The organism is Natranaerofaba carboxydovora, from assembly GCF_022539405.1.
Classification (GTDB): Bacteria; Bacillota; Natranaerobiia; order Natranaerobiales; family Natranaerofabaceae; genus Natranaerofaba; species Natranaerofaba carboxydovora.
Window position 1 is genome coordinate 3,070,172 of the sequence record NZ_CP054394.1, and the last position, 115,343, is coordinate 3,185,514.

The 115,343-nt window shown below is 36.6% G+C and carries 112 protein-coding genes, 4 tRNA genes, 1 riboswitch and 1 other annotated feature (2 of these 118 running past the window's edge); of the genes, 102 read left to right on the forward strand and 14 right to left on the reverse strand.

What is annotated here, in order from left to right; translation table 11 throughout:
* The 20 genes from spoIIE to rd all read left to right on the forward strand — a co-directional run.
* Positions 1-2,440, forward strand: partial view of a stage II sporulation protein E gene (gene spoIIE, locus ACONDI_RS14565; RefSeq protein WP_241079258.1) — the 3' portion only. Its footprint begins 23 nt before the window's first position; 2,440 of the gene's 2,463 nt are visible here — the last part of the coding sequence; the start codon falls outside the window, past its left edge; its stop codon occupies positions 2,438-2,440.
* Between the two features lie 130 nt (positions 2,441-2,570).
* A complete protein-coding gene (gene tilS / locus ACONDI_RS14570) occupies positions 2,571-4,025 on the forward strand; it encodes a tRNA lysidine(34) synthetase TilS (RefSeq protein WP_241079259.1) in 1,455 nt (484 codons plus the stop codon).
* Complete coding sequence (gene hpt / locus ACONDI_RS14575; RefSeq protein WP_241079260.1) at positions 4,025-4,561, forward strand: hypoxanthine phosphoribosyltransferase; 537 nt, start codon at positions 4,025-4,027, stop codon at positions 4,559-4,561. The genes tilS and hpt overlap by 1 nt, the downstream gene beginning before the upstream one ends.
* Positions 4,562-4,656: 95 nt before the next feature.
* On the forward strand, positions 4,657-6,666 hold the full coding sequence (gene ftsH / locus ACONDI_RS14580) for an ATP-dependent zinc metalloprotease FtsH (RefSeq protein WP_241079261.1): 2,010 nt from the start codon (positions 4,657-4,659) through the stop codon (positions 6,664-6,666).
* Positions 6,667-6,701: 35 nt separating this feature from the next.
* On the forward strand, positions 6,702-7,652 hold the full coding sequence (locus ACONDI_RS14585) for a P1 family peptidase (RefSeq protein ID WP_277397861.1): 951 nt from the start codon (positions 6,702-6,704) through the stop codon (positions 7,650-7,652).
* A gap of 217 nt (positions 7,653-7,869) precedes the next feature.
* Positions 7,870-9,540, forward strand: coding sequence for a formate--tetrahydrofolate ligase (locus ACONDI_RS14590; RefSeq protein ID WP_241079262.1), 1,671 nt, complete (start codon positions 7,870-7,872; stop codon positions 9,538-9,540).
* Positions 9,541-9,827: 287 nt separating this feature from the next.
* Positions 9,828-10,754: a biotin--[acetyl-CoA-carboxylase] ligase gene (locus ACONDI_RS14595; protein WP_241079263.1), complete on the forward strand. Its 927-nt coding sequence runs from the start codon at positions 9,828-9,830 to the stop codon at positions 10,752-10,754.
* A 14-nt stretch (positions 10,755-10,768) separates the two neighbouring features.
* On the forward strand, positions 10,769-11,536 hold the full coding sequence (locus ACONDI_RS14600; protein WP_241079264.1) for a type III pantothenate kinase: 768 nt from the start codon (positions 10,769-10,771) through the stop codon (positions 11,534-11,536).
* 45 nt (positions 11,537-11,581) lie between these two features.
* Entirely contained in the window at positions 11,582-11,938 is a 357-nt protein-coding gene (locus ACONDI_RS14605; RefSeq protein WP_241079265.1) for a hypothetical protein, read from the forward strand.
* Between the two features lie 19 nt (positions 11,939-11,957).
* Positions 11,958-12,398: an ATP-binding protein gene (locus tag ACONDI_RS14610; RefSeq protein ID WP_241079266.1), complete on the forward strand. Its 441-nt coding sequence runs from the start codon at positions 11,958-11,960 to the stop codon at positions 12,396-12,398.
* 26 nt (positions 12,399-12,424) lie between these two features.
* The gene (locus ACONDI_RS14615) at positions 12,425-12,805 is read left to right on the forward strand and encodes a 4Fe-4S dicluster domain-containing protein (RefSeq protein WP_241079267.1); all 381 of its coding nucleotides are present in this window, start codon (positions 12,425-12,427) and stop codon (positions 12,803-12,805) included.
* Complete coding sequence (locus ACONDI_RS14620; protein ID WP_277397862.1) at positions 12,799-13,782, forward strand: [Fe-Fe] hydrogenase large subunit C-terminal domain-containing protein; 984 nt, start codon at positions 12,799-12,801, stop codon at positions 13,780-13,782. The genes ACONDI_RS14615 and ACONDI_RS14620 overlap by 7 nt, the downstream gene beginning before the upstream one ends.
* Positions 13,783-14,057: 275 nt before the next feature.
* Positions 14,058-14,408 (forward strand): DRTGG domain-containing protein, encoded by a 351-nt coding sequence (locus ACONDI_RS14625; protein WP_241079269.1) that lies wholly within the window; start codon positions 14,058-14,060, stop codon positions 14,406-14,408.
* The gene (locus ACONDI_RS14630) at positions 14,401-15,186 is read left to right on the forward strand and encodes a PHP domain-containing protein (protein WP_241079270.1); all 786 of its coding nucleotides are present in this window, start codon (positions 14,401-14,403) and stop codon (positions 15,184-15,186) included. Before ACONDI_RS14625 ends, ACONDI_RS14630 begins: the two co-directional genes overlap by 8 nt.
* Positions 15,187-15,201: 15 nt before the next feature.
* Positions 15,202-15,690 carry an NADH-quinone oxidoreductase subunit NuoE gene (nuoE, locus tag ACONDI_RS14635; protein WP_241079271.1) on the forward strand — a complete coding sequence of 163 codons (489 nt, stop codon included), beginning with the start codon at positions 15,202-15,204 and terminating at the stop codon, positions 15,688-15,690.
* Between the two features lie 5 nt (positions 15,691-15,695).
* Positions 15,696-16,256 (forward strand): ATP-binding protein, encoded by a 561-nt coding sequence (locus ACONDI_RS14640; RefSeq protein ID WP_241079272.1) that lies wholly within the window; start codon positions 15,696-15,698, stop codon positions 16,254-16,256.
* Positions 16,249-16,623 (forward strand): (2Fe-2S) ferredoxin domain-containing protein, encoded by a 375-nt coding sequence (locus ACONDI_RS14645; protein ID WP_241079273.1) that lies wholly within the window; start codon positions 16,249-16,251, stop codon positions 16,621-16,623. Before ACONDI_RS14640 ends, ACONDI_RS14645 begins: the two co-directional genes overlap by 8 nt.
* A 51-nt stretch (positions 16,624-16,674) precedes the next feature.
* Positions 16,675-18,462 carry an NADH-quinone oxidoreductase subunit NuoF gene (gene nuoF / locus ACONDI_RS14650; protein WP_241080976.1) on the forward strand — a complete coding sequence of 596 codons (1,788 nt, stop codon included), beginning with the start codon at positions 16,675-16,677 and terminating at the stop codon, positions 18,460-18,462.
* Between the two features lie 55 nt (positions 18,463-18,517).
* Positions 18,518-21,199, forward strand: coding sequence for a formate dehydrogenase subunit alpha (gene fdhF / locus ACONDI_RS14655; protein ID WP_241080977.1), 2,682 nt, complete (start codon positions 18,518-18,520; stop codon positions 21,197-21,199).
* Between the two features lie 74 nt (positions 21,200-21,273).
* Positions 21,274-21,432 carry a rubredoxin gene (gene rd, locus ACONDI_RS14660; RefSeq protein WP_241079274.1) on the forward strand — a complete coding sequence of 53 codons (159 nt, stop codon included), beginning with the start codon at positions 21,274-21,276 and terminating at the stop codon, positions 21,430-21,432.
* Between the two features lie 41 nt (positions 21,433-21,473).
* Here the strand turns inward: rd and ACONDI_RS14665 are convergent, their stop codons facing one another.
* Positions 21,474-21,692 carry a YgaP family membrane protein gene (locus ACONDI_RS14665; RefSeq protein WP_241079275.1) on the reverse strand — a complete coding sequence of 73 codons (219 nt, stop codon included), beginning with the start codon at positions 21,690-21,692 and terminating at the stop codon, positions 21,474-21,476.
* Positions 21,693-21,858: 166 nt separating this feature from the next.
* On the opposite strand from ACONDI_RS14665, the gene ACONDI_RS14670 reads away from it, so the two are divergent.
* Positions 21,859-22,365, forward strand: coding sequence for a phosphatidylglycerophosphatase A family protein (locus tag ACONDI_RS14670; protein WP_241079276.1), 507 nt, complete (start codon positions 21,859-21,861; stop codon positions 22,363-22,365).
* 19 nt (positions 22,366-22,384) lie between these two features.
* The gene (locus ACONDI_RS14675; RefSeq protein ID WP_241079277.1) at positions 22,385-23,785 is read left to right on the forward strand and encodes an aspartate aminotransferase family protein; all 1,401 of its coding nucleotides are present in this window, start codon (positions 22,385-22,387) and stop codon (positions 23,783-23,785) included.
* A gap of 11 nt (positions 23,786-23,796) precedes the next feature.
* Here ACONDI_RS14675 and panD read toward each other — a convergent pair whose 3' ends face one another.
* Positions 23,797-24,159 (reverse strand): aspartate 1-decarboxylase, encoded by a 363-nt coding sequence (gene panD, locus ACONDI_RS14680; protein ID WP_241079278.1) that lies wholly within the window; start codon positions 24,157-24,159, stop codon positions 23,797-23,799.
* A gap of 169 nt (positions 24,160-24,328) precedes the next feature.
* Here panD and pyrR point away from each other — a divergent pair, with 169 nt between their 5' ends.
* The 20 genes from pyrR to ACONDI_RS14775 all read left to right on the forward strand — a co-directional run bounded on the left by pyrR (position 24,329) and on the right by ACONDI_RS14775 (position 46,561).
* Entirely contained in the window at positions 24,329-24,871 is a 543-nt protein-coding gene (gene pyrR, locus ACONDI_RS14685; RefSeq protein ID WP_241079279.1) for a bifunctional pyr operon transcriptional regulator/uracil phosphoribosyltransferase PyrR, read from the forward strand.
* Between the two features lie 214 nt (positions 24,872-25,085).
* On the forward strand, positions 25,086-26,594 hold the full coding sequence (locus tag ACONDI_RS14690; RefSeq protein ID WP_241079280.1) for a complex I subunit 5 family protein: 1,509 nt from the start codon (positions 25,086-25,088) through the stop codon (positions 26,592-26,594).
* Between the two features lie 438 nt (positions 26,595-27,032).
* Positions 27,033-27,155, forward strand: coding sequence for a hypothetical protein (locus ACONDI_RS15730; RefSeq protein ID WP_277397791.1), 123 nt, complete (start codon positions 27,033-27,035; stop codon positions 27,153-27,155).
* A gap of 360 nt (positions 27,156-27,515) precedes the next feature.
* The gene (locus tag ACONDI_RS14695) at positions 27,516-28,505 is read left to right on the forward strand and encodes an acyl-CoA dehydratase activase-related protein (protein ID WP_241079281.1); all 990 of its coding nucleotides are present in this window, start codon (positions 27,516-27,518) and stop codon (positions 28,503-28,505) included.
* Positions 28,502-29,578 carry a CoA protein activase gene (locus tag ACONDI_RS14700; protein WP_241079282.1) on the forward strand — a complete coding sequence of 359 codons (1,077 nt, stop codon included), beginning with the start codon at positions 28,502-28,504 and terminating at the stop codon, positions 29,576-29,578. The genes ACONDI_RS14695 and ACONDI_RS14700 overlap by 4 nt, the downstream gene beginning before the upstream one ends.
* Position 29,579: 1 nt before the next feature.
* Positions 29,580-30,554, forward strand: coding sequence for an acyl-CoA dehydratase activase (locus ACONDI_RS14705; protein WP_241079283.1), 975 nt, complete (start codon positions 29,580-29,582; stop codon positions 30,552-30,554).
* Between the two features lie 213 nt (positions 30,555-30,767).
* Positions 30,768-31,289 carry a helix-turn-helix domain-containing protein gene (locus tag ACONDI_RS14710; RefSeq protein WP_241079284.1) on the forward strand — a complete coding sequence of 174 codons (522 nt, stop codon included), beginning with the start codon at positions 30,768-30,770 and terminating at the stop codon, positions 31,287-31,289.
* Between the two features lie 90 nt (positions 31,290-31,379).
* Complete coding sequence (locus ACONDI_RS14715) at positions 31,380-32,312, forward strand: quinate 5-dehydrogenase (RefSeq protein WP_241079285.1); 933 nt, start codon at positions 31,380-31,382, stop codon at positions 32,310-32,312.
* Between the two features lie 3 nt (positions 32,313-32,315).
* On the forward strand, positions 32,316-33,404 hold the full coding sequence (locus ACONDI_RS14720; protein WP_241079286.1) for a shikimate dehydrogenase: 1,089 nt from the start codon (positions 32,316-32,318) through the stop codon (positions 33,402-33,404).
* Positions 33,405-33,688: 284 nt separating this feature from the next.
* Complete coding sequence (greA, locus tag ACONDI_RS14725) at positions 33,689-34,168, forward strand: transcription elongation factor GreA (RefSeq protein WP_241079287.1); 480 nt, start codon at positions 33,689-33,691, stop codon at positions 34,166-34,168.
* A gap of 83 nt (positions 34,169-34,251) precedes the next feature.
* The gene (gene lysS, locus ACONDI_RS14730; protein WP_241079288.1) at positions 34,252-35,724 is read left to right on the forward strand and encodes a lysine--tRNA ligase; all 1,473 of its coding nucleotides are present in this window, start codon (positions 34,252-34,254) and stop codon (positions 35,722-35,724) included.
* Positions 35,725-35,785: 61 nt separating this feature from the next.
* Positions 35,786-35,901: riboswitch (FMN riboswitch) on the forward strand.
* Positions 35,902-36,017: 116 nt separating this feature from the next.
* Complete coding sequence (ribD, locus tag ACONDI_RS14735) at positions 36,018-37,133, forward strand: bifunctional diaminohydroxyphosphoribosylaminopyrimidine deaminase/5-amino-6-(5-phosphoribosylamino)uracil reductase RibD (protein ID WP_420848215.1); 1,116 nt, start codon at positions 36,018-36,020, stop codon at positions 37,131-37,133.
* A gap of 29 nt (positions 37,134-37,162) precedes the next feature.
* Entirely contained in the window at positions 37,163-37,834 is a 672-nt protein-coding gene (locus ACONDI_RS14740; protein WP_241079290.1) for a riboflavin synthase, read from the forward strand.
* 46 nt (positions 37,835-37,880) lie between these two features.
* Complete coding sequence (locus ACONDI_RS14745; protein WP_241079291.1) at positions 37,881-39,104, forward strand: bifunctional 3,4-dihydroxy-2-butanone-4-phosphate synthase/GTP cyclohydrolase II; 1,224 nt, start codon at positions 37,881-37,883, stop codon at positions 39,102-39,104.
* Positions 39,105-39,227: 123 nt separating this feature from the next.
* Entirely contained in the window at positions 39,228-39,692 is a 465-nt protein-coding gene (gene ribH, locus ACONDI_RS14750) for a 6,7-dimethyl-8-ribityllumazine synthase (protein ID WP_241079292.1), read from the forward strand.
* Positions 39,693-39,710: 18 nt separating this feature from the next.
* Entirely contained in the window at positions 39,711-40,229 is a 519-nt protein-coding gene (gene nrdG, locus ACONDI_RS14755) for an anaerobic ribonucleoside-triphosphate reductase activating protein (protein WP_241079293.1), read from the forward strand.
* 47 nt (positions 40,230-40,276) lie between these two features.
* The gene (nrdD, locus tag ACONDI_RS14760; protein ID WP_241079294.1) at positions 40,277-42,487 is read left to right on the forward strand and encodes an anaerobic ribonucleoside-triphosphate reductase; all 2,211 of its coding nucleotides are present in this window, start codon (positions 40,277-40,279) and stop codon (positions 42,485-42,487) included.
* Positions 42,488-42,743: 256 nt separating this feature from the next.
* The gene (locus ACONDI_RS14765) at positions 42,744-43,772 is read left to right on the forward strand and encodes a cytochrome b/b6 domain-containing protein (RefSeq protein WP_241079295.1); all 1,029 of its coding nucleotides are present in this window, start codon (positions 42,744-42,746) and stop codon (positions 43,770-43,772) included.
* A 17-nt stretch (positions 43,773-43,789) separates the two neighbouring features.
* The gene (locus ACONDI_RS14770; RefSeq protein ID WP_241079296.1) at positions 43,790-46,021 is read left to right on the forward strand and encodes a molybdopterin oxidoreductase family protein; all 2,232 of its coding nucleotides are present in this window, start codon (positions 43,790-43,792) and stop codon (positions 46,019-46,021) included.
* Between the two features lie 42 nt (positions 46,022-46,063).
* Positions 46,064-46,561 carry a multiheme c-type cytochrome gene (locus ACONDI_RS14775; protein WP_241079297.1) on the forward strand — a complete coding sequence of 166 codons (498 nt, stop codon included), beginning with the start codon at positions 46,064-46,066 and terminating at the stop codon, positions 46,559-46,561.
* Positions 46,562-46,588: 27 nt separating this feature from the next.
* Here the strand turns inward: ACONDI_RS14775 and ACONDI_RS14780 are convergent, their stop codons facing one another.
* Positions 46,589-46,861, reverse strand: coding sequence for a ferredoxin family protein (locus ACONDI_RS14780; protein WP_241079298.1), 273 nt, complete (start codon positions 46,859-46,861; stop codon positions 46,589-46,591).
* A 50-nt stretch (positions 46,862-46,911) separates the two neighbouring features.
* Positions 46,912-48,222, reverse strand: a complete 1,311-nt coding sequence (locus ACONDI_RS14785) for an FAD-dependent oxidoreductase (protein WP_241079299.1) — start codon at positions 48,220-48,222, stop codon at positions 46,912-46,914.
* 252 nt (positions 48,223-48,474) lie between these two features.
* Here ACONDI_RS14785 and ACONDI_RS14790 point away from each other — a divergent pair, with 252 nt between their 5' ends.
* Positions 48,475-48,738 carry a DUF3243 domain-containing protein gene (locus ACONDI_RS14790; protein ID WP_241079300.1) on the forward strand — a complete coding sequence of 88 codons (264 nt, stop codon included), beginning with the start codon at positions 48,475-48,477 and terminating at the stop codon, positions 48,736-48,738.
* Positions 48,739-48,994: 256 nt separating this feature from the next.
* On the opposite strand, the gene ACONDI_RS14795 is transcribed toward ACONDI_RS14790, so the two are convergent.
* The 3 genes from ACONDI_RS14795 to ACONDI_RS14805 form a co-directional block, all read right to left on the reverse strand.
* Positions 48,995-49,777 carry a hypothetical protein gene (locus tag ACONDI_RS14795; protein WP_241079301.1) on the reverse strand — a complete coding sequence of 261 codons (783 nt, stop codon included), beginning with the start codon at positions 49,775-49,777 and terminating at the stop codon, positions 48,995-48,997.
* Complete coding sequence (locus ACONDI_RS14800) at positions 49,777-50,361, reverse strand: RNA polymerase sigma factor (RefSeq protein WP_241079302.1); 585 nt, start codon at positions 50,359-50,361, stop codon at positions 49,777-49,779. Before ACONDI_RS14800 ends, ACONDI_RS14795 begins: the two co-directional genes overlap by 1 nt.
* 312 nt (positions 50,362-50,673) lie before the next feature.
* Entirely contained in the window at positions 50,674-51,270 is a 597-nt protein-coding gene (locus tag ACONDI_RS14805; RefSeq protein WP_241079303.1) for a flavodoxin family protein, read from the reverse strand.
* A gap of 141 nt (positions 51,271-51,411) precedes the next feature.
* Here ACONDI_RS14805 and ACONDI_RS14810 point away from each other — a divergent pair, with 141 nt between their 5' ends.
* The 3 genes from ACONDI_RS14810 to ku all read left to right on the forward strand — a co-directional run bounded on the left by ACONDI_RS14810 (position 51,412) and on the right by ku (position 53,402).
* Positions 51,412-52,035 carry a YigZ family protein gene (locus ACONDI_RS14810; protein ID WP_241079304.1) on the forward strand — a complete coding sequence of 208 codons (624 nt, stop codon included), beginning with the start codon at positions 51,412-51,414 and terminating at the stop codon, positions 52,033-52,035.
* A 76-nt stretch (positions 52,036-52,111) separates the two neighbouring features.
* The gene (trxA, locus tag ACONDI_RS14815; protein ID WP_241079305.1) at positions 52,112-52,438 is read left to right on the forward strand and encodes a thioredoxin; all 327 of its coding nucleotides are present in this window, start codon (positions 52,112-52,114) and stop codon (positions 52,436-52,438) included.
* Positions 52,439-52,610: 172 nt separating this feature from the next.
* The gene (ku, locus tag ACONDI_RS14820) at positions 52,611-53,402 is read left to right on the forward strand and encodes a non-homologous end joining protein Ku (RefSeq protein WP_241079306.1); all 792 of its coding nucleotides are present in this window, start codon (positions 52,611-52,613) and stop codon (positions 53,400-53,402) included.
* Positions 53,403-53,409: 7 nt separating this feature from the next.
* On the opposite strand, the gene ACONDI_RS14825 is transcribed toward ku, so the two are convergent.
* Positions 53,410-54,297 (reverse strand): ATP-dependent DNA ligase, encoded by an 888-nt coding sequence (locus ACONDI_RS14825; protein WP_241079307.1) that lies wholly within the window; start codon positions 54,295-54,297, stop codon positions 53,410-53,412.
* A gap of 182 nt (positions 54,298-54,479) precedes the next feature.
* Between ACONDI_RS14825 and ligD the strand changes: the two genes are divergently transcribed.
* The gene (gene ligD, locus ACONDI_RS14830; protein ID WP_241079308.1) at positions 54,480-55,379 is read left to right on the forward strand and encodes a non-homologous end-joining DNA ligase; all 900 of its coding nucleotides are present in this window, start codon (positions 54,480-54,482) and stop codon (positions 55,377-55,379) included.
* On the opposite strand, the gene ACONDI_RS14835 is transcribed toward ligD, so the two are convergent.
* The gene (locus ACONDI_RS14835; RefSeq protein WP_241079309.1) at positions 55,371-55,508 is read right to left on the reverse strand and encodes a hypothetical protein; all 138 of its coding nucleotides are present in this window, start codon (positions 55,506-55,508) and stop codon (positions 55,371-55,373) included. The genes ligD and ACONDI_RS14835 overlap by 9 nt on opposite strands.
* A 100-nt stretch (positions 55,509-55,608) precedes the next feature.
* Here ACONDI_RS14835 and ACONDI_RS14840 point away from each other — a divergent pair, with 100 nt between their 5' ends.
* The 15 genes from ACONDI_RS14840 (at position 55,609) to ACONDI_RS14910 (ending at position 73,666) form a co-directional block, all read left to right on the forward strand.
* On the forward strand, positions 55,609-56,355 hold the full coding sequence (locus ACONDI_RS14840; protein WP_241079310.1) for an MgtC/SapB family protein: 747 nt from the start codon (positions 55,609-55,611) through the stop codon (positions 56,353-56,355).
* Positions 56,356-56,578: 223 nt separating this feature from the next.
* Positions 56,579-57,043, forward strand: coding sequence for a CtsR family transcriptional regulator (locus ACONDI_RS14845; RefSeq protein ID WP_241079311.1), 465 nt, complete (start codon positions 56,579-56,581; stop codon positions 57,041-57,043).
* A 26-nt stretch (positions 57,044-57,069) separates the two neighbouring features.
* Entirely contained in the window at positions 57,070-57,597 is a 528-nt protein-coding gene (locus ACONDI_RS14850; protein ID WP_420848216.1) for a protein-arginine kinase activator protein McsA, read from the forward strand.
* A gap of 15 nt (positions 57,598-57,612) precedes the next feature.
* Positions 57,613-58,680 (forward strand): protein arginine kinase, encoded by a 1,068-nt coding sequence (locus tag ACONDI_RS14855; RefSeq protein WP_241079313.1) that lies wholly within the window; start codon positions 57,613-57,615, stop codon positions 58,678-58,680.
* 53 nt (positions 58,681-58,733) lie between these two features.
* Complete coding sequence (locus ACONDI_RS14860; protein ID WP_241079314.1) at positions 58,734-61,193, forward strand: ATP-dependent Clp protease ATP-binding subunit; 2,460 nt, start codon at positions 58,734-58,736, stop codon at positions 61,191-61,193.
* A gap of 120 nt (positions 61,194-61,313) precedes the next feature.
* Positions 61,314-62,324 carry a putative Se/S carrier protein gene (locus ACONDI_RS14865; RefSeq protein WP_241079315.1) on the forward strand — a complete coding sequence of 337 codons (1,011 nt, stop codon included), beginning with the start codon at positions 61,314-61,316 and terminating at the stop codon, positions 62,322-62,324.
* Positions 62,325-62,340: 16 nt separating this feature from the next.
* Positions 62,341-62,868 carry a (Fe-S)-binding protein gene (locus ACONDI_RS14870; RefSeq protein ID WP_241079316.1) on the forward strand — a complete coding sequence of 176 codons (528 nt, stop codon included), beginning with the start codon at positions 62,341-62,343 and terminating at the stop codon, positions 62,866-62,868.
* Between the two features lie 195 nt (positions 62,869-63,063).
* Positions 63,064-63,816, forward strand: coding sequence for an ATP-binding protein (locus ACONDI_RS14875; protein ID WP_241079317.1), 753 nt, complete (start codon positions 63,064-63,066; stop codon positions 63,814-63,816).
* A gap of 56 nt (positions 63,817-63,872) precedes the next feature.
* Positions 63,873-65,891 (forward strand): anaerobic carbon-monoxide dehydrogenase catalytic subunit, encoded by a 2,019-nt coding sequence (gene cooS / locus ACONDI_RS14880; protein ID WP_241079318.1) that lies wholly within the window; start codon positions 63,873-63,875, stop codon positions 65,889-65,891.
* A gap of 66 nt (positions 65,892-65,957) precedes the next feature.
* A complete protein-coding gene (gene acsB / locus ACONDI_RS14885) occupies positions 65,958-68,141 on the forward strand; it encodes an acetyl-CoA decarbonylase/synthase complex subunit alpha/beta (protein ID WP_241079319.1) in 2,184 nt (727 codons plus the stop codon).
* Positions 68,142-68,256: 115 nt separating this feature from the next.
* A complete protein-coding gene (gene acsC, locus ACONDI_RS14890; RefSeq protein WP_241079320.1) occupies positions 68,257-69,591 on the forward strand; it encodes an acetyl-CoA decarbonylase/synthase complex subunit gamma in 1,335 nt (444 codons plus the stop codon).
* A gap of 59 nt (positions 69,592-69,650) precedes the next feature.
* Positions 69,651-70,625 carry a CO dehydrogenase/acetyl-CoA synthase subunit delta gene (cdhD, locus tag ACONDI_RS14895; RefSeq protein WP_241079321.1) on the forward strand — a complete coding sequence of 325 codons (975 nt, stop codon included), beginning with the start codon at positions 69,651-69,653 and terminating at the stop codon, positions 70,623-70,625.
* 23 nt (positions 70,626-70,648) lie between these two features.
* Positions 70,649-71,446, forward strand: a complete 798-nt coding sequence (locus ACONDI_RS14900) for a methyltetrahydrofolate cobalamin methyltransferase (RefSeq protein WP_241079322.1) — start codon at positions 70,649-70,651, stop codon at positions 71,444-71,446.
* A 635-nt stretch (positions 71,447-72,081) separates the two neighbouring features.
* Positions 72,082-72,756: a methylenetetrahydrofolate reductase C-terminal domain-containing protein gene (locus ACONDI_RS14905; RefSeq protein ID WP_241079323.1), complete on the forward strand. Its 675-nt coding sequence runs from the start codon at positions 72,082-72,084 to the stop codon at positions 72,754-72,756.
* Positions 72,737-73,666, forward strand: a complete 930-nt coding sequence (locus ACONDI_RS14910; RefSeq protein WP_420848152.1) for a methylenetetrahydrofolate reductase — start codon at positions 72,737-72,739, stop codon at positions 73,664-73,666. The genes ACONDI_RS14905 and ACONDI_RS14910 overlap by 20 nt, the downstream gene beginning before the upstream one ends.
* Positions 73,667-73,882: 216 nt before the next feature.
* Here the strand turns inward: ACONDI_RS14910 and ACONDI_RS14915 are convergent, their stop codons facing one another.
* A complete protein-coding gene (locus ACONDI_RS14915) occupies positions 73,883-74,221 on the reverse strand; it encodes a YlbF/YmcA family competence regulator (RefSeq protein ID WP_241079325.1) in 339 nt (112 codons plus the stop codon).
* A 137-nt stretch (positions 74,222-74,358) separates the two neighbouring features.
* On the opposite strand from ACONDI_RS14915, the gene ACONDI_RS14920 reads away from it, so the two are divergent.
* Positions 74,359-76,608, forward strand: a complete 2,250-nt coding sequence (locus ACONDI_RS14920; RefSeq protein WP_241079326.1) for a vitamin B12-dependent ribonucleotide reductase — start codon at positions 74,359-74,361, stop codon at positions 76,606-76,608.
* Between the two features lie 290 nt (positions 76,609-76,898).
* On the opposite strand, the gene ACONDI_RS14925 is transcribed toward ACONDI_RS14920, so the two are convergent.
* The gene (locus ACONDI_RS14925; RefSeq protein WP_241079327.1) at positions 76,899-77,663 is read right to left on the reverse strand and encodes an MBL fold metallo-hydrolase; all 765 of its coding nucleotides are present in this window, start codon (positions 77,661-77,663) and stop codon (positions 76,899-76,901) included.
* A gap of 78 nt (positions 77,664-77,741) precedes the next feature.
* On the opposite strand from ACONDI_RS14925, the gene ACONDI_RS14930 reads away from it, so the two are divergent.
* On the forward strand, positions 77,742-78,476 hold the full coding sequence (locus ACONDI_RS14930) for an SIR2 family NAD-dependent protein deacylase (protein WP_241079328.1): 735 nt from the start codon (positions 77,742-77,744) through the stop codon (positions 78,474-78,476).
* Positions 78,477-78,523: 47 nt separating this feature from the next.
* Here the strand turns inward: ACONDI_RS14930 and ACONDI_RS14935 are convergent, their stop codons facing one another.
* Positions 78,524-78,829 carry an MTH1187 family thiamine-binding protein gene (locus ACONDI_RS14935; RefSeq protein WP_241079329.1) on the reverse strand — a complete coding sequence of 102 codons (306 nt, stop codon included), beginning with the start codon at positions 78,827-78,829 and terminating at the stop codon, positions 78,524-78,526.
* A gap of 96 nt (positions 78,830-78,925) precedes the next feature.
* Between ACONDI_RS14935 and mnmM the strand changes: the two genes are divergently transcribed.
* The 6 genes from mnmM to disA all read left to right on the forward strand — a co-directional run bounded on the left by mnmM (position 78,926) and on the right by disA (position 84,757).
* Positions 78,926-79,504 (forward strand): tRNA 5-(aminomethyl)-2-thiouridylate-methyltransferase MnmM, encoded by a 579-nt coding sequence (gene mnmM, locus ACONDI_RS14940; RefSeq protein WP_241079330.1) that lies wholly within the window; start codon positions 78,926-78,928, stop codon positions 79,502-79,504.
* Positions 79,501-80,358 (forward strand): deoxyribonuclease IV, encoded by an 858-nt coding sequence (locus ACONDI_RS14945; RefSeq protein WP_241079331.1) that lies wholly within the window; start codon positions 79,501-79,503, stop codon positions 80,356-80,358. The genes mnmM and ACONDI_RS14945 overlap by 4 nt, the downstream gene beginning before the upstream one ends.
* A 74-nt stretch (positions 80,359-80,432) precedes the next feature.
* Positions 80,433-81,839 (forward strand): RtcB family protein, encoded by a 1,407-nt coding sequence (locus tag ACONDI_RS14950; RefSeq protein ID WP_241079332.1) that lies wholly within the window; start codon positions 80,433-80,435, stop codon positions 81,837-81,839.
* A 106-nt stretch (positions 81,840-81,945) separates the two neighbouring features.
* The gene (locus ACONDI_RS14955; protein ID WP_241079333.1) at positions 81,946-82,128 is read left to right on the forward strand and encodes a small, acid-soluble spore protein, alpha/beta type; all 183 of its coding nucleotides are present in this window, start codon (positions 81,946-81,948) and stop codon (positions 82,126-82,128) included.
* A 179-nt stretch (positions 82,129-82,307) separates the two neighbouring features.
* Positions 82,308-83,645, forward strand: a complete 1,338-nt coding sequence (gene radA, locus ACONDI_RS14960) for a DNA repair protein RadA (RefSeq protein ID WP_241079334.1) — start codon at positions 82,308-82,310, stop codon at positions 83,643-83,645.
* Between the two features lie 26 nt (positions 83,646-83,671).
* Positions 83,672-84,757, forward strand: coding sequence for a DNA integrity scanning diadenylate cyclase DisA (gene disA, locus ACONDI_RS14965; RefSeq protein ID WP_241079335.1), 1,086 nt, complete (start codon positions 83,672-83,674; stop codon positions 84,755-84,757).
* A 78-nt stretch (positions 84,758-84,835) separates the two neighbouring features.
* Here the strand turns inward: disA and ACONDI_RS14970 are convergent, their stop codons facing one another.
* The gene (locus ACONDI_RS14970) at positions 84,836-85,252 is read right to left on the reverse strand and encodes a nucleoside triphosphate pyrophosphohydrolase family protein (RefSeq protein WP_241079336.1); all 417 of its coding nucleotides are present in this window, start codon (positions 85,250-85,252) and stop codon (positions 84,836-84,838) included.
* A gap of 203 nt (positions 85,253-85,455) precedes the next feature.
* Positions 85,456-86,313, reverse strand: a complete 858-nt coding sequence (locus ACONDI_RS14975) for a methyl-accepting chemotaxis protein (RefSeq protein WP_241079337.1) — start codon at positions 86,311-86,313, stop codon at positions 85,456-85,458.
* Positions 86,314-86,719: 406 nt separating this feature from the next.
* Between ACONDI_RS14975 and ACONDI_RS14980 the strand changes: the two genes are divergently transcribed.
* From ACONDI_RS14980 to rplC, 32 genes are all read left to right on the forward strand, one after another.
* The gene (locus tag ACONDI_RS14980) at positions 86,720-87,205 is read left to right on the forward strand and encodes a CarD family transcriptional regulator (protein ID WP_241079338.1); all 486 of its coding nucleotides are present in this window, start codon (positions 86,720-86,722) and stop codon (positions 87,203-87,205) included.
* Positions 87,206-87,419: 214 nt separating this feature from the next.
* Positions 87,420-88,481 (forward strand): PIN/TRAM domain-containing protein, encoded by a 1,062-nt coding sequence (locus ACONDI_RS14985; protein WP_420848217.1) that lies wholly within the window; start codon positions 87,420-87,422, stop codon positions 88,479-88,481.
* Positions 88,482-88,531: 50 nt separating this feature from the next.
* Positions 88,532-89,275: a 2-C-methyl-D-erythritol 4-phosphate cytidylyltransferase gene (gene ispD, locus ACONDI_RS14990; protein ID WP_241079340.1), complete on the forward strand. Its 744-nt coding sequence runs from the start codon at positions 88,532-88,534 to the stop codon at positions 89,273-89,275.
* Positions 89,266-89,739 carry a 2-C-methyl-D-erythritol 2,4-cyclodiphosphate synthase gene (gene ispF / locus ACONDI_RS14995; RefSeq protein ID WP_241079341.1) on the forward strand — a complete coding sequence of 158 codons (474 nt, stop codon included), beginning with the start codon at positions 89,266-89,268 and terminating at the stop codon, positions 89,737-89,739. The genes ispD and ispF overlap by 10 nt, the downstream gene beginning before the upstream one ends.
* Before the next feature lie 87 nt (positions 89,740-89,826).
* A complete protein-coding gene (gene gltX / locus ACONDI_RS15000) occupies positions 89,827-91,305 on the forward strand; it encodes a glutamate--tRNA ligase (protein ID WP_241079342.1) in 1,479 nt (492 codons plus the stop codon).
* A 144-nt stretch (positions 91,306-91,449) separates the two neighbouring features.
* Positions 91,450-92,868: a cysteine--tRNA ligase gene (gene cysS, locus ACONDI_RS15005; RefSeq protein ID WP_420848218.1), complete on the forward strand. Its 1,419-nt coding sequence runs from the start codon at positions 91,450-91,452 to the stop codon at positions 92,866-92,868.
* A complete protein-coding gene (locus ACONDI_RS15010) occupies positions 92,868-93,272 on the forward strand; it encodes a Mini-ribonuclease 3 (protein ID WP_241079344.1) in 405 nt (134 codons plus the stop codon). The genes cysS and ACONDI_RS15010 overlap by 1 nt, the downstream gene beginning before the upstream one ends.
* Before the next feature lie 201 nt (positions 93,273-93,473).
* Positions 93,474-94,151, forward strand: coding sequence for an FAD-dependent thymidylate synthase (thyX, locus tag ACONDI_RS15015; RefSeq protein ID WP_241079345.1), 678 nt, complete (start codon positions 93,474-93,476; stop codon positions 94,149-94,151).
* 17 nt (positions 94,152-94,168) lie between these two features.
* Entirely contained in the window at positions 94,169-94,903 is a 735-nt protein-coding gene (rlmB, locus tag ACONDI_RS15020; RefSeq protein WP_241079346.1) for a 23S rRNA (guanosine(2251)-2'-O)-methyltransferase RlmB, read from the forward strand.
* Between the two features lie 40 nt (positions 94,904-94,943).
* Positions 94,944-95,468, forward strand: a complete 525-nt coding sequence (locus ACONDI_RS15025) for an NYN domain-containing protein (protein WP_241079347.1) — start codon at positions 94,944-94,946, stop codon at positions 95,466-95,468.
* 151 nt (positions 95,469-95,619) lie between these two features.
* Complete coding sequence (sigH, locus tag ACONDI_RS15030) at positions 95,620-96,264, forward strand: RNA polymerase sporulation sigma factor SigH (protein ID WP_420848153.1); 645 nt, start codon at positions 95,620-95,622, stop codon at positions 96,262-96,264.
* 131 nt (positions 96,265-96,395) lie between these two features.
* Positions 96,396-96,483: transfer RNA gene (locus ACONDI_RS15035), tRNA-Tyr, on the forward strand.
* Positions 96,484-96,593: 110 nt separating this feature from the next.
* A tRNA-Met gene (locus ACONDI_RS15040) sits at positions 96,594-96,670 on the forward strand.
* Positions 96,671-96,674: 4 nt separating this feature from the next.
* Positions 96,675-96,752 (forward strand) — tRNA-Thr (locus tag ACONDI_RS15045).
* Positions 96,753-96,764: 12 nt separating this feature from the next.
* Positions 96,765-96,841, forward strand: a tRNA-Met gene (locus ACONDI_RS15050).
* A gap of 244 nt (positions 96,842-97,085) precedes the next feature.
* A complete protein-coding gene (gene tuf / locus ACONDI_RS15055) occupies positions 97,086-98,288 on the forward strand; it encodes an elongation factor Tu (protein ID WP_241079349.1) in 1,203 nt (400 codons plus the stop codon).
* 197 nt (positions 98,289-98,485) lie between these two features.
* Positions 98,486-98,635: a 50S ribosomal protein L33 gene (gene rpmG, locus ACONDI_RS15060; RefSeq protein ID WP_241079350.1), complete on the forward strand. Its 150-nt coding sequence runs from the start codon at positions 98,486-98,488 to the stop codon at positions 98,633-98,635.
* Positions 98,636-98,655: 20 nt separating this feature from the next.
* Positions 98,656-98,850, forward strand: a complete 195-nt coding sequence (secE, locus tag ACONDI_RS15065) for a preprotein translocase subunit SecE (RefSeq protein ID WP_241079351.1) — start codon at positions 98,656-98,658, stop codon at positions 98,848-98,850.
* A gap of 56 nt (positions 98,851-98,906) precedes the next feature.
* Complete coding sequence (nusG, locus tag ACONDI_RS15070; RefSeq protein WP_241079352.1) at positions 98,907-99,437, forward strand: transcription termination/antitermination protein NusG; 531 nt, start codon at positions 98,907-98,909, stop codon at positions 99,435-99,437.
* Between the two features lie 41 nt (positions 99,438-99,478).
* A complete protein-coding gene (gene rplK, locus ACONDI_RS15075; protein ID WP_241079353.1) occupies positions 99,479-99,904 on the forward strand; it encodes a 50S ribosomal protein L11 in 426 nt (141 codons plus the stop codon).
* A gap of 79 nt (positions 99,905-99,983) precedes the next feature.
* A complete protein-coding gene (gene rplA / locus ACONDI_RS15080) occupies positions 99,984-100,679 on the forward strand; it encodes a 50S ribosomal protein L1 (protein ID WP_241079354.1) in 696 nt (231 codons plus the stop codon).
* A gap of 23 nt (positions 100,680-100,702) precedes the next feature.
* Positions 100,703-100,956, forward strand: a sequence feature (ribosomal protein L10 leader region).
* A gap of 56 nt (positions 100,957-101,012) precedes the next feature.
* Positions 101,013-101,552, forward strand: a complete 540-nt coding sequence (gene rplJ / locus ACONDI_RS15085; protein WP_241079355.1) for a 50S ribosomal protein L10 — start codon at positions 101,013-101,015, stop codon at positions 101,550-101,552.
* A gap of 32 nt (positions 101,553-101,584) precedes the next feature.
* Positions 101,585-101,974 (forward strand): 50S ribosomal protein L7/L12, encoded by a 390-nt coding sequence (rplL, locus tag ACONDI_RS15090; RefSeq protein ID WP_241079356.1) that lies wholly within the window; start codon positions 101,585-101,587, stop codon positions 101,972-101,974.
* Positions 101,975-102,350: 376 nt separating this feature from the next.
* Entirely contained in the window at positions 102,351-105,848 is a 3,498-nt protein-coding gene (gene rpoB / locus ACONDI_RS15095; RefSeq protein ID WP_241079357.1) for a DNA-directed RNA polymerase subunit beta, read from the forward strand.
* A gap of 68 nt (positions 105,849-105,916) precedes the next feature.
* Positions 105,917-109,612 (forward strand): DNA-directed RNA polymerase subunit beta', encoded by a 3,696-nt coding sequence (gene rpoC, locus ACONDI_RS15100; protein ID WP_420848154.1) that lies wholly within the window; start codon positions 105,917-105,919, stop codon positions 109,610-109,612.
* A gap of 65 nt (positions 109,613-109,677) precedes the next feature.
* A complete protein-coding gene (locus ACONDI_RS15105; RefSeq protein ID WP_241079359.1) occupies positions 109,678-109,926 on the forward strand; it encodes a L7Ae/L30e/S12e/Gadd45 family ribosomal protein in 249 nt (82 codons plus the stop codon).
* Positions 109,927-110,052: 126 nt separating this feature from the next.
* A complete protein-coding gene (rpsL, locus tag ACONDI_RS15110; protein WP_241079360.1) occupies positions 110,053-110,424 on the forward strand; it encodes a 30S ribosomal protein S12 in 372 nt (123 codons plus the stop codon).
* Between the two features lie 134 nt (positions 110,425-110,558).
* Positions 110,559-111,029 carry a 30S ribosomal protein S7 gene (gene rpsG, locus ACONDI_RS15115; RefSeq protein WP_241079361.1) on the forward strand — a complete coding sequence of 157 codons (471 nt, stop codon included), beginning with the start codon at positions 110,559-110,561 and terminating at the stop codon, positions 111,027-111,029.
* Positions 111,030-111,059: 30 nt separating this feature from the next.
* Positions 111,060-113,147, forward strand: coding sequence for an elongation factor G (fusA, locus tag ACONDI_RS15120; RefSeq protein ID WP_241079362.1), 2,088 nt, complete (start codon positions 111,060-111,062; stop codon positions 113,145-113,147).
* A 60-nt stretch (positions 113,148-113,207) separates the two neighbouring features.
* Positions 113,208-114,410: an elongation factor Tu gene (gene tuf / locus ACONDI_RS15125; protein ID WP_241079349.1), complete on the forward strand. Its 1,203-nt coding sequence runs from the start codon at positions 113,208-113,210 to the stop codon at positions 114,408-114,410.
* 116 nt (positions 114,411-114,526) lie between these two features.
* Entirely contained in the window at positions 114,527-114,835 is a 309-nt protein-coding gene (rpsJ, locus tag ACONDI_RS15130) for a 30S ribosomal protein S10 (protein WP_241079363.1), read from the forward strand.
* A gap of 49 nt (positions 114,836-114,884) precedes the next feature.
* On the forward strand, positions 114,885-115,343 hold the 5' portion of the coding sequence (rplC, locus tag ACONDI_RS15135; protein WP_241079364.1) for a 50S ribosomal protein L3. The gene runs 177 nt beyond the window's last position; the window shows 459 of its 636 coding nt (coding positions 1-459); its start codon is at positions 114,885-114,887; the stop codon falls past the right edge of the window.

Sequence of the window (115,343 nt, forward strand, 5' to 3'; positions counted from 1 at the left end):
AAAACCGTATCGAAGAATGTATGAACCTGAAAAAGAAGAAAAGAATAGAAGTGAACTAAAGGATAAGCTCGGTGCAAATAGTGGAAAACAGTTTGAACTTTTAAAACTATACTTAAAAGACTCAATATCCTGGTTTTATGTTTTAGGCGGGTTTTTCCTTGCCCAAAGTACACTTATTGAGGGGATCTTTCCGTTTGCTATAGCATTGGTGATTGCCCTTAAAAAAGAAAATTCTAAGTATTTTCTTCCAGGATTTTTAGGTTGCTTTGTAGGAGAGGTGATAAGGTCAGGTGTCTTTGGACTACTTACAATGACAGCTATAATTTCATCCTTAATATTGATTGATTATTTACAGGACAAGCTCAAATTTAAAAATGTAAACTGGTGGGTTGGTGTAGCTTTATTATATGCAGGTATTAATCTAGTTCCTTTAATGCCTGGAGGTATTAATAATTACCAACTTTATAGATCTATGTTTGACGCCTGCTTAATGTTGATAACGAGTGTTATATTTTGCCAGTCTATTGCTCAAATCGAGGTGCAAAAATGGCCTAAATCTAACAAAAAAGAAGAAGTAATACCACTTTCTTTTATGTTTGTGTTGATAATTTTAGGTATGGAAAGTTTGATTGTTGTAGGGCTTAGCTTACAGCACATTTTTATAAACATAATAGTTTTGATCTTTGGTTATATAGCGGGAGGAGGAATAGGGGCTGCTTCAGGAGCGATCTTAGGAAGTGCTCTAGTGTTTTCTAATCCCAATCCTGCTTTTATAGGTGCACTTACCCTTGGTGGCTTCTTGGGGGGAGTTTTTAATGATTTCAAAAAGCCGGGAGCTATTTTGGGCTTTTTGATAGGGGCTAGCATTATGACTTTTTATTTAAGTAGGCCATTTGAAATTATAGGAGCATTTCAAGAGCTAGCTATAGCAGCTATAGTATTTATGTTATTACCTTCAAAATTTATAGAATACACTAAAATGTTCTTTCCTTTGAATAATGATGACCTTGATGAGAAAAGGCATTTAAGTGAAATGTTAAGTAAAAGAACAGATGAGCTTTCTTTAATATTTGATGAGTTGTCTAGTACTTTTAATGAAGCTAGCGATATGCAAGCTGAGACTAGAGTAGAGATAGAAATGTTTATGGAAAAAGCTGCAAATAATATTTGCCTTGGTTGTAAAAAATATAAAAACTGCTGGGAAAATAACTTCTTTTCTATTTATAGAGGAATGGTAGAGACTTTGAGTAATATAGAAAATAAAAATGATGGAGATATGATAGAAGATAAAGACCTATCCCCTCATTTAATTAAGCATTGCCTTAGGCCATCTGCTTTAAAATATAAGCTAAAAACCATATATGATATATTTAAAGTTGAGGTATTTTGGCAAAGAAAAGTGAGTGAAAATCAGGAATTTGTTGCAGAGCAGCTTAAAGGGATAAGTGATATAATGGGTAAAATCTCTTGTGAGCTAGAACGTGAACTGAAAGGTGAAGAGGAAATAGAGTCTAAACTGATTAAAAAACTGGTTGCAAACAAAGTACCTGTACAAGCAATTGAAACCAATAAACTAGGAAATGGAAGGTTGTGTGTTAATGTCAAATTAAAAGAGTGTAGTGAAAAAGACTTGTGTGATAGACATGTAAACCAGTATGTTTCAGAAATATTAGGTGAAAAAATGATGGTAGTTAGAAATAGCTGCTTTTATAGAGCTGAAGAAGGGGCATGCAGTTTTACCCTTAGTCCCTTTAAAGCGTATAATATTATAACGGGTGTATGCCAGATTAATGACAAAAATGAACAAACATGTGGTGATAGTTACTTATCTCGCCAGCTAAAATCTGGGCAGCATTTGCTTTTGTTAAGTGATGGTATGGGCAAAGGAGAAAAAGCGAAAAAGGATAGCGAAGCAGCAATTAAATTACTCGAAAGACTTTTGAATTCGGGTTTTGATCGTAACCTTGTAATAAAAAATGTTAACTCTATCCTAAATCTTAGAAATAAAAAAGAGTCTTTTGCTACCATGGATATGGTATTAGTTGACATGTTAACTGGCGAAGGTGAATTTTATAAAGCGGGAGCTATGCCGACGTATATAATTAGAGAAAACGAAATACAGAAAGTAGAAGGAGAGTCTTTGCCAGCTGGTATATTAAATAACTTAGAACCGACGATTAGTAGGGTTAAACTAACAGAAGAGGATGTACTTGTTATGGTAAGTGATGGTGTCTTCTCTTTAGAAGATAACGAAATAGAAAAGGATTGGCTAGAAAAAGAACTAAATAACCTTAAAGACTCACCCCCCCAGGTGCTAGCTGATGAACTCTTAAGTAAGGTGGTAAGAAGGCATTATGGAGAGGTAAGTGATGATGTCACTATAATGGTAAGTAAAGTAAAAAAGAACTTTAGGCTTAAAACGGGAGTCGAAATTTTATAGTTGTATTGTAAGTGTTAGGTTGGGGTATAATTTTGTATATATTTAATATTAATATTTGCAGGATTTATTTTAATGTTGGAGAATAGACTAAAGACAAAAATAATAAAGATTACCAGGTGGCTATTGATTTATGAAAGATGAGTTTTTGGACCAAGTTAAGTATGTGATTGAAGATTTAAACTTAATACCTGAAAAATCAAAAGTTATAGTGGCGGTTTCAGGAGGGCCGGACTCGGTTGCCCTCCTTTGTGTGTTAAATCAGTTAAAAAAAGAATTAAATTTTAGCCTTCATGTGGCTCACTTAAACCATGGCTTTAGAGAAGAAACTGCTAAGGAAGATGCAGACTTTGTGAAAGGCTTATCCAACAGATTAGATGTTCCATGTACAATAAAAAAGTGGAATGTAAAACATTATGTCAAAAAGAAAAAAGTGTCACCTCAGCAGGGTGCAAGGACGCTTAGATATAGGTTCTTGGCCAGGGTAGCAGAGAAAGAAGGGGCTAACTTATTGGCATTTGGACATAATAAAAATGACCAGGTTGAAACGTTTTTCATGCGATTATTAAGGGGAAGCAGTCTTGAAGGACTAAGTGGTATTCCTATAAAAAGAAAATTAGAAGAGGAAGAGGTTTATAATCTTAATAAGAACATACACATTATTAGGCCCCTTTTGTATGTGGAACGGGAAAAAATTGAGAAGTACTTGCAAAACTTAAATCAATCGTTTAAGATTGATCCAACAAATGAAGAATCTTTATATTTGAGAAATAAACTTAGAATAGAGATACTGCCTCAGCTAGAAAAAATTAATCCTAATTTAAAAAGCCTGATCTTTAAGACAGCAGAGGGCTTATCAGTTGATAGTGATTATTTAATGATTCAATCAAATGAACTATACCATAAAGCTAGGCTTGACTCTAGAAAAGGTCTTGTTAGATTAAATACGGCTTTTTTAAAAGATGAACACACGGCTTTGGTCAGTAGAGTTTTGAAAAAGGCTGCAAAAATTGCCTCGGGTAAAGAAATAGAAAAAAAACATATTAATTATATTCAAGGAGTAATTTATAAAAAAGAAAATCAAATTATTTTACCTGGGAAGATTAAAGTATATCTAAAGAAAAATGTATTAACTTTTGTTACATTAAAGAATAAACTTGAGCAAGATTATTATGAAAAAAAATTAAATGTTCCTGGAATTACTTGCTTTGAGCCTTTAGATTGCTGTATAAAAGCTGAAATTAAAGATAAGGACAGAGCCATCACAGAAGAATTTATTGAAAAACCTCAGGAGGCTTTTTTGGATTATGATAAAATAGATAAGGGAAATATTATCGTTAGAACTCGCTTGAAAGGTGATGAATTTTATCCGTTAGGAATGAACCACGCCAAAAAATTAAAAGATTTTTTTATAGATATCAAGGTCTCAAAAGAAGAGCGAGATATTACTCCTATTGTTGCCTCAAAAGGCGAAATTGTATGGGTTTGTCCTTTTAGGATAAGTGAAAGGTTCAGAGTAACTCCAGAAACTAAAAGAATATTGCACCTAAAATTAGTTAACAAAACCGGGGAGGAGGTCTATAAATAATGGCCAGAACAGAAAAACTTGAAGAGTTAATAAGTAATGACGAAATCCAGGATAGAGCAAAAGAGTTAGCCGAAGAGATAGAAAGGGATTATCAAGGTAGAGAGATAGTGATTGTCTGTGTTCTTAAGGGTGCCTTTATTTTTACTGCAGACTTGATTAGATACCTGTCCCTTCCCTCGCAAGTAGAGTTTCTTGCAGTGTCTAGTTATGGTTCTTCAACAAAATCAAGCGGTGTAATAAAGATAATCAAAGATTTAGATGTAAATATTCAAGGAAAAGATGTACTTTTAGTTGAAGATATAGTAGATACAGGCCTTACCTTGAATTATTTGAAAGAGAACCTAAAGTCTAGAGGGCCTGAATCACTAAAAATATGCACACTACTTGACAAACCTGATAGGAGAGAAGTTGATATACATGCAGATTATGTAGGTTTTGTTATAGATGATTATTTTGTGGTAGGATATGGGTTAGATTATGGTGAAAACTATAGAAATCTGAGAGGTGTTAATTTATTACCAGAAGAATATATCTAAATTTTTAGGTGCCTTGGTTTATTAATTTAGTTGATTGATTAATGCTGTTATGGTAAAATTAGCGAAGTGTCACCGGGAAGAGAGGAGGGCTCTTTTTGAATCGTTTTACAAGGCAAGCTATTTTGTACTTGTTGATATTAATGATAGTTGTTGGGGTTTTCCAACAACTAAATCAACCAAATGATGAAAGGGAAAAAATTTTATATACGCAGTTCCTAGAACATGTTGAAGAGGATAGGGTTAACAAAGTAGATATTACCGAGCAGGAGATAGAAGGAGAACTGGCTGATGGGACTGAATTTCGAACTGTTGATCCAGGAGATCCGGAGCTGGTATCTATATTGAAGGCTAAGGATATAGAGATTGAAGGACATATAGAAGAAGGGCCACCTTGGTGGGCTTCTATGTTCACTTACATTATACCCTTCTTGCTTTTGATTGGGATATTTTTCTTCTTCATGCAGCAGTCGCAAGGTGGCGGAAGCAAGATGATGAATTTTGGAAAGAGTAAAGCAAAACTGCATGAGGGTGAAACTCGGAAAAAAGTTACCTTCAAAGATGTAGCAGGAGCTAATGAAGAAGAAGATGAACTGGCAGAAGTTGTTGAATTTTTGAAAGAACCACAAAAATTTATCGAACTAGGAGCTAGAATTCCGAAAGGGGTGCTTCTAGTAGGGCCCCCGGGAACCGGGAAAACCCTGCTTGCCAGGGCAATCGCTGGGGAGGCTGATGTTCCGTTTTTTAGTATCAGTGGCTCTGATTTTGTGGAGATGTTTGTCGGTGTAGGTGCATCTAGAGTTAGAGACTTGTTTGAAAATGCAAAGAAAAATTCTCCGTGCATAGTTTTCATTGACGAGATTGATGCAGTAGGCCGTCAAAGGGGAGCAGGACTTGGCGGAGGTCATGACGAAAGAGAGCAAACTTTAAACCAGCTGTTGGTTGAGATGGATGGTTTTGATGTTAATGAAGGAATAATTGTTATTGCCGCAACTAATAGGGCTGATATTTTGGATCCTGCCCTTTTAAGACCGGGAAGGTTTGACCGTCAGATAGCTGTTGATGCTCCTGATAGACAGGGGAGAAAAGAAATCTTGCAGGTGCATATAAAAGGAAAACCGATTGATGAAAGTGTTGATTTAGATATAATTGCTAGAAGAACGCCAGGATTTACGGGTGCCGATCTAGAAAACCTTGTTAATGAAGCCGCTATTTTAGCGGGTAGGAGAAGTAAGAAAAAGCTGACAATGAGTGAGTTAGAAGCGTCAATCGACAAAGTTATAGCTGGCACAGAAAAGAAAAGCAGGGTGATAAACGAGAAAGAGAAGAAAATTGTCTCCTATCATGAGGCCGGACATGCTATTGTTGGATATCTTCTCCCTCATACAGATCCTGTGCATAAGGTTAGTATAGTCCCTAGAGGTGGGGCTGGAGGCTTCACCTTAATGCTTCCTGAAGAAGATAGGTATTTTATGACAAAAACTGAGTTGGTTGAAAGGGTATCTACTTTATTAGGAGGAAGAGTTGCTGAACAGCTTGCTCTTGGTGAGATAAGTACAGGGGCTCAAAATGACTTAGAAAGAGCGACTGAAGTTGTTAGACAAATGATAATGAATTATGGAATGAGTGAAAAACTTGGTCCTGTAAATTTAGGTGGGAAGCAAAGTCAAGTATTTTTGGGTAGAGATATAGCTCAGGAAAGAAATTATAGCGAGGAAGTTGCATATACAATAGACAAGGAACTTCACGATATTATCGAGAGCATGTACAGAAAAGCAGAAGAGATATTAACTGAAAATAGAGACAAACTTGAACTTCTAGCCAAGGCACTTATGGAAAGAGAAAGCTTAAATGCAGAAGAAGTAAAATTACTAATGGAAGGTAAGGAACTACCACCTTTAGAAAAAGGTGAAGCTTCAGATGCCGATATATCTGATAACAATGAGTCAACAAAAGGTGAAGAAGATCCGAAATTCAAAATAGGATTTAACGATGATGAAAAGAAGGATGAGGAAACTGAAAGTGAAGAAAAAGATGTAGATGATGATTTAGGTAACAATGAAGATAATAATAATGAAGATGATAATAATGAGGATAAAAAAGAGTAATAATAAAGAGGTGACAGAGGTTTAGTATTTTAGATATAAATGGAATACAGGTAGGCCAAGAAAGTGACTGGCAAGGTGGTACTGGTTGTACGGTGGTACTCTGCCCTGATGGTAGTGTATGTAGTTGTGACATTAGGGGGGGTGCCCCGGGAACTAGAGAGACAGACCTTTTAAATCCGGTGAACGCAGTCCAGGGCTTTAATGCCCTGGTGTTTTCCGGTGGAAGTGCTTATGGGCTAGAATCTTCTCATGGTGTTATGGAGTACCTTGAGGAAAATAACACTGGAATCATAACTCCTAGTGGTATAGTCCCAATTGTGTCACAGGCTATCTTATATGATCTTGATGTAATTGATAATAAAGTAAGACCAGATTCAAAAATGGGAAAAAAAGCAGTAAAAAAAGCTAAAGAAGAAAATGGTTACATAGAAGAAGGAAGTTTTGGTGCAGGCACAGGTGCTACCGTAGGGAAAATTCTTGGGACTAAAAATAGCACAAAAGGCGGGATAGGTACTTTTAGCACAAAGATAAGCAGAGAAGTAAAAGTTGGAGCTTTAGTTGTTGTTAATAGTTTTGGCGATGTTATTTCCGAGGTTGGGAATATACTTGCTGGTCCTAGAAAATCGAATAATGATTTTGTGTCTACTATTGACGTTTTAGAAGGTAGTGATGGAGGAGGCGGCTTTGGTGGTTTGGGTGTTAATACTACGTTAGCCTGTGTAGCAACAGATGCATCCCTTGACAAATCTCAAGCAAAAAAAATTGCCCAAAGTGCTCATAACGGCATAGCTAGGGCAATAAGGCCAAGTCATACTATGTTTGACGGTGATAGTGTTTTTACAATATCTACTGGTGAAAAGAAAGACTGTACAGTAGATATTAATTTGTTAGGATATTACGCTGCCTTAACTGTAGAAAAATCAATAAGAAATGCTATATCAAATGCTAAAGGAATAGGTGGAATTCCTGCTTATAGTGAGATATGATTAATATCAACAAAATAACAAAAAATAGTATTAATGGTATTAGATAAACTTGACTCCAGGATAAGATACAGAAAATTCTGAAATATTTATCAAAAGAGGAATTTTATTATTATTTAGGGAATATTAAAAAGGGTTTAAAAATTATGGTAAGAAATTTAAGCTTTTAACAAATTGTAAGTAAATTTAAATTTATAATAAATTAAAGGAGGGTTAATTTTTGAAAAGCGACATTCAAATTGCACAGGAAGCTAAAATGACGCATATCAAAGAGATTGCTGAAGAGGTTGGTTTAAAGGAAGAGGAAACGGAGTATTATGGGGATTATAAGGCTAAGGTTTCATTTGATGCCTGGAAAAGAATCAAGGATAGGCCAGATGGTAAGCTTGTACTTGTAACCGCTATCACACCTACTCCTGCAGGAGAAGGTAAGTCAACTACCACAGTAGGGTTGGCACAGGGTCTTAAGAAAATTAATAAAAATGTAATGGTGGCTCTACGTGAACCTTCTCTAGGACCAAGTTTTGGAGTTAAAGGAGGAGCAGCAGGTGGAGGTTATGCACAGATAATTCCAATGGAAGATATTAACCTGCACTTTACTGGTGACCTTCACGCTATGACTACTGCTAACAACCTACTTTCAGCAGCTATAGATAACCACGTTCATCAGGGCAATGATTTAGATATTGATGTAAGAAGGATCACATGGAGAAGGGCTATGGACCTTAATGAGAGAGCTCTTCGTCACATAAATGTTAACCTTGGTGGAATAGCTAATGGATTCCCAAGAGAAGATGGATTTGATATTACAGTGGCAAGTGAGATTATGGCAATCTTGTGTCTTGCAACTGATATCAAAGACCTAAAAGAAAGACTTGGAGACATAATCATTGGATATAACCGTAAGAGAGAGCCTGTAAGATGTAAAGATCTAAATGTTCAAGGTTCTCTAGCTGTTCTATTGAAAGATGCAATTAAGCCTAATCTAGTTCAGACTATCGAAAATGTACCTGCATTTGTTCATGGTGGACCATTTGCTAATATAGCTCATGGTTGTAACTCTGTTATGGCAACTCAAATGAGCCAAAAATTAGCTGACTATACAATTACAGAAGCAGGATTTGGAGCGGACCTTGGTGCAGAGAAGTTCTTTAACATTAAGTGTCGCTTTGCTAACCTAAAGCCTGACGCTACAGTTGTAGTTGCAACAATCAGAGCTCTTAAGATGCACGGTGGAGTAAGCAAAGATAACTTGAAGGAAGAAAACATAGAAGCCCTTAAGAAAGGCTTTGCTAACTTAGAAAAGCACATGGAAAATGTTAAGAAATTTGGAACTCCAGCAGTTGTTGCTGTTAACAGATTCCCAACTGACACAGAAGAAGAAGTTGAGTGCTTAATTCAGCTTTGTAAAGATAAAGGCTACAGAGTTGCTCTAAGTGAAGTGTTCTTTAAAGCTGGCGAAGGAGGTAAAGAGCTAGCTGAAACTGTCGTTGAAGTCCTAGAAAACGAAGAATCCAACTTTAAGCCAATTTATGACGAAAAATCTCCGATCAAAGAAAAAATTGAGACTATAGCTAAAGAAGTTTATGGAGCTGATGGAGTAGACTTCACACCGGCTGCCGAAAGAAATATACGTGAGTTAGAGAGAGTTGGAATGGATAAGACTCCAGTTTGTATGGCAAAGACTCAGTATTCACTTTCTGATGATCCATCGCTTCTTGGATGGCCAAAAGGATTTAGAATTACTGTTAGAAAGCTCAATCCTTCTGCAGGGGCTAAGTTTGTAGTTGCCCTTACTGGCGATGTTATGACTATGCCAGGGCTGCCAAAGAAACCTGCAGCAGAGGAAATCGATATTGATGATGATGGAAACATCACAGGCTTATTCTAGTAAAGCATATAACTAAATAGTGTAGCACTCTAATGAGGTGGTTGGATCGTAACAAATTCCGGCCACCTCATTAATTTTTTTGTTAGAGGCTTTGTTATAGTTCATCCTTTTAATTTGCGAGATTTAGCAAGTTCTTGCGACGCGCCTGCAGCAGGCAAGTGTTTTAAAAATTTATATCGACTTATATGAGTAACTTATATTATAATGATTAAAAATTGTGTTTTACTGCTAATAAGAAGGTGATCAAAATCAATAAGCCACTAAATTTAAGTGAAACCAAGTTAAAAATGCTTATGATGTTAAAGAAAAAAGAAGTGATTTCTGGAGAAGAGTTAAGTAAAGAATTTTTAATATCGAGGACTGCTGTATGGAAAAATATTCAGTCCCTTCAAAGTATGGGGTATGAAATTGAATCAATATCTGGTAAAGGATATAGACTTACCAAAATTCCTGATTTATTATATCCCTGGGAATTAGATTTAAAAATCTTAGACAGCTCTAAAATATATTATTTCGAGAAAATTGATTCAACTAACAGGTATGCCTCTAGACTTACTCCTCCGGCTTTAGTGCTTGCAGAAAGACAGGAAGTTGGTAAGGGAAGGCTTAGCAGGCAATGGACTTCTAATGCTGGTGGTATCTACTGCTCCATTGTAGTAAAGCCTGAAATAGATTTTGTAAAGCTCCCGGTTTTGTCACTGGTTACTTCTGTAGCACTTGTTGAAATTTTAAGAGAGTCATATAATTTGAATGCTGAGATTAAATGGCCTAATGATGTAATGGTAAACAATCGAAAACTAAGTGGGATTTTGGTAGAAGCTTCTGGAGAACTCGATGAAATAAATAAAGTCATAATTGGAATAGGTATAAATGCAAATCAATCAAGAGATGATTTTCCAAAGGAGCTAAAAAATAAGATCACAACAATTAAGGATGAAAAAGCATATAAAATAGATAGAAAGGAACTCACAAAAAATCTAATAGAAAGAGTTTTAAAAAGGATCTATGATTTCAAAGAAAATCCGGATTCTATATTAAATTTGTGGAGGAAGTATTCTTGTACTTTGGGAAAAGACGTAATAATTAAAGGGTTAAAAGATGGTGATGTAGAAGGTATGGCTGTAGACATAGATGACTCTGGGGCACTGATAGTAAAAAAAGATAATAGCGAAATAAAAGTTACCAGTGGTGATGTTTCATTAAGATTAAATTAAAAGGAGAGAGATAAATGTTACTTGCAATTGATGTAGGCAATACACACACTGTACTTGGAGTCTATAAAAACAAAAAATTACAAAGTTTTTGGAGAATACAAACACAAAGAGAAAAAACTGAAGACCAATACGGAATTACTATAAAGAATCTCTTATGGTACAGTAATTTACCAAATGTAGAGATTAAAGATATAATAATAAGTTCTGTTGTACCACCTTTGACTCAAACTCTCTCTCGAATGGGAACCAAATATTTTGATGTCAAACCACTGGTGGTCTCACCAGATATAAAGACTGAGATGAACATACTATATGAAAACCCTGAAGAAGTGGGAGCGGATAGAATTGTAAATGCTATAGCCGGATTTGAGCTTTACGGGGGCCCTTTGATTATAGTTGACTTTGGTACGGCGACTACTTTTTGTTCGATTTCAGAAGACGGGAGTTATATCGGAGGAGCTATAGCACCGGGGATGTATATCTCTACAGATGCGCTATTTAAATTGGCTGCAAAACTTCCAAAGGTAGAACTCACAAAACCAGCAAAAGTTATAGGAAGAAATACCACAGCTAGTATGCAGGCAGGGATATTTTACGGTTTTGTTGGCCAGGTGGATGGAATAGTTAAAAGAATGATTAAAGAATTTTATACTAAGCCAACAGTTATAGCTACAGGAGGGCTTGCCAATTTAATTTCAGCAGAAAGTGAGACCATAGACCGCATTAACCCTTATCTTACCCTTGAAGGATTAAAAATTATTTATGAAAAAAATAAAAGATGACTTTGAAATATTGTATCTTTTAATCGGAAAGGAGAAGTTAAAACTTTGAAACTTCAGGAGGTAAAAGATATTTTAAATGCGAAAGTTTTGGTTGGAAATTTGAAAGAGTTTGATGAAAACTCTTTTGCAATAGAAAGGGTTTTTGCTTCAGATTTAATGAGTGACGTGTTAGCTTTTGCTGAAGAAAGAACAATGCTTTTGACAGGCCTTACTAATTTACAAGCTATAAGGACAGCAGAGATGCTTGATATTGAGGTGGTAGTTTTTGTTAGAGGTAAGCTACCAAATCAAGAGATCTTAAATCTAGCCAGTGAAAAGGGTATAATTATACTTGCTACGGATAATAGCATGTATGATTCATGCGGCAGATTATATCAAAAAGGGGTAAAAGGAATGTCCTGAGAATTGGAGAGGATCATATATGAATAAAAATAATAATGAGCCTAAATATACTGTTTCTTATTCTTTGAAAGGGAAGGATTTTTTAGAAGGTGGGAAAGCAAGCAGTAAAATAAAAAGCAGACTAAAGGATCTAGGAATATCCCCGGAAATAATCAGAAGAGTTGCTATAATAGCCTTTGAGGCTGAAATGAATGTGATTATTCATGCCTACCACGGAACAATAAAGGCGGAAATAGATCCAGAAAAAATAGCGATAGAGACCGTAGATAAAGGCCCGGGGATTGAAGATGTAGAAAAAGCTATGGAAGAAGGATATACTACTGCAGGTCCAGAAGTACTAGAGATGGGTTTTGGTGCCGGTATGGGACTTCCCAATATAAAAAGATATTCTGATGAGGTAGATGTTACCTCTCAAGTGAATGAAGGAACTAGGCTTTATGCTACCGTTTATTTTAACTAAATTAGTTTAGAAGCGAGGAGATAAGAATGGGTGGTGGCTTTCATTCTGTAAAATTAAAAGCTGAAAACTGCGTTGGATGTGTGCACTGCTTGAAATCGTGCCCTACTAAGGCAATAAGAATAATTAACAATAAAGCAAGCATTATTGATGAAAGGTGTATTGACTGTGGTGAGTGTGTTCGGGTGTGCCCTTATAGTGCAAAGCTAGTTGATACAGATGATATTAATAATATCAAAGACTATAAGCATACTATTGCTCTTGTATCGCCTGCATTTTTAGTTCAGTTTCCAAGACATATAAGCCCGGAGAAGGTTTTGAAATCCCTTCTGCACTTTGGTTTCGACAGTGTATTTGATCTTTGTCTGGGTGGCGAAATAGCTGCTAAAGAGATTAACACAAAATTTTAGAAGAAAAAAACTATGAACCTCCCTTGATATCTTCCCACTGTCCTGCCATTGTAAGGCTTATACAGATCAAATTCCCTGAGCTTGTATCAAATATAGTACCAATAGATACCCCCTTAGATATTACCGCGGAGCTTGCCAAAAAATATGTATCTATCAAAACAGGGATTGAAAAAGAAGAAGTAGGAGTATTTTTCTTAACAATGTGTTCTGCTAAAGTTACAGCAATTAAGAATCCTGTAGGTAAAGAATACTCACCTGTGGATGGAGCAATATCTGTTGCAGAGATATATGACTCGCTGAGAAAAATTGTTAAAAAAGACATAGAGATTGATCAAGAACTCGTCATTCCTGGAAGTCCTGGGCTTGGAATGGGATTTGATATCATGGGGTGTGATAAGACAGGGATAAAAGAGTGTGTCTGTTTATCTGTAAGTGGTATCGATAAAGCTATTAAAATATTGCAAGAGATTGAATTAAGAAAAATACCTCAGCTTGAATATCTTGAGCTATACTCTTGTGATGGAGGCTGTGTAGCAGGTATGTTAAATGTACAAAACCCCTATGTTACACAGGTTAGGTTTAGGGAAGTGATGGATAGCTTAAGCGGTAATGGCTCAAATTATGAACTTTTAAAAGAAGAACTACCGAAAGATTTTACTCCTCAAAAGATTACCCTCTCGCCTAGGCCGATCGGTGGGTTATCAGAAGATATATCTAACTCACTTAGAAAACTGGGGATGCTTGAAAAAACCCTGTCTGATCTACCAAGGATAGATTGTGGTGCCTGTGGTGCTCCAACGTGTCGTGATTTTGCTGAAGATATAGTGCAAAAAAGAGCCGAAATCCACTCTTGTGTCTTTCACTTACTTAATTCGGTGGCAGAGCTTACAGGAGAGGCTTTTTCCCTTGCCAAGAAGATACCTTATGTAAAGGATAAGACAAAGACAAAAAGGATTGATGGTTCAGAGGATTATTGAGGATAAAAACTTGATTCTGGTGCAAAAAGTTAATTTGCTAAAATAAAATGCTTTTTTTGATACATCTATATTCAAAAAAGTTTGATATTCGGCTACCTGATTAATCGTTCGTCCTGAGCTTAAATCAGCCAATGCCATCCTGGTATTAGGCCATAATATCTCACTTTTTCTCATCAAGATGTATCTTGCAAAAAAATCATAAAATTCGCAAATTAACTTTTTGCACCAGAATCATATTAAGATTCCTAATATTGTTTTAAAGGAGTAGATTAAGTATGAAAATTGCAGATTTAGTAGATAAACTGCCTCTTGAAGTTTTGGCCTGTGAAAAAAAATTAGAGAAAAATGTGACAGGAGGTTACTGTTCTGATTTATTAAGCGTTGTAATGTCAAGTGCAAAGGAAGGTCAGGTATGGATAACCCTACAGGGTCATCCAAATATAATTGCAATTGCAGTTTTACTAAACTTATCTGCTATAATAATTTCTGAAAAATCTAAAGTTGATAAAGAAACAATTGAAAAGGCCAAAGAAGAAGATGTAGTAGTTTTAACTACTGAACTTACTTCATATGAAATTGTAGGCAGACTGTATAATTTGGGCATTTATGGTGAAATAGATGCCTAATGGTAATAATCAACTTCAATGGATTAAAGGAGATTTGCACGTTCATAGCGTATTATCTCCTTGTGGGGAGCTAGAAATGAGCCCCTCTAATGTAATGAATAAATGCAAAGAGTTAGGCATAGATATACTTGGGATTTGTGATCATAATTCTGGAGCTAACCTACCTGCCTTTATAAAAAAAGCAGAAGAAGAAAATATAATGATTCTGTGTGGAATGGAAGTACAAACAAGGGAAGAGGTTCATTTATTATGTTTTTTTCCCTGTTATAATAATCTTATGGAATTTGAAGAGGAATTCAAAGGTACTTTGCCGAAAATTAATAATAATCCTGAAGTGTTTGGAGATCAGGTCATTATTGACGAAAATGAACAGATATTACATTTTGAAGATAACCTTTTATTAATATCTTCTAGTCTTGGAATTGGTGATGTAATAAAACTTACACAAAAATATAATGGAGAAGTGATTGCAGCTCATATTGATAAAAAATATTATAGCTTGATTTCTAACCTGGGGTTTCTTCCATCATATAATTTTTTAGCTGTGGAAATATTTAATTATGATGGAAAAGAAAAGATGATTCACGAATATTCTGAAATTGAAAACTACCCTATTATTGTATCATCTGATGCTCACAAACTTGATGATATGGACCAGAAATATCAGACTTATTTTTTTGTTAAAGAGCTAACTTGGCAAGAGCTGCTTTTAGCTTTTCAAAATAAAGATAGTAGAAAAATAGCAGTTTACAAAAATGATACTGTAAATCAAGAATAAAGGAGGAATCTTTGTATGAGTGAGTGTAAATGTGATCACGCGGCCTGGCATAAGGAACAAGCCGAACTAGACAAGCTTCTTGCTGACTTCAAAGGCGAAAAAGGAGTCTTAATTCCAGCGATTCAAAAAGTGCAGGATTATTATGGTTATTTGCCAGAGCGGGGGTTAAAAAAAGTAGCCGAGACTTTTGATATGCCACTTAGTAAAGTTTTTGGAGTGGCTACGTTTTATGCCCAGTTTCATTTGAGCCCAAGAGGTAGATGGATTGTAAGGGTGTGTCAGGGGACTGCTTGCCATGTTAGAGGCGCAGACAAGATAATGGATAGGCTGATTTCAGAACTTGGAATTGGCCCAGGCGAAACAACAGAAGATCTTAGGTTTACTATTGAGCCAGTGGCCTGTATCGGTTGCTGCGGGCTAGCACCAGTTTGTATGGTTAATGATAATACTCATGGGCGCCTGACACCAGATAATATTCCTGAAATTTTAGAAATGTACGAGTAAATAAAATGAAAGAGATTTCGCTTCATGTTTTGGATATATTACAAAATTCCGTGGAGGCAGATGCCACGGAAATACTGTTGTATATTGATGAAAGCACAGAAAAAGATCTACTTCGCATTATAATCAAAGACAATGGGCGCGGTATGGATGAAAAGCTTGTAAAATGTGTCCTCGATCCTTTTAAGACCACAAGAAAAACCAGAAGAGTAGGGCTTGGTCTTTCATTATTTCAAATGACAGCCAGGCAGTGTGAGGGAGACTTAACCATAGCCTCTGCTCTTGGAAAAGGAACCAGAGTAAATGTAGTTATGAAGTATGGTCACTGGGATAGACCACCTCTTGGAAATATGGCGGATACAATTATATCTTTTTTAATGGGCAGTCCATCAATTGAACTTAAATATATTCATAAAAAGGATAATATTAAATTTATGTTTGAAACAAAAGAAGTAAAAGAAATGCTTGAGGACGAGGCGCCTTTTGAGAATAGTAAAGTCGCCTATATGGTTAAGGGATATTTAGAACAAGAGCTATCAAAGCTTTATGGGGGTGAAATTAATGGATAAGCTTAAATCTTTGGATGATTTAAAAAACCTAAGAGAAGAGGCCAGGAAAACCACTACAACAAGACAAAGTACAGAGAATTTAATCATAGTTGGGATGGGTACTTGTGGCATTTCAGCCGGTGCTAGGGATGTTATGAATACTATTCTGGAAGAATTAAACAAAAGAGATCTTTCGGATGTAAATGTTACCCAAACAGGTTGTATTGGTATGTGTGAAAAGGAAGTACTTGTGGATGTTAAATTGAAAGGAAAAGAAAGAGTTAGCTATGGTAGGGTTACTCCTCAAGATGTATCTCGTATAATCGCAAACCATGTGATAAATGGCCAAATAGTAGAGGACCTGGTAGTTGGAAAACCAGAGAGCTAATTCTTAAACTATTTAACAAAGTTGAAGAAAGGGAGTGGAGAAAAAGTGGAGATGTACAGGTCTCATGTTTTGGTATGTAGCGGCACAGGCTGTACTTCCTCGGGATGTGTGGAAGTCCAAGAAAACCTAGAAAAAGAACTCTCTAATAATAAATTAGAAAACGAAGTAAAATTAATTCAAACTGGGTGCCATGGATTATGTGAGCTTGGACCTATAGTTATTGTGTATCCAGAGGGAACCTCATACTTTAGAGTAGAGGGCAAAGACGTAAAAGAGCTTGTTGAGGAACATCTATTAAAGGGTAGACCCGTAGATAGATTGATGTACAAGGAGCCAATATCCGAAGAACAGGTTCCCTATTATAACGATATAAACTTTTATAAAAAACAAAGCAGGATAGTTCTAAGAAATTGCGGCTATATTGATCCGGAAAGCATTGAGGAATATATTGCTAGAGGAGGATATGACGGTCTAAGTAGAGCACTATCAGAATTTAGCCAAGATGAGGTTATTGAAGAGGTTAAAGAATCAGGCCTTCGAGGACGTGGAGGAGCAGGCTTTCCAACAGGTGTGAAATGGGGCTTTGCAAGACAGGCTCCTGGAGACAAAAAGTATATTATCTGTAATGCTGACGAGGGTGACCCCGGAGCATTTATGGATCGTAGTATCCTAGAAGGTGATCCTCACAGTGTTATTGAAGGCATGGCAATTGGGGGATATGCGATTGGAGCTGATGAGGGGTATATATATGTTAGGGCAGAGTACCCTCTAGCTATAAAGAGACTTAGAAAAGCTCTAGAAGCGGCTGAGGGCTTAGGGCTTTTGGGTGAAAACATTTTAGGAACAGGCTTTAATTTCAAATTGAAAATAAAAGAAGGCGCTGGCGCTTTTGTATGCGGCGAAGAAACAGCTTTGATGGCATCGATAGAAGGTAATAGAGGTATGCCAAGGCCAAGGCCGCCTTTTCCTGCTCAAAAAGGACTCTGGGGCAAGCCGTCTAACATCAATAACGTTGAAACTCTTGCCTGTGTACCTGTTATATTATCAGAAGGAGCAGGATCATTTAATAGTGTAGGTACCGAAAATAGTAAGGGAACCAAAGTTTTTGCTCTAACCGGAAAGATAAATAATACCGGTCTTGTTGAAGTTCCAATGGGAATAAAAATAAAGGATATAATCTATACCATTGGCGGTGGTATTCAGGAAGATAAAGCCTTTAAGGCTGTCCAAATCGGAGGGCCGTCAGGTGGTTGTCTTCCCGAAGACAAAATAGACCTTCCTGTAGATTATGATTCCTTAACTCAAGCAGGAGCTATTATGGGTTCCGGTGGTCTTGTGGTAATGGATGAAGAAACATGTATTGTTGATGTTGCAAGATTTTTCTTGAAATTTACTCAGACAGAATCATGTGGGAAATGTACTCCGTGCAGAGAAGGAACAAAAAGGATGTTAGAAATTTTAGAAAGAATTACACAAGGAGAAGGGAAAGAAGGAGATGTAGAGCTATTAGAAGAGCTTGGAAGTATGGTGAAAGAAACATCCTTGTGTGGTCTTGGCCAAACAGCCCCGAACCCTGTTTTAAGTACTACTAAGCATTTTAGAGATGAATATAATGCTCATATATTGGACAGAAGATGTCCGGCAGGAGCCTGTAGTGACTTATTGATATATAAGATACTAGAAGATAAATGTAAAGGTTGTACAAAATGCGTTAAGGCTTGTCCTCAGGATGCTATTACTGGTGAAAAGAAAGAAGTTCATGTTATAGATCAAGATAAGTGCATCAAGTGTGGTGCTTGTGTAGATCAATGCAAATTCGAAGCAATTGTGCTTGGGTAGCAGAAATTTATGAAAAGATATTTTAGAAGGTAAAAAGAAAGGAGAGACTTGGCTGATGGAGCATGTTAATATAAATGTTGATGGCAAAGATATCCAGGTAGGCAAAGGTGCCACTGTATTAGAAGCTGCAAATGCAGCTGGCATAGAAATACCGACTCTATGTCATCAAAAAGATTTAAGTATCGTTGGGTCGTGCAGGTTATGTGTTGTTGAAGTGGAAAAGGCCAAAAATATGCCTGCTGCTTGTGCACTACCTGTATCTGATGGTATGGTCGTAAAAACTGATTCAGAGAAAGTAAGGAATGCAAGAAAGACTATATTAGAATTGATCTTAGCTAACCATCCTAAGGATTGTATGGTGTGTGAGTCAAATGGAGACTGTAAGCTGCAGGATTACTGTTATGAATATGGTGTTGGAGATAGTCGTTTTGAAGGAGAGGTTACATCTTACGAGATAGATGATTCTAGTAAGTTTGTAGAGAGGGATCTGGACAAATGCATACTTTGTGGTAAGTGTATAAGGGTATGTAGTGAGATTCAAGGTGTTTCTGCTATAGACTTTATGGATCGTGGGTTTAATACCAAGGTGGCAACTTTCTTTGACAAAGGACTTGATGATTCTCCATGCGTTAGCTGTGGTAACTGTATTAATGTATGTCCGGTTGGAGCTTTGACAGAAAAGCCATATAAAGGCCTTGGAAGAGACTATGAATTTGATATGGTGAAGACCACCTGTCCTTATTGTGGTGTAGGCTGTACCTTTAACTTAAAGGTAAAAGATGACAAGGTATGTGGAGTAAAAGAAGAGCCCACAGGTGTAGCAAATGAAGGGTATCTATGTGTTAAAGGGCGCTTTGGAATGGGTTTTATCCACAGTGATGATAGGATCAAAAAACCACTTATTAAGAAAAATGGAAAGTTTGAAGAAGTAGAGTGGGAAGAAGCTATCTCACACATAGCTGATAACCTTAAACAGGTTAAGGATAAAAATGGAGCGGATTCTATCGGGTTTATGGCATCTGCAAAATGTACTAATGAAGAAAATTACCTGTTGCAGAAGTTTGCCAGAACCCTTATAGGAACGAACAATATTGACCACTGTGCTAGGCTCTGACACGCTCCTACTGTGGCCGGTCTGGCCACTGCATTTGGAAGTGGAGCGATGACTAATAGTATCAGTGAAATACAAAATGCCGATGCAATATTTGCTATTGGAACAAACACGACTGAAAGTCATCCAATTATTGGGCAGCAGGTGGTGAAAGCTCAAAACAAGGGCGCCAAAGTAGTTGTAGCAGATCCAAGAAAGACACCAATTGCTGAAATGGCAGATATTTGGCTAAATCCTCTGCCAGGTACCAATGTGGCGCTATTAAACGGACTTATGAATGTGATTGTTGAAGAAGATTTAATTGATAAGGCATATATCAATGATAATACTGAGAATTTCGAAGAAGTAAAAGAAATTGTAAAGAATTATACTCCAAAAAAAGTTGAAGATATCACAGGTGTGCCTGCAGAAAAAATTAAAGAAGCAGCAAGGATATACGGTAAAGCAAACAAAGCCCCGATACTTTATACAATGGGTATTACTCAGTTCACCACAGGAACAGATGGTGTCTTCTCTGTGGCAAACATGGCTTTAATGACAGGGAATGTAGGTATAGAAAGCGGAGGAGTTAACCCGCTAAGAGGACAAAACAATGTTCAGGGTGCCTGTGACTTAGGAGGTCTTCCTAATGTATTTACTGCCTATCAAAAAGTAGATAACCCTGATGCTGTGGAGAAGTTTTCTAAGTTCTGGGGGGCTAAGCTCAGTGATAAACCAGGTAAAGCTGTTACAGAAATGATGGCAACCGCAGGGGACGAAATAAAAGCACTGTATATCATGGGAGAGAATCCTATGTTAACTGATCCAAATCTTGGGCATGTTGAAAAATCCTTAGAAAGTCTTGATTTCCTGGTTGTGCAGGATATTTTGATGACAGAAACAGCCGAAAAAGCTGATGTAGTTCTTCCTGCTGCAACTTTTGCTGAAAAAGATGGGACTTTTACAAACACAGAAAGAAGAGTTCAAAGGGTTAGAAAAGCCATACCAGAACAGGGTGACTCAAAAGCTGACTGGAAGATTTTCTCTGAATTATCTACAAAGATGGGAATGCCAATGAATTATAGTAGCCCTGAAGAAATAATGGATGAACTGAGAGAGGTCACCCCGAGTTATGCAGGTATAAGTTATGAAAGAATAGAAGATGAAGGTATACAGTGGCCTTGTCCATCAACAGATCATCCGGGGACAAAATATCTGCACAAAGACGGCAAGTTCCCTATAGGTAAAGCTAAATTTACCGGTATAGAATATAAACCGGCGGCAGAATCGCCGGATGAAGAATACCCATATATTCTTACCACAGGAAGAGTCCTATACCATTATCATAGTGTTATGACAAGACGGTCTAAAGAGCTAGATGAAGAAGCGCCAAAAGGATTCATGGAAATACATCCAGAAGATGCCGATAGGCTTAGCATAGAAGATGAAGAGTTAGTTAAGGTATCTTCTAGAAGAGGTGAAGTGAAGGCTCCCGTTAAGATAACGGACAAAATATCAAAAGGGGTAGTTTATATGAGTTTTCACTACAAAGAGATGGCTGCGAATAAGCTGACTAATGAACTATATGACCCAAAAGCCAAAACACCTGAGTTAAAAGTTTCTGCAGTCAAGATCGAAAAATTATAATTATAACAGCTGGATTTATCTAGATAAATATGTTATATTTTAATGACAGCTATTATTAATAAGGAGGTATTAGTATGGATAAATATGAGTGCAGTGTATGTGGTTATGTTTATGACCCGGAAGTAGGAGATCCGGATAATGGAATTGCTGCAGGAACTTCTTTTGAAGATCTTCCTGAAGACTGGGTATGCCCGGAATGTGGAGTAGATAAAGATATGTTTGAAAAAGTATAAAGAATATTTCAGGCGGGGCCATGTTTGTTGGCCCCGCCTGCTTAACTTATGTGTTCCAAAGGAAACGGGTCTTTATTTTCGCTGCCTGTAGATATCCCAAGCATATGAAGCATCGGACACCACCTGGTGACTCCTTCTGCAATTTTGCATGAACCAAATGCTATCATGGTTGGAGATTTTTTTATAACGCCATAGCCAAGTAAAAAAGATCCTCCTGTTAGACGCAGGTAGCTATCTAATAGGCCTACATTCTTTTTCATTGATTTCACTCTCCTATCGTTTTTTTAATATAATAAGGGGAATCTATCCTTTTGTGTGTTATTATTTCCTTAAATGCGGTATATATAAATTTGTAGGACCACATAAATTTGTTTCAAGAAAAACTTTAGACTATAATATCGAGTAAGTAGAATCTGGAGGGTTTTGATGAAATCTAGAGACGATTTGTATAAAGCAACATGTGAATGGTTAAAGGAACGAGGGATAAAAATAAAGGATATAGCCGAACTTTCATATAACTTACAACATCCTTATGTACCAAAAATGACAATGGAGGATGCAATTGAAAGTGTTAATTCAGTTTTGAAAAAAAGAGAAGTACAAAATGCAATTTTGACGGGTATTTTTTTAGATAAGGCGGCAGAGAATAAAATCCCTGACGAACCGCTTTTGACCAGACTTCTTACTGATGATCCTTTATTTGGTATTGATGAAATCCTTGCTTTGAGTATTGTAAATATTTATGGCTCTATAGGACTAACAAATTTTGGCTATTTAGACAAGGAAAAACCCGGGATTATCAACGAGTTAAATAAGAATAAAAAACAGGGTAAGGTTAATACATTTTTGGATGATTTAATTGCAGCTATAGCAGCCGCTGCTGCTTCGAGAATTGCACATCAGACAAAAGATGACGAAATTTTCGATAATTAATTTAGATTAAACAAAGGTGGTGTTTTTTATTCTAGTATCTCTTGAACAAGCACTTAGTCAAACCGAAAAGGAAATAAAAAAACGTCATGAAGAATACTTAAACCCCGGATTTGCCAGAATGCTAAGCTTGCTATCCTTTGACAAGAAGTTTGACAGGGCTCATGGTACATACATATGGGACAAAAAAGGGAATAAATATTTGGACTTTTTGGGAGGGTATGGCTCATTAAACTTAGGTCATAACCCACAAAATGTAATTAATGCTATTAAAAAAGTTGAACAAGTTCCAAATATATTACAAGCTTCTTTAAACCCTTTTAGTGGAGTTTTGGGGGAAAATTTGGCCAAAATAACCCCAGGAGATCTTAAACATACTTTTCTTTGTAATAGTGGTGCTGAAGCTGTTGAAGGAGCTTTGAAATTAGCTAGGAAATCCACCGGGAAAAACAAGATTGTTTATTGTGAAGGCTCTTTTCACGGGAAGACTTATGGTTCATTATCCGTTAGTGGAAGAGAAAAGTATAAAAAAGGGTTTGGCTCACTTTTGCCAGGCTGTATCGAAATTCCCTATGGTAATTTAGAAGAACTAAAAAAAGCTTTAGAAGAAGATAGTGAAGATATAGCTGCTTTTATTTTAGAGCCTATAAAAGGTGAAGGGGGTATAATTACTCCTCCAGAGGGCTATCTGAGAGAAGTTAGACAACTATGTGATAAATTTGAAGTGCTTATGATCTGCGATGAGATTCAAACAGGTCTTGCTAGAACAGGTGAGATGTTTGCATGTGATCATGAAAAAGTAACACCTGATATTTTATGTATGGCAAAGTCTCTAGGCGGCGGGGTCATGCCTATAGGTGCTTTTATAACAACTGAAAAGCTGTGGAAAAAGGCTTATGGAAAGTTTGAAGAAGCTCTCCTTCATACCTCTACTTTTGGCGGCAATACTAGAGCCTCGGTTGCAGCAATAGCTACTTTAGAAGAAATTTATCAAAAGGACTTGTGCAGTAAAGCCAAAGAAAAAGGAGAATATATGTCTAACAAAATGCTAGAACTAAAAGATAAACATCCTTTGATTAAAGAAGTAAGAGGGAAGGGCTTAATGGTAGGCATAGAATTTAAGACTATAGAAAGCAAAGTTTTAAATAAATTATCTGGTGGGGCTGCAGGTAAGCTAAGCGAAGAATATACCGGGGCGCTGATAGCTGAGATGCTTCAAAATGAGTTTAGGGTTATAACTGCTTATACACTTAATAATCCAAACGTTATACGATTTGAACCTCCCCTGACTGTATCTACTGAAGATATAGATGTAGTTGCAGATGCATTAGACGTTATTTTGAAGAAAAATTCTAGCTTTGTTAATCTGGCGGCTAATAGCTCCAAGAAATTTATTGGCAATATCATAAAAAAGAGTAGATAAAATACAGTAGTTTAAGAAGTAAACTTATCAACAATCTCGTTGTTTTCATTAAGTATTAAAACATTTGGCTTATGTTTTTTTGCTTCCTCTTCTGTAAGTTGTGTATAAGCTATAATTATAACACGATCACCTGGCTGAACTAATCTGCTAGCAGCACCGTTTAAGCAGATTGTCCCGCTTTTTTCTTGGCCAGGTAAGGTGTAGGTTTCAAATCTATCTCCTGTATTGATATTGACAACTTGAACCTTTTCATTCGGCAGTATGCCTGCCTCTTGTAACAGATGACTGTCAATAGTTATGCTGCCAATATAATTGAGATCTGCTTCAGTTACACAAGCTCTATGAAGTTTAGCTTTAAACATGGTAAGCATCATAAAAACCACCACCATAAAATAATATTAGTTAAGAAAGTAAATGTAAATTAATTAAATTAGTCAAGAAGTCTTAATTGACCTTATTGATTTACTTTGTTATTATAAACTATGTGAAATAGATTTTTCAATACTTTTCAATTAATTTTTAATATTGGTTGGGATGGTGGAGATGGATACGATTAAAGCAAATATAATGGATGATGAAAAATTAGATAGATCACTTACCAGGATAGCCCACGAAATATTGGAAAATAACAAAAATATTAGTGACCTTGTTCTTGTAGGTATTAGAAGAAGGGGTGTACCGCTAGCAAAGAGGCTTGGACAAAAGATAAACGAAATAGAAAACATAGATTTGCCCATAGGTATTTTGGATATAACCCTTTATAGAGATGATTTGTCACAGCTTAAAGACAAACCAATAGTAAAAAAGACCGAACTGCCTTGTGAAATAACTGACAAAACAGTTGTAGTAGTAGATGATGTATTATTTACCGGTAGGACTGTAAGGGCAGCTTTAGATGCTTTAATTGATCTTGGCAGGCCAAGGCTTATCCAACTTGCTGTTTTGGTCGATAGAGGCCACAGGGAACTACCTATTAGGGCAGATTATGTTGGTAAAAATGTTCCTACATCAAAAAAGGAAGTAGTAGAGGTTAAACTTAAAGAAATTGATGAAGAAGAAAAGGTAGTTATTAAAGAATTACCTTGACCCATTTGAAATTTATATGAACATATAATTAATTTTAATGGATGATAAAATGACATTTTAAATCAAATGTATTATAATTAAAGGGCCTTTTAACGGCTAGGTTTGGGGGGTGCATATTAAAAAATTCGTGAAATTCAAATTATTCAAAGATAGGATATTTTGCAGTACAAAGTGAAGTATGTCACATTTTAGAGGGAGTTGGAGGTGAAAAACAATGGAGTATTCCCAAATAGTACAGCAGTTTCCTATTTGGGCAACGATCTTTCCTATGATAATGACAGCAGCTGTATTTTTTGCGGGACGTCGTTCGTCAAAAACAAGGAATATATTAACTGTGATAACTACGACAGTTACGTTTTTGCTGGTTTTGGCTATGTATCCTGTGATAATGGCAGGAGAAATTATCTATTACCCGATAGCTGAGCTAATACCTCCTTTTGGGTTATCTTTTAGGGTAGATGTATTGGGTTTTGGGCTTGCGCTTTTATCAAGCTTTGTTTGGATGCTTGTGTCAATATACTCTCTTGCTTATATGGATGGTAAAGAATATCAAAACAGGTACTTTTCCGCACTTATTCTTACTCTTAGTGGTTGTATAGGGATATTTCTATCAGGGGACTTATTTAGTTTGTTTATATTTTATGAGCTTATGTCACTTGTTTCTTATATTCTTATAGTGCATAGTGAGACTAGTGAAGCATTAAAAGCTGGATTTAAGTACTTGATCGTTACCATAGCTGGTGGGTTATTCTTATTCTTTGGAATTATAATAACCTTTGAAATAGGTGGAAGTATCTCGCTGCATGAAGGTGGAATTATAACTGAAGTGACAAACCTATCGTTTTTGGCTTATATCTCCTTTATTATAGGTTTTGGTATGAAAGCTGGAATGGTGCCTCTTCACGTTTGGCTTCCAGATGCCCATCCAGTAGCACCGTCTCCTGCAAGTGCATTACTATCAGGTATAATGATTAAGACGGGTGCCTATGGTCTTCTTAGAATGGTATTTCATGTATTTGACTATAATATTATTGTTGAAGCTAACTGGCACTGGATTTTAGCAGTGTTATCTGTCATAACCATTTTATTAGGATCTGCGGTAGCAATTGTACAACAGGATTTGAAAAGACGGCTTGCATATTCAAGTGTAGGTCAGATGGGTTATATCCTACTTGGGATTTCGATAATGACTGAGACTGCCATGATAGGAGATATATTTCATATTTTTAGTCACGCGTTTATGAAAAGCACCTTGTTCTTGGCTGCGGGGGTTATAATAAGTAAAACGGGCAAAAAGAAAATTGATGAATTAAAAGGAATTGGCTACAAAATGCCGCTTACAATGATTTCATTTACTATAGCGGCTCTTGCAATGATTGGGATTCCGCCCCTTAATGGATTTCTTAGTAAATGGGCATTAAGCCTTGGAGCATTAGATGCTAATCAGCCTTATTATGTAGTTTTGTTATTGCTAAGTAGTTTGATGAACGCGGTTTATTATTTACCAATTGTAAACACTGCATTTTTTGGAAAAGTTGATGAAGAACCAAAACCTGATACTGGAGAACAAGTGAAGATAGGCAAATTTGAAGCTCCACTAACAATGATTATGCCAGTGATGGTGTTAGGTCTAAGCTGTTTGGTATTAGGCTTGCTGCCTATTAACTTACCTTATGAGTTGTCGCAGGAAGCAGCCAGGATGCTATTTGAAAACAGCTTTTAATACTTTAATTCAATTTAATGTTTAAATTAAAATTATCGAAAAAGTCAAGCAGATAAAAAATACTGCTTGACTTTTTTTAATTCCTGTTGTATTTTTGTTAATAAAAGAAACTAGCGTGAATATTTAAACGAAATTTTTGGTGGATAAAAGCTAGACAAATTGATTGACTTGTTATATAATGAAAGCAAGTTAAATGAGAGAAAATTATAAATAATAAAAATATTTAGAAAATTACACTCGAGGAGTATCGGTGGTAAAGTGAGCAGGGCCAGTCAAAAGAAAAACTGATATAATATAGGCTAGACAAACAACGCGAGTTATTGTATAATAACAACACAAGAAGTTATAATAAGCAAAACAGTCAGACTATTCTGCAACATCAGAATTAAAACTTGAAGTTTGTGGGGATCTAAAAATTTTTAAGTGGGGTGAGATGTTATGCAAGGGTTGTTATATGTATTGGTGCCGGCTGTAATATTAGGTGTTTCGTGGGGATTGAGAGCTGTAGTTGCAAAGACTATGAAAGAACATCATGAAGAGCAAATGACTGTTAAGGAGTAAGTTAGTCAAGCATTTAATAAATATATTAAAAATTGTTTCTTTTACTTAATTAGTTTTAAAAAACGATCAAGTAAAAAATAAGGATAAATTTTTTAAACAGGGGACTGATGTTTTTCGCATCAGTCCCCTGTTTAATGGTTTTATAAAAAAACAGTGTTATTATTTGGCAATAGAAATATTCACTATAAATTACAAAATAGATATTTACTTTATAGTTTTAAAATAATATTATGGTAAAAAAGTATAATAAAATAAAAATAAAATGCATTAGGAAATAATTATTAAATATGATAGAATTTAAAAGGCCCGTATATTATATTAAATGTCATGCTGAATGTAGCTTAGAAAGGGGAGAGTGGCATGTCTTACAGGGTGGGTGTGCCTAGGTCTTTGGCATATTATTCTTTTTTTCCGTTGTGGAATTCGTTTTTTGAAGAATTGGGATGTGAGGTGCTTGTTTCTAGGGAAAGCAATAAAGGCGTGTTAGATGACGGTGTTAAGGAAACCGTTAATGATGCCTGTGTACCAATAAAACTTTATCATGGACATGTAAAAGATTTAAAGCACAAAGTTGATTACTTATTTGTTCCAAGGTTAGTTAGTCTTGATGGCAAGGAAACAACCTGTCCAAAATTTTTGGGGCTTCCTGATATGGTTAAACATTCGATTAAAGACTTACCTCCTTTGATTGATCTAAGGTTAGATCTTAGAAAAGGCAAGTTTGAACTATGGAAATTTTTTAAGAGGCTTGGTGAAAAGTTAGGTAAATCAACCTGGGAAGTTTTTAAAGCATATGTCAAATCAAAAAAAATTTATTATAGACATCAAAAATTATTAGAAAAAAAGGCTTCGCCAGAACTTGCCTGGAAAATAATTAAAGGTGAAAAATCTGAAGAAGAACTAAATAAAATGGTAGCCGAAAACCCTGTAAAAATTGCTCTGTTAGGCTATCCATATACAATTTATGATCCTTATATAAGTGTTGATCTTCTAGATAAATGTAAGAAAATGAGTGTTGATGTATTAACAGTGGAAAACATCCCAGGGAAAGAACTTCTTAGGCAGAAAAAGAAATTATCTAAAGAAATGTTTTGGTATTATAGTAATAATACCATTAGAGCTTGTTTGTACTTATTAGAGAAGAAAATGGTGGATGGAGTAATTCATGTGACAGCTTTTGGCTGTGGGCCTGACGCCATGGTTGATAAGTTTTTAGAAATAGAATGTAAAAATCAGGGCAATATACCGTTTATGACTGTTGCCATTGATGAACATACAGGAGATGCGGGGATGAGCACAAGGCTTGAAGCTTTTGTAGATATGTTAAACAGGAAGAGGGGATTTAAATGAGAAAAGTTTCCTTTCCAAAGATGGGTCCTTCTTATATTGCTTTTAAAATGATGCTTGAAGAGTTTGGCCACGAGCCAATAGAGCCACCGGTCCCTAGTAAAAGAACTTTATCATATGGAACCACTCATTCTCCTGAGTTTGCCTGCTTACCTTTTAAGGTCCTGACAGGCACTTACTTAGAAGTCTTAGAAAAGGGAGCAGATATGCTTGTGAGTTCAGGAGGTGTAGGACCGTGTCGAGCAGGTTATTATGGAAAAATGCATGAAAAGATTTTAAATGATTTAGGGTATAATCCAGAGTTGGTAATTTTTGACCCCCCTTTAAGGGCGCCCTGGGACTTTTTTAAAAAAACGAGGAAACTTAAAGGAAAAACTTCTTGGTATAGAACAGCTGATATCCTGAAAAGAACCTGGAAAAAGTTAATAGCTCTAGATGATTTGGAAATTAAAGCTAGCAAAGTTCGTCCCAGACAGAAGAACTATGGCGCTGCAAGCAAAGCTTTAAACAAAGGGTTTTCATATATAGAAGAAGCAAGAAATGCGAAAGAGATAGAAGAAGCTAGGGTAGAAGGATTAAGTTTGCTTGAAAATGTAAAAGATAACTCAGAGTATGAACCAATAAAAGTTGGGCTTATCGGAGAAATTTATGTAGTGTTAGAGCCCTCAGTAAATGCAGACATAGAAGAGATGTTAGGTGAAATGGGTGTAGAGGTAAATAGATCTATCTACTTAACTAGCTGGACCCGGGATAATACTGTGGCCGATGGGGAAAAAGATATAAAAGAGGCTGCAAAGCCCTATCTTGATCAGCTTATAGGTGGACATGGTCAAAACAGTATCGGTGAAACTGTCCTTTACGGGGAAAAGGGATTTGACGGAGTAGTACATTTAGCGCCTTTTACCTGTATACCGGAAATAGTTTCTAAAAGTATAATGCCTAAAGTGTCGAAAGATTATGATATACCAGTACTTACCCTGTTCTTAGATGAGCAAACAGGAAAAGCCGGGATTAAAACCCGTATTGAAGCGTTTGTGGACTTAATGAGAAAGAAACGCCGTAAGGAGGTTGGATAAAATGAAAGAAGGTTATTTGGGCGTGGATGTAGGTTCTGTGAGTACTAATTTTGTAGTAATTGATAGTGAAGGTGAAGTGCTCTTTTCTAAATATATGAGGACAAGGGGAGAGCCTATTAAAGCTGTGCAACAAGGGCTAAAAGAGACAGAAAAAAATCTTGGGGATGATATTCAAATTTGTGGCGTTGGGACCACTGGTAGTGCAAGAGTTCTGACGGGTGTAATCGTCGGGGCAGATACTGTCAAGAATGAGATAACTGCTCATGCTGTAGCTGCATCACATCAGGTTCCTGAAGTACAAACGGTTCTCGAAATTGGGGGACAGGATTCAAAGATAATTATATTAAGGCAGGGTATAGTAGTAGACTTTGCAATGAATACAGTATGTGCTGCAGGAACAGGTTCATTCTTAGACCATCAGGCTTCAAGGTTAGGGGTGCCCATTGAGGAGTTTGGAGATTTGGCATTAGAATCAAAAAATCCAGTCAGAATTGCTGGAAGATGTTCGGTGTTTGCAGAATCTGATATGATACATAAGCAGCAAATGGGCCATGAAAACAAAGATATAGTAAAGGGACTTTGTCAAGCCTTGGTCAGGAACTATCTAAACAATGTTGGTAAAGGCAAAGAAATTTTGGGTCCTGTAGTATTTCAGGGTGGTGTTGCTGCCAATAAAGGCATACACCATGCCTTTGAAGAAGCTTTAGAACAAAATGTTACTATTCCAGACAACTTTAATGTAATGGGTGCTATTGGAGCGGCATTATTAGCACAAGATACTGTGAAAGAATCAGAAGAGACAAAATTTAGAGGGTTTGGAGCTGGAAATATACAATATGATGCATCAAGTTTTGAGTGTGATGGATGCCCGAATATTTGTGAAATAGTAAATATTGAGGCAGAAGGGAGTCTTCTTGCAAGATGGGGAGGACGCTGTGGTAAATGGGAAAATATAAAAGATCAGGCAGTAGTATAATAAAATATACTTATTTTATTGGGTTTGTAATATACCAGGGTTATAATTCCTGGTATATTTTTTTTGGAGGAAGAGAACCATTAACTGAAGTTACAAATATTTGTAAAAAAGGATTTATCAGTTTGACTTGGGGAAAAAAATAAACTAAAATTAGTGGTGCACACATTGTGTACAAAGTAGTGTGTATAATAATTGCTTATAGGAGAGGGATAAATGGATCTAGTGAGGATCGGAGAAAAACTAATTAGTTATCAAAAAATAGAGTCAGTCATTCAAGAAGTTTTAAAACTTAGAAAAAAAGGTTATAGTCAAAGAGAAGTATCGAAGAAGATTGGAATTGACCGTTCGTTTATTTCTAAAATTGAAAAATTAGGGGAAATTAGAAAGGGTGGAAGTATTGCTGTTGTGGGATTCCCTTTATTAAATAAAACAGAGTTGATGGAGATTTGTAATAATTATGGAGTGGATTATACTTTTTTGTTGACAGAAAAAGAAAGATGGGACTGGATTAAAGATAAGACTGGAGAAGGGCTTTTGAATAAAATCATGGAACTATGTTCTGAGGTAAGGGGAATAGATGTTGTTGTTGTCATTGGTTCAGATTATAGGATAAATCTTATCGAAGCTTTACTAGACAAAGACGTTATAGAGATATCTTTAGGAAAATCTCCTATACAAGAAGATATATATTTAAACCCTGAGACTTTAAAGAATACTTTGAGTAAAATTACATAAATTTAAACACTTTACTTTTGTGAATAGACTTTTTGCACCAGAATCTTAAATTTTAATTGTATACAGCCTGCTTTTTTGGAGGGTGAAACTTTGAAAAGAATTGTAAGTGTTAGTCTTGGATCTAAAAAGCGAGATAATAAAGTTAAGCATAATTTTTTAGGGGAAGAGTTTGTGATAGAAAGAATAGGCACAGACGGAGATATGAATGAGATGAAAAATTTAATTAAAGAGCTAGATGGTGAGGTTGATGCCTTTGGCCTTGGAGGAATGGATTTATATCTGGTCTCTGGTGAACAGAGGTATATGATAAAAGAAGCTGAAGAAATTGTCAATTGTGCTAAAAAAACTCCAATTCTAGATGGAAGTGGCCTAAAAAATACTTTGGAAAGAAGAGTTATTAAAAATATTAATAAAGAACATGATATTTTTGATGAAAAAACAAAAGTTCTAATGGTTTGCGCTTTAGACAGGTTTGGTATGGCTGAGAGTATAAATGATTTTGGGTGTGAAATATTATATGGGGATGTGATTTTTAGCCTTGGCATACCATTTCCGATAAAATCATTAAATACCCTTGGTAAACTGGCGAAAGTTGTTTTCCCTGTTGTTAGGAATATACCATTTGAAAAGCTTTATCCGACGGGAGAAAGGCAGAATGAAACGAAAAAAAAGTTTGAGAAGTATTACCACTGGGCCGATGTAATAGCTGGGGATTTTCATTATATAAATAAGTATATACCCGAAGATTTAAAAAATAAAATTATAATAACAAACACCATAACCAAAGAAGATAAGGAGAACTTAAAAGAAAAAGGGGTTAAAAAGGTGGTTACCACCACACCTGTTCTTAACGGACGGGCTTTTGGTACAAATGTAATGGAAGCTCTACTGGTAGCTATGAAAAATAAAGATAGTGAGCTGACAAAAGAAGAATATGAAGACGCCCTTGATAAACTTGATTTTAAACCTACGGTGATCAATTTTGATAAAGAAAATGATTTAGTCACTGAAAGGGGAAGTTAAAATATGGATGATTTTGCTTTTATTATTCACCCGATAAAAACAGAAGATTTTGCAAAAAAATTTCCTGTGGTACAAAAATTACCAAAACCTATATTAGAAAGACTTTCAAGTATTGTACCGCCGTTTAAAGTCTCAGATATTACAGGAGTCAAATCGCCCCATAATGAAGTGAAAGGCTCTTTTGTTGCATGTCCTCTTTCAAGTAATCAAATATTTAGGCTACCAGAAGAGTTTGTTTTAAATAAGATTATAAAGGCGGGGAGATTAGCCGAGAAGCGGGGTGCTAAGATTGTTGGGCTTGGTGCTTTGACTGCTGTTGTAGGAGATGGCGGCATTACTGTTTCAAGAAATTTGGATATACCTGTAACTACAGGCAACAGTTATACTGTTGCTAGTGCTATTGAAGGTGTAAAAAAAGCAAGCGACCATATGGGCTATGATTATAAGAACGCTAGAATATGTATAGTTGGGGGAGGTGGGTCGATAGGAGCGGTTACTGCTGAATATTTAGCGAGAGAAGCGCGTTTTTTGACTATTGTTGGTAGAGAAGAGAAAAGGCTCAATAATGTTGCTCAAAAAATATTAAATAAAACTGGTTTAGCTGTTGGGATTTCAAAAGATGTTAAAAATGCTGTTTCAGGTGCGGATATTATCATAACTGTTACGGGATCAGTTGAATCGGTAATTGATGGTTCGGAGCTAAAGCCTGGAGCTATAGTTTGTGATGTTGCAAGACCAAGAGATGTTTCTTGGAGAGTTGCAAACTTGCGTGAGGATGTTTTGGTTATAGAAGGTGGAGTGGTTGAGGTGCCGGGAGATGTAGATTTTAATTTTAATTTTGGTTTTCCTGAAGGTACAGCTTATGCCTGTATGGCAGAAACGATGATTTTGGCCCTTGAAGGTAAGTACGAATCTTTTACTCTCGGCCGTGATTTGACTATTGAACAAATCGATGAGATGAACCACCTGGCCAATAAGCATGGTTTTGGTTTAGCTGGATTTAGAAGTTTCGAAAGGGCTTTGAGTAATGATGAAATAGAAAATATAAAGAAAAATGCCGAAAAAGAGAGAATGAAACTAAAAGAGGCCTAAATAGCGATAATAAGTAAGCGTCAACAATTTTTGTTCTATTAGGAAATATCTGTGACCCGAGTAGATATTACTATTTAGTTGACAAATGAGGGCTGTTAGTTTAAAATGTAGCAAAATTTGCAAAATAAGCGTCTCTACAAGAGGTGATTTAAAACGGTAGTTACAAGGTAAAATATAGAATTTTGTTTTTAGTAAATAAGAACATTAAAAATGCATATAATGAGTTGAAGGAAAACGGATTATTTTGTAATAAATTATATCATGAAAGAGAGGAGAAGTTTTAAATGGCAAGTAAAGAAGTTATTCTTACTAGGGATGGACTTTTAAAATTAGAACAGGAATTAGAACATTTAAAAACTGTTAAGAGGAAGGAAGTTGCTGAAAGGATCAAAACAGCCATTGATTTTGGGGATATAAGTGAAAATAGTGAATACGATGATGCCAAAAATGAGCAGGCCTTTATAGAAGGAAGGATTATAACTTTGGAGAAAATGTTAAAAAACGCCAAAGTAATAGATAAAAATCAAAACGATACTAAAACCGTTTCTATTGGTGATACTGTAATATTAAAAGATCTTGAATTTGATGAAGATCTAGAGTATACTATAGTAGGTTATGCTGAATCTAACCCGACTCAAAATAAGATTTCAAATGAATCCCCTGTCGGAGAAGCAGTGCTTGGAAAGCAGGTTGGGGAGACAATTGAAGTTGAGGTTCCAGCAGGAAATATTAAGTATAAAATTATTGATATAAAAAATGATTAACACCCGGAATTACCCCAATTCCGGGGTTTCCATTTTTTTAAGTTTTTGAAGTAGCAATTGTTTTGGGAAGGAGTGCAGTAAAAATGACAGAAGAAAATTTGAACGAGCTAATAAAAGTACGCAGAGAAAAGCTAGAAAAGTTCAAAGACAAAGATGTAGAGCCATATAGCGAGAAGTACGAACCATCAAATTTGGCAAGTGAAATAAAAGAAGATTATGAGAGCTTTGAAGAAAAAGATGTTAAAATAGCAGGAAGAGTTATGGCCAAACGTGGACATGGTAAAGCTGGATTCGCTACACTGCAAGATACTAGTGGAACTATTCAGATATATACAAGAATTGATAATGTAGGAGAAGAAAATTATGAGGTATATAAAGAACTCGATCTTGGAGATATAATAGGAGTTGAAGGATCTGTTTTTAAAACTAGAAAAGGTGAAATAACTGTTGAAGTAAAAAATTTTAGGCTTCTTTCTAAGTCCTTAAGGCCCCTTCCTGAAAAGTGGCATGGCTTAAAAGATGTAGAGCTTCGCTACCGGAAAAGGTATCTTGATTTAATAGTAAACCCTGAAGTTAGAGAAACATTTAAAATCAGAAGTAAAGTTATTCAGTCGATAAGGGAGTATTTAAACGATTTGGACTTCTTAGAGGTTGAAACCCCAATATTACATACTCTTACAGGGGGTGCCAATGCAAGACCCTTTAAGACATTTCATAATGCCCTCTATATGAATCTTTATATGAGAATAGCCACGGAGCTGCATCTCAAAAGATTGATTGTTGGTGGTTTTGACAAAGTATACGAGATTGGGCGTATATTCCGTAATGAAGGGATATCGACTAAACACAATCCTGAATTTACATCAATTGAGATTTATCAAGCATATAAAGATTACCATGATATGATGGAATTAACTGAGAACTTAGTTTATAGTGTGGTAAAAAAAGTTTTTGGATCGCCAGAAGTAAACTACCAGGATCATACGCTAAATTTCACTCCACCTTGGCCAAGGCTTACTATGGTAGAAGCAGTCAAAAAAGAGACAGGTTATGATTTTGGTAATATTGACTCAGATGAAAAGGCAAAAGAAGTGGCAAAAGAACTTGGGCTTGAAGTGGAAAAGGATTCAACTTGGGGCGAAATTTTAAATGAGATTTTCGAAGAACGAGTTGAAGGCAAACTAATACAGCCAACCTTTATATTGGACTACCCCGTTGAAGTGTCTCCTTTGGCTAAAAAAATCGAGGATAACCCTCTTCTTACTTATAGATTTGAAGGGTTTGTCATGGGTAGCGAGATAGCTAACGCCTTTACTGAGCTAAATGATCCTATTGATCAAAAAGAAAGGTTTGAAATTCAGGCATCTAAGAGAGATGCAGGAGATGAAGAAGCTCACATGATGGATGAAGATTTTATTGAAGCTCTTGAGTATGGTATGCCACCTACCGGTGGTCTTGGAATTGGTATAGATCGTTTGGTAATGTTCTTGACGGATTCGACATCAATTAGAGATGTGATTTTATTTCCAACCCTTAAGCCAACAGGGCAAGACTGAAAATCTTTGTCTTTACAAAACCGATGAGATGGGTTAAAATACCTATTGAAAAAGTTAATATGAAAACCTTCAGGGCAGGGTGAAATTCCCGACCGGCGGTAAAGCCCGCGAGCCGATATGGCTGACCTGGTGAAATTCTGGGGCCGACAGTAAGAGTCTGGATGGGAGAAGGTTTAGAAGCTTTTTGATAATGGTGTATGATGTCTAATTATGCTTTTAAAAAATTTACTCCCTGAGGTTTTCAGGGAGTATTTTATTTGGGGTGGTGAACCTTTGTGGATAACATAACAGAAATGGACGAAAAATATATGGAGAAAGGGCTAGAACTTGCAATAAAAGGGTGGGGCAAGACTAATCCAAACCCTCTTGTTGGTGCTGTAATTGTTAAGGATGATAGGGTTATTGGAGAAGGATTCCATGAAGTGTTTGGAGGTCAACATGCTGAGGTTGTGGCGATAAATGATGCTGGTGATGAGGCTAAGGGTAGTACTATTTATGTGACTTTGGAGCCATGCTCTCATTATGGTAAAACCCCTCCCTGTGTAGAAAAAATAATAGAAGCCAAGATTGGTGAAGTGGTGATAGCAAGAAAGGACCCCAATGAAAATGTTAGTGGCAAAGGAATAAAAAGGCTTAAAGATGCCGGGATAAAAGTAAAAATAGGAGTTAAGGAAAAAGAAGCAAAAATTTTAAATGATATATTTGAAAAATATATCCAGACTAAAAGGCCTTTTGTAATTTTAAAATGGGCAATGAGCCTAGATGGTAAAATTGCAAGTCATACCGGGGATTCTAAGTGGATAACAAATGACAAAGCAAGAGAAGATGTACATCTGTGGAGAGCTAGGACAGCATGCATAATGGTTGGTATACAAACAGTAATTAAGGATGACCCCATGCTCACATGTCGTCATCCTTTGTATACTTATCATCATCCTGTAAGGATAGTTTTGGATAGTGAGTTAAAAATACCACTAGATTCAAATCTAGTAAGTACAGCAAAGGAGATTCCTACAATTGTGGCGACAACAAATAAAGCACCAGAAGCTAAAAAAGAAAAACTAAATTATAAAGGAGTAGAAATTATAACCTGTTCTTGTAAATATCCGGAAAAAGAAGGCGAAGAACAGGTTGATATTGAAAAACTGTTAAATTTATTAGGGACAAAAGGCTATGACAGCATATTGATCGAAGGTGGTCAAGGGGTGCATGGAAAGTTTGTTGATCTTAAATTGGCTGATAAGGTGATATGTTACATCGGCAGTAAAGTTGTCGGTGGGGTGAGTGCTATTACATCAGTTGGAGGAGCTGGTACCAGCAAAATAAAGGATGCTTTAGAACTTTGTGACATGGATGTCCGGATGTTTGATGGTGATATAAGGGTTACAGGTTATCCTGTATGTGACTAATATGTGAGATAGGGAGGTGGTAAGAGAAAATGTTTACCGGGATAGTTGAAGAAGTCGGAAAGATGAAATCATTAAAGAAGCAGGGAGAAATGATGAAGTTAAAAGTTAGTGCAAGTAAAATTTTGGAAGACATCCAACTTGGAGACAGCATTGCAACTAACGGAGTTTGTTTAACTGTGACTGATTTTGATAAAAACTCTTTTACAGCAGATGTTATGCCAGAAACAGTCAGGAAAACTAACTTGAGAAACTTGAAGCCAGACTCAGGAATTAACCTAGAAAGAGCAATGACACCATCAAAGCGTCTTGGCGGTCATATTATGACAGGGCATATTGATGGCATTGGAACTATGGTTGATAAGAAAAAGGACGAGAAAGCCCTGGTATATACTTTTAAAATTTCTGAATTATTATCGAGATATATGGTACAAAAAGGATCTATTGCTATAGATGGGGTGAGTCTTACCATTATTGATGCTGAAAATGATTGGTTTAGTATAGGTTTGATACCTCATACTGCAGGTGAAACGATTCTAGGGGAACTAAAAGAAGGCGATGAAGTTAATTTAGAAGTTGATATAATTGCCAAATATGTAGAAAAGCTTCTTGGAAGAGAAGATAACGAAGGGGCGGAAGGATATACCAATGAGGGACAAAAGTCAAAATTAACCCTTGAGAATTTAAGAGAGTTAGGATATTAAAAATAATTTGTTAACCTATATATTTTTGGAGGAGGCGGATAATAGAATGTTTGAATTAAATTCCATATCTGAAGCGCTAGAGGACATAAAAAGAGGTAAAATGGTTATAGTTGTTGATGATGAGGACAGGGAAAATGAAGGAGACCTTCTAATGGCTGCAGAAAAAGTCACCCCTCAGGATATTAATTTTATGGCCAAATATGGTAGAGGATTGGTGTGTATGCCTTTAGAAGGTGAAAGATTAAAAGAGCTTGAGATACCTCTCATGGTCAGGGAAAATACAGATGATAAAGAGACTGCTTTTACCGTGTCAGTAGATGCTAGAGAATGTGATACAGGGATCTCGGCTTACGAAAGGGCACTTACCATAAAAAAGATAATGGATCCTGAAACTAAGCCGGAAGACTTGATACGCCCAGGGCATATATTCCCATTAGAGGCAAGGTCTGGAGGTGTACTAAAAAGAGCGGGCCACACTGAAGCAGCTGTGGACCTCGCAAGGCTTGCTGGGTTAGAGCCTGCAGGAGTTATATGTGAGATTATGTCCGATGACGGTACGATGGCTAGACTGCCTGAGCTAGTTGAATTTGGGAAAGAACACAACCTAAAAATCATTACGATTGCTGATTTGATTGCATACAGGAGAAAATCTGAAAAACTTGTTAAGTGCTTGACAAGTGTGGAGCTTCCTTCAAAACATGGTCATTTTAAAGTTTATGTGTATCAAGATGAGATGAATAATGACCATCATCTTGCAATTGTAAAAGGAAATCCTAGAGAAGCTAATGAACCGGTTCTTGTTAGGGTTCATTCAGAGTGTTTGACAGGAGATGTTCTTGATTCTCTTCGCTGTGATTGTGGGGATCAGCTAACTACTGCCCTTAGAAAGATAGAAGATGAAGGGGTTGGAGTAGTATTATATATGCGCCAGGAAGGTAGAGGTATTGGCCTTGTAAATAAACTTAAAGCTTATAAACTTCAGGATGAAGGTAAAGATACCGTGGAAGCCAATGAAATTTTAGGGTTTCCTGCAGACTTAAGAGATTATGGTATAGGGGCTCAGATGCTTAGGGATTTGGGTCTAGACAAAATTAAGCTTTTAACTAATAATCCAAAGAAGATTATAGGACTAAAAGGATATGGTCTAGAAATTGTTGAAAAGGTTTCTCTGGAGATTGAACCTAATGATTATAATTCTTGTTATCTTGGAACTAAAAAAGAGAAAATGGGACATATGCTTGAAAAAACCAATAATGAGGGAAAACAATAAATGTTTTCAAGCCCTTTTTAAAATAAAGGGCCTAGAGAATTAAATTTTTAATAATAAAAAGGGATTAGAGGTCTATTGATTTTTATGCTGAAATAATTAAAAATATAAGGGAGGCAGAAAATTATGGTTAAAAATTATGAAGGACAGTTAAAAGCAGATGGGATTAGACTAGGAATTGTGGTATCGCGTTTTAATGAAATGATAACCTCAAGGTTATTAGGTGGTGCAATTGACGCTTTCAAAAGACATGGAGGAAATGAAGAGGACATAGGTGTAATTTGGGTGCCTGGATCATTTGAACTGCCCTGGGCAGCCAAAAAAGCAGCTAATTCTGGCAAGTTTGATGCAGTAGTATGCCTTGGAGCGGTAATAAGAGGAGATACACCTCATTTTGACTATGTTGCAAATGAAGTGAGTAAAGGCGTAGCCAAGATTGGATTAGATAGTGAGATACCAGTTATTTTTGGGGTGCTTACTACAGAAAATGTTGAACAGGCTATAGAAAGAGCAGGAACAAAAGCAGGTAATAAAGGTTGGGATGCGGCTAACTCAGCCATAGAAATGGTTAGTTTGAACAATGTTTTATAAGTTGGAGGGAACCAAAATTTGTTAACTAAGAGAACGGTCAGACTAGCTGGTATAATACCTGAATGTGTAGTTAATGGCCCTGGAGGGATCAGCTTTACAATTTTCGCCCAGGGCTGTAATCATAAATGTGAAGGTTGTCATAACCCAGAAACTCATGATTTTAATTCAGGTAAATCCTATACTCTTTCTGAGCTAATTAAAGAAGTAGAAAAATATCCACTGTCAAATGTAGTAACCTTTACTGGTGGAGATCCTTTTTTCCAGGCAGGTTCGTTTAAATATTTGGCTGATTACTTGAAAAGTGATTATAAACTGGTTGGTTATACTGGTTATTATTTTGAAGAGCTATTACAGATAGAAGATGATGATAAGATCGAGTTTTTAAAACAACTCGATCTCCTTATTGATGGGCCCTTTGTTAAAGATAATAAAGATATTGGCCTTAAGTTTAGAGGTTCAACAAATCAAAGAGTTATTTATGTAAAAGAAAGTCTAAGAGAAAAAAGTCCTGTTTTAGCTAAAGAATTTATGTGGTAAAATCTTATAAGTCAGCAGGCAAATTTGTTTTTAAAGGAGAGGTTTCTATGAGCGAGGAAAGGATCGAGGAGAGGGTAGTAGGCTTAGAAGCTTTTGGTAGTATGCCCTCAAGGGTAACCAAGAGGGATGGGCGAACACAGCCCTTTGATCCATCAAAGATTACAGAGGCTATTAAGAAAGCTTTTACTGCTGTAGGAGATGACAACCATACCCTGGCATTATCTCTAACCTACAAGGCGATTCAAAAACTAATAGAAAAAGATCTAAAGGCACCAACAGTACCTCAGATTCAGGAAATTGTGGAAAACACCTTGATGGAAGCAGAACTATTTGAGACAGCCAGGGCTTATGTTATATATAGGAATGATAGGGATAGGATCAGGGAAGCTAATACAAGCTTGATGCAGGAACTGCTTAGGGTTTTAAAGACTAGAGATCAGGAAAATGCAAATGTTAACGGAGATGCCCCAATGGGCAAGATGCTAAAGGGCGGCTCAGAAGCAATGAAAGGAGTATATTTGAGCCATTATGCAAAGCCAGAACATTCAAAAGCTCATAGAGATGGATACATACATATACATGATGCTGATTTTGCTGCAATAGGTACGACTACTTGTCTTCAGATTCCGTTGGACAGGCTTCTAAGAGAAGGATTTAATACAGGGCATGGCTGGATTAGTCCGCCAAAGTCAATAGAATCCGCAGCTTCTTTAAGCTGTATTATTTTCCAGTCTAACCAAAATGATCAGCACGGCGGGCAGTCATATGTAGCCTTTGATAATTCCATGGTGCCTTATGTCAAAAAGACTTTTGATAAGGTAAAAAAAGAACTTGAAGAAGTAGGCGTAGATGAGGATTTAGAAGAAAAAGTTTGGAAAATTGTCAGAAAGAGAACCTATCAGGCCATGCAGATTTTTGTATTTAATCTAAATACCATGCACAGCAGGGCGGGTGCCCAGGTTCCTTTTACCTCGGTTAATTTTGGCTTAGATACAACCCCTGAAGGGCGTCTGGTCATAGAGATGCTTCTAAAAGTTTACAAAAAGGGGCTTGGAAAAGGGGAAACGCCAATATTTCCAAATTTGATTTTTTCACTGGCAAAAGGAATTAACAAACAACCTGGCGATCCTAATTATGACTTGAGAAAGCTTGCCCATGAAGTCTCATGTGAGAGGCTTTTCCCTAATTACTCAAATCAGGATGCTTCATTTAATGCACCTTACTTCTATAGGGAAGAAGACCCTCAAATTATAGCCTACATGGGTTGTAGGACCAGGGTCATATCAAATAGAGACAAGGACAGTGAAGTTACAGAAGGTAGAGGAAATCTCTCTTTTACTTCGATTAATCTTCCAAGACTTGCTTTAGAGAGTGATAGCCTTGAAGAGTTTTATGATAAACTAAAAGAAACTCACAGGCTTGTGGTGGAGCAGCTTTACGATAGATATAGAGTTCAGATCAGTAAAAAAGTCAAGGAATTTCCTTTTTTGATGGGGCAAAAACTATATCTAGACAGCGAAGGTCTTGAGCTTGAAGACAAATTGGAAAAACCTTTAAAACATGGTACTTTATCAATTGGTTTTATTGGACTGGCAGAGGCCTTAAAGGTATTAAAAGGAGAACACCACGGCGAAAGTTATGAGTCATTTGAAACAGGGCTTCGGATAGTGGAATTTATGGATAGATTATGTAAAGAGGCTTCAGGTGAATACAATTTGAATTTTAGTCTTTTGGCAACTCCGGCTGAAGGATTATCAGGTAGGTTTACAAAGTTAGATAGAGAAAAATTTGGGGTTGTTCCTGAAGTTAACGATAAAGATTGGTATACCAATTCATTTCATATTCCTGTAGAGTATCCTATAAGTGCTTATGAGAAGATTAAACGTGAATCTGCTTTTAATAAATACACACCTGCAGGGCATATAAATTATGTTGAACTAGATGCTGCGCCAAAAGGGAATATAGAAGCCTTTGAGCGCCTGGTGGACGGAGCAGTAGAAAATGATTGTGGATATTTTTCTGTGAATTTCCCTGTAGATCAGTGTCTTGGCTGTAATCACAATGGTGTTATTGATGAAAAAAGCTGTCCCGTATGTGGATCTAAAAAAATACAAAGGGTAAGAAGGGTTACCGGATATCTAGGAGTATTTGAAGAAACTCTAGATGAAGAAGGTGAAACTAAAATAAGTGGTTTCAATGATGGTAAGTTCAATGAGTGTAAGAATAGAGTTGCTCATCTAAAAGGCTATAAGAATTAGATCTTTGACTTTTGAACTAGAATCATATTTAAATTTTTAGTCTATTATAGTCAATTTTTGGTGCTGTGCCCGGTTTAATACCAGTGGACCTTTTGGTAGTTAAGCCGGGCTTCTTTAAATTTTGGTTGTAAAATTAATTGCGCTGGGAATTTCCTAAAAAGCTCGCAAAGTATATTAAGGCATAAAGTGGATAGGATAGAAATAGTAAAAATTGAATTGTGAAATAACTAATGAAAAAGGCAGATGATTTTAAGTTATGTTGGTAAAACTAATTAAAAAAATGTTAGCTAGAAATAAACTTCCTCCGTCAAAAAAACTTCCTGAGGATGTGCTTATAAAAAGAAATAGCAGATTAGCCCGTTTTGTACATTGGTTTCATCTGATAAGTTTTTTTCTGCTAACTATTACGGGGCTTGCTTATTACTATCCTATTATAGCCACGCCTGTAGCGGGAATAGCATCTAGTATGGTTATACATAGAGTTATTGGTGTAGTTTTTATTATAGTTCCCGTTGTTTTAATAATTATATATTTTAGAAGATTTATTCTTTATATGTCAGATTATTCTGGTTGGCAGATAAAAGATGTTAAGTGGTTTTTGAAATTTCCTTTATTTATGTTACTTCCTGCCAAAATTAAAATGCCCTCTTTTAACGGTAAAATTAATCCTGGACAGAAGCTTCTTGGTAGTGGCATGCTCATAGGAAGTTTTTTGATGGCTATAAGCGGGCTATTTAGAATGTTAACAAATCATTTGTCTCCAAATATAATAACTGGATCTGCTTTTATACATCAGCTGCTCTTCCCCCTGCTTATTTTACTTTTATTGGGGCATGTTTTTATTGGTTCTGGAATTCATCCAATCTATCGGGGAGTTTCTCGGGGTATGCTTGGAGACGGGAAGCTTAGAGTAGGTCTAGTGAGGATTCACTGGAAAGACTGGTTAGACAAAGGGCCTTCAAGTAATTTGACCAGCGGATGGAAGGTGTTAATAACTTTTTTGTTAATTTCAGGATTGATATATGTAGGCCCTCTCTTATTAATAGAACCAGAAATTGACCTAACAAAAGAAAATCCTATTGATAGAGAAAAAATAAACCCAGGAATATATTCCAATGAAGAAAATGAGGCTTCTAATCAGGTTTCTATAGAAGTGGAAAAGGACGGTGAAATATACTATATTATCCACGATGATAATATTAAATCTTTAACTTCATGGCAGGCAAAAGATATCCTTATAAATTCTATCTTAGTGGAGAAAAATAACAAAGATAATAATGATTAACTATTGGGGGCTTTTGCTTGATTTTTAAAAATGGCTCAGAAGTTAAAATGACTAGGCGTGAGTTTTCAAAGTTGGCCTTTAGATGGGGCGCATTCATCGTCCTTGGTGGTGTCTTTTTTGACAAGGAATATTTAACTTTATTCAAAAATTCAAGTGCCCTAGCCATAGATGATATAGACAGGTGGGTCTATTCTACTTGTACTTTTTGTGCGGTAGGATGTGGAGTTTGGCTTGGGGTAAAAGACGGGCATGTAACTGCAGCAAAAGGAATGGCAGACCATCCAAATAACTGGGGATATCTCTGTGTCAAAGGGATATATCAGTACCAGGTAGTACACAGCAAAAAACGTGGGACAACACCTTTAATTCGTGAAAATAGTAGGCTTGTAGCTACTAACTGGGAAGAGTCCTTCAACGTGATTTCACAAAAATTTAATGAAATAATTGAAAATTATGGTCCAGATGCTCTCGCTATTTATCATGGCAACCAGCTTATACAAGAAGAATATTATCTAATTACCAAGCTTGCTAATGGTGGGATAGGGACAAAAAATATTGATGTTAATTCCAGATTATGTTCTTTGTCAGCAACTGAAGGTTTTTCTAGGTCACTTGGTGAGTCTGTAACACCGGGTAATTTTGAAGACTTAGAAAAAGCTGATTGCATTATTATTGCCGGTCATAACCCAGCAGAAAATCATCCCGTGCTATTTTATCGTTTAAAAAGGGCAAAAGATGAACACGACCCTACAATTATCCTGGTAGATCCCCGCCGGACACCGACAGCTGATATTGTTGACTATCATTTGGCCCTTGAAGCAGGGACAGATACTGTGCTTTTCAATTCAATTATAAATGTTTTAATTAAAGCAAGGTTAATAGATAACTCTTTTATCGAGAAGCATACAACAAATTTTGATACCTTGGCCAAATCAGTAGAAGAATACACTCCTGAAAAAGCATCAGAAATTACAAAAATCCCTGCAGATACTATCCGAAAAATAGCACTAAAATTTGGAGAAGCTCGCTCCTCTTTAATCCTCTGGTCAGTTGGCATAAACCACAAGACTGATGGGACCAGGCTTGTTAATCTTTTTAATAATATTTGTCTTATAACTGGCAATATAGGAAGACCAGGTACGGGACCTTTTTATATGGAAGGACAAGGTTCTAGTTCAGGGCCTACCGGGAGTATTACCACCCTTCCAGGAGGCCTGGAATTTGACGAAGACGAAGACAGAAAAGAACTTGCAGAGCTATGGCAGGTACCTCTAGAGACAATTCCTACAGATGAGGGGATATTTACCACAGAGATGTTGGAAGAGATGAAAGAAGGCAAGATAAAAGCTTTGTGGGTAATTGGTACAAATCCCATGCTATCAATGCCTGATTTAAACAAATTTCAAAACGCCCTTTTGAAGTTGGAACTCTTAGTAGTTCAGGACTGCTACCCCGATACTTCTACAGCCAAAATGGCCGACGTATTTTTACCTGCTGCAATGTGGTCTGAAAAGACAGGAACTTTTGTCAACTCTGAAAGACGGGTGAACCTTGTAAAAAAAGCCGTTGATCCTCCGGGGGAGGCTTTGCCCGACTGGAAAATATTTCGGGCAGTAGGCAAAAGAATGGGATATTCTGATTTAGTAGATTTTGACTCAACAGAAGAGATATTTAATGAGTGGAGAGAAGTTTCAAAAGGGACCAAAAAAGATATGTATGGAATAACTTATGAAAAGGTCGAATCACAAAGGGGTGTACGCTATCCCTGCAGAAGTCTCGAAGATCCAGGGACTGATCGCTTGTATTCTGATCTCGAGTTTCATACCTCCCATGGTAAAGCTAGGCTTATTACAGCCAGGTTTTTTGGCCCTGCAGAAGAAACAGATGAAGAATATCCATTTCAGCTTTTGACAGGAAGAGTACAGCAGCTATGGATGACTAATACCAGAACCCGCCTTTCCCCTGACTTAATGTCTGAGGTAGGGCCACCATTTGCCCAGATATCCCCAGAAGTTGCTGGTGAGTTAGATATTGATGAATTTGAAGAGATAAGACTTGTTTCTAGGCGAGGAGCTATAGAGTTAAAAGCAGAAGTTACAGATAGGGTCTTGCCTGGGCATGTATTTGTGCCCTTTCATTTTAGCGAAGCACCGGTTAATTTTCTGACAGTTAATGAAGTTGATCCTTACTCTAAAGAACCTGCTTTGAAAAGTTCTGCTGTAAAAATAGAAAAATTACAGCAAGATTAATTAAGTAAGTAAATTAACGCAAATTAAGTTGAGGTGTTTTACATGAAAAAAATAATATTTTTTTCTGTTATTATAATGATTTTGTTGACGGCTTTTTCTTTGCACCTGAAAAATACCCCTGTGCATCAAGAATCAGAAAATAATAACAACACATTATATAACAAAATAGCGTCAGGGGAACCAAGCGCTAAGACCTGCAGTTATTGTCACCATGAGATAACTGAAGGATTACAAAAGTCAGATCACGGTAAGGCTGGAGTAGATTGTGCTTCCTGTCATACATTTAACAAGGGTGTTTTAGATAACCCTGATGATTACCTCAAGGAAGGTTTTTATGAAGATGTCGGTTTATCAAAATGTAAAAGGTGTCACAGCGCTCAGTATCAAGATTGGCAGGGAGGAAGTCATGTTAACCCTTTAACTAAATTTTATTTAAATATTACCGGTGAACAGGAATACATAAACTTCTCTACTGATTTTGAAAATAAACAAAAAAATCCCTGCCTTAGTTGTCACCAGCCCCATCAAATTAATCGTTAGCCTAGACATTACTTGATCAAGATATTGTTAAAACTGATAAAAAACACCATATTCTGGTGGGGGATAGTGCCAGTCAATATTTTCATAAGGACATGCAATAATGCAGGCACCACATTCTACACAGCGCTCGTAATCTATTTGAATATAAGTTGATTTGTTTTCAGTAGTATAGTAAACATCGGAAGGGCATATGTAGGTACACGGGGTTTTTTCGCATTTATTTTTGCATAGTTCTGGATTTCTTATTTTGATGTGAGTAAAAGGTGCTGGATCAATGTTTAATAGCTCATCTATACTCAATAAAATTCCCCCTGTTTATTAATTTAGTTCTTTATTTAATAGTTTCTTAGTTATGCAAAACTCCAGTATCTTATTGCCTGTATCAAATCTTCTAATGATTTAAAAGGCAGCTGCTTTTTGGATAATATTTTAAGTAATGTTTTTTGCTCTTCTTTAGAGGTCTTTTGGTCTTCTGTGAAAAACTCATGTGCTAGTTCATTTACAAGGCTTGTTATTAAGTGATCTGCATCTTGATGTTGTTTTAAATAATTTATAACCTGTTTTTTCGACTTTATATCTTTAAGATAAAATGTCTTATTTAGCCTATGTTCATAGTTAGCTAGCATTTTCTTAGAAAAATCATTTTTAGCTTTAGCTTGTGTTATGGTTTCCCCTGCTTCTTTTCCAGAAAGCATTGCTATGTCAGTGCCTCTTCTTCCTTTAACCATCATTGCTGCATCCCCTGCAACCAAGACTCCGTCATCATAAAGCTTTGGCATGTATTTATATCCGCCTTTTACAGTCATTTTACCCTTGTATTCTAAAACTTCTGCTCCTTCAATTAATCTTTTGATTAATGGGTGAGATTTAAATCGTTTTAATAAATATTCAGGGGCTACATTCTTTTCAACTAGCTCATTTAAAGTTCCCCCCACGGTAATATTGATGGTATCCTTATTAGTCCAAATCCCACCTTTTCCGGTAACTGTAGACATTTGATTGCCTGCAAAACCTATCACTGCGCCTTCGTCTTTTTCTAAGTGAAATCTGCTTTCAATCTTTTCGGGTGGAAGAGCCAAGGTTTCACTGCTGTGCAAAGTGAAAATATGACTTGGGAATTTACTTCTTAGTCCTGCTTTTTCTGTTAAAGGAGCGTTTACTCCTTCGGTGAGTACAACTACTCCGGCTTCTACTTCCTTGCCATCATGAAGTTTTACTCCTCTTACTTTTTTCTTTTTATTAAAAATAGATTTTTCGAATAACAGATCTGTTATAAGGGTGTTTAAATGAAGCTCCGCACCTTGCTCTGTGGCTTTGTCTGCCATCCATGCATCTACCTTTGGCCTTAAGGCAGTGAATTTATTGTGAGGTGGGTAGCCGAAAAGTAAATCCATATACCCCACTTTCACCCCTGACTCTTTTTCTAAAAACCAAACTTCATCTGTGATTACTTTTCTCTCCCATGGTGCATCTTTCCAGAAATCTGGGAAAACCTCCTGGCAGGTTCTTCGATAGAATGTTCCTCCATAGACATTCTTGTCTCCGGGTTTTTTACCTCTTTCCATCATAGCTACATTTAAACCATTACCGGCCATTTCGTATGCAGCACTTGAACCTGCAGGACCTGCTCCAACTATCACCACGTCATAATAATTCTTCAATTTTGATACCTCCTAACATTTTCATTATGTCATTAAGTTGTATTTTTAGTATAACCATTTAAATTTGGGCTAATATAAATAGAAATTAATAGCATATTAGATAAAAGTTAAAGATAAAGATAGGCGTATTATTAAAATATGATCCTACTGCAAAAAGTCTATTCACAAAAGTGTAGTGTTTTTAATTTAAAAACAAAACATTGTTTATATGACTTTTTGCAGCAGAGTCAAATATAGAAGGAGTGTATCACTGTGGAGATAGAAGTGTTTGAGTCTTTTGATAAATGGAAAAAATACCTGGGTACAAGTGTGCTTGCTGCAAAAAAAACTGGTCTTTCAGAAGATAAAGTGGTTGTGGTTGCCAAAATGTTAGGTGAACTGCTGGCAAAAAAAGTGGATCCGGCAAATAGAGAGCAAAGGTTATTAAAAGAACTGTGGGATGTTGGTTCCGAGGAAGATAAAAAAGTTCTTGCAAAACTTATTACCAGAATGGTTGAAGAAGAGATGGAAAGATAATTAGAAGCCTATCTGAAAAGGATAGGCTTCTAGAATGTAAAGCTATGAAAATCATGCTCTAACTTAATAATGTGGCCTTGCTGGTCAATAAAGATTTTGGTTGATGGATGGGTTAGCTTAGAAGTATCTAATTTAGGGAAAACTTTTATGATTGTTAAATCCCTATCTTTTTTATATTCTTTATCACTTAATATGAACTCGTAATCAAGATCTGGTTCACTTAACTCATGTGAATAAAAGAATTTTTTGGCTTTTTCTAAAAGATGTTTTTCTTTTTTTCATCTTCATCTACACTGAACTTAGAAACTTTTTCCTGGCTTGATTTTTGGCTATATTCTATAATTCCTCTAGAGAGATCTATTTCTAAAATTTCCTCTTCTGTTTCAAAAACCTTAAACTCATTGTTCTTTTCCAATATATCTTGTTGATTAAAATTAAAACTTTTTGCTAACTCTAAAGCCTGCTCGCTAGATAATTCTTTGTTTTCAAGCTGATCATCTAACTTATGCACAAGATCTTTTTTGGGCTCTTCATCTAGTTCTTCCTCTGGAGCTTCCATAATTGATGGTTTGTCATCTTCCCCGTCATCTACTGCTTCATCCTCTTCCTCTGCCTCTGCTTCTTCTGTTAACATTTCGTCCTTTGATTCTTTTTCTATCTCATCTTCTGCCTCTTCTGTTTGGACAAAGAACTCTTCCGGTGATCTGTCGTCAGTTATATCACTCCACAATGTAAGGGAAATTATTGTGATAAGAAAGCAGGCAGCAACAGCAGAAGAGATCTTTATCATTCTTCTTTTTTTCTTTTTTCTTTTGTTAGCGTATTCTATCATCAATGTTTCTTTTAGCTCTTCTTTAAAGCCGTCTCGTGGGTTTTTTGCCGGGATATTTTTTAAGAACTCTATAGTTTTCTTATCTTCATCTGATAAAGAAGGGATATCTTCGTGTTGGGTAGTGTCTTCATCTCTGGTAACATTTTGGTCATTATAAATATCCGCACTGCGTCTATTTTTTTCATTTTTGTTGTTTTTCTGGCTCATTATATCACCCCTCTTTTTTGGAGCTCAAAAGTTAGAGCCTTAATTCCCCTGTACAATAACCCTTTGACTGCACCTTCATTTTTATTCATGACTTCAGCAATTTCTTTTATCTTCAAATCTTCAAAGAACCTTAATATTATCACATCCTGCTGGGGCTTTGACAAAGTGTATATAACATCTGTAACTTCTTCCTTATTAAATTTTGTGATAAGTGCTTCTTCGGGATTATTTTGAGGGTTGTTATTTGCTGCTGCTACTTTATCAATATAACCTTCAAAATCATCTTCTTTAGAGTCTTGTTCAGCGTTTCTAGCTTTTTTACGGTAAAAATCTATTAAATAATTTCTTGCAATCGTGAAAAGCCAGCTTTGAAACTGTTCTTTGTTTTTGCATTTTGAAATATTGTTTAGGACTTTTATGAATATGTCTGAAACGAGATCTTCTGCAAGCTGTTCACTGTTTACTCTGTAATAGATAAAATTATAAACTTTTGGAAAGAAGTATTCGTATAATTTTTCAAAATAAATAGGATCATTTTCTGCTTTCTTTACCATTGAGGCAAGTTCTTCTTTACTTAATTGCAACCGGGTTCACCCTTTCCGGACAAAAGACCCAGGTATTTTTATAGACGTATAATCACCAAAAAAGTAATGCTTGATTCTGGTGCGAAAAGTCTATTCACAAAAGTAAAGTGTTTTTAATTGATACATCTAAGATTCGTCAGCAGTCGAAATAAGGCTCCCTAATTAAAGAACTCATCCTGAGTTCAATTAGCTAATGACCTCCTGTCATTAGGCCTTATTTCTTCTGCTTTCTCATCAAAGATGTATTGCCAATTAAAAACAAAACTTTGCTCATATGACTTTTTGCACCAGAATCTTGCTTAAATATGCATATTATAATTCATCCTGCAAGTTTCGCCCGAAGGTTTCAATTTCTGTTAAAATTTCGGGCCTATTTAATATTTCACCAAGAGCATCTATGCCACCATAATAGAAACTATGAGTAAGGTCAATGTTTAAATTTAAGCAAAATATTTCAAGAATTCCCTTAACGTTTTCAAAAAAACTTTGTTTGTTATAACCAGATACTACATACAAAATGACTTTTTTGTTATTAGAAGGCGGAATTACCGGCTCATTTAACAGATATTTTGCTGCATAATAGGGTTGAAATCTATCTATAAAGGCTTTGAACTGAGCGGGCACACTAGCGAAATAAATAGGAGTAACAAAGGTTATAATATCTGAATCTTCAATTATTGGATAAAGAGTCTTCATATCGTCCTTTATTACACATTTCGCTTTGTCATCGCAGTAACCACACCCCCTGCAGGGGTTAATATTATAATCGGTCAGGCGAATTATATTATTGCTTTGAGGATTGTTTTTATTCCCTAAGTACCAGGAGCTTACACCTTTTTCAAAGTGCTCAGCTATATATTTTGAGTTTCCTTTTTTCCTTGGGCTTGCTACAAAAGTTGAAATCTTCATAAAGCATCATCTCCATAAAAATATTTTTACTCATTTAAGTATAACTTAGATTTTATTTCTTTACAAAGTGTTAAAAATAAGTTTATCATATTAATATAGCTTTAATAAGCTTGTCAAACTTAGGAGGATAAAATTGTAAAAATGTCTAAATATAATACTATCAAAAAATATGCAAGAGAGGAAACCATTATAAAAAAATCTAAATTTATAGCCTCTGTAACTAGGGCATCAACTGAAGAAGATGCCTGGAAGTTTGTTAACAAAATAAAAGAAGAATTTTCAGATGCCACCCATAATGTTTTTGCCTTTAGGATTGGTAGAAAAGGAGAGATCACAAAACAAAGTGATGATGGAGAACCCGGTGGAACAGCAGGAAAACCGGTGTTAGAAGTGATTAAAAATGAAGACCTTAAAGACACAGTAGTGGTAGTAACTAGATATTTTGGGGGGATATATTTAGGTGCTGGTGGGCTTGTCAGGGCATATAGTAGTGCAGCACATCTTGGCATAAAAACGGCCGGCATTGTAAAAAAACAGCTTTTTAAGAAGCTTAGTATTAAAATAGACTATTCATCATGGGGTAAGTTACAAAATGAGCTAAAAAATATATTTGGAATTGTCGAAGATGCAATTTACGAAGACATGATAACTTTGACGGTTTTAATTCCCCCGGACCAACTTGACTATTTAAAAGATTTGGTTAATAATTTAACGGGCGGGACAGGAAATATTGATGAATTAGATGAATTATACATGGTACCGTAAGTAAAACATTAAAAGTTATGAATAAACATTTTGCAGTAGAACATAGTTAGTTTTAATATTTAAAGGAGGGTTTTTTATGTCAGAAGTATTAGAAATTGAAGACTCAAATTTTGAAGAAGAGGTTTTAAATTCGGACAAACCTGTACTGGTGGATTTTTGGGCTCCCTGGTGTGGACCTTGTAAAATGGTTTCGCCTATAATTGATGAACTTGCCAGTGAGAATGGAGATGAGATTAAGGTCTGTAAAATAAACGTAGACGAAAACAAAGAAACAGCAAGCAATTATCAGGTGATGAGCATACCAGCTATTTTTATCTTTAAAGATGGTGAAGTTAAAGAACAAGTAGTTGGGTATCTACCAAAAGAGGAACTGCAGGAAAAAATAGACAACGCAGTCTCCTAAGTTTTATCAAATAAAAACAGTTTTTTTTAGAGGGTTTTAGAGGGTTATTAATTTAAGGGCTTTTCGAAAGAAGAGCCCTTTTTTGTATTATTTTATAATATTTGAGGTATAGCTAAATTGAGGCGTGCAATTTAAAACACTTATTTTTAATCTTAGGAGGATATCAAACAAAATGAAAACAATGTGGAAAGGTGCTTTGAATTTTGGCCTTGTCAATGTCCCGGTAAAAATGCATACAGCTACCGAGAAAAAGTCCATAAAATTTAAATATCTTCATAAAGACTGTCATGCTCCAGTAGAATATAAACGGATATGTTCGGCATGTAATAAAGAGATATCCTGGGATGAAATTATAAAGGGATATGAGTATGAACCAGGCAGATATGTGGAGATTGATGAAAAAGAGTTAGAGAACATACCTGACGAAAGATCTAAAACTATAGAGATATTAGATTTTGTAGATTTAAAAGATATAGATCCGGTATATTATGACAAAACTTATTATTTGTCCCCGCAAGAGACAGGAGAAAGAGCTTATTTACTGCTAAAAAAAGCTTTAGAAAACAACTCTAAAGTTGCAATTTGTAAAGTAATAATTAGATCAAAAGAGAGTCTTGCATGTGTCAGGGTATACAATGATGTGCTTACCCTTGAAACCATGTTTTATCCTGATGAAGTTAGAGATGTAGGGGATATTACATCTTTTCAGTCAAGTGTTAAGGTTCATGACAAAGAACTTGAAATGGCCAATAAATTAATAGAAAATTTGACTTCTGAATTTGATCCAGGTAAATATAAAGATAACTATCGTGAAGCTTTACTTGAGCTTATCAGAAGCAAAGTAGAAGGTAAAGAAATAAAGACTCCAAAACTAGAACAAGAAGATAAAGTTGTAGATCTTATGGAAGCTTTAAAAGAAAGTGTTAAAATGGTAGAAGAGGATGAGGATCAAAGGACAGGGTGATTGTCTTTTATTTTTCGTTTATGAAACCTTCGATAACTGGTGATCTTAAAGTATTATCAGGAGTCCATCCCATAAATTTTACTTTCACAGATAACTTAGGTGCCAAAAAGGCAACTTCCTCGTTATTTTTTAAATAAATTTTTTCTGAAAATGGTGAGGATGAAGATAACTCTTTTTTGAATCTGCTAAGTAAATCAAAATCTTTCTCACTTAAACCTGTAGAAGCTCTGCCAATGTAGATTAACTTATCATTTGCTTGCTTATTATGTTTGATGCCTAGGATCAGGCTTTTGGGCTCTTTATTTCTATATATAAGCCCACCTACATAGGCAGATATGTGCTTGAAATTTTTGATTTTATGCCAGGTGGGGTGTTTTTTGCCTGGATAATACAGCCCTTTTTTTTCTTTGCTGACAACACCTTCAAGGCCTTTTTTCAAAACAAAGTCAAACAAGTTTTTGCCATCAAGAGTGCTCTGAATAATTTTTAGACGATTGGTTTCATTTATAACGTTTTTAAGTATACTCAATCTTTTTTCAAGAGGTGTAGATAATAAGCTCTCTCCATTTAATTCTAATATGTCAAAGATTATATAATTGACAGGTAATAAGGTTACTAGATTATTTTTTGGATTTTTGGTTCTATCTCTTTTAAGAACTTTAAAGAAATCAGGAAGTCCGCTTTCGTCGATAGTTATTACTTCTCCGTCTAACACACAGGAATTTTCTTCAAAGTTATCTCTAATTTCGCTTAATTCAGGATATGTAGTATTCCTTGGCTCTCCATTTTTTGTTCTTAACACGATTTTTTCTTTATCAAAGTGGGTTAGTATTCTAATCCCGTCCCATTTTACCTGGAACAGTCTATTTTCGCTGCTTTTAATTTCATTTTTCAAAACGGGTTCCATTGGTTTTAGTATATTATCTCACTCCTTACTGGTGATTCTGATGCAAAAAGTTTATATTTTTCCTGCTTTCTCATCAAGATGTATTATAATTAAAAACAAAACTTTGTTCATATGACTTTTTGCACAGAATCACTGGTTTATATTAAATCAAAATTTTAGGAGGCTATGTAGTGGTAGAGAAAGAAATTATTGATATCTTGGGTAGAGATGTAACTCTTACCAACCTTGATAAATATCTTTGGCCAGAATTAAAAGTTGCAAAGTATCACTTGATTGATTATTACATAAAAATTTACCCTTATATCAAGCATCATCTAGCAGATCGTCCACTCGTTTTTAATAGATATCCTGATGGAATATACGGCAAAAGCTTTTATCAAAAAAATATTCCGACTGGTGCCCCCAAATGGGTAAAAAGGATAAATATCAATTCAAAAAATAATGAGAAAGCTAAAGAATATGTTTTGTTAGATCATCCTTCTACTCTGGTATGGTTAGCTAATCTTGCCTGTATAGAAATACATCCATGGCTTTCTAAGGTAGAAAGCCTTGACAATCCGGATTTTGTAGTATTTGATCTGGATCCTATGATAGATGTTACGTTTCAAGAGGTTAAAAAAACAGCAAAGGTAATTAAAAAAATTTTAGACGAACTTGAATTAAGAGCTTATCCAAAGCTATCTGGCTCAACAGGGATTCAAATTTTTTTGCCTGTCAAACCACAGTACAGCTATCAAGAAGTAAGAGAATTTGGACATAAAGTAATGAAAGTAGTAAATGGCCTAATTCCAGAAACTACTACATTAGAAAGAAAAGTTGACAAAAGAGGCAAAAAAATCTATCTTGATTATATGCAAAATGTCAAAGGTAAAACCATTTCTGTAGTTTATGGTACAAGGCCACTAAAAAACGCACCTGTTTCTGCGCCTATTAAATGGAAAGAACTTGATGATGCGACCTTGAGGCCGGATAGCTTTAATATTTTTAACATCTTTCAAAGGTTAGAAGAATATGGAGACTTGTTTTATCCGGCTCTTACGGATAAGCAGAAAATTGATAACTTACTTTAGCCTCCAATTATTAGACCACCAGCCTCTTACTGGCATATCAAAGGAGGGCATGGCGATTTCTTCTTTGTACCATTTAAGTAATTTGAAATGTTTTGAGCTTAGTTTAGATCTTGGTTTTTTTATTTTCACTTATAGAACCTCCTTTTTTATTTTTAGACTTTGTTAAAAGAGTTTGTATGTTTATTATGTCTTCTGTGATTATAATAATTCAGATGAGGAGTGAGCACTCATGATATCAGAACTAGAAATTATTTTAAGATTAATATTAGCTGGGATAGCTGGCGGGGTTATTGGCTTTGAAAGAGAGCAGCATAATAGGCCTGCTGGATTTAGAACCCATATTCTTGTTTGTGTTGGAGCATGTCTTATGACCCTTGTATCAATATATTCTTTCGATGGTCCTGAAGGTCAGATTGGTAGAGGTGCAGATCCTGCAAGGATTGCATCATCTATTATAACAGGTGTAGGTTTTTTGGGCGCGGGAACTATACTTAGACAGGGTAGTACCATCAGGGGACTTACTACAGCGGCAAGTATATGGGTTGTTGCAGGAATAGGGCTTGCTTTTGGTGCAGGCTTTTATTTTGGAGGAACAATTACTCTTGTTATTATAGTGATTAGTCTGTATAGCCTTGGTAATGTGGAAAGAGTACTTGCCAGAAAAAGAAGGTTTAGGGAGCTAAAAATTAGAGTTCTTGACCAGCCGGGGATGTTGGCAAAAATAACAAAAATACTTGGTGACAGAGGTGTTAATATCTCCAATATATGGATGAGCGAAGCTGAGTTTTTAGAAGATTACCAGGCACACGTGATATCAATAATTTTGCATGTTAGAGTGCCCGGGAAATTAAATATTGATGATCTCTTGCATGTAGTATTTCATTCAGAAGGGGTGTTAGAGCTTAGCTGGGAAGGGACGGATATAACAGCAGAAACTCTTGAGTTTGGGTTGGATTTAAATAATAAAAAACAATAAATACGGTGCTTGGACTTTTTGTAACAGAATTATTTTTTTGCTTCTCGATGGTCAAAGAAGGTGAAATCGTTTAAATATAAGTGAAAAAGGGAAAAATACTCGTCAGTATGTAAAATATTTTGAAATAAACGCTTGTGAGAAAAGTTGGTAAAATATAAGTGAAATGTGTTATAATAAGATCAAACGTCAGAGATAGTCAGAGCTTAGAGCTGAGGTGATGAGGGTGGGTAGTTTATCTAATAACATTGAAAGTTATATTAAAAGAAAAATTGAAGAAAGCCCGGGGAATTCGGTGATAATAAAAAGAAGCAGTCTAGCTGAGAAATTTAACTGCGTGCCCTCACAGATCAATTATGTATTAAGTACCAGATTTACACCCGAAAAAGGCTATGTCGTTAAAAGCAGGCGAGGTGGGAGCGGTTATATTCAGATTAGTCGCTTGAAAATATCTGACCAAGAGTTATTATTTAAGTTTATGAATGAAATAATAGGTAAAAGTATAACTCAAAAAGAGGCATCAGATTTTATTATGGGTATTTACGAAAACAAAATTATAACAGAAAGAGAAAAAGATCTATTACTTGCCTGTATACATAGACAAAGTATTCCTATATCACTACCAGCAAGGGATAAAATAAGGGCAAAGCTTTTAACAAATGCGCTTTTGGAGATGCTGAAATTTAATTAATGAAAAAATAGGTGGAGGTGAATATGATGACCTGCGAAGAGTGCAATAAGCGTCCGGCCACCGTGCATTTTACTAAAATAATAAATAATGAAAAGACAGAAGTTCATCTTTGCGAGAAATGTGCTAAAGAAAAGGGCGGAGATTTAGATTTTAATGTTGATCCAGGTTTTCCAATTAATCACTTCTTGTCTGGATTAATGGATGTCGATAAGAGTCTTGATTCAAAACAATTTAATAAAGATTTAGGACAAAGTGATAAATTGCAATGCGGCAAATGTAATCTTACCTATAATCAGTTTTCTCAAATTAGTAGACTTGGTTGCAGCAACTGTTTTACTGTTTTTTCAAAACATTTAAACCCTCTACTAAAAAGAATTCATGGAAAAACTAGCCATATGGGAAAAGTTCCAAAGAGAACTGGTGGAAATTTAAGAGTCAAAAAGAGAATTGGAGAAATGAAAGAAGAACTGCAGGAATGCATTAAAAGAGAAGAGTTTGAAAGAGCAGCAGAGATTAGAGATGAAATAAGAAAATTAGAAAATGAGCTTGATTAACCGGGGGGTGAATTGATGACACTTAAAAAATATATTGAGGACGCTTCTGCAAAGTGGATGGAAGGTAGCGGGCCTGATAGCAAATATGTAATTTCAACCAGGGTAAGACTTGCAAGAAACTTGAAAGATATACCCCATCCTTTTTTGGCCGGGGACAATGATACAGAAAAAGTTGTAAAAGATGTTAATGAAGCAATAAAAAGAGGAAGTGCTGGACTTGGAGAACATAAACTTCTCTGGACACGTGACTTAGAACCAATTGATAGAAAAGTCCTTGTGGAAAAACATCTTATTAGTCCCTTGCTTGCTAAGGAAGATCGAAACAGTGCAATTATTGTTAGAGAAGATCAGGCAATCAGTGTAATGTTAAATGAAGAAGACCATATAAGAATACAGTGTTTGTTTCCCGGTTTACAATTAGATAAAGCTTTTGAATATGCAGATCAAATAGATGATTTAATAGAAGAATCTGTTGATTATGCCTTTGATGAAGAATGGGGTTATTTGACAACATGTCCAACTAATGTTGGAACAGGAATGAGAGCATCAGTTATGCTGCACTTGCCTGGTCTTGTGATGACAGGCCAGATTAATAGGGTTCTATCTGCAGTAGGTCAGGTTGGTTTGGCAGTAAGAGGATTATATGGTGAAGGAACAGAGATGGTTGGAAACATAGTACAACTATCAAATCAAATTACCCTTGGACAATCTGAAAAAGACATACTTGAAAAGTTAGAAGGAGTTACAAGACAACTTATTGACCAGGAAGAAAAAGCAAGAGAAGATCTTTTACAAAAAGGAGAGGAGAAATTAGCTGATAAAGTAGGTAGAGCTTATGGACAATTGAGCTATGCAAGGATAATAAGTACTAATGAAGCCATGGGTCTTTTAAGTAGTGTTAGGTTAGGTTGTGATATGGGATTTTTAAAAGAGGTAGATAGTAAAATCTTAAATGATCTATTGGTATTAATAAGGCCGGCTAACTTACAAAAGATGGCTGAAAAGGAACTAACCTCTGAGGAAAGAGATATAAAAAGAGCTAACCTAATCAGAGAGAGAATAAATATTAAAAAAGATGCTTAAAAGAAAATGACTAAGATGGTTAATAGGAAGAATAATTAAGAGAGGTGATAGATATGTTTGCAAGATTTACCCAAAGAGCACAGAAGGTGATGGCCCTATCACAGGAAGAAGCAAAAAGATTAAAACATAATTATGTTGGAACCGAACATTTGCTGTTAGGGTTAATTAGAGAAGGGGAAGGAGTAGCTGCCAGGGCTCTTAAGAATCTAAATGCAGATTTAGAAGCAGTTAGAGGTGAAGTAGAGAAGCTTGTGAGTCCAGGAGATGAAGCTCCTCTTGGTAATGTGGGATACACTCCTAGGGTTAAAACAGTAATAGAACTAGCTATGGATGAAGCTAGACAGATGGGACACAGTTATATCGGGACAGAACATTTGCTTTTAGGTCTAGTTAGAGAAGGAGAAGGAGTGGCCGCCAAAATATTAACTCAAATTGGAGTTAGCCTTGAGAATACAAGAGCTGAAGTGATGAAAATACTTGGAAGTAGTGAAAACCAGCCTAAAGATTTAAAAGGAAAACCAAATAAGTCTCAAACTTCAAGCAGTAAAACACCTGCTTTAGATTCCTTTGGTAGGGATTTGACACAGATGGCTAAAGAAGAAAAGCTTGACCCTATAATTGGTAGGAGTAAAGAGATACAGAGGGTTATACAGGTACTAAGTAGAAGAACCAAAAATAACCCCTGCTTGATTGGTGAACCAGGGGTTGGGAAAACTGCCATAGCTGAAGGACTTGCACAAAAAGTAGTCGAAGGAAATGTACCCAAAATTCTTGAAGACAAGCGCGTAGTAACCCTTGAGTTATCTGCTGTTGTTGCCGGAACAAAATATAGAGGAGAGTTTGAAGAAAGGCTCAGGAGGTTAATTGACGAGTTGACCCAGGCAGGAGATGTTATCTTGTTTATTGATGAACTTCATACTGTAATTGGGGCCGGTGCGGCAGAAGGTGCAATAGATGCATCAAACATCCTAAAACCTGCCCTTGCTAGAGGTGAGCTTCAGTGTGTTGGAGCAACTACTCTAGATGAATATAGAAAGCATATAGAAAAAGACTCAGCTCTAGAGCGTCGTTTTCAGCCAATTACGGTTGAGGAGCCAACTCAAGATGAGAGTGTAGAAATATTAAAAGGGCTTAGGGATAGATATGAAGCACATCACAGGGTGCAGATAAGCGATGAAGCACTAGATGTTGCTGTCAAATTATCTGTTAGGTATATTACAGACAGATACTTGCCAGATAAAGCAATTGATTTGATTGATGAGGCAGCTGCAAGTGTAAGACTAAAAACTAACACTACTCCTCCCGATCTAAAAAAGATGGAAGATAGGCTTGAGGAAATTCAAACGGAAAAAGAAGCTGCTATAAAAAGCCAGGATTTTGAACAGGCGGCTGAGTTAAGAGATAAAGAGCAAAAAGCCAAAGAAAAGCTTGAAGAGTTAAAAACTGAATGGGAGCAAAAACAAATTTCTGATGAAACTAAAGTAACTGGTGAAGATATAGCAAAAATTGTATCCGATTGGACAGGAATTCCTGTTAAGAAGCTAGCACAAGAAGAGAGCGAGAGACTTTTGGGAATGGAAAAAATCTTGCACCAGCGGGTAGTAGGTCAGGAAGATGCTGTCAAAGCAGTATCAAATGCCATTAGAAGAGGAAGAGCTGGCCTAAAAGACCCCAAAAGACCAATAGGTTCTTTTATATTCCTTGGACCTACTGGAGTTGGAAAAACAGAACTAGCAAGAGCGCTTGCTGAAGCGTTGTTTGCAGATGAAGATGCAATAATTAGACTTGACATGTCAGAATATATGGAACGCCACACTACTTCTAGATTAGTTGGCTCGCCTCCAGGATATGTAGGACATGAAGAAGGTGGTCAGCTAACAGAGCAGGTTCGTCGTAGACCTTACTCAGTTATACTTTTTGATGAGATTGAAAAGGCGCATCCCGAAGTGTTTAACACTTTATTACAGGTTTTAGAGGATGGTCGTTTGACTGACTCCAAGGGAAGAACTGTTGATTTTAGAAACACCGTTATAATAATGACTTCAAATGTGGGTGCAAATACAATAAAGAGTAAGACAAAAGTAGGGTTTCAACCTGAAAGTCAAGAAGACTCTTATGAGGCGATGAAAGAAAGTATTATGGATGAATTGAAAAACACATTTAGGCCGGAATTTTTAAACCGTGTTGACGAAAATATTGTATTCCATGCTCTAGAAAAAGAGCATTTAAGAGAAATTGTAGAGTTAATGCTAAAAGAGATCGATGACAGAATGGAAGAATTTGACATAGAATTTGAAATTACAGAAGAAGCCAAAAAGTATCTAGCTGAGGAGGGCTATGACCCAACTTATGGAGCAAGACCTTTAAGAAGGGCAATACAAAAGAAAGTTGAAGATGTTTTAAGTGAGAAGATTCTAAAAGGTGACTTTAGTTATGGTGATCAAGTAATTGTTGATGTAGACGAAGATGGTAAAAAACTTACATTTCAAAAGAAAGAAGAGGCTAAAAAATAAAAAAAACAAATTTTAAGCGGGGTTTTTCCCCGCTTAAAATTTGTTTTTAAAATCTTTAGAAGGATTTTTAACATATTTTTAGAATAATATGAATAATGGTCTAATATTGAGGTGGAAACATTGACAAGGCTCGCACTAACTTTTCCTACCACTCATGATATGCTTCGAGCTGAAACAATTCTAAGTAGTTTCATGAACTGTGAGAACATCCCTGCCCCAAAAGACTCAAAAAGTAAATGTACTACAGCAATTATGATAGAAGAAAATGATTTGGAAAAGGCTAAACGATTAATGGAAGTAGAAAAAATAAACTGGGATGAAGTGATAGAGTACTCGATGTCTAAATCTACTAATAGCCAGGAGACACCAAGTCTTTATGAGAAATTTCTAAAACCATCTCCTGACAATATTTCTGAGAATCAAATCGATCAGAATTATTTATTGAATTTGTTTTATAAAGCGGGAATGTTGGATAAAAAGGATCTTGATACTTTGTTCTCGCTAGAAAAAAAACAGCTAATTTTTTTTGAAGAACTATTTCTAGACAATCTTAATAACTCGGTATTGGGCCACAGCTGGATCGTTCCTGTGGGCTATTGCAAGAACCATTGTGAAGGATGTTTTTTGCCTGGACTTAGTGAAGTTAATTTTGAAACACTAAAATGGGTTGTTAGCCAAATTAAAGAAGGTTTTTCTTACCCTGTTGCTTTTGTTTATGGGGAGCAATTTGATGAAGGTATTTTAAATTATCTGTTGAGTGAATTGAAAGAATTTAACGACAAACCTTCTTTACTATATTTGGGAAGTGATCCTTTGGGTTTGCCTTTAGACTTACTTTCTCAAGGGACTTCTTTGTCTTGTCATGACAATTTATTAAAAATGAAAGTAGATGAAATTATAAAAGAAGTACTCTTTTTGAAAGAGAACACTGACCATACTTTGGCTAGTCAAACCTTTGTGCCAATACATGTGAATTATAATCAATTAAATGAACAAGATAAAATAAAACTTAAAAAAACTATAATCGCCCTGAGGCTTGCTCTTGGGGATGGCCCTTTGATAGGTAGCCCCGAAATAGATGAAATTGATATAGGAGCCATGGGTGAAAACATTAGGTTTAAATGGATTTAAAATCGGAGGGTTCTAATTGTTCTTAGACAAAATTGAAATAACACAAATTATGCCGTGTATAGCCGATGACGAGAGAATTAGATTTTTTGCAAGGCCTTCAAATGATTTGACAGATCTGCTTCCCTATCTAAATGCCGTAATGAAAACTGCAACCTATAATAAAAGAGCCCCAAACCTTACCTATACTAAAGAAGAACGACTAATTACTGTATATCCAAATAAAATTGCGGCTGCAAAAATTTATAATAAAGAAGATGCTATAGATGTAACCCAGGAACTAAAAAAGTTAATAAATGAAGTTTATGAAAAAAAAGATGAAATTGAGCCTCTTTATGAGCAAAGAGTTAGAATACAGGCTATTGATTTATACAAATGGCTTCCTGGTACTAATTGCAAAGAATGCGGACATCCCACATGCTTAGCTTTTGCAGTTGCTATATTACAAAACAAAGCTCGTCTTTCTAGCTGTGCTCCCTTAAAAGAAACAGAAGAGGGGTATAAGGAAGTTGAAGAAATACTAACTAATATTGGTTATGAGACATAACATTTGGGTCAAATTACCGAATTGTGAAAAAAAGAATTTAAAAAAAACGAAAGGATTTATTTAAAAAATGTCGAACATGAGGAAGGGGTCAATTACAGTTTGACAGTAATTTAAGAATAATTTATAGAAGCCGTTATTATTTTAGACAGAAGTTACTAAACAATGTAAAAATTTCGAATATTTGAGGTGAAATGAATGAAGATATCTGTCAGTGGTAAAGGGGGAGTTGGAAAGACCACTATATCCGCTGGACTTAGCAAATTGTTTAGCTCTAAGGGGAGCAGGGTATATGCAATAGATTGTGACCCGGACGCTAGCTTGGGTCTTGCCTTAGGATTTGATGAAGATAGCTTAGACAGTGTTCACCCACTGGTAGAATTAAAAGAAGAGATAGACGAGAAGATGGGAGGAGGGGATTTCTATCCTTTAAATCCAAAGGTAGATGATGTGTTAGATAGGTATTCTTTGCAAAAAGGGAATATTAATTTTCTTAGAATGGGCTCAGTAAAGCAAGGAGGATCTGCCTGTTATTGTAGAGAGAATAGCTTCATGAATGCGCTATTGAATGCTCTGCTACTAGACAAAGATGACATTGTAATACTTGACATGGCGGCCGGAATTGAGCATTTGACCAGGGGTACGGCTTCTGGTGTTGACCTTTTATTAATTGTTACAGAGCCTACCAGAACTAGCATCAAAACAAGTCAGGTTGTAAAAAACCTTGGTAAAGAGCTGGGCATAAGAAATATTAAGACCATAATTAACAAGCTGCGAACTTCAAAGGAGAGAGAACTAATCGAGAAAGCTTTAGATCCCAGAGATATAGCAGGTATTATTGAATATGATGAAGAAATACTTGAGGAGACTTTGTCTGAAGATCAACAAGAAGCAGTGATTGTTCCCGGATTAGAAGAAATATTCAAGACTATTGAAAAAGAGGTGAACTGATCCCTCTCCTTTGTGTTGATATTTAAAAGAAACAATTTTTTAAAGGAGGTAAAATAATGCCGAGATTTAGGGACACAAGTATTAACGCACAACCTAGTAATGCTCCAAAAGAAAGGTTTTTGGATCCTAAGAATAGGGTAAGAACTGATGCCGATGGCGAAAAGCAATTGCTTGAAAAAGCAGAGAAAGACAACGTAATAACAGCTTTTGACAGAGCTGTTGCTCAGCATCCTCAGTGCCAGTTTGGTTATCAGGGGATTTGCTGTAGATTTTGTATCCAGGGACCATGCCGTATCAAAGCCATGGAGGGACCTGGAAGCAGGGGTATTTGTGGAGCTACTGCTTACAATATAGTAGCTAGATTCGTTGGTGTAGCTGTTGCTATTGGTGCTTCTTCTCGCTCAGAGCACGGTAAGCATATAGCCCACACATTGCTAGAAGTATCAGAAGGAAATTATGAAGACTACCAGATTACTGATCCTGACAAGCTAAAGAGAGTAGCCAAAAGATTAGGCGTTGAAACAGAAGGGAAAGACGATCTAAAGATCGCTTATGAACTTGCTAATGTAGCCATGGAAGACTTTGGTAACGTAGGAACTAAAGAATCGAACTGGTTAAACTCAATGCTTCCTGAGCCAAGAAAACAAAAGTTCAAAGAAACGACAATTATGCCTAAAGGTATTGGCAATACAATTACTGACCAGCTAGCCGCGATTCACATGGGTATGGATGCTGACCCTGTAAACAATATTTTTAGTGCGCTTAGAACATCGCTAAGTGACCTTAATGGAATGACAATTGCAAGTGAGTTCTCTGATATTTTATTTGGAACACCAACTCCTTCAGTTACAGATGCAAACTTTGGTGTTATTGATGAGAAGCAGGTAAACATTGCTCTACACGGTCACAATCCACTATTAAGTGAAATGGTTGTTAAGGCAGCAAGAGAAATGGAAGATGAAGCAAAGAGCGCTGGTGCAGAAGGTATTAACTTGTTTGGTATTTGCTGTACAGGTAATGAAGTTCTTATGAGACAGCAGATCCCACTTGCTACAAACTTTGGTACTCAAGAGCTAGTTATAACTACAGGTGCAGTAGATGCTATGGCAGTAGACGTTCAGTGTATTAACCCAGGTGTTTCAGAAGCAGCCCAGTGCTACAGCACTAAGCTTATAACTACTGATAAGTTAGCAAAAATCCCTGGTTCATATCATGTAGACTTCAAACAAGATAAAGCTATGGAGTGTGCTAAGGAAATAATCAAGGTTGCTATTGATGCTTATAAAGACAGAAAAGGAAATGTTGAGATTCCTGAGTATAAGAATAAGCTAGTTGCTGGATTTTCCGTTGAAAGTATAGAACAAATATTGAGCTCAGTAAACTCAGATAGCCCATGGAAAGTAATAGTTGATGCAATCGAAGCAGGTGAAATAAGCGGAATTGGATTCTTAATCGGTTGTAACAACGCTAAGGGCTGGCAGGACCAAAACCATATTGAAATAGCTAAAGAAATGGCTAAAAATAACGTATTAATGGTTTCGACCGGTTGTGCTGCTGGATCATATGGTAAATATGGATTCTTAAATTCAGATGCAATTGAAAAATATGCAGGAGATGGTCTGAAGAAGTTCTTAGGTCGTCTAAACGATAGCGCTGACCTAAATGAAGATTTACCACTGATCTTCCACATGGGATCCTGTGTAGATAACTCAAGAATCGTGGATTTAATCATAAGAGTAGCCAACGAAATGGACGTAGACATTCCAAAGGTACCGGTAGTAGGTTCTGCTCCAGAAGCTATGAGTCCAAAAGCTGTTGCTATCGGTAGTTACTTCCTATCCTTAGGTGTGCCAGTTCATGTTGGAGCTATGCCACCACTTGAAGGAAGTACTATGGTATACAGTATTGCGACTCAAATTGCACACGATGTTTTTGGTGGATACTTCATTCTTGAAACAGATGCCGATATGGGTGCTAAGAAAATCATGCAGGCTCTAGACTATAGAACCTGGAAGCTAGATGTTCACAAGAAAACTGCCGAGAAGTATGGAACAAGTCTAGCAAGAGAGTATTAATAAATAAAGGTATCTATTAAAACCTAAGTATAATAATGACCCGACTTTTTGAAAGGAGGATATTAGATGTCAATTGAAGAGATTTATGAAGGTGCTTTGGAGGAGTTAGAACAGCCACCTAAACCGCTTTTTAAGAAAGCTATAGATGGTGCGATTGTTGCTGTCAGTTATGCAGAGATTCTCTTAAACCAAGCGATTAGAGAGTATGGTGAAGACCAAGAGGTAAAGTATCCAGATACTGCTTATTATTTACCTGTAATGACAGCACTTAGTGGAGAAAAAGTAGAAACTCTTGGGGAGCTACCACCTATATTAAATAGATTACGCCAACAGGTGAGAGAAGAATACACTTTTGAAAATGCAAGATTAGCCGGGGAAGCTACTCTGTATGCGGCAGAAATTATTGAGGCTCTTAGATATGTAAGAGAAGAGGAACCCCATGTTGAACCATGGTCAGGATTCTTAAGAGACCCGATCTTAAGAAAGTATGGAATACAGCTAGTTGACTGGTCTATACCAGGACAGACTGTTATTCTTGGAAGAGCTAGATCTTCTGAAGAAGCTGCAGAGCTTGTTAGAGATCTACAGAGTAAAGGCATGATGCTCTTTATCGCAGATGAAGTTATTGAGCAGCTGCTAGAGCAGGATATGAAGCTAGGGGTAGACTATATTGCCTTCCCTGTAGGTAACTTTACTCAGGTGATTCATGCTGTAAACTTTGCTCTTAGAGCAGGATTAGCTTTTGGTGGTATGCCACCAGGAGAAAGAGATCAAGCAAGAGATTATCAGTATAGAAGAGTTCGCTGTTTTGTACTTCATCTTGGTGAGATTGATGACGTAAAAGCTGCAGCTCACTTTGGAGCTATTTTCCTAGGATTTGCAGTAATAACCGACCAAGAATTACAAGAAGGAATGAGAATCCCAGACTGGTATGAATCAGAACAGGATTACAAGGAAATGGTCAAACTAGGTATGGAGCTTAGAGGAATAAAAATCGAGACTTCAGAGATTGACGCGCCAATCACAGTTGGACCTGCTTTTGAGGGTGAGACAATCAGAAGAGGAGATATGCACGCTGAATTTGGCGGCAAGTCATCTACTGCTTTTGAAGTTGTCCGCATGGTTGAAGATAGAGACGAAATCGAAGACGGCAAGGTGATCCACGAAGGTCCAGACTTAGACGAAATTGAAGAAGGCGGAACACTTCCTCTAGGAATTATTGTAGACGTTTATGGAAGAAAGATGCAGCGTGACTTTGAAGGTGTTCTAGAGCGTAGAGTACACGGATTTACTAACTATGGTGAAGGATTGTGGCACGTTGCACAGCGTGACTTCGTTTGGATCAGAGTTAGTAAAGACGCTTACGAAAAAGGCTTTAGAATGAAGCATCTTGGTGAAATATTAAAAACTAAATTAAAAGAAGACTTCTCACAGGTTATTGACAGAATTCAGGTAACTATTATAACTGATGAGAACAAAGTTAACGAAGAAATAGAAGGCGCAAGAGAAAGATATAGAGAAAGAGACGAAAAGATTGCCCAGCTAAATGATGAATCAGTAGATACTTTCTATTCATGTCTGCTGTGTCAGTCCTTTGCTCCAAATCACGTATGTGTTATTACTCCTGATAGGGTTGGACTTTGTGGAGCGATCAGTTGGCTAGACGCTAAAGCGTCTAATGAAATGGATCCTCATGGCCCAAATCAGCCTATACCAAAAGATGGAACTATAGATGAAGAAAAAGGAATGTGGGAAGCTGTAAACGAAGCCGTATACAAAGACTCAAACCGTAACCTTGAAGAAGTTAACCTTTACACTTTAATGGAAAAACCAATGACTTCCTGCGGTTGCTTTGAGGCCATTATAGCAATGGTGCCAGAAGCAAATGGAGTTATGATTACCACAAGAGACCACGGTGGAATGACTCCGTGCGGTATGAACTTCTCAACTCTAGCAGGATCAGTTGGTGGAGGAGTTCAGACACCTGGATTTATGGGTGTAGGTAGAACCTATATGTTAAGTCCAAAGTTTATTAAAGCTGACGGTGGACTTGCAAGGGTTATCTGGATGCCAAAGAGCTTAAAAGAATTCCTAGGGGATGACTTAAGGAAACGTGCCGAAGAAGACGGTCTAGGAGAAGACTTTGTTGACAAAATTGCCGATGAAGAAGTAGGAGAAACTGCTGAAGAGATCTTGTCATTCTTACAAGAAAAAGATCATCCAGCGCTTTCAATGGATCCAATGATGTAATTAATAAGCTCAAAAAAATGTAAAAAAAATAAACAAGTATAAATCTCTACGGCTCGTGATACTTTGCGAGCCGTAGAGATTAAAAATTATACAAAAAAAGAAAGGGGATGAAACTGTGGCACTTACAGGATTAGAAATTTATAAGCATTTACCAAAAAAGAATTGTGGAGAATGTGGGCCACCGACATGTCTTGCATTTGCTATGAACCTTGCTGCTGGAAAAGCGCAGCTAGATTCTTGTCCATACGTTAGTGATGAGGCAAAAGAGGCATTAGATTCAGCTGCAGCACCGCCAATCAAACTAGTAGAAATCGGTAAAGACGATAAGAAAGTTGAAATTGGTGATGAAACAGAACTGTTTAGACACGAAAAGAAATTCTTTCACCCGACTTTAGTTGCATTTAAGATAAGTGACAATGATAATGTTTCTGATGAAATAAAGAAAATTAATGAGAATTCAACCTATGAGAGGGTTGGACTTGAATACAAGGTTGAACTTGTTGCAATAGAATCAGAGTCAGGAGATCCTGATAAGTTTAAGCAAGCTGTAGAGACCGTTAAGAACGAAGGAAACCATGCAATGATTCTTATGAGCGAAGACCCTGAGGTGATCAAAGCAGGGCTTGAAGTAGCAAAAGACGAAAATCCAATGGTATATCCAGCAACCGAAGAAAATTGCGAAAAAATGGTCGAGCTAGTAAAAGATGGTGATTTGCCGCTAGGTGTTAAAGGAAATAACTTGGAGCAAACTAAAGATCTTGTAGAAAAGATTCACGAGGCTGGTCATAAGAACTTGGTTCTAGACAGCGGTGCAAGGGAGACATCTCAAGTAGTTGCAGACATGACCCAGATTAGACGTCAGGCTGTTAAGAAAAAATTCAGGCCATTTGGATATCCGGCTATAGCATTCACTACAAAAGAAGATCCAATGAAGGAGATAGTCCAGGCTACTTCTTACGTATCCAAGTACGCAGGTATAGTGGTACTACAGTCAGCTCGTGAAAAGGCGGAAGTACTTCCACTATTATCTTGGAGACAGAATCTATACACTGATCCACAGAAGCCAATACAGGTTGAGCAGAAGGTTGGCAAGGTTGGCGAGCCAGACGAAAATTCACCTGTATACATTACAGTTAACTTCTCGCTAGCTTATTATCTAGTTGAAGGTGAGGTTGAAGAGAGTAGAATACCATCGTATATTTTGCCAGTAGATACTGATGGAACATCCGTCCTGACTGCTTGGGCTGCAGGTAAGTTCTCACCGGAAGCAATCGCCCAAGCCATTAAAGATAGTGGCTTAGAAGATATGGTCTCGCATAGACAATTGGTTATACCAGGACACGTTGCGGTATTAAGTGGTAAGCTAGGAGAAGAGTCTGGATGGGAAGTTGTAGTAGGTCCAAGAGAAGCATCAGAAATACCTGCATTTGCTAAAGAGAAATTCAAATAAAAATAAAGCGATTTCGCCGTATAAATTAAAACCCTAAATGAAAGGAGAGAAGATAAAATATGTCTTTTTCACTAGAGAAAGAACGTTATAGAAGTAAAGTTAGAGAAGTGGTCCTTGGTGCAACTAAAGAGGACGGAGGCACTAGAGGTCACACAATAACAGTAGGAGGGGAGTCAACCCTTCCCTATCAACACTATGAAGGTGACATGCCTAATACTCCTGTAGTAGGTATGGAAGTTTGGGATATTGTTCCAGAAGGCTGGGAAGATGAGCTAAAAGAACAATTTAGTGACGTCCTTGATAACCCTGCCGAATGGGCCAAAAAGAATGTAAATGAATATAATGCTGAATTTATATGTTTAAGATTACAGGGAGCACATCCTGATGAAGGGGATAAATCACCTGAAGAGTGTGTAAAAGTAGTAAAAGAGGTGCTAGAAGCAGTAGATGTACCAATTATGGTATATGGTTGTAGAAAAGAAGAAAAGGATAATGAAGTAATACCGAAGGTGGCTGAAGAGGCTTCAGGAGAAAACCTGCTTTTAGGTGTTACTGAGGAAGAAAACTATAAGTCAATTACAGCTGCTTGTATGGTTCACGGTCATACAGTTATTGCTAAATCACCGATCGACATAAATATTTGTAAGCAGTTAAATATTCTAATAAATGAAATGGGCTTAGATACTGGCAAGATAATTATTGACCCAACTATTGCAGCGCTTGGATACGGTATTGAGTACGGATATTCAATTATGGAAAGAGCAAGAATGGGAGCCCTTCAAGGGGACAATATGCTTGCTATGCCAATGATCGGTATGATCGGCGAAGAAGCATGGAGAGCTAAAGAGACGAAAGCACCTGAATCAGACTTCCCTGGCTGGGGAGAGCAAAAGACCAGAAGTATCCTTTGGGAGGCTGTAACTGCATCATCCTTACTACAAGGCGGCCTTGATATTCTAGTTATGCGTCATCCAAAGGCAGTTGAAATGGTAAAGGAGAATATCGAAGAGTTAATGCAAGATAACAGTTATTAATTTAAATATAAAGGGGGATAAGAATGCTAATAATTGGAGAGAGAATTAATGGTATGTTTAGAGACATAAGAAAGGCAATTGAAAATGAAGATCCAAAGCCACTTGAAGAGTGGGCCAAAAAGCAGGAAGAGAACGGAGCGCATTTCCTAGACATAAATACAGGCCCTAATGCTGAGGACCAGGTAGCTACTATGGAGTGGTTAGTAGAAACTACTCAGCAGTTTACTGATCTTCCGCTTTGTTTAGATTCAACTAACTATGATGCTATTGAAGCTGGACTTAAAAAGTGTAAGAAGCCTGCTATGATAAACTCTATTACCGCTGAAAGACATAAAATTGAAAGAGTAATGCCGATGGCTGCAGAACACAATGCATTGGTTATTGCTTTGACTATGAACGAGGAAGGGGTACCAAAGGATCACGAGAAGCGTATAGGATTTGCTATGGAATTAGTGGCGGCAGCAGATGAGTTTGGACTTTCCCCTGATGAGCTATACCTTGATCCACTTATTTTACCATGTAATGTTGCACAGGACCATGGTCCTGAGGTTTTAGAAACTATCAGACAGGTAAAAATGCTTTCTAACCCAGCACCAAAGACTGTACTTGGGCTAAGTAACGTAAGTCAGAATACAGTTGAAGATAAGAGAGACTTAATTAACAGAACTTATGCTGCGATGGCTATGGGAGCAGGCCTTGATGCAGCCATTATGGATGCGAACGATGATGAACTAGTAGCAACAGTAGCAACAGGACGCATTTTGATGAACCAGGATATTTACTGTGATTCGTACATTGATGTATTTAAACAAAGTGGCTAAATTGCAGTAAAAGTAGAGTTGCAGGGCTAGTTTGTGCAGAAAATTATTCAAAGAAAAGATTCCGTCTATTATAGTAGAAAAAGAGGAGACGCTCGGTGGACAGCTCGCTCGGGAGGGTCTCCTCTTTCTACCATTTAGACCACATGACTTATAAGTGAAAAGAATACTAAAGTGAAAAAAATTACAGGACTTGTTGGTGACTACAATGTAGAATTAGTGTCGTAGTGTTTTTTCTACTATGATGACATGGAAGTAATAAGAACACCTAGAAAATATATATCATGAATGTAGTGAACTGGGTGTTATTTTTATTCGTCATGATAAGATACACTTTTATAAAGACCCTCTAAATACCTCAATATTGAAAGCTTATCCTTAGAGTGCGATATTTTGATTTAAGTGATAAGGTTGTTCCATTTTAAGAAGTTAAAAAAGTTGCATATACTACCATCTATTACCGGTTGGCACAAATAAGCCTGGGGTGTATGCTAATGGTGCATGCAAAAAACTAGATTTTTTATGGACTAACTCACGTATAGAATTGGATTCGTAAAATTCATCGCCTTGCATGTGAATGCTGTGTTATGTGTGTAGCACCAGAGGAATTTAGGTCCAATAGAAGGGAAGGTGTCGAAATGATAATAGCAGAAAGAAAACCATTGGATAGAATTTTAGAAAACATCAAGCCATTCAAGAAGGTTTTGGTTCTAGGCTGTCGAACATGTGTAGCGGTTTGTTTGGCAGGCGGTGAAAAAGAAGCCGAAGCTTTGGCTAGAACAATAGACCTAAAAAATAAAAAAGAAGGTAATGATGTACAAGTGGATTTCGCCAGCCTAGAGAGACAGTGTGAGTTTGAGTTTGTAGAGGACTTTGAACAGGAACTGAAAGATTACGATGTAATACTTTCCATGGCTTGTGGTGCAGGTCCACAAACGATAGTTGCGAAATACCCAGAAGTTAAGGTTTTACCAGCAGTAAACACAACTTTTATCGGAATGCCAAAAGAGCAGGGAGTTTGGGTAGAACAATGCGTTGCTTGCGGAGATTGTGAGCTTGACAAGACTATGGGTATTTGCCCTATAGCCAAATGTTCTAAGAGTATGATGAACGGTCCATGTGGTGGTTCTCAAGATGGAAAATGCGAGATTGATAAAGAACTTGATTGCGGCTGGCACCTTATCTATGAAAGACTAAAAGAACTTGGAATGTCTGACAGAATGAACACAATCGAACCACCTAAAGATTGGTCCACTTCGCACTCTGGCGGTCCAAGAAAACAGGTGAGGGAGGATGTTGAACTTGAAAGCTAAAACTAATTTACAAAAAGTACTAGAAAGTGGAGAGTTTGCGGTGACAGCCGAAGTAGGTCCTCCCAAGGGGCCTAATATTGATGAATTGTTAGAACATGCAGAAGAATATAAGGATATGGTAGATGCGTTTAATGTAACAGATAATCAAACAGCAATAGTGAGAGTCTCCAGTTTAGCCACTTGTATTAAATTACAAGAAGTTGGCGTTGAACCTATTTTGCAGATGACTGTAAGAGATAGAAATCGAATTGGCCTACAGAGTGATTTGCTTGGAGCTAATACTCATGGTATCACAAATGTATTGTGTCTATCAGGTGATCACCAGTCTTTTGGAGATGAACCAGGAGCAAAAGGAGTATTTGATTTAGACTCAACCCAGCTAATCTGGACTCTTAAAAGAATGAGAGATGACAATAAGTTTATTGGAGGAGAAGACTTAGAATCAGAGTGCGATTTTTATATTGGCGCTGTTGCTAATCCATTTGCAGATCCTTTTGAATATAGAGTAGATAGGCTTGAGAAGAAAATCGCTGCTGGAGTTCAGTACGTTCAAACTCAGGCAATTTTTGATATGGATAGATTTAAGAAATGGATGAAGGAAGTACGTGATAGAGGTCTTCATAAAGAAGTAAAAATTATGGCAGGCGTAATTCCGATTAAAGCTGTTGGTGCAGCAAGATACATGCAAAAGCATGTTTCTGGTATAACTGTTCCTGAAGAAGTGATCGAAAGGTTTAAATCAGCTGAAGATAAAAAGAAAGAGGGAATAAAGTTCTGTGTTGAACAGATAAAAGAAATCCAGGAAATTGAAGGTGTTGCTGGTGTTCATATGATGCCCGTGGCATGGGAAGAAGCTATCCCAGAAATAGTTGAACAGGCAGATTTGTTGCCACGTCCTAAATTTGACTAAACGACGAAGGCTAGTCCTGCAGGAACTTAATTAGCAATATCCGGTATCGGACTCAATATTACTAAAAAATATAATCAGAAATAAAAAAACCAGGCTTTTTAAACAAAAGCTTGGTTTTTTATTGAGTATGACTCTAAGTTATAATAAAATTGTAATACGAAAGTAAAACTTCCCTTATTAACAATAAAGGGAAGTCTTACTAAAAGCATAAGTATTTTATTCACTTTCTTCGCTGCTTAAAGCTTGTGTTACAGTTTCATTAACCTGCTTCATTACCTGATCAAATTGCTGTTGTGCTTCCATCAAATTCTTAATTGTTTCATTTTCTTGCATTTGACCTTGTAGACTTTGTAAAGATTGTACAACATTTTGATCTACTGCCTCGCCAGACTGTTGGGCAGTTTGAAGCTGTTCTTGCTTTTGCTGAAAATCGTTAATCAGATCTTGTGCTGCAGGGTCGAGCTTTAGTTTTGCCTCAGCACTTTTTAAGTCTTCATATTCCTGTGTTTGCTTGATCTCTTCAGCCAATTCCATGGCTTTTTCTGAAATGCTCATTTTAAAAAACATACCTCCTCAATATTTAAAAAACTTATTCTAAGTCTATAATTTATTAAAAAATAAGACCAATGTAAAGCCCTAAAATCAAATTATTTAAAAATATTGCAAAGCCATCAAAAAAAGGAGGAATATTTATGGAACTAACAAAGAATGCCAAGACCGTTTTAGAAAAAAGATACCTGAGAAAATCTGGAGATAGACTTACTGAAACTCCAGAAGACTTACTTTGGAGGGTTGCAAATAACATTGCCCAAGTTGACAGAAATTATTATCCCCACACAGAAGATAAAATAAACGAGGTAGCAGAAGATTTTTATGATTTAATGGATAAGAATTATTTTTTACCAAACTCACCGACTTTAATGAATGCAGGCAGTGAACTACAGCAGCTATCTGCTTGTTTTGTTTTACCTGTAGAGGATTCTATGGAAAGTATATTTGAAAGTATAAAAAACTCAGCCTTGATTCATAAAAGTGGAGGGGGCACAGGTTTCTCATTTACAAGAATAAGGCCCAAAAATGATGTGGTTTTATCCACAGGAGGAATAGCCAGTGGTCCTATATCTTTTTTAAAGGTATTTAATTCTGCTACGGAGGCTGTAAAGCAGGGAGGTACAAGAAGAGGAGCAAACATGGGTGTTTTAAGGGTAGATCATCCTGATATATTAGAATTTATTTCCTGCAAAGAAGAACAAACAGAAATAACTAATTTTAATATTTCAGTTGCCCTAACAGAAAACTTTATGAAAGCTCTTGAAAATGGGGAGAATTTCAAATTAGTTAATCCAAAAGACAAAAAGACTGTTAAAGAAATAGACCCTAAAGAAATTTTTAATAAGATAGTAGAGATGGCCTGGAAAAATGGTGAACCCGGAATAATATTTTTAGATAAAATTAATGAGGAAAACCCTACTCCAGAATTAGGAGAAATAGAATCAACTAATCCATGTGGAGAACAACCGCTGCTACCTTATGAGTCATGTAACTTGGGCTCGGTTAATCTTTCTGTAATGGTAGATGAAAAGAAAAATAAAATTGATTATAAAACGCTTAAAGAATGTGTCCATAAAGCTGTACACTTTTTAGACAATGTAATTGATGCTAATGAATACCCTTTAGATAAAATCAGAGAAGTGACATTAAGCAATAGAAAGATTGGTCTTGGAATAATGGGTTGGGCGGATATGTTATACAAGCTTAACATACCCTATAATTCAGATAAAGCCCTTGAAACAGCAAAGGAAATAATGAAATTTATTGATGATGAATCTAAGGAAAAATCTCGGGGACTAGCAGAAGAAAGAGGAGCATTTCCTAATTTTGAATACAGCATTTATAAGGAAAGTGGTGAACCTCCTATCAGAAATGCTACTACAACAACTATTGCTCCCACAGGAAGTATTTCAATTATAGCAGGAACTTCAGGGGGGATTGAACCGAACTTTGCCCTTGCCTTTTCTAGGAATATATTGGACAAGGAAACGTTAATTGAAGTAAATCCAATTTTTGAAGGTGTAGCAAAAAAAGAAGGCTTTTATTCAAAGGAATTAATGGAAAAGATATCAAAAGAAGGAAGTCTGAAGGGTAATGACGAAATACCCGATAACATAAAAGACGTATTTGTAGTATCACACGATATTGAGTCCTCTTGGCATATTAAAATGCAAGCTGCTTTTCAAGAATACACAGATAATGCTGTTAGTAAAACAGTTAATCTTCCATCTGATGCCACTAAAAATGATATAGCAGATATCTATAAGCTTGCCTACGAATTAAACTGTAAAGGGGTAACTGTATACAGAGATAAAAGTAGAGATGAACAAGTTTTACAAAAAGGTGATAGTGAAGACAAAAAGAAACAAAAACAAAAAGAAAAAGCTGCTGAACAATCATCCAAACCCTATATTATTCCAAGAAAAAGACCTGATGTGACTATTGGCAAAACAGAAAAAATAAGTACTGGCTGTGGAAACCTTTATGTAACTGTTAATGAGGATGACAAAGGTTTATGTGAAGTTTTTGCATCTATGGGTAAGTCAGGAGGTTGTGCGGCAAGCCAATCAGAAGCAACAGCCAGGCTTATTAGTATGGCCCTTAGGTCAGGCCTGGATGTGAAAACGATAATCAAAGAGCTAAGAGCAATTAGATGTCCTAATCCCACATGGGATAGTTCAGGAGGCATGGTACTTAGCTGTCCAGATGCTATTGGAATAGTATTGGATAAGTGTATAAGAGAAAAGGAATCAGGTGAAAAAGTTGATAAATCAGACAATGGAATACAAAAGTTAGACAGGTTAATGGGAGCATGCCCAGAATGTGGGGGTCATGTTAGAAATGAAAGTGGTTGTATCACATGCTTTTATTGTGGATATTCTAAATGTTAATTTGTTAGGCTGATTCTACTGCAAAAGGTCTATTCACATAAGTATAATGTTTTTAATTGATACATCTAAGAATCGAACAGCAGTCCAAATAAGGCTTCCAAATCTAAAAACTCGTCCTGAGTTCGATTAGCTAATGACATCCTGTCATTATGCCTTATCCGCCCTGTTTTCTCATCAAGATGTATTGCAATTAAAAACAAAACTTAGTTCATATGACTTTTTGCAGTTGAATCAATTTTGCCCTTGCCAAACTATTGTAGGCGGTCTGGATGAAGCAGTACATTTGATCTCTAGAGTTCTATGGTAAGACCATCATAGGCAGGATCTATATAGTCAGGAAGATATTCATTTAAGCTATTGTATTCGATTTCATGAGTCATATGGGTGAGATAAGCTTTTTTTGGTCCGATCTTTTCGATAACGGGTAATACTTCATCTACACTTAAGTGATTTGGATGATAAGTATACCTTAAAGCACCGATCACCAAAACTTTTAGGTTGTTTAGAAGAGAATATGAATCTTGTGGAATCTTAGAACAATCAGTCAAATATGCGAAATCATCAATACGATAGCCTAGAATTTTTTCCTTTCCATGGTAAATTGGTACGGGCTGGACCTTTGTTCCCTCAATTTCGAATGGTTTTTTTCCGATGACATTCATAGTAACTTTTGGCTTACTTGTGTAATCATTGACCCTATCCTTAAATACGTATGGATACATGTTTATAATGCTCTGGGCAGTTATTTCGTTAGCATAACAGGGTATTGATTTTCCCATTATTTCATTAAACCTTCTAAGGTCATCAAATCCATGGACATGATCTGCATGTCTATGAGTAAACAACACAGTATCAATTTTGTTAATATTATAGGTTAATGCCTGAAACCGAAACTCTGGCGATGTGTCTACCAAAAGAAAACGGCTTTTTTTTTCGATCAGAATACTTGAGCGCCATCTATTATTCTTTTGGTCATTGGAAGTGCAAATATCGCATTTACAGCCGATGACTGGAACACCGTGAGAAGGACCAGTTCCTAGAAATATAATTTTCATTGTTTTCGACCTCTTTACAAAGTTGTTGATCCATTATAACATTAAAAAGAATAATTTGGCAATTAAGGAGGGAGATAAGTGAGTGATACTGAAGTAAAGAAGTTAGTCGAAGCATTAAAAAATTCTAACAACACTTATGTTTTAACTGGAGCAGGGATGAGTACTGAAAGCGGCATTCCAGATTTTAGAAGCCAAGGGACAGGGTTATGGAATGATATAGATCCAATAAAATATGCGACAAGAGATGTATTGCTTAGCGAACCTGAAAAGTTTTTCCAGGTAACTTTTAAAAGGTTTGTTTCTCTAGTTGATAAAAAGCCAAATGAAGGTCATTATGTGCTCTCGGAATTAGAAAAAGAAGGGATAATAAAAGGTATTATCACACAAAACATTGATGGACTTCACCAGGAAGCAGGATCAAAAGAAGTGTGGGAAGTTCATGGAAACATTAAAAAAAGCCACTGTATGGAATGCAGTACGGCATTTCCTTTTGAAGAACTTGTTAGTCAGGTAGAAACTAAAGATGTGCCAGAATGTAAAAATTGTGGAGGAGTACTTAGACCGGATGTTGTACTGTTTGGGGACCCTATGCCTGATGACTTTTTTGAAATTGCAGCAGAATTGAAACAAAATTGTGATTTTTTACTGATTGTCGGAACCAGCTTACAAGTATATCCTGTTGCAGGCATTGCAGAATTAGGTATTCCAATGGGTATAATAAACCTAGATAGTACACCACATGATATTAAAGCAAAAGCAGTAATTAATACTAAATGCTCACAAGCTTTAAAACAAATAAAAGAATGTTTATAACCAAAAAAATTATCCGGGGAACTCTTTTAATTCCCCGGATAATTTTTTTAGTCTGATAACTTTTCATTAACACTCTGTATTTTTTGATCAGTTGAAGTGGTTATATCACGTCTATCATCAATTCTGATTTGTGTTACTACTCGTTTGGCTCCAGCATCAAAGGGGCTATCGTGCATTTTTTTAACAATTTCTAAGCAGTCTTCGAGTTCACCTTCTAAGATTGTTCCCATCGCTGTAAGTTCATAGTTAACTTTATCCTGGACTTTTAATATCTTTTGACACTCAGCTACATAATAGCTAATGCTAGGAGTATTAGTCCCTAAAGGAACAATACTAATCTCAACAATGACCATTTTGTGACTCCTCCAGTATTAATCGATTTACGAATTTTATTCTACCTATTTTTTTAAATACCTTCTTCTAAATTATTATAATAGGGGGATTTTATATTGGACATATTTAAAAAGACTACTGAATTGGATAAAGAAGTAGTATTGGAGGTTATAAGTAAAGGAGACATAGCTGTTGATGCTACCTCTGGTAACGGACATGATACATTATTTTTAGCAAGACAAGTGGGCTCTAAAGGGCTCGTTTATGCTTTTGACATCCAGAAAAAAGCTATAGATAGAACGAAAACTTTATTAGAAAACAATGGCGTTGAAAATAGGGTGAATTTAATTAAAGAGGATCACTCAAATTTGGCAGAAATAGTGCCTTCCGGTGTAGCAGCAATAATGTTTAATCTTGGCTATCTGCCAGGAAGCGACAAGAGTGTGGTAACGTTACCAGAAACAACTTTGAGTGCTTTGCATAATGGGTTAAAGTTACTAAAAGTAGGTGGAATATTAACTTGTGTAATTTATCCAGGGCATGATATGGGAAAAGAAGAATCAAATGAAGTAGAGAATTTCGCGAAAGAATTGAATTATTCAATATATCAAGTTGTAAAAATTATATCTACTAACAGAAAACAAGCTCCACCTTATTTGCTGGCAATTAAAAAAAGAAAGGAAGTAAGTATATGAAAAAAAGAATAGGATATCATATGTCACTAGCAGGTGGCTATAAAAAACAATTAAACAATGCATCGAAAATTGGAGCCGAAACCATCCAAATTTTTTCAGGAAACCCAACTTCTTGGCAACCGCCTAAACTTGACAAAGATATAGCAAAAAAATTCAAAGAAGTACAAAGGAGCAATAGTATTTGGCCGTTAATTTTTCATACACCGTACTTGATTAATTTGGCTTCTCCAAAACCAGATATATTTGATAAATCTGTATCTTTACTAAAAGCTTCTCTAAAAAGAGCTGAACTTTTTGATTCCCCTTACGTCATAACTCATATAGGAAGTCATCTAGGAGTAGGAAAAGAGAAGGGGATAAATAATATATGTAAAGCATTATTAAATTTAAAAAAGGATTGGCCCGAAGATACTAAACTATTGCTAGAAAACACCGTAGGGAGCGGAAATAATATAGGGTCCACGTTTGTTGAAATAAGAGAAATATTTAACCGGGTTGATAACTTGGTATTAGACCATTTAGGGTTTTGTTTTGATACAGCCCATGCTTTTGGTGCAGGTTATGATCTTTCTACAACAGAAGGAGTAGATAGGACTATCGATGAACTGAAAGATAATATTGACCTAAACATGTTAAAAGTAATCCATGCCAATGATACTCCAGAACACAAAGGTTCAAAAAAAGATAGACATGAAGATTTAACTAAAGGTAATATAGGAGAAGATGGATTTATTTATTTATTAAATAAAGATGAATTTAGTGAGGTTGATTCGATAATTTTGGAGACTCCTAAACGTAATGAGAACCCTGACAAAGAAAATTTAGATTGTTTAAAGAAGATATTAGGACGTTAAGTTAACCTTTAAGTTATCATGAAATTATATAGTAAAAGTTATATATATATCTGATTCTGGGGGAGGTAAAATAATTGGAAATATCAAATTTAAAATATCAACAAGAAAACTTATATATAAAAAGTGATAAAAGCGGTAATCCCATTATGAAAATTTTTATTTCACCTAAATTATTTTCTAAGCTTGAATCAACTGCTATTAAACAACTAGAGGATGCTTCAAAACTACCCGGGGTTAATCATCCTGTAATTGGCCTTCCTGATATTCACGAAGGCTTTGGTCTCCCAATTGGCGGTGTTATGGCAGTAAAAAAAGAAGGTGGCATTGTTTCTGCTGGTGCTGTGGGAATGGATATAAACTGTGGGGTAAGACTTTTAAAAACAGATATACCAGCTGATGATATTTCTGCCGAATTTTTAAAAGAGCTTATGAATAAAATAACAGCTGAAATACCTCTAGGAACAGGAAAAGATGGTAAACATGATATCTTAAGATTATTAAATATAGAAAAAGTATTTTCCGATGGTGTGCCGTATTTAGTGGAGATGGGTGCTGGTAACAAAGAAGAACTAGAAAGAATAGAAGACAGAGGACAGATTAAAGGCGGATCAATTGATGTTTTAAGTAAAAAAGCCAAAAAAAGAACAGGACAGCTAGCTACCCTTGGAGGTGGAAATCATTTTATTGAATTTTGCCGGGTTAAGACATGCTACAACGTAAATATTACCGACAAATTAGATATTAAACAAGATAAACTTGCAGTATTAATACATACAGGTAGTAGAGGAATAGGTCATCAAGTGTGTACTGACTACAGCCAGGAGATGGTTTCTAAAAGAAGTAAAAAAGAGCTACCAAATAAAGGCCTTGCTTTTTCTTATTTAGATTCAAAAGAAGGAGAAAGATATCTAAGTGCCATGGCAGCTGCAAGTAATTATGCCTTTAGTAATAGGCAGTTGATTTCTTGGATAATCAAAAATATTATAGAAGAAAATATTGGAAAAGAATCAAATGCGTCGCTTGTTTATGATATCCCTCATAATATAGCAAAATTTGAAAAACATGACCAAAAAGAGCTACTAGTGCATAGAAAAGGTGCAACAAGAGCACTGCCTCCAGGACATCCAAGTATTAATGGAGAATTAAAAGAAACTGGCCAACCTGCGATTATTCCTGGAAGTATGGGAACTGCTTCTTATGTTGTTATTGGTACTGATAAGTTAGCTGAAAGTTATTATTCTGTAAATCATGGCGCCGGAAGAGCATTATCTAGAAAAAAAGCCAAAGAGTGGATTAATAAAAAAGATTTTAAAGAAACCATGAAAGGAATAGAACTTCCTGTAAAAGGGATCAAAAAATATTTAGATGAAGCACCGCAGGCATACAAGGATATTAATGAAGTGGTGGATACTCTTTCAAGTAGAAATATGATTATGAAGGCAGCCAAATTAGTGCCTCTAGCTGTATTAAAGGGAGACTGATAATAACTGATTTGGCACAGCATTACTATTTAAAAAATATATAAAAGGAAATAATAAGAGTGAAAGCTTCCCTAAAAACCTTATCCTTACAGGAGGAGTGGATTTTATGCCACGCAATAAAAGTAGGCTAATGAGCGAAAACATGAAATATGAGCTAGCTAAGGAATTGGGAGTTTTAGAAACTGTGCAAAACGAAGGCTGGGGAAGTGTACCATCTAGAGATTGTGGTAACATGGTAAAACTCGCAATTCAAAAAGCTGAAACAATGATGAAAGAAGGGAAGCTTTAGGTGTATAAAATCAAATAAATTGGGTATATTAATAGATGAAGGCAAGGCTCCTCTCCCTTAAATCTAAAACCTAACACTTGTCTTCCATTTATAAGCGGTGACTTTATTCAATTAAAGTCGCCGCTTATTTTATTATTTTTTAAATTGGTGTTATAATTATGTGGGGAGTGAGTATAAAAATGACTATAGGGACAAATTATGTATGTAATTCATGCGGTTATATTACCTTAAAGTGGATGGGCAAATGCCCTGATTGTGACTCCTGGAATACATTAGAACAAATGTATAATAATAAGAATAGCCAGAATAAAAAAATGCCAATTACTACCCCCGTTCCTTTAACTGAATTAAACTATGAAGATAAACAAAAAGTAAGAACGGAAATAGTAGAAGTTGACAGAGTTCTCGGAGGTGGCATATTTCCTGGTGCTTCTGTATTATTAGGTGGCAATCCAGGGATAGGCAAAAGCACATTAATGCTTCAGATAGCTTACAGGCTTGCTGAGAAGCTTTCCCCTGTATACTATCTAAGTGGTGAAGAATCTCCACCCCAAATTCTTGATAGATGCAAACGGTTAAACACCCTTCACTCAAATATATACATATCTAGTGAAACCAATTGGGAAATAATTGAGAATGAGATAGATAACTTAAACCCTAAAGTTATAATTGTGGATTCTATCCAAACTATATATTATCCTGAGTTGGGTTCACTGCCGGGTAGCTTAAAGCAGGTCAAAGAATGTTCATCCCGGTTAGTAAGGCTTACAAAGGACCAGGAAATTTCCTGCTTTATTATTGGACATGTCACTAAAGATGGTGAGATAGCAGGTCCTAAGGTTTTAGAGCACATGGTTGATACAGTTCTTTCTTTTGAAGGAGAAAAACAGCATTCGTATAGAATATTAAGAAGTAACAAAAATCGTTTTGGGGCTATGGAAATAGGTGTGTTTGAGATGAGAAATACAGGGCTAATGGAAGTGAACAATCCTTCGAAGTTTTTCTTGAATGATCGTACAGGCAAAGAATCTGGTTCTTGTGTGACAGCTAGCATGGAGGGAACAAGACCGGTACTTATAGAAGTTCAATCCCTTATAGGGAAGACTAATTACACTACACCTAGGCGAATGACCACAGGTGTTGATTACCATAGGGTCTTATTAATAATTGCAGTTTTAGAAAAAAGATTAAATTTGTCCCTTGGGTATCATGATGTATTTGTTAATGTTGTTGGTGGACTTAAAATTAAAGAACCTTCCGTTGACTTAGCTGTTGCCCTTAGTCTGGTATCAAGTTATCAAAATAGAACAATTGATAAGAATTTAATAGCCTTTGGAGAGATTGGTTTGACCGGTGAAGTAAGAAGTGTTACAAATATTGAATCAAGGCTTACTGAATCCAAAAAAATGGGTTATAAAGCAGCTGTAATTCCGCCTAGTGACACAAGAAAGCATGAAGGCATGGATATAATACACGCTAGTAATCTAAAAGAGGCTTTGTCTGTTTCATTAAATTAAACAAGATTATAAGGGAAGGTGAAAAAATGCTTGAAAGCAAAAGACAGGGTAAAAAAGAGAATGAATTCTTAGAAACCTTGGCTATGGTCGCACCAGGGACGCCACTTAGAGAAGGGATCGAGGCCATTGTCAATGGAACAACAGGTGGATTATTAGTACTTGGCTATAGTGATCCTATAAAAAAACTTATTACTGGTGGTTTTAAGATTGATATTGAATTTTCTTCTTCTAGTCTTTATGAATTATCAAAGATGGACGGAGCTATAATTTTGAGTCATGATTCAAAAAGGATAATTTATGCTAACGCTCATTTAAACCCATCCCAATCGATTATATCAAGAGAGACAGGGATGCGACACATTACAGCAGAACGGGTGGCAAAACAAACGGGCGAGAGAGTGCTCGCTATTTCTCAAAGACGAAATGTAATCACAATTTATCATAAAAATTTACGGTATCCATTAAATAACATCAGTATGATATTAACAAAGGCCAACCAGGCTGTTGAAACTCTTGAGAAGTATAAGGCTGTACTTGAGCAAAATTTGATCAACTTGACAGCCCTTGAATTTGAAGAAGCTGTTTCATTTCATGATGTTGTGAAGGCACTACAGCGCAGTGAAATGGTTATGAGAATAGTAAGCGAAATAGAAAGATATATAACAGAACTTGGTACGGAAGGTAGACTTGTAAAAATGCAGCTTGACGAGCTAATTGTAAATGTGGCTGATGAAGAGTATTTGCTAATAAAAGATTTTTACTATGATGAAAAGCAAGATTTAGAAAAGGTGAAAGAAAAAATATCAGCATTAAGTGCAGATGATTTAATGGATCCAGAAAAAATAAGTGAGATATTAGGATATCCAAGAAATATAAATGCTCTTGATAGAAGATTGTCTTCAAGAGGTTATAGAATACTTAATAAAATACCTAGACTGCCAATGTCTGTAATAGAAAATGTTGTAGGAACATATAAAGATCTAAAAGGGATAAGGGAAGCAACAGTTGAACAACTTGACAGAGTTGAAGGGATAGGAAAAGTAAGGGCTAATGCGATCAAAGATGGTATGAAGCGTATAAGAGAACAGGCATTAATAGATAGGTATATATAAATAACTAAAATAATTAAAATAACTAAAAAAGCTAAAACCCCAGTGAGAAAGGGATTTTAGCTTTTAACATGTGTATAATTAAGTAAGATTGTAATATCCAAGCAAAGATAACTTGTTCATTTCTTCTTCTATAACCTCATTTAAGTCCAAATCTAATGTATTAGCTAGAGCAGCAAGATAAAAAAGGTGCGTTCCTATTTCGTTCACAACAACTTCCTTGCAATTTTCACAAATTTTTCCTGCCAAATGAGTATCCATAAAGTCTTGCAAGTCTTTGATGGATACCTCCCCGGGAAGGTCTTGTTTTTTGGCCTTTACCTCTAAACAGCCACAGGTTGTAATAGACTTTACTATTGCGCGGTTTACTTTGGAATTAGATTCCTGAAACTTTGTAAGATTATCTAAAATACTTTTATGCCTTATAAGTAATTCAGACACTTTTTGTTGAAAGTCATGGCAATTAGCATTTTCGCCCATGTCAAAACGCCTTTCCATATACCAGCACCACTCTTTCCTATGTTATTTATCTTACTATAATTTACTACTATATAAAATTTTCAAAAAACTTCTTTTAATTAAGTATTATAATGACAAAAACCCTGCTTTGTCAACGAAGAGCAGGGAATTACAAAGATTGGTATTTAAATTTACTTAGAATATCTTTAATATTATTTTATTTATTAAAGATATTGACCTTTTTAACCAGAAGCTTTATCAGTCAAATCATTTGCAAGTTCAGTTAAAGTATCTGAAACGTTGACAATTTCCTGAACTGATGCAAGAACCTGCTCAGTTGCAGCAGCCTGGCTTTCAGATACATCTCCGGTTTCTTGAATGCCGTTATTCATAGTTTCTATGTAAGAAACAATTTGTGTTATTATGTCATTAATCTCCTGTATAGAAGTACTGCTGTTGTCAGCTAGCTTTTTTACTTCAGTAGCTACAACGCCAAATCCACGGCCAGCTTCCCCAACTCTTGCAGCTTCTATTGCAGCATTTAGACCGATAATTCTAGTTTGATTTGCAATTTTTTGTATTAATTCCAATATTTCATTACTTTTGCTTGCAGCTTCCTGGGCGTTTGTAGCAGTTTTACTTAAGTCCTGTCCCAGATTTGCAAGATTCTCTGCACCTGAAGCAACTTCTTGCATGGTAGAATTAATTTGCTGGATAGTGGCACTTAAAGTCTCAGCATTTTCTGCTAAAGTTTTAGCCTGTTTGTTAAGGTCTTCTATTAGTTTTTCCCTTTCTTCGACGACCATTACCAAAAGCTTTGCACCAGTTGCGTCCATAATGGCTACATTCTCGGGGCAATTATCATTTAAAAGCTGCTTTACTTTATCTACTCCTGTTACTTCAATTATTAGATCCATATTATCGGTTAGCATGGCTGTAAAGTCAGTATTTGTGGGTACATCTAATTCCTTAGCGCGCTTTATCCCTTCGGCTTCCTCATCAATATCACATATCCATTTTATTGTAACATCCTCCATTGAATTAAACAGATCTAAGAGGGCTCTACCCCCGCGTCCTCCTCCAATTATGCCAATACGCATGAAAATCCTCCTTTAATATAAATACAGATTGTATGTACAAAGAGCTAATACTATATATTATAAAATATTTTGTTTATGCTTTAGTTCTATAAGTTCTGGTTTTACTTTTACCTGCTTTTTTAATTTTATGGAAGTTATTCTGCAAAAAATATAATAATCCTGCATTTAAATGCAAAATTATCTTATATTACTGATTTGAAAAAGATGTACTAAAAACTAATCAAATATTAAAATTTTTATGTAATGGCAAAACATATTAAAGTAATATAAAGTGAGCTGGTTTAAAAAATGTTTGAAAAAGATTGACAATTAAAAAATAACATGATAATATAAAAAACTTTGACATAAATATAGCGGTGTGTTAGTATTATATTATATAATCGTATGAATTTTAGGGGGTTTTTCTATGTTTGACATAGGAGACAAAGTGGTTTACCCGGTACATGGGGCAGGAACTATTGAAGCTATAGAAGAGCGAGAAGTCCTTGGTGAAAAGCATAAATATTATGTGATGCGGCTACCTTTAGGTGACTTGACTGTTCTGATACCAACAGAAAATATAAAAGAAGTGGGCTTAAGAGAAGTAATAGATGAAAATGGAGTAAACAAAGTTTATAAGATCTTAGGAGATCACCAGATAGATAGTGAAATAAATTGGAACCAAAGATACAAGGTTAACATGGAGAAGATTAAAAGTGGTGACATATATGAAGTGGCTGCAGTTGTTAAGAACTTGATGTTTAGAGAAAAAGACAAAGGTTTATCCACTGGAGAGAAAAAAATGCTAGACACAGCAAAACAGATATTAATAAGCGAGTTAGTGTTGGCTGGAGAAGCAGATGAAACAGAGATATTATCTTTCATTGATAAATCCTTAGAAAAAACGTCATGAATAATTGACGTTTTTTTTGTAAATTATAACATCAAGAAACCTAATTTTAACAAAAATGCTTATTTTAAGGTTTTGAAAAGCATTGAAAAAATCAAAACAAATGGGCTATAATTAGGTATAGGCGCCTGAAAGGGGGTGAAAAGGCTTGCTTAGAAAGGCTACAAAAATTATATCCGTATTAATAGCTGTTGTTCTTGGTTTCCAAATATTTAGGATGATGGACAACTTGGATGTAATAAGAGAAATGCAGATAGGTCCAGCTGGTATGTTAGGTGTATCAATTGTTGGAGGGGCAGTTTGTGGACTAATATTTTATTTTTTATTTCCAGTGTTGATAAGGAACATAGTTCAACTATCAAGCTGGCTTGAGAAAAAGATGAAAATAATACCTACCCAGGATATGATCATAGGATCTGGAGGATTTTTGGTTGGGTTAATTCTTGGAGTGCTTCTTAGTATCCCTATGTCAAGGATACCCTGGATAGGAGTTTATCTAGCTCTTGTAGTAACAATAGTTATGGGTTATTTAGGTGCTGTTGTATCTTATAACAGAAAGGATGATATTAATAACTTTCTTTCTGGAATGGGTAGTAGAGATAAATATGGGAGAAATGAAGATGACACATCACAATATTCACTGCCTGCAGTAAAAAGTAATAGAAGCAGGGTGGTCAAGGTGCTTGACACTTCTGTGATAATAGACGGTAGAATTAGCGATGTGTGTAAAACAGGTTTTCTAGAAGGACCTTTGATTATTCCAAGCTTTGTTTTAGAAGAGCTGCGGCATATAGCCGATTCATCTGACCTCCTAAAAAGGAACAGAGGCAGAAGAGGGCTTGATATCTTAAACAAAATACAAAAGGAGCTAGATATAGAAGTAGAGATATATGAGGGAGATGTAGATGAAGCAGAAGTAGATAGCAAACTAGTTAAGCTAGCTAAAGAGCTAAAGGGGAAAGTTATTACAAATGACTACAACTTGAATAAGGTGGCGCAACTGCAAGGTGTGCCTGTATTAAACATCAACGAATTGGCAAATGCTGTAAAGCCAGTGGTTCTTCCAGGCGAAGAGATGGCAGTAAAAGTGATTAAAGATGGGAAAGAAGTAGACCAAGGAGTTGCTTATCTTGATGATGGAACAATGATAGTTGTTGATGGCGGGAAAAGGCATATCGGTGAAAAATTAGAAGTTATGGTAACAAGTGTACTTCAAACAGCTGCAGGGAGAATGATTTTTGCCAAACCTAAGTATCAACTTGATAAAAGTCATGCATAAAAGCTGTTAACTAAATATCAAAGCTATAATTTTTAGGGAGAGGTTTTATTATGGACAAATTAAACTATAATGTATCATGTATAATACCTGCAGCAGGTCAAGGAAAAAGAATGGGAACCAAAGTTAACAAACAGTATTTGAATCTTCTTGGAAAACCAGTACTAACGCATACTTGGCGGGCATTTACCCGCCTTTCTTTTATTAAAGAGATTATATTAGTGGTTAACAAAGACGAGAAGCCAGTCTGTTATGATGAAGTTATAAAACCGTATAATGACGAAATTAATAATAATAAAGATATTATTATTAAAGCTATTGAAGGAGGAAAAAGCAGACAACAATCCGTTTATAATGGGATCAAGGAAGCTTCCTCAGAATGTTCATATATTATGATTCATGATGGGGCAAGGCCTCTTGTGACTGCAGACTTAATCGAAAAAGTTATAGCTGAGGCATATATTCATTTTGCTGCTTTAGCGGCTGTACCGGTCAAAGATACGGTTAAAGTTAGCTATGAAAATGATACTGGAGTTTTTGTCAAAGAAACCCCTCCAAGGGAAACTTTGTGGTCAGCGCAAACACCGCAAGCTTTTGAAAAATCATTGATTGAAAAGGCACATGAAAAGGCCGTTAAAAAGGACTATACGGGGTTTGATGATTGTTCGCTGGTGGAAAGAATTGGGGTATCACCAAGAGTTGTTAAATCATCTTATGAAAATATAAAATTAACCACTATTGAGGATGTTGAATTGGCTGAAAAAATCTTAGAAAGGAGAGGGAGGTTTTGCGAATAGGAAGTGGTATAGATGTTCACGGCTTCTCCGAAGAGCCTCCATTAATACTTGGAGGCGTAAGGGTTGATGAAAGTAGAGGGTTAAAAGGACACTCAGATGCGGATGTATTAACACATGCTATGATGGACGCTATTTTGGGGGCTCTGTCACTTGGAGACATTGGAAAACATTTTCCTCCGGAAGATATGAAATTTAAAGATGCCTATAGCTTGGATCTTTTAATACATTGCTATAACTTGGCTAAAAAGAAAGGATATGGTATTACAAATATTGACTGTACAATAATGGCAGAAAAACCAAAACTAGCTCCCTATATTGATGATATACGGGGGTCTATATCAAAAGCTATTGATGAAGACATATCAAAAATTAGTGTAAAAGCAACTACCTTTGAAGGCCTTGGATTTGTAGGTAGAAAAGAAGGTATAATGGCTCAAGCTACGGTTCTTTTGTATAAAAAGTAAACGGGATCTGATAGCTTGTTAACAAATAATTGGTTTGTTATAATCATTTTTATGATTAAACATCTAAATAACCGGGGAGGAATTAAGTTGACAAAGGAAAACAAGCCTGAAAATGTTAGATTAAGATTTGCTCCAAGTCCAACGGGTTCAATACATATTGGTAATATTAGGACGGCTTTATTTAATTGGTTGTATGCTAGAAATATTAATGGGACATATATTTTGCGGATAGAAGATACAGATGTTTCTAGATCAAAAATGGAACATGAAAATACTATATATAAGGAGCTAAAATGGTTAGGGCTTGATTGGGATGAAGGCCCGGAGATTGGTGGAGAACATGGCCCTTATAGACAAAGTGAAAGAAAAGAAATATATATAGAAAATGCAGAAAAATTATTGACTGAGGGAAAAGCTTATGAATGTATTTGCACAGAAGAGGAATTAGAAGAGCTAAGAGAGGCTCAAAGAAATAGAGGGGAAGTGCCTCGTTATAATGGTAGATGTAAAGAGTTGTCTGATGAAGAACTAATCGAGTATAAAGAAGAAGGAAGAAAAAGTGTAATTAGATTTGATGTTCCTTCTGGTAAAAAGCTAATTGTTAACGATCTAATTAAGGGTGAAGTTGAATTTGAAAGTGATGGAATAGGTGACTTTATTTTAATAAAAAGCGATGGTATGCCAGCTTATAATTTTGCCTGTGTCATAGATGACTTTTTGATGAAAATAACTCATGTACTCAGAGGGGAAGACCATCTCTCTAATACACCTCGCCAGGTAATGATTTATGATGCTCTTGGTTTAGAAGCTCCAAACTTTGGTCACCTTTCGTTGATTTTAGGACCTGACAAGTCGAAACTAAGTAAACGTCACGGTGAAACTTTTATTGGTGAATATAGAGAAAAAGGTTTTTTACCAGAAGCAATGGTAAATTTTCTGGCTTTACTTGGGTGGTCGCCTACGGGGGAAGAAGAACTGTTTAAGCCTGAAGAGATTGTCGAGATTTTTGATATAAATAGAGTAGCAAAAAGTGCGGCCGTGTTTGATATAGAAAAATTAAAATGGATGAATTCTCATTATATTAAGGAAGCTGACAACAAAAGGCTTTTTGAGTTAGTAAAGCCTTTTGTTACAAGGGCAGGTATTATGGATGAAAACACAATGGATGATAATTTTGATTGGTTCATAGAAATTATCGAGATTACCAAAGACCAACTCAATCAACTCTCGGACTTTCCAGAAAAAATAACTATATTTGTGGGAGATGAAGTTGATCTGGAAGAGAACATAAAAGAAGAATTTTTGCAAGATGAAAATAATATTAACCTGGTTAGAGAACTAAAAGAAGGTTTTGGTGATTTAGATGAGTGGAGTAGAGAAAACATATCTTCTGTTATAAAATCTGCTGGCAAAAAATTAAAACTTAAAGGCAAAAAGCTTTTTATGCCAACACGAATAGCGGTGAGCGGTGAGAAACAAGGCCCTGAACTTGACAGCTTAATATATCTTTTAGGAAAAGAAAAGGCTTTAAATCGTTTAGAAAGTGTATTAAGCCAGGTGTCATAGGGCAAAGAGTTGACATGTGATAAATAGTCCGGGTATAATGAAAAAAACTTTAAGAGTCCTGAAAAAAATTCAAATAGATAACTTTAATGCCATAACATTTGATAGAGCTTGGAAGTTTTAAAAGAGGTGAGGGTTTAGATGACAATTAGGCTATTTAATAGTTTGAAAAGAGAAAAAGAAGTTTTCCAGCCAGTCGAAAAGGATCAAGTGAAAATGTATGTTTGTGGTCCTACAGTGTATGACTATTTTCACGTAGGTAATGCTAGAGCATTTTTGATTTTTGATGTTATTAGAAGGTATTTTGAATATAAAGGATATAATGTGACCTATGTTCAAAACTTTACAGATATTGAAGATAAAATGATAAACCGAGCGAACGAGCTTTCTGTTACTGTTGAAGAATTAGCTGATAAATTTATCGAAGCTTATATTGAGGATGCTAGGGCGATAGGCATTAAAGATGCGGATTATCAGCCAAGGGCTACATATCACATAGAAGAAATAATTGATTTAATAAACAAGCTGATTGAGAAGGGTTATGCCTATGAATCTAGCGGGGACGTGTTTTTTGATATTTCAAACTATAAAGAGTATGGAAAGCTGTGTAAGCAGGACCTTGAAGAACTTGAGAGTGGTGCAAGATTATCGGAAGAAGAAAAAGAAAAAAAGAAAAACTCTCTTGATTTTGTTTTGTGGAAGGCTAATAAGCCTGGAGAGCCTCACTGGGATAGCCCCTGGGGAAAGGGAAGACCGGGATGGCACATTGAATGTTCTGCTATGAGTATGAAATATTTGGGAGCTCCTTTTGATATTCATGCTGGCGGTTCTGATTTGACTTTTCCTCACCATGAAAATGAGATCGCCCAAAGTGAAGGTGCAACGGGCAAAACGTTCTGTAACTATTGGATGCATGTGGGTTATTTGAAGTTTGATGACAAAAAAATGTCTAAGTCATTAGGAAATTTTATGACTGTGAGAGAATTTAGGAAAAATTATGATCCGAGGATTTTGAGACTATTTCTATTAAGTGCTCATTACAGAAGCCCTCTTAATTATACTGAGGAGCTTTTGGAACAGTCAAAAAGCAGTGTTGAAAGGCTAAATAATTTCTATAATAACTTATTACATGCTAATAAAACTGCTAAAGAGGCAGACATAAATGAAGAGGACGAAAAAATAATAAAGCTTATAGATGAGAAAGAAAAAGAGTTTGAAAATGTTATGGATGATGACTTTAATACAGCCGATGCTCTTGCTTCAGTTTTTACTATTGTTAGAGAAGTAAATTCATATATTACAGGTAAAACACCTAATAAAGTTGTGTTGGATAAAGTTTTAAATAGATTACAAAAGATGGACCAAGTTTTGGGGTTATTACCTGAGGTGTCGGCCAATGAAGAGATTTTAGATGAAGAGATATGGGAAATGATAGAAAAGCGCCAGACAGCTCGTAAAGAAAAGGACTTTGCTACTGCTGATGCTATAAGAGATGAATTAAAAGAAAAAGGAATTTTAATAGAAGACACTCCACAGGGAGTGCGCTGGAAGAGGGATAGCGGTTAATGCTAAAAAATATGACTTTTTTAGATGAGAAAAAGGCTGGCCAACTTCCGGTATTAAACCTCGCCTATATTGGTGACGCAGTGTACGAGCTTTTGATAAGAGAATATCTGCTAAAAAAAGAAAATGTAAAAGTTAAAAACATGCATCAAAAAACTGTTGAGATAGTTAGGGCAGAGGCTCAAGCAAAGGCTTTAAATGAGATAGACTCACATTTAGATAAAAGTGAGTCTTCGATCGTAAGGCGTGCAAGAAATACTAAAATAAACAACCCTCCAAAAAGTGTTGAATTAGCAGACTATAGGAGAGCTACGGCTTTAGAAGCTCTTTTTGGTTACTTGTATCTTTCAAATAATTTTGAGAGGCTTTTAGAATTATTTGATTTGATCAAAATTAAACAAAATTAAATAATAAAAATTGATTCTGGTGCAAAAAGTCATATGAGCAAAGCTTTGTTTTTATTTATAATTACATCTTGACGAGTTTTAGATGTATCAATTAAAAACACTTTACTTATGTGATGTGAATAGACTTTTTGCACCAGAATCAAAATTTAGTTTAGCATGAAATTATTTTGACAAAATAATATTTAAGGGAGAGATTATTTTATGGAAGTTTCGCTAATTAAACATACACCCGATCCTGATCGGACTGTAGCTGCCGGGGCGCGTCTTTGTTATTCTAGTAGCAATGTTGATGAAATATATAATGATATGGATGAACAAGAGGTAAAAAAATTAATTAATATGTTAAAAAAAGTTGGCCACACTTCACCTATAGAGCACATAAGCTTTACTTTTGGAATTGAAGGCATAAGCAGAGCTCTTTCACATCAACTTGTAAGACATCGGATTGCAAGTTATACACAAAAGTCACAGAGATATGTCTCTGAAGAAGGCTTCTGCTACATAACCCCTCCTACAATAAATGAAAGTGATGAAGCTAAAAAGATCTACGAAGAAACTATGCAAATGCTACAGGAAAACTATAACAAACTTTGTGAAAAAGTACCTAAAGAGGATGCCAGATATATACTTCCAAACTCCTGTGAAACAAAACTAGTAGCTACCTTTAATGCTAGGAGTTTAATCAACTTTTTCCAGCTTAGATGCTGCTTTAGGGCACAATGGGAAATTAGAGAACTTGCATGGAGAATGCTTGAAAAAGTTAAAGAGGTAAGCCCGTATGTATTTGAGGATGTTGGGGCTGAGTGTGATATGACTAAACGATGTACTGAAGGTAAGAAAAGCTGTGGCCGTTATAAAATTTTAGTAGAAAAAGATTAAAACGGAGGAAATGTGTAGTGTCACAAACTATAATATATGGTAAAAATCCTGTTGTAGAAGCAATTAAAGCTGGAAGAAAAATACATAAAATAGAAATAGTTGGAACTGAAAAAGGAAAGTTTTTTGAAGAAGTAAGTGGTTTAGCAAAAGAAAATAAAATTCCTTTGGAAACAATTGATAAAAAAACCCTGGTAAAGAAAGTAGACACTAATGAGCATCAGGGTGTTGTTGCTTTTGTGGAACCATATAACTTTGTATCTGTAAATGAAATTTTGGAGTATGCAAAAGGAAAGAGCGAACAGCCCTTAATAATAATATTAGATCATGTGAAAGACCCTCAAAACCTTGGCGGAATAATTAGGACTGCTGAAGCTGTAGGTGCTCATGGTATTATAATACCAAAAGACCGGGCTGCTGGTATTACTCCTGCAGTATTTAAGGCTTCTAGTGGCGCTTTAGAGCATGTAAAAGTAGCAAAGGTTAGTAATATTTCTAGAACTATAAATGAACTGCAAAAAAAGTGGATTTGGGTAATTGGTTGTGAAAGTGAAGGAGCAGAAAATTATTTTGATGTAAAATATGATACGCCTCTCACTATGGTATTAGGTAGTGAAGGAGAAGGCCTAAGTAATTTGGTCAAGAAAAACTGCGATTTTTTAGTGAAAATACCAATGTATGGAAATGTAAACTCGCTAAACGTATCTACTGCTGGTAGTATTATACTATACGAAATAGTAAAACAAAGAATGTGATATAAAGGAACAAACGTAGGTTTTGATCGGAGTGTTGGTTTTGGGTAAATACTTGATAGTGGACGGCTATAATATTATAAATGCCTGGCAGGATTTAAAGTCAATGGCTAAAGATAATCTAGAATTTAGCCGACAGTCGCTAATAGAAACCCTTTCCGAGTGTAAGAAAGTATTATGGGAAGAAATAATTGTAGTTTTTGATGCTTACCATCAAAAAGATAGCAAAGGAAGTAAAGAAAAAATTGATGGAATTGTGGTTATTTATACAAAAGAAGGTGTAACTGCTGATAGGGTTATCGAATCACTTGTCTATGATCTCGACAAAGAGAATAAAGTAGAAGTTGCAACTTCCGACTGGCAGGAACAGAGGATTGTTCTTGGTAAGGGTGCTATAAGATTATCTGCAAGAGAGTTACTAAATCACATAGAACATTACAAAAAAAACTTAAGAAAAGATTTTCTAGAAAAGGAAAAGTTAAAAAAAAATAAAAATACCCTGGGCAATACTGTTAACTGCGATATACTTGAAAAATTAGAAAAATTAAGAAAAAGAAAGGAGGGTTAGAATTCAAAAAAAAGTATAATATGGGTTGTTTTACTTTAATTAAAGTTTTTCCTTTCCTTGACTGTTAATTTGATATTAAGGTATAATTACGTTGTGGTGGGACGGGGATTTACGTTTTTTTATTTGCTCCTAAAATTATAGGGTGGAGGCGATGCTTGTGAGTCAAAGCGCCCAAGAATTATATGACAAGTATGATCTTATGGACGATGAGGAAATTGCTTGGGAGGCCAGGGAAGGTAACTATGAAGCGTTAGAATTTTTGATCGGCAAGTACAAAAACTTTGTTAGAGCTAAAGCAAGATCATACTTTTTAATTGGTGCTGATAGGGAAGATATTATTCAAGAAGGCATGATTGGGCTTTATAAGGCCATTAGGGATTTTCGTGGGGACAAGCTATCGTCTTTTAAAGCTTTTGCGGAACTATGTATAACTCGTCAAATTATAACAGCAATTAAGACAGCAACAAGACAAAAGCATATTCCCCTAAATTCATACGTATCTTTAGATAAACCAATTTATGATGAAGATTCCGACAGAACTTTATTGGACGTTATCTCTGGAATAAGAATTACAGATCCCGAAGACTTAATGGTTAACCGAGAAGAGTACAGTGATATAGAACTCAAAATGAGTGAAATACTAAGTTCTCTTGAATGGAAAGTATTAATGCTATATCTAGAAGGGAAAAGTTACCAAGAAATAGCTGTTGAGTTAAATAGGCATATAAAGTCCATTGACAACGCACTCCAGAGAGTAAAAAGAAAACTAGAAAGGTATTTGAAAAAAAGAGAATAAATAGAATAACAAAGTCCTTTGCACTAAATAATAATTAATAAGTTTGTAAAAAAGTATCGGGAAATTTATTAAATTAATATGTTGACTTTTTTCTAATTAAGAGGTATAATGACACCTGCTCCTAGAGCAATGGAGAGGTACCCGAGTCTGGTCAAAGGGGGCAGACTGTAAATCTGCTGGCGTAAGCCTTCGAAGGTTCGAATCCTTCCCTCTCCACCAGGATGCAGTATAGCTAGGTAGTAGAGCCCTGGCCTTCCAAGCCAATCGTGTGGGTTCGATTCTCATCGACCGATCTGGGCTTTGCAGAGGAATAAAAGCATTAGATATGACGCGGGGTGGAGCAGTCTGGCAGCTCGTCGGGCTCATAACCCGGAGGTCGCAGGTTCAAATCCTGCCCCCGCAACCAACATGCTCACGTAGCTCAGCTAGGTTAGAGCGCATCCTTGGTAAGGATGAGGCCACCGGTTCAAATCCGGTCGTGAGCTCCAGCTCTAACAATTGGCGGCGTAGCTCAGGTGGCTAGAGCATGCGGTTCATACCCGCAGTGTCCGGGGTTCGACTCCCTGCGCCGCCACCATTTACATAGAAATAATATAACTAAATCGAAATAATATAACTAAATCATAGTAGTATAGCATAAATTTTTTTTGTTTTTAAAGGCCTTTATGCCATTTGTTTAGAAATATAGGGTATATGGAAAAGGCAGGTTGAGCAAAATACATATTTATACGAAACAAGCTTCTCCTGCATCGGCTTGTAGTATTGTAATTTTATGAAGTGCTTTTTAGTCAAATAAATTTAATAATAGGGAGGTTAGGAGCATGGCGAAGCAAAAATTTGAAAGGACAAAACCGCACGTAAATATAGGTACAATAGGTCACGTAGACCACGGAAAGACGACATTGACGGCAGCGATAACCAAGGTTTTATCATCCGCAGGAAGTACAGAGGTAAAAGCCTTTGATGAGATCGATAGGGCGCCAGAGGAGAAAGAAAGAGGAATAACCATAAGTACAGCTCACGTGGAGTATGAATCAGACAATCGTCACTATGCCCACGTAGACTGTCCAGGTCACGCGGACTATGTAAAGAACATGATCACAGGTGCAGCACAGATGGACGGTTCAGTAATGGTGGTAAGTGCGGCAGACGGTCCGATGCCTCAGACAAGAGAGCATATTCTACTATCCCGTCAGGTAGGGGTACCATATATAGTAGTATTCTTGAACAAGGCAGACATGGTAGATGACGAAGAACTACTAGAACTAGTAGAGATGGAAGTAAGAGACCTACTAAGCGAGTATGACTTTGATGGAGACGAGGCTCCTGTGATAACAGGCTCAGCACTTCAGGCATTAGAATGTGGATGCGGTAGCCGTGACTGTGAAGCATGCGGTCCTATACTAGAACTGATAGATGCAATAGACGAGTATATTCCTACGCCAGAGCGTGACACAGATAAGCCATTCTTGATGCCAATAGAGGATATATTCAGCATAACTGGACGTGGCACAGTGGCTACAGGCAGAGTAGAAAGAGGCAAAGTAAACGTAGGAGATGAGATAGAGATAGTAGGAATGTCAGACCGTCCAAAGAAGACGGTAGCAACTGGAGTAGAGATGTTTAGGAAGCAGATGGACTATGCAGAAGCAGGAGACAACATTGGGGCACTGATGAGAGGTATAGATAAAGAACAAGTAGAGCGTGGTCAGGTATTAGCGAAGCCAGGAAGCATTAAGCCACATACACACTTTAAGGCAGAGGTTTATGTCTTGAAGAAAGAAGAGGGAGGTCGTCATACGCCGTTTTTCACGGGTTATCGTCCTCAGTTCTACTTCAGGACGACAGACGTTACCGGAGTAGTGGACCTGCCAGAGGGTGTAGAGATGGTGATGCCTGGAGACAACGTAGAGATGGAGATAAAGCTAATAACTCCAATAGCTATCGAAGAGGGGCTGAGATTTGCTATTCGTGAAGGTGGCCGCACAGTTGGTGCAGGAGTAGTTGCTAGTATTATAGAGTAAAAACTACTTGTTAATTATTAAGAAATAACTGGCCAGGGCATATGTCCTGGCTTTTATGTTGATTTTCTAGATTTTTTATACATGATATTAGAATAAATATTGACATATATGATTTATTATGATAGATTTTCTTAAGTGATTATGGACAAATTAAGAAAGACATATTTGCTTGATATAGGAGTAGGGGGTGCAAACAAATGCGGGATAAAATAACCCTTGAATGTGCAGAATGTAAACAAAGGAATTACATGACTACAAAAAATAAGCAAACAAACAAAGAGCGTATTGAGTTAAAAAAGTATTGTAGATTTTGCATGAAACATACTTCTCATAAAGAAACGAAGTAAGAGCAAAGGATGTGAGTATTATGCTCAAAAAAAAGTTTAATAGGCTGAAAAAGTTTTTAAGCGAAACGAAAAGTGAGCTTAAAAAAGTAAACTGGCCTAAAAGAGAACAACTTACTGTATATACCGGAGTGGTACTTGTGACAGTTGCTATTGTTGGTATATATTTTTGGATACTTGACACAGGGTTCTTAGCAATTATTCAGTTGATTATATAGTTAAATAATTAAAGTTTTAGAGAGGAGGGACAGGACAGTTTTGTCCCTGGTGATTTATGACTGAAAGACATTGGTATGTAGTGCACACATATTCCGGATATGAGAACAAAGTAAAGACAAATTTAGAAAAAAGAGTAGACTCTATGCAGATGGACGATAAAATATTTAGAGTAATAGTACCTACTGAGTCACATGTTGAGTACAAGGATGGCAAGAAAAAATCCCAAGAAAAGAAGATATTTCCGGGGTATGTTTTAGTTGAAATGGTTATGCAGGATGATTCCTGGTATGTTGTTAGAAATACACCAGGTGTAACAGGTTTTGTTGGTTCTGGTACCAAACCCGTTCCCCTCAGCGAACCAGAAGTAGCTGGTATAATGAAAGACATGGGAATAAAAGATGAACAGGTGAAAGTTGATTTTGAAAAAGACCAAAAAGTAAAAATTTTAGAAGGGCCTTTTGAGAATTTTGAAGGGGTTATTGAAGAGATATACCCGGAGAAAGAAAAACTTAAGGTCTTAGTGTCTATGTTTGGACGAGAAACTCCTGTAGAATTAGAATTTGACCAGGTTGAAAAGCTTGGTTAGTAAACATATTTGTTAAGCTGTACAATGGGAGGTGAGCTAGAATGGCTAAAAAGATAGAGCAGGTAATAAAGTTGCAGATACCAGCCGGTAAAGCAGACCCATCGCCACCGGTAGGTCCTGCATTAGGTCAGCATGGAGTTAATATCATGGCATTTTGTAAAGAGTTTAACGAGAAGACATCTGATCAGGCAGGAATGATTATCCCGGTGGAAATTTCTGTCTATGAAGATAAATCTTTTACTTTTGAGACAAAAACCCCACCTGCTTCTGTGTTGATTAAAGAAGCTGCCGGAGTAGATAAAGCGAGTGGCGAAGCAGGGAAGGAAACTGTTGCAAGTGTCAAAAGAGATAAGCTTAAGGAAATAGCTGAACTTAAGATGAAAGACCTAAATACAACCGATGTTGAAGCTGCTACAAAGATGGTAGAAGGGACGGCTAGAAGTATGGGTATCAAGGTAGAAAGTTAAAAAAGAATTTAAAGTTAATTAAGTTTATTTTTAAAAATGTGGGAGAATTATTTCGCTTGAACCACAAGGAGGTCAGAGAATGCAAAAAACAAAAAGTAAAAGGTATAAAGAAATTGTAGAAAAGATTGATAAACACGAAGCTTATGAAGCAGAAGAAGCGATGAAATTAGTTAAAGAAGTTTCAAATGCTAGCTTTGATGAAACTGTTGAACTAGCAGTTAGGTTAGGAGTAAACCCCAAATATAATGATCAGCAGGTAAGGGGTAGCGTTGTACTGCCACATGGTACAGGTAAGACAGTAAAGGTTGCTGTATTTGCGAAAGGTGAAAAAGCAAAAGAAGCAGAAGAAGCAGGTGCTGATTTAGTAGGAGATGAAGATTTAGTAGCTAAAATAGAAGGTGGATTTTTGGATTTTGATGTGGCAATAGCAACACCTGATATGATGGGCATGGTTGGTAAGCTAGGTAAAACCTTAGGCCCAAAAGGGCTTATGCCTAATCCAAAATCGGGTACTGTGACTCAGGATGTAGGAAAAGCTGTGCAAGAATCAAAAGCAGGGAAAGTAGAGTTTAAAGTCGAAAAAGCGGGCAATATACATGTTCCAATCGGAAAAGTATCTTTTGAAATTGATCGGTTGGTTGAGAACTTTAATACGGTAATGGATGCTCTAGTAAAAGCTAAACCTGCAGCAGCGAAAGGACAGTATATTAGGAATGTTTCTGTTTCACCTACTATGGGGCCAGCAGTTAAGGTAGATTATAGATATATAAAATAAACAGTAACAAAGCTTAAAATTAAATAATACTAACTCGAAAACCGTAGACAGCAGGTACCCTTCTTGTGAGGTTTAAATATGCCTGCCGAGGTTGAAGCTGCCTACACTATCAGTTATACGTAGCCAATATATATCAAGGCTATGTTATAAGTCAGTTTAGTATCTGCTATTCTAGACTACTTATTGGTAAGTGTGTTGACTACTGTAATTTGTTAATTATCGTAGGATGCTTAGGCCTTCACCTGTTGTTTAGGGGGAAGGCTTTTTTTGGTTAAAAAGGTTTTGTAGAAAATTATGATAAAAAATCAGAAATAACCAGAAGGGGGTGAAAAAGTGCCCAAAAAAAGACATGAAAAAGAAGAGATAGTTGGCGAATTAAAAGATAAATTTTCAAAGATAGAAGGAGCAGCTTTAGCAGATTATCGTGGATTAGATGTTGAACAGATAGGTGAACTACGTGACAAACTAAGAGAAAATGGTCTAGAATTCAAAGTTGTTAAAAACAACCTTGCTAAAATTGCTGCTGATGAGGTAAATATTAAAGGCTTAGATGAGTACCTGGTAGGCCCTGTAGGTATTGCTCTTGGCTATGATGATCCTGTTTCTCCGGCAAAATTACTAAAAGAATTTGCTAAAGAAAACCAAGAATTAGAGCTTAAGGCAGGTATATTGGAAAATACAGCTATTGGGGAAGAGAAAGTCAAAGAGTTGGCAGACTTACCAAGTAAAGAAGAACTTATAGCCAAGTTAGTAGGGGTATTTCAGGCTCCGATCTCAAACTTTGTTAATGTTTGTCAAGGTAATATCAGAAATTTTGCTTATGCAGTCGAAGCTGTTAGGAAAAAGAAAGAAGAAGAGGAAGGCGAAAGTTAAATTAAAACCAAAATTTGAGGAGGTATTTTATAATGTCAAAAGTACAAGAAGTTTTAGATATTGTTAAAGAGATGAGTGTGTTGGAACTATCTGAATTAGTAAAGGAAATGGAAGAAGAATTTGGGGTAAGCGCACAAGCGCCTGTAGCAATGGCGGGTGCACCAGCTGCAGGAGCCGGGGAAGCTGAAGCAGGTGGCGGCGAAGCAGAGCAAACTGAATTTGATGTTGTATTGACTGACCCAGGTCAAAAGAAAATACAGGTTATTAAAACTATTAAAGAGGCAACTGGTGTTGGCCTAAAAGACGCTAAAGCTATGGCAGATGACCTGCCAAAAGCTGTTAAAGAAAAAGCAAGTAAAGAAGAAGCAGAAGAACTAAAGGAAAAGATAGAAGAAGCGGGTGGATCAGCAGAAGTCAAGTAACAAAAAACACTAATATAACACCCCGCCTATTAAGCGGGGTGTTATATTTTTCATAAAAATTTTCGTACATTTCTTGACTTTGAATATAATTTGTGCTAGTATCATATAATGCCGTTACTGATTTTTATTTCTAAAAAATTTTATATATGAATAGTAATATACAACCAGTATAACAGTATAATTTTTTTACAGTTGGGGAGAATTATATAGATGTAGGCGTACTGGCTTTTTTTATTTGATAATATAGCAAGATAATTTTTTTTGACAATAATTTTAGGATACATAAACATACTATGATGTAAACATTTATTAGTTAGTTATTTAATTTACTTTTAATATACAGGTAAAAAATGGTTTCTGAGGGGTGAGCTGGTTAATGCCAAAAACCGTGAAATGTGGGAGAAGAGAAAGGCTAACTTTTTCGCAAATTGAAGAGGTTCGAGAACTACCTAACTTAATTGAGATCCAAAGGAGATCTTATGAATGGTTTTTAGAAAAAGGTATACACGAAATGTTCGATGATATTTCGCCGATACAGGATTTTACTGGAGGTCTTGTATTAGAATTTGTAGACTATTCTTTAGGTGAACCAAAATATTCGGTTGAAGAATGTAAAGAGAGGGATGTGACCTATTCTGTTCCGTTACGAGTCAAAGTAAGGCTTATTAACAAAGAAACTGGTGAAGTAAAAGAGCAGGAAGTATTTATGGGAGATTTCCCATTAATGACTGAGAATGGGACCTTTATAATTAATGGTGCAGAGAGGGTTATTGTAAGTCAGTTAGTCAGGTCCCCGGGTGTTTATTATAAGAATGAGTGGGATACTAGCGGAAGAGAATTGTTTTCAGCGACAATAATACCAAACCGTGGTGCCTGGTTAGAATTTGAAATGAACGCCCAGAATGTTATATTCGTAAGGGTTGATAGAACGAGAAAGTTACCTGTGACGGTTCTATTAAGAGCCCTTGGGTATGGCACAGATGAAGATATTTTAAGGGTTTTTGGAGAAGATGCCAGAATTAAAGCAACCTTAGAAAAAGATCATACTGATTCATATGAATCTGGAGTTTTAGAAATATACAAAAGGCTTCGCCCGGGGGAACCACTTAATGTTGAAAATGCTAAAAGCTTATTCGAGTCTTTATTCTTTGATCCAAAGAGATATGACTTTGCTAAAGTCGGAAGGTATAAAGTAAATGTTAAGCTGGACTTTTATAGGGCACTTGGATACAAGGCTGCACAAAGAATTGTTAAAGAAGATACAGGCGAAATATTAATAAATGAAGACGAAAAAATTGAAAAAGAACATTTTGATATATTGAATGAAGCCGGGATTAACCGTCTTGTTGTAAAGAATAAGAATGATGAAGATAGTGTTATTTTAGCCAATGGTTATGTTGATGAAAACGTGAAAAATCTTACTAAAGAGGATATCGTAGCTTCAATTAATTATTTGCTGAACTTACTAGACGGCATTGGTTCTGTAGATGATATAGATCATTTAGGAAACCGTAGGCTTCGTTGTGTAGGGGAGCTGCTGCAGAACCAGTTCAGAATTGGGCTATCAAGAATGGAGAGAGTTATCAGAGAAAGAATGACAATTCAGGACGTTGATACTATTACTCCATCAGCACTAATTAATATACGGCCCGTTATAGCTTCAATAAAAGAATTTTTTGGCAGCAGTCAGCTTTCACAGTTTATGGATCAGACTAACCCTTTAGCCGAACTAACCCATAAGCGTCGTTTGAGTGCCCTTGGCCCTGGTGGCCTTAGCCGTGAAAGAGCTGGCTTCGAAGTAAGAGACGTTCATCATTCTCACTATGGAAGAATGTGTCCGATAGAGACTCCGGAGGGACCGAATATTGGTCTGATCAATTCTCTTAGTACTTATGGTAGAGTTAATGAGTTAGGATTTATTGAAACACCATATAGAAAAGTGGACAAAGAAAACGGAAGAGTTACAGAAGAAATTGAATATTTAACTGCCCATGAAGAAGATAAGTATGTAATTGTTCAGGCAAACTCTCCTTTAGATGAGGATGGATATTTTCAAAATGACAGAGTTATTGCCCGTTACAGACATGAGACCTTAACTAGATCACCATATGAAGTTGATTATATGGACGTATCACCAAAGCAGCTTGTTAGCCTTGCAACTGCACTTATTCCATTTTTGGAAAATGATGATGCTAATAGGGCTTTGATGGGTAGTAACATGCAGCGTCAGGGGGTACCACTGCTACAGAGTGAGGCGCCTCTAGTTGGAACAGGCGTTGAACACAGAGCTGCGTATGACTCTGGAGCAATTGTCAAGACCCTTGCTTCAGGGGTGGTTGATTATGTTAGTGCAAAAGAAATTTGGATCCGTCGTGATGAAGGCGGTGAAGGCAGAGTAATTAATGGTAGAACGGGTGAAGTTTTTAAGAGTGACAGAGTAAATGTAAGAGATGGATTTGATATATACAAATTTCAAAAATTTGATCGGTCTAATCAGGGCACATGCATGAACCAAAAGCCCGTTGCAAGAAAAGGAGATAGAGTAGAAGAGGGTGAGATTATTGCTGACGGCTCTTCTACAGAAGAAGGAGAGCTAGCCCTAGGGAAAAATGTATTGGCAGCGTTTATGCCATGGGAAGGATATAACTATGAGGATGCAATTTTGATTAGTGAAAAGCTAGTAAAAGATGATACATTTTCATCAATCCACATAGAAGAATACGAAGCAGAAGCAAGGGATGCTAAGTTAGGACCAGAAGAGATCACAAGAGACATTCCAAATGTTGGCAAGGATTCGTTAAAAAACCTAGATGAGAGGGGAATAATTAGGTCAGGTGCGGAGGTTAAGGCCGGTGATATCCTGGTAGGTAAGGTTACCCCTAAAGGAGAAACCGAACTTACCGCTGAGGAAAGGTTGTTAAGAGCTATTTTTGGTGAGAAAGCACGTGAAGTAAGAGATACATCACTAAAAGTGCCTCACGGCGAGTCAGGTATCGTGGTTGATGTAAAAGTCTTTGATCGTGAAGATGGAGATGAGCTTCCTCCTGGAATAAACAAATTAGTACGTGTGTATGTTGCACAGAAACGGAAAATATCTGTAGGTGACAAAATGGCAGGACGCCATGGGAATAAAGGTGTTATAGCAAAAATTTTGCCAGAGGAAGATATGCCTTTCTTACCTGATGGAACACCCGTTGAAATAGTTTTAAGTCCCCTTGGAGTTCCATCAAGAATGAACATGGGACAGGTGCTTGAGACTCATCTTGGTTGGGCGGCAAAAGCACTAGGAATGCACATGTCTACCCCTGTCTTTGATGGGGCTAATGAACAGCAGATCTTTGAAAAACTTGAGGAGGCCGGAATGCCCAAAACTGGGAAAACACCTCTTCATGATGGAAGAACAGGAAAGCAGTTTGATAACAGGGTTACAGTTGGTTATATTTATATGCTTAAGCTGGCTCACCTGGTAGATGACAAAATCCATGCTCGTTCTACTGGACCTTATTCCCTTGTTACCCAACAGCCCCTTGGTGGAAAGGCACAGTTTGGTGGACAGCGTTTTGGTGAGATGGAAGTTTGGGCCCTTGAGGCATATGGCGCCTCTTACACGCTGCAGGAGTTGTTGACGGTTAAAAGTGATGATGTCGTAGGGCGTGTTAAGACTTATGAAGCCATTGTAAAGGGCGATAATGTGCCAGAACCTGGGATACCAGAATCGTTTAAAGTCTTAATTAAAGAGCTTTCAAGTCTGGGTATGGACGTGAAGGTGATTAATGAAGAAGAGGGAGTAGTTCAGGTTAAGGATACAGAAGGCAATGAACGTGTCGTGAGTTTAGATGATATGGATATTGATATAAAAGGTCGTGAGGACTAAATTGTTTTACATTAATGTTTTTAATTATAATGTTTCATTAATTAAAGGGAAGGGAGAGATGGCCCTTGATGGATGTGAATAATTTTGATGCGCTTAAAATTGGGCTTGCTTCACCCGAGCAGGTCAGGGGTTGGTCAAGAGGAGAAGTTAAAAAGCCCGAAACCATCAATTACCGGACCCTAAAGCCTGAGAAAGAAGGGTTGTTCTGTGAAAAGATTTTCGGGCCTCAAAAAGATTGGGAATGTCATTGTGGTAAGTATAAAAGAGTCCGTTATAAAGGTATTGTATGTGACCGGTGCGGAGTAGAGGTAACTCAATCTAAAGTTAGACGTGAAAGAATGGGGCATATAGAGCTTGCTGCACCTGTGAGTCATATATGGTATTTCAAAGGCATTCCAAGTCGGATGGGACTTATATTAGACCTTTCGCCGAGGATTCTGGAAAAAATATTATACTTCGCCTCTTACATCGTAATTGACCCTGGTGAAACATCCCTGGCCAAAAAACAGCTTTTAACAGAAACTGAATACAGAGAGTACAGAGATAAGTATTCAGATCTTTTTAAGCAGGGAAAAGGTTTTAAAGCAAAGATGGGTGCAGAGGCTATAAAGGACCTGCTTGGGGAGCTAGACCTTGAGAAGATGGCGAAAGACTTACGTGATGAATTAAAAACTGCAAAGGGCCAGAAAAAAGTTAGAGCAGTTAGGCGTTTGGAAGTGGTGGAATCATTTAGGAAATCCGGGAATAATCCTCAATGTATGATTCTAGATGTAATTCCAGTAATACCACCGGATCTTCGTCCAATGGTTCAATTAGATGGGGGAAGATTTGCCACTTCTGACCTAAACGATTTATACAGACGAGTTATAAATAGGAATAACCGCTTAAAACGTTTGTTAGACCTTGGAGCTCCTGAGATAATAGTTAGAAATGAAAAAAGAATGCTACAAGAAGCTGTAGATGCCCTGATTGATAACGGCAGAAGAGGTAGAGCTGTTACGGGGCCTGGTAATAGACCGTTAAAATCACTCAGTGATATGCTAAAAGGAAAGCAGGGACGTTTTCGTCAAAACCTCCTAGGTAAACGTGTTGACTACTCAGGTCGTTCTGTTATTGTTGTTGGCCCAGAGCTAAAAATTCATCAGTGCGGTCTGCCAAAGGAGATGGCCCTTGAACTCTTTAAGCCATTTGTTATGAAGCGTTTGGTAGAAGAGGAAAAAACTCATAATATCAAGAGTGCAAAACGAATGGTGGAAAAAGTAAGGCCTGAGGTATGGGATGTTTTAGAAGAAGTTATAAAAGACCATCCTGTACTTTTAAATAGAGCGCCCACTCTTCACAGACTAGGTATTCAGGCTTTTGAGCCGATACTGGTAGAAGGAAGGGCCATTCAAATACATCCTTTAGTTTGCCCTGCTTATAATGCAGACTTTGATGGTGACCAAATGGCTGTTCACGTACCGTTGTCTGCTGAAGCTCAGGCAGAGGCAAGGGTTTTAATGTTATCAGCACAGAATATACTAAACCCTAAAGACGGAGCACCTGTTGCCATACCCACTCAGGATATGGTGCTTGGTAGCTATTATCTAACCTTAGAAGAAAAAGGTGCCAAAGGCGAAGGTAGTTACTTCTTGTCGCCAGATGAAGCGATAATGGCTTATCAAAGAGATGATATTGAGCTGCATTCAATAGTAGGCGTCAGGGTTGATAATTATACTAAAAAAGACTTTACAAACTTATCTGATCAAATTCCAGAAAATGCAATCCTATTAATAACAACGGTAGGGAAAATTTTATTCAACGAGATTTTGCCTAAAGACTTTCCTTTCATTAATGATTCTAAAGACATGAATGTTAAAGAAGATGACTGGTTGAAGAAAGGTGAAAACTTAAAAGAGGTAATATCTAAGCGTGATCAAAGAGAAGCACTGCAAAAGAATGACTTAGGTGAATTAGTTGCAGCTAGTTATCGTCGCTATGGAAGCTCTGAAACAGCTAAGATATTAGATGAGATGAAGCGGCTTGGTTACAAATACGCAACTGAAGCTGGAATAACCATTGGAGTAGAAGATATAGTTATTCCGGGAGAAAAGCAGTCAATAATGGAAGAAGCTGAACAAAGCGTTGAAACTACAGAAAAGCAGTTCAAGAGGGGTCTAATAACAGAGCAAGAAAGATATGGCAGAGTTATAGATACCTGGAGTAATGCAAAAGACGAAGTGACTGATGCAGTAATGGATAACTTGGAGATATTTAATCCTGTGTATATGATGGCAAATTCGGGAGCAAGAGGTAATATATCACAGATTACACAGCTTGCAGGTATGAGAGGGTTAATGGCAGACCCAACAGGAAGGATAATTGACCTTCCTATCAAGGCAAACTTTAGAGAGGGACTAACAGTTCTTGAATATTTTATTTCAACACACGGTGCAAGAAAGGGATTAGCTGATACTGCTCTAAAGACTGCCGACTCAGGGTATCTAACAAGAAGACTTGTTGATGTGAGTCAGGATGTAATTGTGAGAGAAGATGATTGTGGTACTAAAGATGGCATTAATGTTGAAGAGATCAAGAATGGAAATGAAGAAATAGAAAATCTACACGATAGAATTGTAGGAAGATTTGCATCTGAAGATATTACTGGAGAGAATAATGAAGTATTAGTAGGGCGAAATGAGCTTATTACAGAGGATAAAGCTAAAGAGATAGTAAATATCGGGTACAAAAAAGTGCCTATTCGTTCAGTTCTTACATGTAAAACACGTCACGGTGTATGCGTAAGCTGCTACGGCCGCGACATGGCTACTGGTAAAATAGCTAATGTTGGAGAATCAGTTGGTATTATAGCGGCACAATCAATTGGAGAACCAGGGACGCAGCTTACTATGCGTACTTTCCATACAGGTGGGGTTGCAGGAGATGACATAACTCAAGGTCTGCCGAGGATCGAGGAGTTATTTGAAGCTAGAAGACCAAAAGGGCTTGCAGTTATAAGTGAAGTAGCTGGCCGCGTCTCAATAAAGGAAGGCCAAACAAAACGAAAAGTTATAGTTACGCCTTCAAAAGGTGAAGAAAAAACATATAATATACCTTTTGGTGCTAGACTAAAAGTTGAAGATGGTGGAGAAATTGAAGCAGGTCAAGAGCTAACTGAAGGTTCTGTTAATCCTCATGACTTATTGAAGGTAAAAGGTGTGGCAGGGGTGCAACTTTATATACTTCAGGAAGTGCAGAAAGTTTATAGACTACAGGGTGTGGACATTAGTGACAAACATATAGAGATAATTATCAGACAGATGCTTAGGAAGATAAAAATTGAGGAGCCTGGTGATACAGAACTTCTTCCTGGAGGACTTGTTGACTTTTTTGAATTTGAAAGTATAAATGAAGAAGCGAGACAAAATGGGCTTGAGCCTGCTAAAGGGAGACCAGCTCTACTAGGAATAACAAAAGCTTCCCTTGCGACTGATAGTTTCTTATCAGCCGCATCATTCCAGGAAACTACAAGAGTGTTAACGGAAGCTGCAATCAAAGGAAAAACAGATCCTTTAATAGGCCTGAAGGAAAATGTTATTATAGGAAAACTGGTGCCAGCTGGAACAGGAATGTCAAGATACAGGAAAGTGAAGGTAGACCCGCAAGATTATGGTGGCTCAGGCCAAGAGGGAGCCGATATAAAAGCTGAACCTAACTCTATAAAAAATGAAGATGGTGATGAAATTGAAAAAGAAGAAAAAATCACTGTTGACACCGGTGAATAATGGTGCTAGAATTTCTAAGTGTGTGTGTAAGAGAAAGTTCTCTGTTAACGGAGAGGAGGCGTAAAATGGCTGTTTTGGACATAAAGAAGGCTAACAAACGTTGTGTCGGGCTTAGAGAAACTGAAAAAGCAATTGAGAGCGAGAAAGCTAGAAAGGTTTTTATAGCCAGAGATGCTGAGGATAAGATTAAAAAACCAGTAGAAAATAAATGTAAAAATAAAGGAATTAAATTTGAGTATGTAGATACAATGCAGGAGATAGGAGAAGCATGTGACATTTATAGAGGGGCTTCAACTGCAGCTATTTTGAAATAGTTTTAAAAATAAACTAGACCTCTATATAAATAGATATAGAGGTCTAGGAGATTTTCAATCTGTTTAGATTTAAACGCATTTAAATAAGTTAGCATTAGTGTTGTGCGACAAAAAGGAGGTGGAGGCATGCCAACAATAAACCAGATGGTCAAAAAGGGAAGAAAAAAGATGGAAAAGCAGTCTAACTCTCCAGCATTAAATGACTGTCCTCAAAGAAGAGGTGTTTGTACCAGGGTCTCTACAACCACACCCAAAAAACCTAACTCAGCTTTGAGGAAAATAGCAAGGGTTAGACTTACTAACGGTGTAGAAGTAACTGCTTATATCCCTGGAATTGGCCATAATTTGCAGGAACACTCAGTAGTTCTTGTAAGAGGAGGACGTGTTAAGGATCTTCCTGGTGTTAGGTATCAGGTAGTAAGAGGCTCTCTTGATACGGCTGGCGTAGAAAATAGAGGGCAAGGTAGATCAAAATATGGTACTAAGAAAAAAGAATAGTTACTAATTAGTATTGAGAGTCAATGTATATATTAAAGTATATTAGTACTCTTTACAGAAAATGATTAAATAATGTAATTGACATAAAGAAGGTTTATTTTTTTGGGCATATTTTGAAAGGAGGGTGATGAGAAGTGCCAAGAAAAGGTCCGGTACCAAAAAGAGAAGCTACCCCAGATCCTGTTTTTAATAGTAGGTGGGTATCAAAATTTATTAATAAAATAATGCTTGATGGAAAGAAAAGCCTTTCACAAAGGATCTTTTATAATGCTATGGATAGGGTGAGAGAAAAAACTGGCGAGGACCCACTTGAGGTTTTCGAAACAGCGATTAAAAATGTGATGCCAGTATTAGAAGTTAAACCCAGGCGAGTTGGTGGAGCAACCTACCAGGTGCCAATTGAGGTTAGCCCTGATAGAAAACAAGTACTTGCTATTCGCTGGCTAGCGAATTATGCTAAAGAGCGCAGCGAGAAGACTATGGAAGAAAGGCTTGCAGGTGAGATAATAGATGCATATAATGAAGCTGGTGGAGCTATCAAAAAGAAAGAAGATACACACAAAATGGCAGATGCAAACAAAGCGTTCGCACACTACCGCTGGTAAATTTTTTAGAGCAAATGAGGGGGGATACTAATGGGCAGACAATTTTCCCTAAAGAAAACACGTAACATCGGTTTGATGGCTCATATAGATGCAGGGAAAACAACTGTTACAGAGAGAATTTTATTTTATTCTGGTAGAGTTCATAAATTAGGTGAGACCCATGATGGTGCTGCTACCATGGATTGGATGGACCAGGAGCAGGAAAGAGGTATTACCATTACCTCTGCGGCTACTACATGTCAATGGCGAAATCATCGAGTGAATATCATTGATACGCCAGGGCACGTTGATTTCACTGTAGAGGTTGAAAGGTCCTTGCGCGTTCTAGACGGTGCTATTGGAGTCTTTTGCGCTAAAGGGGGCGTTGAGCCCCAGTCTGAAACTGTATGGAGACAGGCTGACAAATATGGTGTGCCAAGACTGGCCTTTATAAATAAGATGGATATTGTTGGTGCCGACTTTTACAACGTAGTAGAGATGATGAAAGAACGTCTTCAAGCAAATGCAGTACCGATTCAACTACCCATAGGAAAAGAAGATCATTTCACTGGAGTTATAGACCTGGTTACAATGAAAGCTTACGCTTATAAAGATAAGCTTGGAATGGAAAGAGAAGAAATTGATATTCCAGAAGACATGCAGGATAAAGCTGAAGAATATAGAGAAAGCCTAGTAGAATCAGTTTCAGAAGTTGACGATGAATTGATGGATAAGTATCTAGAAGGTGAAGAAGTTACAGAAGATGAGATCAGAAAAGCCCTAAGAGAAGGGTGCATCTCAAATGATATAACTCCAGTCTTGTGTGGTTCAGGCTATAAAAACAAAGGAGTTCAGCTTTTAATAGATGCAGTTATTGATTACTTGCCTTCCCCGGTGGATGTGCCACCAATTGAAGGTATTATTCCTTCAAAAGATGTAGTAGAAGGTGAAGAGGAAAAGGACAAAAGGATCAGTAGTGATGACGAACCATTTAGCGCTCTTGCTTTTAAGATAATGACAGATCCTTATGTAGGAAAGTTGTGCTTTTTCAGAGTATATTCGGGCACTATTAAATCAGGGTCTTATGTCTTTAATCCAGTCAAAGGTAAAAAAGAAAGAGTTGGCAGGATACTACAGATGCATGCTAACCACAGAGAAGAAAGAGACGTTGTTTACACTGGAGACATCGCAGCGGCTGTAGGATTCAAGGATACTGCCACAGGTGATACTCTTTGCGATGAAAAGAACCAAATTATCCTAGAATCAATGCAGTTCCCTGAGCCTGTTATATCTGTTGCAATTGAACCTAAAACAAAAGCTGACCAAGAGAAAATGTCAACTTCACTGTACAAATTGTCTGAAGAGGACCCAACATTCAAAACTTATACTGACGAGGAAACCGGTCAGACAATCATATCAGGTATGGGAGAGCTACACCTTGAGGTTATCACAGATAGGCTTCTTAGAGAATTTAAAGTAGAAGCAAATGTGGGTAAACCTCAGGTAGCATACAAAGAGACAATCAAAAAACCTGCCAAGGCAGAAGGTAAATTTATCCGCCAGTCTGGTGGTAGAGGACAATATGGTCATGTTTATATCGAAATTGAGCCACGAGAAAGAGGCGAAGGATATCAATTTGAAGATCAAATTGTAGGTGGAGTCATACCAAAAGAGTATATACCTTCTGTAGATCTTGGTATTAGAGAAGCTTTGGAAAATGGTGTTTTAGCTGGATACCCAATAATGGATGTTAAGGTCAGGCTGTATGATGGATCTTACCACGAAGTTGACTCTTCAGAAGGGGCATTCAAAATTGCAGGTTCTATGGCCCTTAAGGATGCAGTAAAAAAAGCTGATCCATGCTTACTAGAACCTATTATGAAAGTTGAAGTTATTTGCCCTGAAGAGTATATGGGGGATGTAATGGGAGATATAAACTCCCGTAGAGGTCAGATCGAAGGAATGGAAGACAGAGCTGGTGCCAAAGTCATTACGGCTTATGTTCCACTTGCTGAAATGTTTGGTTATGCCACTGAACTTAGATCAAGAACTCAAGGAAGAGGAACCTATTCTATGGAATTCTCACATTATGATGAGCTTCCAAATAGTGTTGCATCTGAACTTATAGGCCAAAAATAAAAGGAAAGTGCGAAATTAACAAACTAACAAAAAACTATATTGTGTAAGGAGGTAATATTTATGGCGAAGCAAAAATTTGAAAGGACAAAACCGCACGTAAATATAGGTACAATAGGTCACGTAGACCACGGAAAGACGACATTGACGGCAGCGATAACCAAGGTTTTATCATCCGCAGGAAGCACAGAGGTAAAAGCCTTTGATGAGATCGATAGGGCGCCAGAGGAGAAAGAAAGAGGAATAACCATAAGTACAGCTCACGTGGAGTATGAATCAGACAATCGTCACTATGCCCACGTAGACTGTCCAGGTCACGCGGACTATGTAAAGAACATGATCACAGGTGCAGCACAGATGGACGGTTCAGTAATGGTGGTAAGTGCGGCAGACGGTCCGATGCCTCAGACAAGAGAGCATATTCTACTATCCCGTCAGGTAGGGGTACCATATATAGTAGTATTCTTGAACAAGGCAGACATGGTAGATGACGAAGAACTACTAGAACTAGTAGAGATGGAAGTAAGAGACCTACTAAGCGAGTATGACTTTGATGGAGACGAGGCTCCTGTGATAACGGGCTCAGCACTTCAGGCATTAGAATGTGGATGCGGTAGCCGTGACTGTGAAGCATGCGGTCCTATACTAGAACTGATAGATGCAATAGACGAGTATATTCCTACGCCAGAGCGTGACACAGATAAGCCATTCTTGATGCCAATAGAGGATATATTCAGCATAACTGGACGTGGCACAGTGGCTACAGGCAGAGTAGAAAGAGGCAAAGTAAACGTAGGAGATGAGATAGAGATAGTAGGAATGTCAGACCGTCCAAAGAAGACGGTAGCAACTGGAGTAGAGATGTTTAGGAAGCAGATGGACTATGCAGAAGCAGGAGACAACATTGGGGCACTGATGAGAGGTATAGATAAAGAACAAGTAGAGCGTGGTCAGGTATTAGCTAAGCCAGGGAGCATAAAGCCTCATACCCACTTTAAGGCAGAGGTTTATGTCTTGAAGAAAGAAGAGGGAGGTCGTCATACGCCGTTTTTCACGGGTTATCGTCCTCAGTTCTACTTCAGGACGACAGACGTTACCGGAGTAGTAGACCTGCCAGAGGGTGTAGAGATGGTAATGCCTGGAGATAACGTAGAGATGGAGATAAAGCTAATAACTCCAATAGCTATCGAAGAGGGGCTGAGATTTGCTATTCGTGAAGGTGGCCGCACAGTTGGTGCAGGAGTAGTTGCTAGTATTATAGAGTAAAAACTCATACTGTTTAAGATATAAAGAATGAGGAGTTTAGGTTATTACCTGCTTCTCCTCATTTTTTTGTCTTATTGGTTAATGGAATATGGAAGTATAAGGAGGGAAAGGTTTAGATGGCCAAACAAAAGATTCGAATTAGGCTTAAAGCTTTTGATCATGTGGTTTTAGATCAATCTTCAGAAAAGATTGTAGAGACTGCTAAGAGAACTGGAGCCAACGTAAGTGGCCCCGTACCGCTGCCAACTGACAAAAGTGTGTATACTGTTATTCGAGCACCCCATAAATTTAAGGATTCTAGAGAACAATTTGAGATGAGAACGCACAAAAGATTGGTAGATATATTAGATCCCACATCAAAAACTGTTGATGCACTAATGAGATTAGACCTTCCATCTGGTGTGGATATCGAAATCAAACTGTAAATTAACGCTGGTTATAACTAGCGCTTTGGATTGTTAGGAGGTGTAAAGGATGAAGAAGGCAATTATGGGTGAGAAGCTTGGGATGACCCAAATATTCAAAGAGGACGGAGAACTAGTTTCGGTAACAGTTATTCAAGCGGGTCCATGCCCGGTAGTTCAGAAGAAAACTGAAGAATATGATGGCTATAAAGCTGTTCAGCTTGGATATAAAAAAACCAAAAATCATAGAGTGAACAAACCAACTAAGGGACATTTCGATAAAGCAGGTGTGGACTATATGAAGCACTTGGCTGAGTTTAGGCTAGAAGATGCAGATGAATATGAAATAGGGCAAGAGCTTAAAGTAGATCAATTTAAAGCAGGGGATATAGTCGATGTTACAGGAACTTCAAAGAGTAAGGGCTATCAAGGAACTGTGAAAAGATTTGGACAGTCAACAGGACCCAAGACACATGGTTCAAGACACTATAGAAAACCTGGCTCTATAGGAGCAATGGGTGATTTTAGA

Bases quoted from the DNA above. Each gene is read 5' to 3' on its own strand.
- hpt (WP_241079260.1), top strand. From the start codon at position 4,025: ATGGCCAGAACAGAAAAACTTGAAGAGTTAATAAGTAATGACGAAATC.
- ACONDI_RS14915 (WP_241079325.1), bottom strand. From the start codon at position 74,221: ATGAGCATTTCAGAAAAAGCCATGGAATTGGCTGAAGAGATCAAGCAA.
- trxA (WP_241079305.1), top strand. From the start codon at position 52,112: ATGTCAGAAGTATTAGAAATTGAAGACTCAAATTTTGAAGAAGAGGTT.
- ACONDI_RS14905 (WP_241079323.1), top strand. From the start codon at position 72,082: ATGATAATAGCAGAAAGAAAACCATTGGATAGAATTTTAGAAAACATC.
- ACONDI_RS14625 (WP_241079269.1), top strand. From the start codon at position 14,058: ATGAAAATTGCAGATTTAGTAGATAAACTGCCTCTTGAAGTTTTGGCC.
- rpoC (WP_420848154.1), top strand. From the start codon at position 105,917: ATGGATGTGAATAATTTTGATGCGCTTAAAATTGGGCTTGCTTCACCC.
- ispD (WP_241079340.1), top strand. From the start codon at position 88,532: ATGGACAAATTAAACTATAATGTATCATGTATAATACCTGCAGCAGGT.
- ACONDI_RS15010 (WP_241079344.1), top strand. From the start codon at position 92,868: ATGCTAAAAAATATGACTTTTTTAGATGAGAAAAAGGCTGGCCAACTT.
- ACONDI_RS14710 (WP_241079284.1), top strand. From the start codon at position 30,768: ATGGATCTAGTGAGGATCGGAGAAAAACTAATTAGTTATCAAAAAATA.
- nrdD (WP_241079294.1), top strand. From the start codon at position 40,277: ATGAGCGAGGAAAGGATCGAGGAGAGGGTAGTAGGCTTAGAAGCTTTT.
- acsB (WP_241079319.1), top strand. From the start codon at position 65,958: ATGTCAATTGAAGAGATTTATGAAGGTGCTTTGGAGGAGTTAGAACAG.
- tuf (WP_241079349.1), top strand. From the start codon at position 97,086: ATGGCGAAGCAAAAATTTGAAAGGACAAAACCGCACGTAAATATAGGT.
- ACONDI_RS14855 (WP_241079313.1), top strand. From the start codon at position 57,613: ATGACACTTAAAAAATATATTGAGGACGCTTCTGCAAAGTGGATGGAA.
- thyX (WP_241079345.1), top strand. From the start codon at position 93,474: ATGGAAGTTTCGCTAATTAAACATACACCCGATCCTGATCGGACTGTA.
- ACONDI_RS14645 (WP_241079273.1), top strand. From the start codon at position 16,249: ATGGATAAGCTTAAATCTTTGGATGATTTAAAAAACCTAAGAGAAGAG.
- radA (WP_241079334.1), top strand. From the start codon at position 82,308: ATGACTATAGGGACAAATTATGTATGTAATTCATGCGGTTATATTACC.
- nuoF (WP_241080976.1), top strand. From the start codon at position 16,675: ATGTACAGGTCTCATGTTTTGGTATGTAGCGGCACAGGCTGTACTTCC.
- ACONDI_RS14910 (WP_420848152.1), top strand. From the start codon at position 72,737: ATGTTGAACTTGAAAGCTAAAACTAATTTACAAAAAGTACTAGAAAGT.
- tuf (WP_241079349.1), top strand. From the start codon at position 113,208: ATGGCGAAGCAAAAATTTGAAAGGACAAAACCGCACGTAAATATAGGT.
- ACONDI_RS14700 (WP_241079282.1), top strand. From the start codon at position 28,502: ATGAGAAAAGTTTCCTTTCCAAAGATGGGTCCTTCTTATATTGCTTTT.
- rpmG (WP_241079350.1), top strand. From the start codon at position 98,486: ATGCGGGATAAAATAACCCTTGAATGTGCAGAATGTAAACAAAGGAAT.
- ACONDI_RS14975 (WP_241079337.1), bottom strand. From the start codon at position 86,313: ATGCGTATTGGCATAATTGGAGGAGGACGCGGGGGTAGAGCCCTCTTA.
- ACONDI_RS14600 (WP_241079264.1), top strand. From the start codon at position 10,769: ATGTTACTTGCAATTGATGTAGGCAATACACACACTGTACTTGGAGTC.
- ACONDI_RS14900 (WP_241079322.1), top strand. From the start codon at position 70,649: ATGCTAATAATTGGAGAGAGAATTAATGGTATGTTTAGAGACATAAGA.
- ACONDI_RS14810 (WP_241079304.1), top strand. From the start codon at position 51,412: ATGTCTAAATATAATACTATCAAAAAATATGCAAGAGAGGAAACCATT.
- ribH (WP_241079292.1), top strand. From the start codon at position 39,228: ATGGTTAAAAATTATGAAGGACAGTTAAAAGCAGATGGGATTAGACTA.
- rpsL (WP_241079360.1), top strand. From the start codon at position 110,053: ATGCCAACAATAAACCAGATGGTCAAAAAGGGAAGAAAAAAGATGGAA.
- ACONDI_RS14980 (WP_241079338.1), top strand. From the start codon at position 86,720: ATGTTTGACATAGGAGACAAAGTGGTTTACCCGGTACATGGGGCAGGA.
- cooS (WP_241079318.1), top strand. From the start codon at position 63,873: ATGCCGAGATTTAGGGACACAAGTATTAACGCACAACCTAGTAATGCT.
- rplL (WP_241079356.1), top strand. From the start codon at position 101,585: ATGTCAAAAGTACAAGAAGTTTTAGATATTGTTAAAGAGATGAGTGTG.
- ACONDI_RS14745 (WP_241079291.1), top strand. From the start codon at position 37,881: ATGTTTGAATTAAATTCCATATCTGAAGCGCTAGAGGACATAAAAAGA.
- ACONDI_RS14840 (WP_241079310.1), top strand. From the start codon at position 55,609: ATGATATCAGAACTAGAAATTATTTTAAGATTAATATTAGCTGGGATA.
- ACONDI_RS14935 (WP_241079329.1), bottom strand. From the start codon at position 78,829: ATGGTCATTGTTGAGATTAGTATTGTTCCTTTAGGGACTAATACTCCT.
- secE (WP_241079351.1), top strand. From the start codon at position 98,656: ATGCTCAAAAAAAAGTTTAATAGGCTGAAAAAGTTTTTAAGCGAAACG.
- ACONDI_RS14945 (WP_241079331.1), top strand. From the start codon at position 79,501: ATGAAAAAAAGAATAGGATATCATATGTCACTAGCAGGTGGCTATAAA.
- ACONDI_RS14775 (WP_241079297.1), top strand. From the start codon at position 46,064: ATGAAAAAAATAATATTTTTTTCTGTTATTATAATGATTTTGTTGACG.
- cdhD (WP_241079321.1), top strand. From the start codon at position 69,651: ATGTCTTTTTCACTAGAGAAAGAACGTTATAGAAGTAAAGTTAGAGAA.
- ACONDI_RS14850 (WP_420848216.1), top strand. From the start codon at position 57,070: ATGACCTGCGAAGAGTGCAATAAGCGTCCGGCCACCGTGCATTTTACT.
- rplA (WP_241079354.1), top strand. From the start codon at position 99,984: ATGCAAAAAACAAAAAGTAAAAGGTATAAAGAAATTGTAGAAAAGATT.
- ribD (WP_420848215.1), top strand. From the start codon at position 36,018: ATGGACGAAAAATATATGGAGAAAGGGCTAGAACTTGCAATAAAAGGG.
- lysS (WP_241079288.1), top strand. From the start codon at position 34,252: ATGACAGAAGAAAATTTGAACGAGCTAATAAAAGTACGCAGAGAAAAG.
- ACONDI_RS15105 (WP_241079359.1), top strand. From the start codon at position 109,678: ATGGCTGTTTTGGACATAAAGAAGGCTAACAAACGTTGTGTCGGGCTT.
- rpoB (WP_241079357.1), top strand. From the start codon at position 102,351: ATGCCAAAAACCGTGAAATGTGGGAGAAGAGAAAGGCTAACTTTTTCG.
- ACONDI_RS14690 (WP_241079280.1), top strand. From the start codon at position 25,086: ATGGAGTATTCCCAAATAGTACAGCAGTTTCCTATTTGGGCAACGATC.
- ACONDI_RS14670 (WP_241079276.1), top strand. From the start codon at position 21,859: ATGAAATCTAGAGACGATTTGTATAAAGCAACATGTGAATGGTTAAAG.
- tilS (WP_241079259.1), top strand. From the start codon at position 2,571: ATGAAAGATGAGTTTTTGGACCAAGTTAAGTATGTGATTGAAGATTTA.
- ACONDI_RS14610 (WP_241079266.1), top strand. From the start codon at position 11,958: ATGAATAAAAATAATAATGAGCCTAAATATACTGTTTCTTATTCTTTG.
- ACONDI_RS14875 (WP_241079317.1), top strand. From the start codon at position 63,064: ATGAAGATATCTGTCAGTGGTAAAGGGGGAGTTGGAAAGACCACTATA.
- ACONDI_RS14665 (WP_241079275.1), bottom strand. From the start codon at position 21,692: ATGAAAAAGAATGTAGGCCTATTAGATAGCTACCTGCGTCTAACAGGA.
- ACONDI_RS14805 (WP_241079303.1), bottom strand. From the start codon at position 51,270: ATGAAGATTTCAACTTTTGTAGCAAGCCCAAGGAAAAAAGGAAACTCA.
- ACONDI_RS14695 (WP_241079281.1), top strand. From the start codon at position 27,516: ATGTCTTACAGGGTGGGTGTGCCTAGGTCTTTGGCATATTATTCTTTT.
- ACONDI_RS14640 (WP_241079272.1), top strand. From the start codon at position 15,696: ATGAAAGAGATTTCGCTTCATGTTTTGGATATATTACAAAATTCCGTG.
- ACONDI_RS14630 (WP_241079270.1), top strand. From the start codon at position 14,401: ATGCCTAATGGTAATAATCAACTTCAATGGATTAAAGGAGATTTGCAC.
- rd (WP_241079274.1), top strand. From the start codon at position 21,274: ATGGATAAATATGAGTGCAGTGTATGTGGTTATGTTTATGACCCGGAA.
- ACONDI_RS14985 (WP_420848217.1), top strand. From the start codon at position 87,420: ATGATGGACAACTTGGATGTAATAAGAGAAATGCAGATAGGTCCAGCT.
- greA (WP_241079287.1), top strand. From the start codon at position 33,689: ATGGCAAGTAAAGAAGTTATTCTTACTAGGGATGGACTTTTAAAATTA.
- sigH (WP_420848153.1), top strand. From the start codon at position 95,620: ATGCTTGTGAGTCAAAGCGCCCAAGAATTATATGACAAGTATGATCTT.
- rpsJ (WP_241079363.1), top strand. From the start codon at position 114,527: ATGGCCAAACAAAAGATTCGAATTAGGCTTAAAGCTTTTGATCATGTG.
- ACONDI_RS14615 (WP_241079267.1), top strand. From the start codon at position 12,425: ATGGGTGGTGGCTTTCATTCTGTAAAATTAAAAGCTGAAAACTGCGTT.
- ACONDI_RS15730 (WP_277397791.1), top strand. From the start codon at position 27,033: ATGCAAGGGTTGTTATATGTATTGGTGCCGGCTGTAATATTAGGTGTT.
- ACONDI_RS14595 (WP_241079263.1), top strand. From the start codon at position 9,828: ATGCTTATGATGTTAAAGAAAAAAGAAGTGATTTCTGGAGAAGAGTTA.
- pyrR (WP_241079279.1), top strand. From the start codon at position 24,329: ATGGATACGATTAAAGCAAATATAATGGATGATGAAAAATTAGATAGA.
- ACONDI_RS14925 (WP_241079327.1), bottom strand. From the start codon at position 77,663: ATGAAAATTATATTTCTAGGAACTGGTCCTTCTCACGGTGTTCCAGTC.
- disA (WP_241079335.1), top strand. From the start codon at position 83,672: ATGCTTGAAAGCAAAAGACAGGGTAAAAAAGAGAATGAATTCTTAGAA.
- nuoE (WP_241079271.1), top strand. From the start codon at position 15,202: ATGAGTGAGTGTAAATGTGATCACGCGGCCTGGCATAAGGAACAAGCC.
- ACONDI_RS14795 (WP_241079301.1), bottom strand. From the start codon at position 49,777: ATGAGCCAGAAAAACAACAAAAATGAAAAAAATAGACGCAGTGCGGAT.
- panD (WP_241079278.1), bottom strand. From the start codon at position 24,159: ATGATGCTTACCATGTTTAAAGCTAAACTTCATAGAGCTTGTGTAACT.
- ACONDI_RS14955 (WP_241079333.1), top strand. From the start codon at position 81,946: ATGCCACGCAATAAAAGTAGGCTAATGAGCGAAAACATGAAATATGAG.
- ACONDI_RS14705 (WP_241079283.1), top strand. From the start codon at position 29,580: ATGAAAGAAGGTTATTTGGGCGTGGATGTAGGTTCTGTGAGTACTAAT.
- ACONDI_RS14720 (WP_241079286.1), top strand. From the start codon at position 32,316: ATGGATGATTTTGCTTTTATTATTCACCCGATAAAAACAGAAGATTTT.
- ACONDI_RS14970 (WP_241079336.1), bottom strand. From the start codon at position 85,252: ATGGAAAGGCGTTTTGACATGGGCGAAAATGCTAATTGCCATGACTTT.
- nusG (WP_241079352.1), top strand. From the start codon at position 98,907: ATGACTGAAAGACATTGGTATGTAGTGCACACATATTCCGGATATGAG.
- fusA (WP_241079362.1), top strand. From the start codon at position 111,060: ATGGGCAGACAATTTTCCCTAAAGAAAACACGTAACATCGGTTTGATG.
- rplK (WP_241079353.1), top strand. From the start codon at position 99,479: ATGGCTAAAAAGATAGAGCAGGTAATAAAGTTGCAGATACCAGCCGGT.
- ACONDI_RS14765 (WP_241079295.1), top strand. From the start codon at position 42,744: ATGTTGGTAAAACTAATTAAAAAAATGTTAGCTAGAAATAAACTTCCT.
- ACONDI_RS14920 (WP_241079326.1), top strand. From the start codon at position 74,359: ATGGAACTAACAAAGAATGCCAAGACCGTTTTAGAAAAAAGATACCTG.
- ku (WP_241079306.1), top strand. From the start codon at position 52,611: ATGAAAACAATGTGGAAAGGTGCTTTGAATTTTGGCCTTGTCAATGTC.
- ACONDI_RS14860 (WP_241079314.1), top strand. From the start codon at position 58,734: ATGTTTGCAAGATTTACCCAAAGAGCACAGAAGGTGATGGCCCTATCA.
- ACONDI_RS14740 (WP_241079290.1), top strand. From the start codon at position 37,163: ATGTTTACCGGGATAGTTGAAGAAGTCGGAAAGATGAAATCATTAAAG.